This window comes from Streptomyces sp. NPDC021749 (genome assembly GCF_040640655.1).
Lineage (GTDB): Bacteria > Actinomycetota > Actinomycetes > Streptomycetales > Streptomycetaceae > Streptomyces.
Genome location: NZ_JBFACE010000019.1, coordinates 57067 through 147959, shown reverse-complemented (window position 1 = coordinate 147959; position 90893 = coordinate 57067). Strand labels below are relative to the sequence as shown.

The window sequence follows — 90893 nt, the reverse complement described above, 5'->3', positions numbered from 1 at the left end:
GACGCCGTCTCCGATGTGAACCGGTCCCCGGTGAGCTGCATGCCGTCACCGGAGTCACCGGCGAACCGGATGATCACCCGGTCCAGGCGCCGGACCTCCTTCGGCTCCGTGACCTCCGACCGTGCACGGCGATGGCCGGCAGTGGCGGCCGGTTCAACGCCTTCGAGACCCATGGCCCGCCTTCACCCCGCCTCTACCGCTGCCGCCGCAGCACCGGGCACCGGGCCGGCGACCGCGCGAGCCGCACGGCATGTTCCCGACCGCATCAGCCCGTGAACGACGCGCTCGGCCGCTCTTGCGTCCTCGGCCAGGAAGACGCAGGTCGGCCCGGACCCCGACACGAACGCCGCGAGCGCCCCGGCACCCACGCCGGCGGTCAAGGTGTTGCCCAGTTCGGGGCGCAGCGAGATCGCGGCAGCAGCCAATTCGTTACCGTTCCCCCGCCCGCCGAGGGCCGCCGCGAGCGCCCGTACGTCCCCCTGCCGGAGCGCCCGCAGGATGACCTCATCGATCACGGGGCGTCGCCCGGGGTCGGTCGGGTGTCTCAGCCGGTCGTACTCCTGATAGACCGCGGGGGTGGACAGGCCTCCCTGCCCGAAGGCAAGCACCCGGTGGAAGTCACCAGTCACGGCGACCTGCGCAAGCCTCTCTCCCCTTCCCGTCCCCACGGCGACTCCCCCGTTCAGGATGAACGGCACATCACTCCCCAATTCCGCACAGAGATCGCGTAGTTCGTCGTGAGGGAGCCGGGTCCCCCACAGCTTGTCGCACGCCAGCAACGCTGCTGCGGCGTCCGCGCTGCCGCCGGCCAGCCCGGCCGCCACGGGGATGTTCTTCCGTATCCGCAGACGGACCCCGGGCGCCCGACCGGTGCGGGACGCCAGCCGGGAGGCCGCGCGCGCCACCAGATTCGTCGAGTCCACCGGGACCCCGGCGGATTCCCCGCCCTCCACTGCCACCGTCATCGCGTCCGCGGGGGCTGCCGAGACCTCGTCGTACAGGCCGACGGCCAGGTAAACAGTGGCCAGCTCGTGGAATCCGTCCTCGCGACGTGCACCGACCGCGAGTTGCAGATTGATCTTCGCGGGTGCCCGCACGGTCACCGCCGTCACAGCGCGACGATCGCGGTGATCAGCGCAAGTGTGTACCACTGCTCGAACCTCCGGTATGTCACATGGTCCGCCTCCGGTGTCCGTCGGGTGACGACCCGTACGGCCACGAGCCAACTGATGGCTGCGAGGACCACGTCCAGTGCCCATGCCCACGGGGATTCGGGGGTCAGCAGCAACACGTGCACGACCACGGGCAGCAACGCGAATCCAGCCGCCAGGTACCACCGGGTGAATCGCTCCCCCAAGGCGATCGGGAACGTCCTGCGGCCGTTGACCAGATCCCCCTTCACGTCCCGAAGGTCCTGCAGCGGTATCAGCAGCCATATGGACACAGCCAGCGTCAGCACCCAGCGCCAGGCCAGTTGTGTCAGCGGCGTGACCAATGACCACGCCGCGGCCAGCTGCACGGTCACACCGATGCCCATGGAAAGGTTTTTCACGAACCAGTGCCGTTCCCAGCGCGCCACGTTGGTGAGCAGGTACGTCGCTTCCCAGACAAGAGCCCAGAGCAGGACCCCGAGCCACCAGGCGACGAGGGGGAAGAGCAGCAGCACCACGACGGCCCGTCGCTGTGCCCCGCGGTAGCTCGAACGACCGGTGACCAGCGGCCGAAACGGCTTGTTGACTCGGTCCTCCTCCACCCCGTACAGCTGGTTGGTCAGCGTGAAGCCGTAGATGTACAACCAGAAGTACAGGAACCCGCACAGGAAGTCGGCAGCAAGCCGGCTGCCGTCGTGTCCGCTGTGTCTCGCGGCTGCGACGACGAACGCGGTGGCAGGCAGGACGGTTGTCCACACGTCGTTGCTGATGAAGCGGCAGCTGATCTGTATCTCATTGACGAGGGCGCGGCAGGCGGTGGCGGCCAGGGGGCGCCGCCCTGAGACCGGAGGTGCGGGGCCGACGGGAGAGCTCACGAGGACCTCACCGTCGCCGCTCGTGCGATCTCCCGGAGTGCCGTCGTGACCGCGGGCGGAAAGCCCGCATCCGCCAGTGCGTTCACGCCCTGGGCATAACGGCTCTTGATCATCTCCTCGACCCGCCGGCGGGCGCCGGTGGCCTCGAATACCCTTCGGACCGCGGCAGCTCCGTCCGCATCGAGGTCGGGCCTCCCGAGCAGACTCTTCAAGACGAAGAGCTGACGCTCGTCGGCCCGTTGGACGGCCAGCGCCACCAGAGGCGTCCTTTTGCCCTCTCGCAGATCGTCGAGATCCGACTTGCCGGTGTCCTTCGGATCACCGAAGACACCGAGGATGTCGTCTCTGAGCTGAAAGGCCTCGCCGACCGGCAGGGCGTATGCGGTGCAGGTGTCCAGCACGGAAGCCGGTCCGCCGGCCAGCACGGCGCCCACGTGCAGGGGGCGTTCGACGGTGTACTTGGCCGTCTTGTACCGCACGACGTCCATGGCTTGCTGGAGATCCCCGGTCACCTGGCCGGTGGCCAGCAGATCGAGGTACTGGCCGAGCATCACCTCGCTGCGCATGGCATCGAGGACCGGACGCAGTGCCTGGTGCTGCTCAGCCGACATGGCTGCGCTGGTCAGCAGTTCGTCCGACCACACCAGGGCCAGATCGCCCAGCAGGATCGCGCCGCTCACGCCGAACCACTCGGCGGCTGCGCTGTCGGCCTCACCTGCTCGAACGGCTTGGAGGGCCCGGTGGGCGCTGGGCTGTCCGCGGCGGGTCTCGGAACCGTCCATCACATCGTCATGGATGAGCGCGAAGGCATGGAAGAGTTCCAGCGAAGCGGCAGCTCGCAGCGCGACGTCGAGGGTCGGTCCGCCACCGGCCGCGTACCAGCCACAGACACACAGCAGCGGACGCAGCCGCTTTCCGCCCGAACTGACGAAGCGGCGCAGCACATCCACGAGGTGCGGCAGCTCGGCAGAGCCGGCGGCCTCCGTCTTGGCCGACAGGAACTGGCTCAGTGTCCTGTCCACCTCCCGCCGGACAGCGGCGAGGTCCAGGAAGTCCGCGACAGCGGGGGCCGTGGTCATGACGTCTTCTCCTCACTGGTGATCTGCCGGGTTTCGGCCGACCGCAGCTCTTCTGCCAGCTTCATCGCCTCGTCCACCAAGGTCTCCACGATGCGGGATTCCGGAACCGTCTTGATCACTTCTCCCCGCACAAAGATCTGTCCCTTCCCGTTGCCCGACGCGACACCGATGTCCGCCTCACGCGCCTCTCCCGGGCCGTTGACGACACAGCCCATGACCGCGACCCTCAGCGGGTAGGGGAAGCCCTCCAAGGCCGCGCTCACCTGATCGGCGAGGCGGTACACGTCCACCTGTGCCCGTCCGCAGGAAGGACAGGAGACGATCTCCAGCCGGCGTTCCCGCAGACCGAGGGACTCCAGAATCGCCGTGGCGACCTTTACCTCTTCGACCGGCGGCGCAGAGAGCGACACCCGCAGGGTGTCCCCGATGCCCTCCGCCAGGAGCGCACCGAACGCCACCGCCGACTTCACGGTCCCCTGAGCGGCCGGACCTGCCTCGGTCACGCCCAAGTGCAGTGGGTAGTCGCACCTCTCCGACAACAGCCGATACGCGTTGATGACGACGACGGGGTCGTGGTGCTTGACCGAGATCTTGATGTCGCGGAACCCGTGCTCCTCAAAAAGGGAGCACTCCCACAGCGCGGACTCCACAAGTGCTTCGGGGGTCGCCTTGCCGTACTTCCGCAGCAGACGGTCGTCCAAGGACCCCGCATTGACTCCGATCCTGATCGGCACGGCCGCATCCGAGGCAGCTCGCGCGATCTCCTTCACCTTGTCGTCGAACTGCCGGATGTTACCCGGGTTCACCCGCACCGCCGCGCATCCGGCGTCGATCGCGGCGAACACGTATTTCGGCTGGAAGTGGATGTCGGCGATCACGGGAATGGGGGACTTGGTCGCGATGCCGGCCAGTGCCTCGGCATCGTCCTGGCTGGGCACCGCCACGCGCACGATCTGACAGCCGCTCGCGGCCAGCTCGGCGATCTGCTGCAAGGTCGCATTGACGTCAGCGGTGACGGTGGTCGTCATGGACTGGATCGACACCGGTGCATCGCCACCCACGGGCACGGCCCGCTCACCGCGGCCGACCAGGATCTGCCGAGTGGCGCGCCGTGCGCGGAGACGTGGCGTGAGGGCCGGTATCGGAAGCGCGACGGTGCTGGTCATCGTTCTGTCCCCTCATCAGGAGCGCCGAAGCCGCCTAGGCGCTTCAGCACTGCGGTGGCGATGGCGGAGCCGTCCAGGCCGTGACGGCGCAGGATGGCGTTTCGGGAATCATGCGGGACGAACTCCGCGGGCAGCGCGACGGTGCAGTTGCGCGGTGCACCGGGGATGTCGGACAGAGCATGGGCGACCCTGCTGCCGAGTCCTGCCACTTCGATGTTGTCCTCGACGGTGACGACCAGCCGGTGCCGCAGCGCCATCCGGACGACGGACGGGTCCAGCGGCATCACCCAGCGGGGATCCACAACGGTCACGGAGACGCCTTCCTTCTCAAGTGCACGAGCGGCCTCCAGCGCGGGAAGGGCAAGCGTGCCTGCCGCGACGATGAGCGCGTCGTGGCCCTTGCCGCGGTGCAGAACGTCGGTCGTGCCGACGCACTCCACCGCCGGGATGTCCGGCCCCGCCGAGGCCTTCGGGAAGCGAATGGCCGTCGGCCCGTCCGACACCGCCACCGCTTCGCGCAGCAGTTCACGCAGCCGGACGGGGTCGCGCGGTGCGGCCAACCGGAGTCCGGGGACAAGGGAGAGCAGCGACGAGTCCCATAATCCGTGGTGGCTGGCCCCGTCCGGTCCCGTCACACCGGCGCGATCGAGGACGAAGGTGACCGGGAGCCGGTGCAGGGCCACATCCATCAACACCTGGTCGAAGGCGCGGTTGAGGAATGTCGCGTACACGGCCACCACGGGGTGCATACCAGCGGTCGCAAGTCCGGCAGCGCTGGTCACCGCGTGTTGCTCCGCCAGCCCTACGTCGAAGACCCGGCCGGGATGGGCCTGCGCGAAGGGCAGCAGTCCAGTGGGGCGCAGCATTGCGGCAGTGAGGCATACGACGTCGCCGCGTTCCGCTCCGATGGTCTTCATCTCGTCGCCGAAGACCGTGGTCCAGGTGGGTGCTGAGCGGTTGGGGGACCTGCCCGTCTCGCGGTCGACCACGCCGACGGCGTGCAGGCAGTCCGCCGTGTCCGTCTCGGCCGGAGGATAGCCCTTGCCCTTGATGGTGCGGCAATGCACGACCACCGGCCGGCACACCGCGGCAGCCTTCCGGAGGGCGGTTTCAAGCGCCTCGATGTCGTGCCCGTCAACGGGTCCGACGTAGTCGAGGCCGACGGAAGTGAAGAGTGCGGCGACCGCATGCGTGTCCATGCCCCCGCCGTGATCGGCTGGGGCGGGGAGCGGGCGGCCGAAGAGACCGACGGTGGGGTCGTAGGACCGCCCGTTGTCGTTGAGCACGATGATGACCGGGCGCTCCGGAGCGGCACCGATGTTGTTCAACGCCTCCCAGGACATCCCTCCCGTGAGCGAGCCGTCCCCGACCACGGCGACGACCCGGCGCTCCGGTGTACCCGCCAGCGCATACGCCTTGGCAAATCCGTCCGCGTACGACAGTGCCGTGGAGGCATGGGAGTTCTCGATGACGTCATGGGGGGATTCACTGCGCGAGGGGTAGCCGGAGAGCCCGCCGCCCTGACGCAATCCGGCGAAAGCAGACCGGCGACCGGTGAGCAGCTTGTGGATGTACGCCTGATGGCCGGTGTCGAAGAGCAGTACGTCCCGGGGCGATTCGAAGTCCCGGTGCAGGGCGAGGGTCAGTTCCACCACACCGAGATTCGGGCCGAGGTGCCCACCTGTGCTGGTGACGGTATCGACCAGGAAGGTGCGGATCTCCTCGGCCAACTGATCCAGCCGGTCGGCAGGCAGGACGCGCAGGTCGTACGGGGAGCCGATGGTGTCCAGTAACGCGGTGGAACGCCATTCCGTGATGTCCACACTCATCAGCCGTTCACCGCCCTGGGCAGGGAGAAATGCACATTCTCTTGGGTGACTTCTCTCTCCTTCACCGTCACGGGTCCGAGGCCGGCCAACACGTCGACGACTTCCTCCACCAGTTCGGGCGGCGCCGAAGCTCCCGCGGTAAGTCCCACAATGGCTGTGTGTCGCAGGTGGGCGAGCTCGATGCCCGAGGCGTCATCGATCAGGTGGGCAGGAGTGCCTTGGCGACGGCTCAGCTCGACCAGGCGTTGGGAGTTGGACGAGTTGTCCGATCCCACGACGAGCACCAGGTCGGAGTCGGCCGCAACCGCGCGCAGCGCTTCCTGCCGGTTGGTCGTGGCATAACAGATGTCTTCGGAGCGGGGGCCGCGCAGCGCCGGAAAGCGTTGTCGCAGCGCGTTCACGATCCCTTCCGTCTCATCGACCGCAAGTGTCGTCTGGGTCAGATAGGAGACCCGCTCCGGATCGGGAACGTCCAGGGCCGCCACGTCGGCGACGCTTTCCACGAGGACCATGTCGCCGGGCGCCTCCCCCAGGGTTCCCTCCGTCTCCTCGTGACCCGCGTGGCCTATGAAGACCACGGTGTGCCCGTGCTGCGCGAACCTGCGGGCCTCCGCGTGCACCTTGGTGACCAGGGGGCAGGTCGCGTCGATGGCATGGAGGTTCCGTGCCGCGGCATGTGCGCGGACCTCCGGAGAGACACCGTGGGCGGAGAACACCACGAGTGCGCCGGCAGGCACCTCGTCGAGGTCGTCGACGAACACGGCGCCCCTGCTCTCCAGGCTTCGCACGACGTGGATGTTGTGCACGATCTGCTTGCGCACATAGACGGGGCTTCCGTGGCGGGCCAGAACGCGCTCCACGATCTCGATGGCGCGGTCAACGCCCGCGCAGAACGAGCGGGGTGACGCGAGGAGCACCGTACGCGGCCGGAACGCCTTCTCCAGCTGGGCGATCACGTCCCGTACCTCGGTCGCCGCATGGTCGTCGTCCGGGGCGGTGGCCACGCCGAGTACCTGCTGCTCAGCGCCCGGCGGTGCCCACCGGCCCACGTGGAGCACGGTATCGCCGGGCTCCGCGGTCGCCGTGGCGTGCAGGAGACCCCCGCGCACGGCGAATCCCCGGCGGCGCAGCTCTCCTCTCACAAGAAGAGCGCTCCGGGATCGGGACAACGGCCGCCGATCCTCCATCTCGATACCGTCAGCCACCACCACTTCGCCCGGTTCGACGGGCAAGTCGGCGGCTCGCACAGCCATGGTTTCGGTCTGCATGTAGGAGTTCACCGAGAAACCTTCCCGTTTCACCCGAAGAGCCGTGACACAAGATAAGCAGATCGCGGCTACCGGAATAACAACTTCATTTGCCCCCTTCATTCGGTGGCGGATTTGACCGAGGGTGAGAAGCACGGCAGCGTGGTACCCCGGAAGTTGCTTCGGGGTACCACGCTGCCGTGGAAAGTCCGAGGGTCGCCGCTTCGAGCCGGCCGCTCAGAACCGTTGCGTCAGATTCGCCGCCTCATGGCCTGGGAATAGCCACTGCCGTGTACGGCGTCGTCGGCGTGGGCGACGTTGTGGTGCGGGCGTTCGGCAGGTAGAGGCGGTCTCCGCTCGCCGCAATACGGGTCGGAATGTCGAAACGCTGGTCCGTAGTGCGATGCACGACACTGGCGGACGTCCCGTCGGCATTCACTTTCAGTGACGCGACCTCGTTCTTGTGGTTCTCCGCCACATACAGTGTGCTGTCGCTCAGGAGCATGCCGTCGGGGCTGGTCAACGTCTCAGCTCCGGTGTCCACCTTGTGCGTCACTCCGGTGGACTTGTCCACCTCGAAGAGGCCTCCGGTGTTGATCTGAGCGACCAGCAGGCCTTTTCCGTCGGGCGTGGGAGCGATTCCGCTGACGTTGTAGCCGTCGAGGTAATGCAGGTCGCCGGTGAGCGGCAGCGTGACGAGTTCGTTCTGCTTCGGAAGCGAACCGTCCGAATGCAGCGGGAGCTTGTAGAGGGCCGGGTTGAAGGAGTCCGTGAACCAGACCGCATCACGGGTCACAAGAACGTCGTTGATGAACCCCGTGGCGGCCGGCAGTTTGTAGGCGGCCAGCACCTTTCCGCTCACGCTGTCCACGATCCGGCCCTCTCCGGTCGACCCGCCGGCCACATACAGCCGGTGCGCGTCGCCGAGCTTCATTCCGGTGGCCATCCCCCCGGTCCCGGAGCTGAGCAGATCCCCCTTGCCGCTCGTCAGGTTGACCCGATAGATCGCACCGTTGTTCAGCGAGCCGAAGTACGCGTACGGCTCTGCACCGATGGCGATTCCATCAGGACGGAAGCCGTTCGGCAGCTGAAGCGTCGCAGGACCTTCCGCCGTCGGAGCAGCGGTAGCCGGGCTCACCCCGGCGACCCCGAGGGTTGCTGCCGCCACCGCAAGAACGCGTAGAACCAGCCTGCGTAACATATCTTCCCCGTTTCGTTTTCTCTCGGACGGCCTCAACGGCCGTTCATATGCATGACACTTTCCGGATAGCGTGTACCAGCCACCGCCTCCGGTGGGAGCGCGTCGTCCAACCGCCGGAGATGCTCGGCGTCGAGCGACACGTCCACCGACCCGAGATTCTCGTCCAGTGTGGCCCTGCGCTTGGTACCGGGAATGGGAATGATGTCGTCGCCCTTGTGAAGCAGCCATGCCAGGGAAATCTGGGCCGGCGTGGCGGCCAGCTCCCGGGCCACTTCGCGCACCACTGACGCCGCAGCGTAGTTGGCCGTGAAATTGTCCCCCTGGAATCGAGGGTCGTAGCGACGGTAGTCGGTCTCCGGGTACTTCTCCGCAGGCAGCGCCGTGCCCGTCAAGAATCCACGCCCCAGAGGCGAATAGGCCACGAGCCCGATTCCTCGCCCTCGGATCGCCGGCAGAATCTCCTGCTCGATATGGCGCTCCCACAGCGAATACTCGGTCTGCAGCACCGCCACGGGACAGACCTCGTGCGCGCGGGCGATGGTTCCCGCTCCGGCCTCCGACAGGCCGAAGTGGATGACTTTTCCTGCTTGGACCAGCTCAGCGACCGTGCCGGCCACGTCCTCGATCGGCACTTCGAGATCCACCCGGTGCTGGTAGAGGATGTCGATCCTGTCCGTGCCCAGTCGCGCCAGGCATTCGTCAACCACCTTGCGGATGTGCTCCGGCCGGCTGTTCAGATTCCCACGCCGCGACCCCTCGTACTCCCATCCGAACTTAGTGGCAATGATCGCCTCGTCGCGGCGGCCACGCAGTGCACGCCCCAGCAGCTCTTCGTTGACGAAGGGGCCATAGGACTCGGCCGTGTCGAAGAAGTTGCAGCCTCTTTCAAGCGCCCGATGGATCGTTGCGATGGACTCTTCGTCGTTCGGCGTCCCATAGGTCTGGCTCATTCCCATGCATCCCAGACCCAGGGCGGAAACCTCCAGACCGGAAATCCCCGGCCGACGCTTCGGGATCACTAACGAACTCAAGTCCAGAACCCTTCTCTCAGGCCCCCGCGGCGTTACTCTCGATCCACTGGATACGTCTCCCCTCTACGCATCCTAGATGCCTGGGAAACGAATCCGAGTTCAAGCTTCGGAGGTTCTTCGCCGATTGTCAAACGAAATCCACATAGCGACCGCGTGGGAAATGGAAAACATTCACCAGATTCCACTTCTCGGCGGCAGCAGCTCTCAACCGTCCCCGCTTCGGGACCGCCCCGAGATGGAATGCGCAGCACGGCTGATCCTGGCCCGGATGCGTCACAGCAGCCCCGCCCGTTCAGCCAGTCGCGACAGGTCGTGGCGAACCGTCACGTTGTCGTGGCCGATCGCCTGCTTGAGAAGACGCCGCGCATAGACGTTGAACCGCATCTCCTCCGGGGAGGCCCGGTCCGCCTGCATCAGCGCGAGCACCGCTCCCGGTTGGTTGCTTTCCCGCAGGTGGGCCCGCGCCAAGGTGAGGTAGAACCGCGCCTGGCGCTCCCGGTCCAAAAGCTCCACGTTCTCGACGTGTTCGGCCAGTCGAAGCGCCTTCCCGGGTCGTCCGAGTACGACCTCCACCCGGACCTGGTGGACGGCCACGTCCACCGGACGGACGGGCACCACCGTCCCGCGCACCGTGAGTTCCGGTGCCGGCCCTGCCCGCTCCAGGTCGTCGACCAGCGCGGCGGCCCTGTCGAGCAACCGATCGGCGTCGTGGTGGTCCTGGGCGAACGCGCCCGCCTCCGCCGCCGTCAGGTACAGCCATGCACGGGCCGCGACCCACTCGTACCCGTGGGGGTCCTCGCGCGTCTCCAGGCCGTCTGCCGCGGCCGTGCACATCTCGCGTGCTTCGGCCGGTGCCTGAAGGCGCAGCAGGACATCACCGAAGCCGCACAGACACGCCGCCTCCAACAGGGGCGCCCCCGCGAGCCTGGCATCCGCCAGCGCACGGTCCATCGCCAGTAGTGCCAACGGCAGCTCTCCCGAACCGTGAAGGAAGGCGGAGGCCAGCCTGTGGCTCTCAGCTCTGAGTTCGAGGTCCGCGGGGTCGGCGCGACCGGTGTCCGGCCCACAGACTCGCTTCAGCAGTCCCGGCAGACAGGCGCGCACGGCGGACCAGCGCCGCGCGGAGTTCCGCCAGGCCGTCCAGGCCATGGCCACGTCGTCGCGGAGCCGGCCGTCGTCCTCCCACGGATGCCCCGCTCCGGAGGAATGGGCCCGGTGGCCGAGGAGCACTGCCCGTATGTCCGGTGCCGCCCCGGCCGTGAACTGGTCGACCCGCGGCGCTGGTACAGCGACCCCCATGAAGGCGGCGACGTCTTTCACCTGCAGAACCTCGGCGAGCCGCAGGAGTGTCGACAGACGGTCCACCTGCCGCCCCTTGCGCTCCACCTGCCGCAGCCATTCGGAGCTGTGGCCGACCAGCGAAGCCAAGGTCTGGCGGGAGAGCCCTCGGCGGCGCCTGAGCAGTTCGATCCGTTCCCCGATCGTCTGGTCCGTGCCGATCGCCTGATCCACGCCGGTCGTCATGCCGTCGATCGCCCCCCAGGCCGGGGACGGCCCACCGGATCCGCGGCAATGATCTCGTCGGTGTATCCCGAGAGGTGGGTGAACCCCCCGTTCACGAAGACGACATCACCGGTCGAGTAACTCGCGGCGTCCGAGGCCAGGTAGATCGCCGCGCCGACGACCTCGTCCGCCCGACCGCCGCGCCCCAGGGGCGTCGCCTTCCGAAGCGCCTCCGTGCGTGCTACCCCGTCCGGCGACATCGTCCCGGGACACAACCCGTTCACCCTTATGCGCGGGGCACAGTCCTTCGCGAAACACCGGGTGAGCATCCACAGAGCGGCCTTCGACACGCTGTACGGAGCCGCCAGCGGGACGGGGGCGAAGCCCGCGCCCGAGAGAAGGTTGACGATGGTGCCGGTGCCGCCCTTCACGAGCGTGTTGACGAACGCCGCGGACAACCGTGCCGGAGCCAGGACATTGACGTCGAGCGCCTCCTGCCACTGCGCCGACGACACATCGGCACTGTGCGTGCCGGTGGCGCCGAACGCCAGCGCGTTGTTGACCAGGATGTCTACCGAGGCAAAGCGCGCCAGTGCCGCTCGGACCACCTGGTCGACTGCGTCAGGAGCGCCGACGTCGCAGTGCACGGTGGCCACGGTGCGTCCCGTGGCACTGCGTGCACGTTCGGCGACGCCTTCCAGGGCTTCCCCGTCCCGGTCGACGAGGAGGAGATCGGCCCCGGCCTGAGCGTAGCCATGCGCGATGGCGGCACCGATGTTCCGGCCGGCCCCGGTGATCAGAGCGGTACGTCCGGTCAGCCGGAAGCGTTGAAGGGGGTCAGGCTGGTTCACTGGAGTCCTTTCTTGCGGTACGGCCTTCCCGGGGTGCGGGCCCCGCCGGCCCGGCGGCCGGCGGGGCGGGTGGAGGGAGGAGGAGTGCGAGCGAGGCCACGGCGGCGAGCAGCAGGGCATCGGTCCGAAAGATCCGGTCCACGCCCCCCGGCCGCTGCCCGGCAACTGCGGCCAGCGCCGCAACGCCCATGGCGCCACCCAGATGGCGGGAGGTGTTGACGAGCCCGGAGGCCAGGCCGGCTCGACTCGCCGGCAGGCCGCCGGTCGCCGCCATGGTCAGGGGGGTGCTCGCCAGCCCCAGGGCCACGGTGACGAGAAGACCGGGCAGCAGGATGTGCGTGAGAAACGTGCTGTGCGGTCCCGCGAAGGACAGCCAGGCAAAGCCGGCGGACTGAAGCAGCGCACCAACCACCAGCAGCCGCCTGGCACCGCATGCCGGCAGAAGTCGGGCGGCGAGCTGCGCTCCCGCCACTATGGCGAGGTACTGCGGAAGAAAGGCCAGGCCGGTCGCCAACGGGCTGAAGCCCCGCTGGTTCTGTAGGTGAAGAGAGAGGAAGTACCACATGGAGAAGGTGGCTGCCGCGGTCAGGAACATGCTCGCGTTCGCGAGGGAGACGGAGCGGTCGCGCAGCACGGCGAACGGCAGCAGCGGATCGCGCGCGCCCTTGGCTTCCCAGAGGGCGAACAGGGCGAGCAGTGCGGCTCCCGCGCCGAGTACCGCGGCGCGGCCGGGCTCGACACCGTAGACGCAGGCGATCAAGGCAGCTGTCACCGTCAGGGCACCGACGGCGTCCGGCTTCCTCCATGTGGTGTCCCGGTCCCGGCTCGCCACCGCGAACCGAGCCAGCACCAGGACGATCAACGCGATCGGTACGTTGATCAGCATCGTCCAGCGCCAGTTCAGGTACTGCGTGACGAGCCCGCCGACGAACACACCTGCCGCACCCGCCGCCGCGGCCACCCCTCCCCAAGCCGCCAGGGCTCTCGCCCTCATCCGCTTGTCATGGAACTCCCTGGTCAGCAGGGTGAGCGAGACGGGGGACAGCACCGCTGCCCCGATCCCCTGGACGGCACGTGCGGCGATCAGCACCCCCGGCTCCCAGGCCAGGCCGGCGACAAGGCTCGCGGTGGCGAAGAGGATCATTCCGCACAGCAAGGTGCGCCTGCTGCCGAAGAAGTCGGCAAGCCTGCCGCCCAGCAGCAGCGACCCGCCGAAGGCCAGCATGTAAGCGGTGACGACCCATTGCAGGCCTTCGGAGGTGAAGCCGAGGTCACTGCGGACCGAGGGCAGCGCTACATGGACGACCGATACGTCCAGCACCACGACGAACTGTGTCGTGCATGCCACCGTCATCAGCGGCCAGGGCAGCTCCTTGCTGTGCCGGGCCTCCCTCGGCCTAGGCATGGAGCACGACCGGCACTCGGTCGTATCCGTTCAGCATGGGACTGCGTGTGCGTTCCACCGGTCCGGCGGCCGATACGCCGCGATAGCGGCGCCCGAGTTCTTCGAGCAGGATCCGCAGTTCCAGTCGGGCGAGCTGGGAACCGACGCAGAAGTGCGTGGCGTGGCCGAAGGACAGGTGCAGTCGACTGCTGTCACGGCCGATGTCGAAGCGGTAGGGGTCCGGAAAGACTCCGCCGTCGCGGTTGCCCGCACTGTAGAGCATCAAGACGTAGTCCCCTGGTTGCAGGTGATGTCCCGCCAGCTCCGTCGGACGGACAACGGTGCGTCCGCCGTATCGGGCGGGCGTGCTCCAGCGCAGTACTTCCTCGGCCGCCGTATCCACGATCCCCCGCTCCGTGGCCAGCCGGCGAAACTCCCCGGGATTGTCGGCGAACGCCTCGATGCCGCCGGCAATGGCGTTGCGGGTGGTGTCGTTCCCCGCGACGAGCGCAGTCCATATGTGCATGAGAAGTTCAGGGTGGGAGAGTCTCTCGCCATCGACCTCGGCGAACGACAACGAGGTGATCAAGTCGTCCTGAGGAGAACGGCGCCGCTCGGCGACAAGGACGTCCAGGTAGTCGAAGAACTCGGAGAGCACTTCCTGCCGTGGCCGCGCTCCCTCGGCGTCTGAGGTGGCCGCGAGCTCCTCCGACCAGCCGCGCAACAGCGGAAGATCGATGAGCGGTACCCCGAGCAACTCGGCGATCACCCGCAGCGGGATCACGGCCGCGAACGCGCTCACGGCGTCCAACTCCTCGTCCACCGGGACCTCGTCGAGGATCTGGACGACCAGATGGCGAACGGCGGGTTCCAATCGGCTCACCCTGCGCGCGGTGAGGCTGCGGCTGACGAGCTTGCGGTGTTTGTCGTGCTCCGGGGGATCGATGTTGTGCAGCAGGGGCGTGTCCTGTCTGCTGTCGGCGGGAGGGCCGGTCGTGCCCTGGTTCGGGCGGTCGATCATGTGCCCGTGGGCGCTGCTGAACTGCGAGGGGGATGCCGACACCTGGCGAACGTCGGCCCAGCGGGAGACCAGGTACATCGGCCGTCCCTTGGCCGACACCCAAGGGTGGACGGGGCTGTGCTCCTGCAGCCACCGAAACGCCCGTTCAGGATCCCGGTAGAAAGCCGGGTCGTCGGGTGCGATGAGTGGGTGCGTTCCGACCTCCGCCGAGGGCTTCATCGCCGTGCCTCGTGTGCCGGCGTGGGCTCGAACAGCACAGGGAGCGAACGAATGCTGCGAACGAGGCCCGGCGGCTGCTCGATGTGGGCACCCGGCCGTAGTCGCAGACCGGGCATGCGTGCATGGATCTCGGTGGCCGCCACCTTGAGCATGAGGCGCGCGAAGTGGGCTCCCATGCAACGGTGCGGTCCGGCACCGAATGCGAGGTGGGGGTTGGGCTTGCGAGCCGGATCGAAGCTTTCCGGGGCGGGGAATACCCGATGGTCCCTGTTGGCCCCCGCCCACAGCAGGAACACCCGCTCGCCTGCCGGAATCCGGTGGCCGGCGACCTGCGTCTCCCGGGTCGTCACCCGGGACAGGCCGAACGAAACCGAACCATGGCGCAGCATTTCCTCCACTATTTCCTCGACAGTGTGCTGGTTGTCGTCCAACAGCTCACGCAGGGCCGGGTCGTTGATGAAGTGCAGCGCCAGGTCGCCGATGCTGTTGGACGTGGTGTCCATTCCGGCGACGACCAGCAGAATCATCGCCCGCACCATTTCCTCCCGGGTGAGCCGACGCCCACGCATGTCGCCATGCAGTAGTGCGTCGACGACGTCACCGCGGTTCGGCTGTGTCTCCCTCCAGGCCAGGTGCTGCAGGGACCAGGCGCTGAGGTCGGCGAACGCCTGGTTCTGTTCCTCGCGCGTGGTGCCGTGCGACACGATGCGGTGGGCGAGCTCCCGGGTGTACGGCACCTCGTCCGGAGCGACACCCAGCAGGAGCTGGAACAGTGCGGCGGGAACGAACTTCCACGCGAAGTCGACGGCCAGGTCGCAGTGGCCCGTCGTCACGAACTCGTCCATCAGCCCAGAGGCGATATGGCGCATCGCGGGCTCGTGCGGAGCCACCGCCGCCGGAGACATCAGCGGGTTGAGGAGGCGCCGCCAATCCCGGTGTTCCGGTGGGTCGACCTCGATGGGGGCCAGCAGCGGAGCATCGGGGTTGTGCGGCAGGGACACTCCCTGAGCCGACGAGAACGTCTCCCAGTCCCGGTTGGCGGCGAGCACCTCTTCATGGCGGGTGATGATCCAGAAGCCGCCGTGGGCGCTGCTGTGCAGCACCGGGCCACGGTTGCGCAGGTCGTCCATCACCTCCCAGAACTCACGGGCCGCCCCGGCGAGCCGGTCGCTCCAAGGGTCGAAGTCGACTTCGATGGTCCGAGTTTCTGTCGTCACTTCTCCTCCGGACAACGCTTGGTCACCGCCCGCCGACGACGGTGAACTTCTCCCAGGTGAGCGCGGCGTAGGCGGGTGAGGGGCAGCGCTCGGCGACTTCGTAGTCCGGCCAGCGTGCGAGGAAGGCGCTGACTGCATGGCGGACCTCCAGACGCGCGAGCTGCGCGCCCAAGCACAGGTGCGGGCCCTGCCCGAAGGTCAAGTGCGGGTTGGGGCTCCTGCCGATGTCGTACCGGTCGGGGTGGTCGAACCGGGCCTGATCCCGATTGGCGGCAATGACCAGTACCCATACGACGTCTCCGTCCGTCAGCCGCTGACCGCCCAGCTCGACCTCGCCGAGCACCTTTCGGAAGTTCACGCGGGCGGTCGGCTCGTAGCGCAGGGTTTCGTCGATGCCCGGGGCGGTGAGCGCCGGATCCTCAAGGAGCCGTGCCCGCTGGTCGGGGTGGCTCGCGAGCAACGACAGCATGGTGGTCGTGGTGGACGTGGTGGTGTCGGACCCGGCGACGAGCAGCGTGACGCAGGTTGCGGCGAGTTCGTCGTCCGACAGCGCTCCATCGGCGTTCTGCTGCACCAAACGGCCGATGAGGTCGTCGGTGGCACCGCTCTTGCGCCTCGCCGCGATCTCCGTCTGAAGGTAGGCGAGCATTTCCCGACCGCTCGTCACCGCTGCGTCGATGTGCTGCTGCGGCACGAGTCGCGGGTCGGCCATGATGCAGCGCATCATCGACTCGGCCCACCGGTAGAAGAGTTTGCGATCGCTGGTGGGGATGCCGAGCAATTCGGCGATCACGGTCGTGGGCAGGGCACTCGTGAAATCGCCGAGGACGTCCACCGGGTCGCCCGACGCCATGCCCGCCACAAACTCCGGCGCGTCCAGCAAGCCCCGTACGATCTCCGCGATGCGGGGCTCCAGTTGCTGCACCGAACGGTAGGTGAACACCTTCTGCACCATCGAGCGCAGTCGGGTGTGATCCGGCGGATCGGTGTGGACCATGGTGTCCGTCCCCTCGAACCACGGCCCGAAGTCGGTCGATGCGAAGACGGTGTTCGAGAACCGTTGGGGGTCCATGAGGACTTCCCGGCAGTGCTCGTACGAGGAGACGAGCCAGACGCCCCCCATGGGCTCACTGCGGACGACGGGACCGGCCGCCCGCACTTGGTCGAGCAACGGCCAGGGATTCCGTACCGATTCCGGCGTCACGATATTGAGGTCCATGTCCCGTCCTTCGGTCGGTCGTGAAGCTGCCGGTCGAGGAGCGGAGCAAGGCCCCGCTGGTTCGCGCGCAGGGCGAACAGGAAGGTCTCCTGGGTGATCTCGTGACCCTCGGGCGGCTTTCCCCGGACGGCCTCCCAGTTGCGGGCGACATCCTCCGCAGTGGGCTCGATCGCCCCGGCCCACCCCTCGCTGTGTGCGGTCCAGTAACGGTGGAACCACCCGCCGACCGCGCCGTAGGTCTCCGCAGTCACCGGGCAACTCGGATGCGCCAGCACCACGGCCATCGGGGCGACCCGCTCGGCGGTGAGCAGTTTCATCTCCTCGCCCGCCACCACTTCCGGGGCCGGCCGTCCCGGGAGCAGGGCACCTGTCGCGTTGAACGCCTCGGACTGCCTGGTGTCCAGGGCGCCGGGCGCCAGCAGGTTGGCCTTGATCCCGTACTTCTGCCCCTCCCACGCGATGGCCTTGGTGAGACCCACCAACCCGGCTTTGGCGGCTGAGTAGTTGGCCCCGCCGTACGAGCCGCACAGGCCGGCCGCCGAGGTGACCGCGACGATATTGCCCTCGCCCTGCTCCGCCATGGCGCGAAAGGCCGGCTGCATGACGCAGAAGGCCCCCCGCAGATTGACGGCGACCACTTCGTCGAAGTCGTCCGGCCGCATCCGGGTGAAGAGGCTGTCGTGCAGGATGGCCGCGTTGGCGATGAGCGCGTCGACCCGTCCCCAGGTGTCGAGTGCCGTGCCGACGATCGCTTCACCGCCCTCAGGGGTGGCCACCGTGTGCGTCGAGGCGACCGCCTCACCACCCGCGTCCCGGATCTCCCGCACCACGCCTGCGGCCAGTTCCGCCCTGGGAGTGTCGCCTCCGGTCGGTGGACCGCCGAGGTCGTTGACGACCACTCGGGCGCCACGGCGGGCGAACTCCAGGGCCATGGCCCGGCCGATGCCGCCCCCGGCGCCGGTGACCACCACCACGCGGTCGTCGAACCGCAGGTCTCGCACCATACACACACCTTCCCTTGTCAAGAGGGCGTCGATCACCATCCGGAAAGGACCCTCGATCCCTGGCGAAACTAGGCGCCCCATCCGCTCCCTACCACCCCTAACCAACCCCTAGGGGGTTCCGGAAGAACCGAGAATGTCCAGGTCAGAGCCTCTGCACCGCATGCGGTTCAGACGGCTGCACCTGACGGCAGACGGAAATCCGCTCTCAAACGCTGAAGCGAAGACCTACAGTTCTTGACGTGCAGCCCCGCACGTGATGCCACCATGCCTTGGGGAGGGCACGTGACACTGGTAGAACGTGACAGTCAGTGGGAGACGCTGGAAGAGTCATTCTCCGCGGCACTCCGCAACGAGGGACGCGTGGCCGTACTGCACGGCCTACCGGGGTGTGGGAGGAGCGAACTTCTCTCGGCCTTCGCCGCGCACGCGGAACGATCGGGCTCTGTGGTCCTCCGCGCAGCCTGTTCGCCGAAGGAGAGGGATGTCCCCGGTGGAATGCTGCGTCAGCTGTTCGCGACTCCGCACGAGGCCACGGCCGGGCTCCGGGAAGGCATCAGTGCTCTGCTGGGCAGCGGCACGGTGGATCCACCGGACGGCGCGCACGACGACAGATCTCTTCCTTCCTGGGTCGCAGCCGAAATGTGCGCACACATCAGCGCCACCTCGCTGTGTGCTCCCCTGGTCATCGCCATCGACGACGTGCACCATGCCGACGAGACGTCGCTCCGGTTCCTGCTCCAGCTGATGCAGGCCATGCGAACCTCTCGCATCCTGGTGCTGCTGACCATGCGCACCTCCGTACCGGCCGAACAACGGTTACCGGAGATCGAGTTACTGGCGATGCCCCAGGTATCTCGCATTCCGCTGCACATGCTGTCGCTAGCGGGGGTCCACAAGGTGCTCGCGGAACGCCGCACACCGAGCGAGGCCGATCGCCAGAAGGAGGGTTGCCACCGCACCAGCGGCGGCAACCCTCTGCTCGTCCAGGCATGGGCGGCGGAGCCGTCCGCCGACGGTCCCGCGGCCGAGGGGACGGCCCCGGAGCCGGTCACCGCGATGGCTTCCTTCGCCCGGGCCGTACTGTCCCTCCTGCACCGCAGCGGCCCGACGATCCTGGCCGCGGCCCGCGCCGCCGCGGTCCTCGGCTCCGCGGCCGGTGAACTCAACGTCAGCAAGGTTCTCGGACTCGCCAGGGAGGAGGGAGCGGCGGCGCTGGAAGCCCTGACCGCGATGGGCGTGATCCAGGGCAGCCGTTTCACGCATCCGCTGGTGGCGACTACCGTCCTGCAGGACCCTGCCTTCTCCGAGCGCGCCGCGATGTCTCTGACCGCCGCACGGGTGCTGTACGAGTGCGGCGCACCGGACCTCACCGTCGCCCGGCATGTCGCCGCAGCCGGCCAGGCCGAGCCGTGGGCGCGCCTGCCCTTGATCCACGCCTCCGAGGAGATGCTCCGGACCGGTCGCCCGGGCACCGCCGTGTGCTACCTGGAACTGGCCTGTGACGTCAGTCCCAGCGACCAGGACAAGGCGCGGACCATGGCGTTCCTCGCTCATGCCGCCGGACGGGACAACCCGTCTGAACTCGTCCGGTACATCCCACCCTTGCTCGGCTACGTGCGCGAAGGCACCTTGACCGGTCGTTGCGCGCTGACTCTTGTGCGCCACTTGCTGCGGGACGGACGTGAGCAGGACGCCCTTGACGTCATCCGGAGCGTCGGCAGCTCCGCGCCGGAGCTGGATCCCGATACCGAAACGGCGCTCGAACAGACCCGGCAGTTCCTTCGCGTCTACTACCCGTCGACCCCCTGGCCGCTTCCCGGCTCCCGGCCGCCCTTTGCGTCAAGGCGCTCGCACCTCCGTGGTACGGCGCGCTCGTTCACCGGAACCAGCCCTCAGCATGGCGCCGTCCTCCTGGAGCTGGTCCTCAACGAGGGGCCACAGGGGCTCGTGGCTCAGTGGGGCCGGCAGATGCTGGAGGCGGTCCAGCCCGATGAGCGATCCTTGGAGACCGCGGCAGCGGTACTTCAGGCACTCACGTACTCCGAACACCACGACCTCGCCGAACAATGGGGCGCGCGGCTCCAGGCCGTCGCTTCGACTCACCGGATTCCCCGATGGAGCTCCATTCTGACCGCGGTACGTGCGGAGACGGCAGTACGGCGGGGCGATCCTCTGAGCGCACTCGCCATGGCTGAGGCGGCCCTTGACACCCTTTCCCCTGGGCTATGGGGGATGAGTGTGGGGCTCCCCGTTTCCGCGCTTCTCCAGGCATACACGGAGACCGGGCGACACCACGAGGCACAGGCGCTCCTACTGCGCCAGCGATTATCCGGCGTGGCCCGGACCCGATTTGAGCTGATGCACCAGCACGCCCGTGGTCATCACTACCTGGGGACCGGCCGGCATTATGCGGCCCTGGACGCGTTCCTGGCCTCCGGCGAGACCGTCATGGCCTGGGGATTCGACGTCCCGACGTTTCTTCCCTGGCGCAGTGATGCGGCATTCGCGCTGCTGGAGACGGGAGAAGTGCACGAAGCCTGCAGACTGATACACGAGCAGCTTGATCGCCCGGGCAGCACGTCGCCGACCGTCAGGGGCGTCTCACTGCGTGCTCTGGCGGCAGCCAGCCAAGGCGGCGACCGTCTAGCTCTTCTCAGGGAGTCTGCGGCGTGCCTGGGAAACAGCGGAAACCAACTCGAACTGGCCCGTACCCTCGTGGCACTCGCCCACAGCTACCGGCTGTCAGGTGACCACTCCAAGGCGGACATGGTCACCCATCAAGCCCGTTTCAAGGCACGCGAATGCGGGGCGGCACCTCTGCTCAGCGAACTCGAAACCATGTCGACGACCGAGCCCGTCTCACGCCTTTCGCTGCTGCACGACACGTCCGGCGACCATCTGCTCAGCGACGCCGAGCGGCGCGTCGCCGAATTGGCTGCGTTGGGCAGCACCAACCGCGAAATCGCCCGAAGGCTGCATGTGACGGTGAGCACCGTGGAACAACATCTCACGCGCGTCTACCGCAAGTTGAGCATCAAGCGCCGATCGGAGCTGCCCCGCCGGCTCACCGGCAGCAGATCCGCCCGGCCCGGAAGCCGGCTTCCGGAGGCCGCGGGATGACCGCTCTGTGCACGTACTCTTTCGCTGTTCAACCACCGTCACGTCGGGACAGGGCAACGAGCCACTCCCCCACCCCGAAGCTCGCCGGGCGGGCCCCGGCCTGACGCGTGGTCACCCCGGCGTCACCGGCAGTACGTCAGGCGAGAGCGCCGCCGCTCGTGCCGTTGCGCTCGTCACCCGCTTGCGGTGGTGGCGGCGGCACAGAACCTCGTAGCCGACGGCCTCCGCGGCCCCGCGCACGTCTCCCACCACGACCTGTTCGCCCTCGACGACCATCTCGCCGCCCACCGTGCGAGCGTTGTGCGTGGCCCGTGCCCCGCACCAGCACATCGCCTCGACCTGGAGCGTCTCGATCCGGTCCGCCAGCTCGATCAGCCGCTGCGAACCGGGGAACAACTTGGTCCGGAAGTCCGTGGTGATACCGAACGCGAAGACGTCGAGGTCCAGGTCGTCCACGATCCGGGCCAGTTGGTCGATCTGCTCCGGTGACAGGAACTGCGCCTCGTCCACGAGGACGTAGTCCACCTTCCCGCCCCGGGACATGCGCTCCACCACAAACCCGTACAGATCCAGCCCGGGGGTGGCCTCCACGGCGTCGGTCACCAGTCCCAGGCGCGATGACAGCTTGCCGGCTCCCGCGCGGTCCTCCCGTGTGAAGATCACGCCCTGCAGCCCGCGAGCCGACCGGTTGTGCGCGATTTGCAGCGCCAGAGTCGACTTCCCGCAGTCCATGGTTCCGGAGAAAAATACCAATTCGGACATGGGTCGAGGGAGGGCCTTTCGGGTCGGAGTCGGCGCCCGCCCAGGGAAGGACACGGCCCGGGCGGGGCCAACAGGCGGAGGGCATCGGGAAGGTGAAGGGGAGGAGGCTGCGGGCGGGCTGCGGTCAGGTGCGGACTTCCAGGAGCGGCACCAACTGTTCCATGGGGGTCATCGACCCGTGCATCCCGACCATCTCCGACTCCCGGGGCTCCCGTTCGGTCGCGATGATCACCATGTCGGCGTGGGCGGCCGCGACCACGTCGCCGATCCGGTCGCGCACCCGGTCGTCGACCTGCGGCCCGAACCACCCGGCGGCGATGGCCTCCTCGCGACTGGCGACCCACATCTGGTCGCCGACCACCTCGCGCCACACGGCGAGCACATCGGCGGCCGCGCCCGGATGGGCGTAGACGTGCCGCGCCCGGCCCTCGCCGCCCAGCAGGCGGACGCCGGCGCTGAGTTCCCAGTCCTCGTCGAAGTCGATCCGGGACTCCGGGCCGAAGGGGATGTCGATCATGCCGTGGTCGGCGGTGATGTAGAGCGCGCTGCGCGGCGGCAGTTGCTCGGCCAGCCGCTGGGCGAGCCGGTCGACGTACATCAACTGGCCGCGCCAGGCGTCGGAGTTGACGCCGTAGCGGTGGCCCTTGCCGTCGACCTCGGAGTAGTACGTGTAGACCAGCGAGCGGTCGGCGGCGGCCAACTGCTCGGCGGCCAGGTCCATCCGCTCCTCACCGGAGAGCCGGCCGTGGAAGCTGCCGCCGCTGAGCGCGATCTTGGTGAGCGGGGTGTGCTGGAAGTCCGGCGCGGAGACCTGGCAGGTGTGGATGCCCGCGGCGTCCGCGAGCTGGAAGACCGTCGGGTACGGCTGCCAGGCGTACGGGTCGGTCCACGGGTACCAGCGCAGCTGGTTCATCAGCGCACCGGTGGCCGGGTCCAGGCAGGTGTAGCCGGGCAGGCCGTGGGCGCCCGGCGGCAGACCCGTGCCCACCGAGGCGAGCGAGGTCGCCGTGGTCGAGGGGAAGCCGGCGGTGAGCGGACGGCCGGTGCCGTTGAACGACGTCCCCAGGAGGGAGGTGAGGAACGGGGCCTCCTCCGGGTGCGCGCGGAGCAGGTCCCAGCCGAGGCCGTCGATCAGGAAGACGCAGGCCCGGTCGGTGGGCGCGAGGTCCATGCCGGTGGCCAGCTCGGTCATGCCGAGGCCGGCCGCGATGGTGGGCAGCAGATCGGCGAGCGAGCCGGTGCCGTACTGCGGGACCGGCGCGCCCAGCGGGTCGAGCGGTTCGGGTTCCGGCCAGGCGGGGGCGACGTCGACCATCAGCGGGAGGTGGTGGTGGCCGCGGTGGCCTCGGAGAGCGCCTGGGCGAAGGCGAGCGTCTCGCGCACCGAGTCGGGGCCGTCGCCGGCCTCGCTGACCCGCAGCGAGAGGTCGTCGGCGGTGGAGGAGCCGGTGTAGCCGTGGTCCGCCTCGCAGTTGGGGTCGCCGCAGGCGGCGGGCTCCAGGTCCAGCCGGGCCACCGCGCCCCAGCCGATGGTCAGCACGACCTCGCGGGGCAGCTGGCCCGGGGTGTACGACTCGGGGTTGGCGACCACGCGGCTGAGCACCACGGAGGAGATCCGGCCGAGCTTGACGGACTCGGTGGAGGTGGTGGCGTACGGCGACGGGGAGGTGGCGTCGGCGGCCTGCTCGTCGGTGTGGCTGACGATGAAGCGGGTGCCGGTCAGGACCAGGACGGTGACGTGGCGGCGGACCTCGTTGGCGTCGAAGGTCGTCTCCTGGTGGACGAGGTACGACACCACCGGCTCCCCGCCGACCGCGGCCTGCACCGCCTCGGCCACGAGCGTCGGGTAATAGCCACTGCGCTCGATCGCCGCGCGCAGCCCCTGGGTCGTCGTACCGGTCTTAGCCATGGGGTCCATCCTACGGGGCTCGGCGGGCTCCACGGCCCCCGTGGGGCGGGGTCCGTGCGGTCCGGGGCGGCTCAGTACGCGGGCAGGCGGCGGGGGCCCAGGTCGGTGGTGGCGGGCGGCCGGGCCAGGCGGACGGCGGCGTCCAGGACGGACAGGCCGCGCGGGGCGACGACGACCGGTTCGAGCTCCACCCCCACCACCTCGGGGTGGTCGTCGACGAGCCGGGAGACGCGGAGCAGCAGCTCGGCGAGGGCGGCGGTGTCCACCGGCTGGGAGCCGCGCCAGCCGAAGAGCAGCGGGGCGGCGCGGATCGAGCGGATCTGCTCGGCGACCTCACGGTCGGTGGCGGGGATGAGGCGGTGGGCGACGTCGCCGAGCAGCTGGGAGGGGGCGCCGGCCAGGCCGAAGGAGAGCACGGCGCCGGCGGCGGGGTCGATGGCGGCACGGATGACCGTGTCGACCCCGCGCGGCACCATGGACTGGACGACCGGCCGCAGCTCCCCGGGCGAGCCGAGGAAATCGGTCAATTCGGCGTAGGTGCGGCGGAGTTCGGCCTCGCCGGCGATGTCCAGCCGGACGCCGCCGAGGTCGGCGCGGTGCCGCAGGTGGGGTGCGGTGGTCTTGAGGGCCACCGGGTAGCCGAGGCGGGCGGCGGCGCGCACGGCGGCGTCGGGGTCGGGGGCGGGCAGGACGGGGTGGGTGTGGATGCCGTAGCGGGCGAGCAGGGCCGCGGCGTCGTCGTCCGGTACCCGTACCGAGCGGCCGCTGGGGACGTCGGCGGCGAGGCGGTCGAGGAGCCGGTCGATGTCGGCACCGGCCGCGGCCTCCTGGATGTCGTCGTACTCGGGCACCCGGCCCGGATCGGCCGCCTCCCGGCGCCAGGCGGCGTACCGGACGGCCTCGGCGAGCGCGCGTACGGCCCGCTCGGCGGCGGGGTAGGCGGGGATGCGCAGCGGGGCGGGTCGGCGGCTGGGCGGGGCGGTCTCGGTGGCGCGGACCGCGGGCGTCCGGGCCGCGGCGTGGGCTCCCGGGGGCGGGCCCGGAGGGAACGGCGGACGGGACGGCGGGTACGTGGGCCGGGGCGGCGGGGCGGGGGCGGCCGTCGCCGGCGGGGTGGGGGGTGTCGTCGCCGGGGGGTCGGGTTCGGCGGGGGCCTGCGGGGCGGGCCGGTCCGTCGCCGGGGCGGCGGGGCCCGGGGTGGCCGGCGGGGCGGCGAGGGTCTCGGCGAGGGCGTCCATGGCGAGGTGCACGACCGTGACCGGCTTCTCCCGGTGGGCCGCGGCGGCCGTGCGCAGCGCCGTGGCGAGCGCCGCGCCTTCGCTGCCGCCCGGGGAGAAGCCGTCCTCCTCCCCCACCCAGGGAATGGCGGTGACGATGACCGCGTCACAGCCGTCACCGGAGAGGGTCTCGTCGAGCGCGGCGCGGAAGTCGTCAGGTGTGGCGGCGGAGGGCAGCACCCGGGGGCGCAGTGGGCGCAGCCGCTCGGTCAGACAGGCGTCGTAGGCGAGCAGGGCCAGGGACTCGGAGTTGCCGAGGATGGCGATGCGCGGTCCGGCCGGCAGCGGCTGGGAAGCCAGCAGCAGCCCGGCGTCGATCAGCTCGGTGACGGTGTCGACGCGGATGACGCCGGCCTGGCGCATCAGGGCGGCGACCGTGCTGTCGGGGACGCGGACGGTGGGCACGGTGTGGCCGGGCGGGGTGGTGCCGTTGTGCCGGGCGCCCCGGGCGACCACGACCGGTTTGACGGCGGCGGTGCGGCGGGCCAGCCGGGCGAACTTGCGGGGGTTGCCGATGGACTCCAGGTAGAGGATCACGACGTCGGTGTCCGGGTCCTCGTACCAGTACTGGAGGAGGTCGTTGCCGGAGACGTCGGCGCGGTTGCCGGCCGAGACGAAGGCGGAGATGCCGGCGATCCCGCCGTCCCCGGGGCCGCGCGCGTGCAGTCCGCTGAGCAGGGCGATGCCGATGGCTCCGGACTGGGTGAACAGGCCGATGTGGCCGGCGCCGGGCATCTGCGGGGCGAGCGAGGCGTTCAGCCGGATGTCGGCGGCGGTGTTGATCAGACCGAAGGCGTTCGGTCCGATGAGCCGCATGCCGTAGGAGCGGGCCTGGTGGAGCAGGGCGCGCTGCCGCTCCCTGCCCTCGGGGCCCGCCTCGGCGTAACCGGAGGAGAGGATCAGCACGCCCTGGACGCCGTGTTCGCCGCAGTCGCGGATCACGTCCGGGACGCGCTCGGCGGGGACGGCGATGACGGCGAGGTCGACCGGGTCGGGGATCTCCCGGAGCCCGCGGACCGCCGGTACGCCTTCCGGGTCGAGCCGCCGCAGGTCGTCGGGGAAGGCGTGGTTGACGGCGTGCAGCCGGCCGGTGAAACCGGAGTCGAGGATGTGCCGCAGGGCCGTGCGGCCGATGCCGCCGGAGGCGCGGCCGGTGCCGATGACGGCGACCGAGCCGGGGGCGAGCAACCGCTGGACGGAACGGGCCTCGGCGCGCTGCTCGCGGCTGCGCATCACGGCCATGGACTGCTCGGTCGGTTCGAGGTCGAACTCCAGCCGCACCACGCCGTCTTCGAAGGTGCGCTTCTGGGTGTACCCGGCGTCCGTGAACACCTTGATCATCTTGTTGTTGGCGGGCAGCACCTCGGCGGCGAACCGCCGGATGCCGCGCTCGCGGGCGACGGCGGCGATGTGCTCCAGGAGGGCGGAGGCCACGCCGCGCCCCTGATGGGCGTCCTGCACCAGGAAGGCGACCTCGGCCTGGTCGTCCTCGGGGCTCTTGGCGGGGAGTCCCTGGTCGTTGATCCGGTCGTAGCGGACGGTGGCGATGAACTCGCCGCCGACCGTGGCCGCGAGCCCGACCCGGTCGACGTAGTCGTGGTGGGTGAAGCGGTGCACATCGCGGTCGGACAGGCGCGGGTAGGGCGCGAAGAAGCGGTAGTACTTGGACTCGTCCGAGACCTGTTCGTAGAAGGAGACCAGCCGCTCGGCGTCGTCGGGGGTGATGGGGCGGATCCGCGCCGTGCCGCCGTCGCGCAGCACCACGTCGGCTTCCCAGTGGGTCGGGTATGCGTGGTCCGGCGGCTTCTGCATGCGGACAGGGTACGACCGGCCACCGACAACCGGCCCGGCACGCGTAATCTCGGGGTCAGGGGGCAGCCGGGAGCAGCCCCGGCAGCGTGAGAGAATGGTCTAGACAACAGTCACGACTTTGAAGGGCAACACCATGGCTGAGCGCCGCGTCAATGTCGGTTGGGCCGAGGGCCTGCACGCCCGTCCCGCGTCGATCTTCGTCCGGGCGGCCACCGCCGCCGGCGTCCCGATGACGATCGCCAAGGCCGATGGCAACCCGGTCAACGCGGCCTCCATGCTCGCGGTCCTGGGCCTGGGCGCCCAGGGCGGCGAGGAGATCGTGCTGGCCTCGGACGCCGAGGGCGCCGAGGAGGCGCTCGACCGCCTGGCCAAGCTCGTCTCCGAGGGTCTCGAAGAGCTCCCCGAGACCGTCTGAGCCCACCGGGACGCCCCTCATACGACGACCCCGCCGCGATGACCTGAAAAGGTGCCGCGGCGGGGCCGTTCTGCTGCGCTTTGCGTTCCGGGAAGTGCCATAGCCCTTCCCCGCACAAGTGCGCGCCCTCCGCCGCGCCGTTCTCATTGCGGGAACACTTGGCGGCGGACGCGAAAATACGTGGGGCGGAATGCGTGTGTACCGGAGAATATCCACCCGCCGTAATCCGAAATCAGCCAGGAAGGCAAGCGCGGCGCCGGAAAACGCCGCCCGGGAATTCCGCACCCCTTTGTATACGGCCCGCGTGTTAAGAACGGGCGCGCGCCGTGTTGACGGGCTGTTTCGGATCGCTCACCTCGGGTGCGGCGAGGCGCCGCAGCCGGTACACCGGGCGCGAGCGCTCGATGTGAGCCGCCATCAGGGCGCGGGCCCGTTCCGCGTCTCCACGGGCCACCGCGTCCAGCACCGCACCGTGCTCGTCCCACACCTCGCCGGCCCGCGGCGGCGGCTCCACCGCATACATCCACTCGATCTTGCGGCGCAGTTGGGTCAGCAGCGCGGTCAGGCTGGGACTGCCGGCCGCCTGGGCCAGCGTCTCGTGGAACCAGCCGTCGAGTTGGCGCAGGTCGGCGGGGTTGCCGTGGCGGGCCCGCTCGCGGCCGAGCCGTACCAGGCCGCGCAGCACCTTCAGATGGGCGGGGGTGCGCCGGGCGGCCGCGCGGGCCGCGCCCAACGGCTCCAGCAGGGCGCGGACGTCGAGCAGGTCGACGGCCTCCTGCTCGGTGGGCTCGGCGACGCACGCACCGGCGTGGTGGCGGGTGGTGACGAAGCCCTCCGACTGCAGGGTGCGCAGGGCTTCGCGGACCGGCACTCTGGAGACGCCGTACCGCGCCGCCAGGATCTCCTCGATCAGCCGGCTCCCCGGCGCCAGTGCGCCGGAGACGATGTCCTCGCGAATCGCCGTGCACACCGCATGCGCGGAAATATGGCCTCGCATCGATCGTGCCTCCGCCGTAATCCCCGGAAAACGCCGCCGGTCGGCGGCTTTTCCGAGACTCTATTCGACCGGCACGGCTTTTCCGACGGACTCTGCATATTCGGCGATATTTTTTGGCCAGTGGGCGCGGAGCGCACGGAGGCATGCGCCGGGGGCGCGGGGACGGGTCGGCCGGCGGGCCGGTCGGACGCCGGCCGGGCGCCGGCTCAGACGTTGACGCCGTGCGAGCGCAGGTAGGCGAGGGGGTCGATGTCGGAGCCGTAGTCGGGGCTGGTGCGGGCCTCGAAGTGCAGATGCGGGCCGGTGACGTTGCCGGTGGCCCCGGAGAGGCCGATCTGCTGACCGGGGGTGACGGTCTGGCCGACCGAGACGCCGATGGACGACAGGTGGCCGTACTGGGTGTAGGTGCCGTCGTGCATCTTGATCACGATGTTGTTGCCGTACGAACCGCCCCAGCCGGCCTCGACCACGGTGCCCGCGCCGACCGCGTGGACGGAGGTCCCGGTGGCGGCGTGGAAGTCGATGCCGGTGTGGCTGCCGGACGACCACAGGCTGCTGGACGCCTTGTAGCCGGTGGAGACGTAGGAACCGGCGATGGGGGCGACGAAGGCGTTCAGGCGCTTGCGCTCGGCGTCCCGGGCGGCCCGCTCCTTGGCCTCGCGCTCGGCCTTGGCCTTCTTCCTGGCGGCCTCGGCGTGCCGCTCGGCCTCCGCCACCCGCTTCTTGGCCTCGGCCTCGGCCTTCGCCTTCATGGCGGCGGCCTCGGCGGCGGCCTGCTGGGTGTCGGCCTGGACCTCCAGGCGGTGGGCGAGTTCGTCGCCGAGCACGACGGCCTGGGTGAGACCGGTGTCCTGGGCGCGCGCCTCGTCGGTGGCGGCCAGCGCCGGCGAGGCCATGGTGGCGACGACGCCGGAGGTCGCCAGGGTGGCTATGCCGGCGAGGTTGCGGGTCGTCCGGGCGGTGCGGCTGGCCCGGCGGTGCTTCCCGGTGGCACGGGTGAACGCCATGTGCTGGCTCGTCCTTTCCTTCCCTCTCGCCTACCGGGTTAGCTGACGGGTTCGGAGCAGGAAGGTCTCCTACGGACCCCTCCGGAGAGGCGCCCGATTCACCCCAGGGACGTGTGGGTCCCCGGCTCCCCTGGCTCGCGCCGTACGGGGACTCGGCGATGACTGTCCGGTGCCACTGTTGTGGCGGAGTTGTGACGAACAGCCGGACCGACGCTAATCGGGGCAACTTTGCGGCGCCAAACGGAACCGCGATTTTGTGCGGGATGCCACAAGTTCCGGAACCAACAAGCCCCTGCAAAACGGACATACGGCGGATTCCGCGGATTCCCGCGGACGGTGCCGGACATACGACGGCTCCCGTGGTGAGCGAACACCACGGGAGCCGGTCAGCCGTGACGCCTCGTCATGCGCCGTCCGCCACCTAGCCGCTGACGACGGTCACCTCTCCGATGCCCAGCGCCTTGACGGGCTCGGTGATCTGCGCGGCGTCGCCCACCAGGATGGTCACCAGGCGGTCCACCGGGAAGGCGTTGACGGCGGCGGCGGTCGCCTCGACCGTGCCGGTCTCCGCGAGCCGGAGGTACAACTGCGCCTGGTAGTCGTCCGGGAGCTGCTGCTCCACCTGGTCGGCGAGGGTGCCCGCGACGGCCGCGGCGGTCTCGTACTTGAGCGGCGCCACCCCGACGAGGTTCTGCACCGCGACGTCCCGTTCCTCGTCCGTCAGCCCCTCTGCCGCGAGGGTCCGCAGCACCTTCCACAGGTCGTCCAGCGCGGGCCCGGTGGAGGCGGTGTCCACCGAGCCGCTGATGGCGAGCAGCGCGGCGCCGGTGGCGCCCTCGGGGGACGTGGGGGCCGTGGAGCGCAGCACCTGGCCGAAGGCCCGCACGCCGTAGGTGTAGCCCTTCTCCTCCCGCAGGACGCGGTCCAGGCGGGAGGTGAGGGTGCCGCCCAGGCAGTACGTGCCGAGCACCTGCGCCGGCCACACGCGGTCGTGCCGGTCGGCGCCGATCCGGCCGATGAGCAGCTGCGTCTGGACGGCCCCGGGGCGGTCCACGATCACCACGCGGCCGGTGTCGTCGGCGACGATCGGTGTCGCCCTGACCGGCTCGGCGGTCGAACCGCTCCAGGCGCCGAGGGTGTCCGCGAGCGCCGCGGCCAGGTCGACGCCGGTGAAGTCGCCGACGATCACGGCGGTGGCCGTGGCGGGCCGGACGTGGGCGTCGTAGAAGGCGCGCACGGCCGCGGCGTCGATCCGCGCGATGGTCTCCTCGGTGCCCTGACGGGGGCGGGAGATCCGCGCGGTGGCCGGGAACAGCTCCTTGGAGAGCGCCATCGCCGCCCGCCGGGCCGGGTTGGCGAGCTCGTGCGGGATCTCGTCGAGGCGGTTGCGGACCAGCCGCTCGATCTCGCTCTCCGGGAAGGCGGGGGCGCGCAGCGCGTCGGCGAGCAGGCCGAGCGCGCGGGTCAGCCGGGAGGCCGGGACCTCCAGGGAGACGCGTACGCCGGGGTGGTCGGCGTGTGCGTCCAGCGTGGCACCGCAGCGCTCCAGCTCGGCGGCGAAGCCCTCCGCGTCGTATTTGTCGGTGCCCTCGGACAGGGCGCGCGCCATGATCGTGGCGACGCCGTCCAGGCCCTCGGGCTCGGCGTCCAGAGGGGCGACGAGGTTGATCTCGACCGCGACGACCTGCTGACCGGGGCGGTGGCTGGTCAGGAGGGTGAGGCCGTTGGGCAGTTGGCTGCGCTCGGGGGCCGGGAAGGCCCACGGCTTGGGGGCGCCGCTCTGGGGCTGCGGGTGGAACTGCATGGTGCTCCCTGGGGAATCCTGGCGGGTGGCGTCGCTCACTGCTCCGTCTCCCCTTCCTCGGCGGCGTTGCCGGCCGGCTCGGTGGGCTCGTAGACGAGCACCGCGCGGTTGTCGGGGCGCAGCCGGGCCTTGGCGACCGCCTGCACCTCCTCGGGGGTGACGTCCAGGACCCGCTGCACGGCGGTCAGCGCGAGCTGCGGGTCGCCGAACAGGACGGCGAACCGGCAGAGTTCGTCGGCGCGACCGCTGACCGTCGCCAGGCGGTCCAGCCATTCGCGCTCCAGCTGGGCCTGCGCCCGCTCCATCTCCTCCGGGGTGGGCCCCTCGGCGGCGAACCGCGCCAGTTCCTCGTCGACCGCGCGCTCGATGGCGGGCACCTCCACCCCGGCGGACGTCTTCACGTCCAGCCAGCCCAGGGAGGGCGCGCCGGCCAGCCGCAGCAGACCGAAGCCGGCGGCCACCGCGCTGCGGTCGCGACGCACCAGCCGGTTGTACAGGCGGGAGGACTCGCCGCCGCCCAGGACGGTCAGCGCGAGGTCGGCGGCGTCCGCCTCACGGGTGCCGTCGTGCGGCAGGCGGTAGGCCGCCATCAGGGCACGCGAGGGCACATCCTCCTCGACGACCTCACGCAGCTCGGTGCCGACCACGTCGGGCAGCGTGCCGTCCCGGGGCGGCTGCTTGCCGTCGTGGGAGGGGATCGAGCCGAAGTACTTCTCGATCCAGGCCAGCGTCCGGGCCGGGTCGATGTCGCCGACGACCGACAGGACGGCGTTGTTGGGCGCGTAGTACGTACGGAAGAAGGCCCGCGCGTCCTCCAGGGAGGCGGCGTCCAGGTCGGCCATCGACCCGATGGGCGTGTGGTGGTACGGGTGGCCCTCCGGGTACGCCATGGCCGTCAGCTTCTCGAAGGCCGTGCCGTAGGGGACGTTGTCGTAGCGCTGGCGGCGCTCGTTCTTGACGACGTCGCGCTGGTTCTCCAGGGACTCCTCGTCGAGCGCGGTCAGCAGCGAGCCCATGCGGTCGGCCTCCAGCCAGAGCGCGAGCTCCAGCTCATGGGCGGGCATGGTCTCGAAGTAGTTGGTGCGCTCGAAGCTCGTGGTGCCGTTGAGCGAACCGCCGGCGCCCTGCACCAGCTCGAAGTGGCCGTTCCCCTTCACCTGCGCGGAGCCCTGGAACATCAGGTGCTCGAAGAGGTGAGCCAGGCCCGTACGGCCCTTGACCTCGTGGCGGGAGCCGACGTCGTACCACAGGCAGACCGCTGCGACCGGGGTCAGGTGGTCTTCGGAGAGCACCACGCGCAGGCCGTTGGCCAGCCGGTGCTCGGTCGCTGTCAGGCCGCCGGAGCCGGCTTGTTCTGTGGCCGTGTGACCCATGGGCATGTACGTCCCTTCGATCGCTTGCGAGGAAGTTCTGTCACTGTATGCAACCGCATCGGCATCTGGCGAAGTTCCCGCAGGACCGCCCCCGAACGAGGGCGTGCCCAGTGCCGCCGTGGGGCCGCGACCGGGCGCCGGGACGACCGTCATGGGGGCCGCCGTGCGAGCGCCACCGGGCCCTTGTGGGCGCCACCACCGGGCCGCCGTGGGAGCCGCCACCGGGCCGCCGCAGGGGCGGAAGGGGGAGTCGCGGTCGGCGTTGTCAGTGGGGCGGTCCACAATGGACCGCGTCAGACTCAGAGATACTCGCCGGTTGATCCCCCAGCTGATCGACCCGGCTGATTGACCGACGACGCCCCGGCGCCGTCCCCGACCTCGGCAGTAGACGCAGCAGAAGGAGCCGCAGCCGCGATGGCCCGCCGCAGCACGAAGACCCCGCCGCCGGACGACTTCGAGGAGAGGATCCTCGACATCGACGTCGTCGACGAGATGCAGGGTTCCTTCCTCGAGTACGCGTATTCGGTCATCTACTCGCGCGCCCTGCCGGACGCCCGCGACGGCCTCAAGCCGGTGCACCGCCGCATCCTCTACCAGATGAACGAGATGGGCCTGCGCCCCGAGCGCGGCTATGTGAAGTGCGCCCGGGTCGTCGGTGAGGTGATGGGTAAGCTCCACCCGCACGGCGACGCGTCCATCTACGACGCGCTGGTGCGCATGGCGCAGCCGTTCTCGATGCGGCTGCCGCTGGTCGACGGCCACGGCAACTTCGGCTCGCTGGGCAACGACGACCCGCCGGCCGCGATGCGGTACACGGAATGCCGGATGGCGTCCGCGACGTCCCTGATGACCGAGTCGATCGACGAGGACACCGTCGACTTCGCGCCGAACTACGACGGCCAGGAGCAGGAGCCGGCCGTCCTCCCCGCCGCGTATCCGAACCTCCTCGTCAACGGCACCTCCGGCATCGCCGTCGGTATGGCGACGAACATGCCGCCGCACAACCTGGGCGAGGTCATCGCCGCGGCCCGCCATCTGATCAAGCACCCGAACGCCGACCTCGACACCCTGATGCGCTTCGTGCCGGGCCCGGACCTGCCGACCGGCGGCCGGATCGTGGGCCTGAGCGGCATCCGGGACGCGTACGAGAAGGGCCGCGGCACGTTCAAGATCCGCGCCACGGTCACGGTGGAGAACGTCACCGCGCGCCGCAAGGGCCTGGTCGTCACCGAACTCCCCTTCACGGTCGGCCCGGAAAAGGTCATCTCCAAGATCAAGGACCTGGTCGGCTCGAAGAAGCTCCAGGGCATCGCGGACGTCAAGGACCTCACCGACCGTGAACACGGCCTGCGCCTGGTGATCGAGGTCAAGAACGGCTTCAACCCCGAAGCCGTCCTGGAGCAGCTCTACAAGCTGACGCCGATGGAGGAGTCCTTCGGCATCAACAACGTCGCCCTGGTGGACGGCCAGCCGCTGACGCTGGGCCTGAAGGAGCTGCTGGAGGTCTACGTCGACCACCGCTTCGACGTGGTGCGCCGCCGCAGCGAGTTCCGCCGGAGCAAGCGCCGCGACCGGCTGCACCTGGTCGAGGGCCTGCTGACGGCCCTGGTGGACATCGACGAGGTGATCCGCCTGATCCGCTCCAGCGAGAACAGCGCGCAGGCCAAGGAGCGGCTGATCGAGCGCTTCTCGCTGAGCGACGTCCAGACCCAGTACATCCTCGACACCCCGCTGCGCCGGCTGACCAAGTTCGACCGGATCGAGCTGGAGTCGGAACGCGACCGGCTGCAGGAGGAGATCGAGAAGCTGACCCGGATCCTGGAGTCGGACGCCGAGCTGCGCAAGCTGGTCTCCGGCGAGCTGGCCGCGGTCGCCAAGAAGTACGGCACGGACCGGCGCACGGTCCTGCTGGAGTCGGCGGGCTCCACGGTCGGCGCGGTGCCGCTGGAGGTCGCCGACGACCCGTGCCGGGTGCTGCTGTCCTCGACGGGCCTGCTGGCGCGTACGGTCACCGGCGAGGTGCCGTTCGACGTCGACGCCAAGCGGGTCAAGCACGATGTGATCGTCTCGGCGGTCCCGGCGACGACCCGCGGCGAGGTGGGCGTGGTGACGTCCCTGGGCCGGCTGCTGCGGCTCTCGGTGATCGATCTGCCGCAGCTCCCGGAGACCGCGGCGGCGCCGAGCCTCGCGGGCGGCGCACCGCTCTCGGAGTTCCTGACGCTCCAGGACGGTGAGGAGCTGGTCTGCCTCACCACCCTGGACGAGTCCTCGCCGGGCCTGGCGCTCGGTACGGAACAAGGCGTGGTCAAGCGGGTGGTGCCCGACTACCCCGCCAACAAGGAGGAGTTGGAGGTCATCACCCTCAAGGAGGGCGACCGCATCGTGGGCGCGGCCGAACTGCGCACCGGTGAGGAAGACCTGGTCTTCATCACCAACGAGGCGCAGCTGCTGCGCTATCCGGCGTCGCAGGTACGGCCGCAGGGCCGGCCCGCGGGCGGTATGGCCGGCATCAAGCTGGGCGAGGGCGGGAAGGTGATCTCGTTCTCGGCGGTCGACCCGGCGGCCGACGCCATGGTCTTCACCGTCGCCGGTTCGCACGGCACCCTGGACGACTCGGTCGCCACGGCCAAGATCACCCCGTTCGACCAGTACCCGCGCAAGGGCCGGGCGACCGGCGGCGTGCGCTGCCAGCGCTTCCTGAAGGGCGAGGACTGCCTGATCCAGGCGTGGGCCGGACCGGCGCCGGTGCGGGCGGCGGACGCCAAGGGCGCCCCGGTGCCGCTGCCGGAGCCGGACCCGCGCCGGGACGGCTCGGGCGTGGGACTGACGAAGCGGGTGGCGGCACTGGCGGGACCGGTGTGAGCCGGCCTCACCGCCGCCGCTGACGGGGCGGGGCGGGGCGGGGCGGGACGCCGGGAAAGCGGCGGAGGCCGTCGGGTGCCGGGCAGGTACCGGGAAGGTGCCGGGCAGGTACGGGGAAGATGCCGGGCAGGTACGGGGCAGTGGACGCTCCCGGGTGACGGGACGAGCAATGCCGTCGGGCCGGTGAGAGCCGGTTCGACGGCGTTACGCGTCTCCACTACCCCGCCCCCCGTATTCGCCCCCTACCTCTCTCCCCACCCGTCTCCCCACCTGCCTCCCTACTCGTCCTCCTGCTCGTCTCCCTACTCGTCTTCCTCGCGGGACGCCACGTACCGCAGCACGCCCCACATGCTGTTCTCATCGGCCTGTGACGGCCCGGCCTCCCGGCAGTCGTCCAGCTCCTTGCGGAGCGCCGGGGCGTCGATACCGCTGCCGATGAGGACGAGCTGGGTGCTCCGCTCCTCGCCCTTCGGCCAGGGCTCGGGGTAGAAGCGCAGGAAGTCGCCGACGGCGTGCACGGTGAACTTCTGCCGGTTCTCCGGGACGTCGAAGTGGACGAACCCCTTGATGCGGTAGAGGCCGGCCGGCCGGCTGTCCAGGAAGTCCATGAGCCGCCGCGGGTGCATCGGCTCCACCGAGCTGAACTCCACGCTCTGGTAGTCGGCGTGCAGGTGCCCGGCGTGGTCGTGGGCGCAGTGTGGACCACAGTCGTCGTGGTCATGGGCGCACTGTGGACCACCGTCGTGGTGGTCGCAGTCGCGGTGGTCGCAGTCATCGTGGTCGCAGTCGTGATGGTCGCAGTGACCGTTCGCGGAGCGGTCGTTGGGGTCGTTCTGATTGAGGCGGCCTGTCTCGCCGTACGCGGGCTCGCGGTGGTTCTGAGGGTGCTCGTCGTTGGCCGCGGCCTCGCGCAGCAGGTCCTCGAAGGACAACTGGCGCACGGCCGCATCGAGGTCCTCCCCCGGCCCACGGTCGAAGAACAGCTCGGGGTCGACCCGACCGTACGCCGTACAGAGCACCGGCCGGCCGGGCGCCAGCTCCGCGAGGGCGTCCCGGAGCGCCCGGCGCGCCGCGTCGTCGATCCGGTCGGCCTTGTTGAGCACCACGATGTCGGCGATGCCGACGTGCCGGTCCAGCTCGGGATGGCGGGCCCGGGTGGACTCGAACTCGGCGGCGTCCACGACCTCGATCAGCCCGCCGTAGACGATCCGGTCGTTGTCGCTGGCCAGGATCATCCGGATGAGTTCCTGCGGCTCGGCCAGCCCGCTCGCCTCGATGACGATCACGTCGATACGGGCGGAGGGACGGGCCAGCCGCTCCAGATACGTGTCCAGTTCGCTGGTGTCGACCGCACAGCACAGACAGCCGTTGCCGAGCGACACCATCGAGTCGACCTGTCCGGCGACGGTCATCGCGTCGATCTCGATGCTGCCGAAGTCATTGACGATCGCGCCGATACGGGTCCCGTCGCCGGCCCGGAGCAAGTGGTTGAGCAGGGTCGTCTTGCCCGAACCGAGGAACCCCGCGAGCACGACGACCGGGATCTGTTGCGTGGCCAGAAGGCGCCTCCATGGTGCGGGTGGCGGGCCGCGCGGCCCGGCGGCGGACGAGCAGTCGATCGTAACGGACCACCGATTCGCGGTATGGGCCGAGCGCCGGGGGCCGGGAGGGCAGCGGGAGCTGAGGCCGGTACGGCAGCGGGAGCTGATCCCGGTGCCGGGGCCAAAGCCTCAGCTCGTGCCAAAGCCGCGGCCAGTGCCGGGCCGGCACCGGGGCCGAGGCCGGTCAGGGCCTGAGCCTGCGCGCCACGGTGGGGTGCCTGGCCCGTCTCCAGGGGCGGCGGGCCGCACCGGGGCCAACGCCGGTCCGGCACCAGGACCGGGCCCGGCACCAGTGCCCGGCGCCCGGAACGTGGCTCGGCGCCCGAAACCGTGACCCGCGCCAAGGCCTGGTGCCAGGCCCGATACCGCGACCCGCTTCCCAGGTCCGATACCGCGACCCGCTTCCCAGATCCCGCGCCACGGCCCGCTGCCAGGCTGGTGCGCCGACTTCGTGGTGGTGGCTACCCGGGCACCACCTCCGGCAGCGGCTGTGGCGGGGGCGGGCCGACGTACCGGGCTGCCGGGCGGATGATCTTCGAATCCTCCGCCTGCTCCAACACGTTGGCGCTCCAGCCGACGACCCTGGCCGCGCAGAAGGTCGGCGTGAACATCTCGCGCGGCAGTCCGCACAGCTCCATGACGACGCCCGCGTAGAACTCCACATTGATGTGCAGCTCGCGGCCCGGCTTGAGCTCGGCCAGCAGCGCCTCGGTGCGCGCCTCCACCTGGACGGCGAACTCCACCAGCGGCCCGCCGAACTCCTCGGCGATCCCGCGCAGCATCCGTGAGCGCGGGTCCTCCGTGCGGTACACGGGATGACCGAACCCCATGATCCGTTCGCCGCGCAGGACCCGTTCGCGGATCCAGGCGTCTATCCGGTCCGGTGTGCCGATGGCGTCGAGCGTGTCCAGCGCCCGGCTCGGCGCTCCGCCGTGCAAAGGACCGGAAAGCGCTCCGACGGCTCCGACGAGACAGGCCGCGAGATCGGCACCGGTGGAGGTGATGACGCGGGCGGTGAACGTCGAAGCGTTGAAGCCGTGGTCGATCGTGGAGATCAGATAGGCCTCTATCGCCCGGACCCGGCGCGGATCAGGTTCCTCGCCGGTGAGCATGTAGAGGTAGTTGGCGGCGTGACCCAAATCGGGCCGTGGCTCCACGGGCTGCTGTCCCTGGCCGAGCCGGTGCAGCGCGGTGAGCAGGGTCGGTACGGCGGCGACGGCGGCGAGCGCGTCGGCCCGCCGGCGGTCGGCGTCGATGTCGTACAGCGGCCGGAAACCGGCGCTCGCGCCGAACAGCGAGAGCGCGGTGCGCAGCCCGGCGAGCGGGCCCGCAAGCGCACCGGCCCGGGCCAGGGCGGGCAGTGCTTCGCGTACGGCCGCGGGCAGCGGGCGCAGCGCGGCGGTCTCGGCCTTGAAGGCTGCCAGTTGGGCCGCGTCGGGCAGCGTGCCGTGGAACATCAGGTACCAGACGTCCTCGAACGTGCGGGTCCGGGCCAGCTCGACGGCGGAGTACTGGCGGTAGTGGTAGAAGCCCTCGCGCCCCCGGACGTCGCCGAGTCGGGTCTCGGTGACGATGACGCCCGCGAGCCCGCGGGGTGCCTCGATGGGTGCGTTCGCCTCGGCGATCGGCATGGCGGATCTCCTCGTTCTTCCTCCCCAAATATTGATCCGACTATCTATGCTTGACTCAATACTCGTCAATATTGATTGAATCAATACAGAGGTCAATGCAGGAGGGGCCTGGACATGGACGGGTCCGGTTGCGGACGCGCTGGATACGGTGATCCCATGGCGGATCAGGACACGGCACAGGACACCCGCGAGCGACGGCTGAGCACGCGGGAGGCGGCCGACCGGCTCGGCGTGAAGCCCGAGACGGTCTATGCGTACGTCAGCCGCGGTCAGCTGACCAGCCACCGGGAACCGGGCAGCCGCGGCAGCACCTTCGACCCGAAGGAGGTCGACGCGCTGGCCCGCCGCAGCGGCCGCCGCGAACCCACTTCCGCCGGCGCCGAGTTGGCGATCCGCACCGGCATCACCCTGATCGACCGTGACCACTGCTACTTCCGCGGCGTGGACACCGCGGAGCTCGCCGCCCACTACAGCTACGAGGAGGTCGCGGAGTGGCTGTGGACCGGCGTCCTGCGCCGCGGCATCCGCTTCACCGCCCCGCAGGACGCCCGGACCGCGGCCCGCCGTGCCGTACGGGCGCTGCCGCCGCACAGCGGACCGATGGACCGGCTGCGGGTCGCGGTGATCGCCGCCGCGGCCGCCGATCCTCTGCGGTTCGACCTCTCCGAGGACGCCGTCCTCGGCACCGCCCGCAGCCTCATCCCGACCCTCGTCGACGCCCTCCCGGCGCTCGGTGAAGAACCCCCCGCCACCGGACCGCTCGGGCCACGGCTCTGGTGCCGGCTGACCGCGGAGCCGGCCGACCCCGCATTGCTGCGCGTCCTGGACGCCGCGCTGGTCCTGCTCATCGACCACGACCTCGCCGCTTCCACGCTCGCGGTCCGGGTCGCGGCCTCCGCCCGCGCCCATCCGTACGCGATCGTCTCGGCGGGACTCGGGGCGCTGGACGGCCCGCTGCACGGCGCCGCGAGCGGGATGGCGCACCGGACGCTGCTGGAGGTCCTGGACCGGGGCAGCGCGGCCGCCGTTGTGGCCGATCACCTGCGGGCCGGGCGACGGGTACCGGGCCTCGGCCACCGCCTCTACCCGGGCGAGGACCCGCGCGCCGGCGTCCTCTTCCGGCTGCTGGCGGACGTACCGCAGGCCGCACCCGCCCTGCAGGCCGCACGCGAGGTCGTCGCCACTGCCGCCCGCCACACGGAGCTGCACGCCAACGTCGACCTGGCACTCGCCGTGCTGACCGTCGCGGCGGGCATGCCGCCCGAGGCGGGTGAAACGGTCTTCGCCCTCGCCCGCACCGCCGGCTGGATCGCGCACGCTCTGGAGGAATTCGACGAACGCCCGCTCCGTATGCGCCCCAGCGGCCAGTACCACGGCCCACGCCCCCCGCAGCCGCTCCCCTAAGCGGGCCCAAGCCGTCGTGCACATCTGCCAAGAGCGGGCCCGAGCCACCCGAGCCGTCTCATATCTCTTCCCCGAACGCGCCGGAGCCGTCTCCCGCGCCTCCCCCGAGCGCACCCGAGCCGTCTTACGCATCCACCGTGAGCGGGCCTGAACGGTCGGGCGTTCAGACCGCGTCGGGGAGCGAGGGCCCACGCATTCCCGCGGTGCAGGTCCATGAGCGTTTTCCCGCGGTGCAGATCCATGAGCGCTCCGACGCCGCCATTGCCATAGCCATCGCCACGGCCATTGCCGTTGCCGTTGCCGTTGCCGCCGTGGCGCTACGGCACTTCTCCCGTCCTCCCGCGCAAGCAGGCGAGCGGCCCGGCGTGCAGGATGTCTGAACCATGAGGTTAGGCTCGCCTTCGTGAGTACCTGCGCAACCGCGTCCCGTAACGCGGCCGAACCGCTCGCCGGGACCTCGGCCACCGCCCGCACTTGGCTGCTCATCGAGCAGGCCGGCCCCTGGGGAGCCAAGGCGCTCACGGACAGCCACCTCGACCCGGCACTCGGCCGAGCGCTGGACGACGCGGCGGACGGGACCGGCGTACGCATCGCCCTGATCCGGCGGCCGGGCCGCCACGCCGACTGCCACGGCGTCTCCCGCCGCCGGCTCTTCCTCGCGCACACCGCACCGGGGCGCTCCTGGGTCCGCACGACCACCGTCACCGATCCCGGCGCCGCCCTCGGACTGGACTTCGCCGCCCTCGGCGCGGGCGAACACCACGACATCTGGGAACCGCATTCCGGCGACCCGCTGGCCCTCGTCTGCACCAACGGCAAACGGGACCGCTGCTGCGCCCTGCTCGGACGACCGCTGGCCGCCGAACTCGCCGCCATCGGAATCGACACCTGGGAGGTCACCCACCTGGGCGGCCATCGCTTCTCTCCCACCCTTTTTCTCCTTCCTTACGGTTACGCCTACGGCCGGGCCTCGGCGCATCTGGTCAAGTCCGCCGTGGAGGCGGCGCGCAGCGGACGGATCGCCCTCGACCACTGCCGTGGCCGTTCGGCCTGGGACCGCCCCGCCCAGGCGGCCGACCTCGCGGTCCGCGCCCGGATCCATGAGGACCGCGCGGACGCCCTCGACGTCGTACGGGTCGAGCTCCTGCAGCCCGCACCCGCCGCCACGTCCGCCGACGGCCCGGGACCGGCCTGGGCCGTCACGGTCGCGCACACCGACGGCCGGACCTGGCAGGTGACCGTCGAACAGCGCACCGACAGCGCTCCTGCGCCCGCCAGTTGCGGAGCACCCCTCCTTCCTCCCTCGCGGATGGCGGTCACCTCCCTCGCCGCCGCAGATCTGGTCTGAGACCTGCAACGGCTCGATCCACCACGGACTCGCCGACCATGGATTCCACGAGTCGTCACGGAGCGTGACGACTCTGTGAGATTAGGCGCTCACCCTCCGCGACCGAAAGGCCTGTGGATAACTCCCGCACCCCGCTCTCCCGCCGTCCACAGGCCGACACACCACCGTCTCCACCGTCTCCACCGCTCCCGTCGCGACCCGGCTGAGGCGCCGCGCGTGGCCACCCGGACACCCTCCGAATTCCTCGCCGCAGGGATTACCGGCCCGGCGGTCGGCCCGCTTACTGTTCGTCGGTATGGGCGAGAAGGAAGCGTCGGTTCCGCGCCCGAGCGCCGCAGGGCCCTCGGGCCCCGCACGGTTTCCCGCCAGCCCCTCCTCCCCTCGTGAAGCAACCGGCCCGCACGACACGTCCAGGGCACGCCACACCACCGGACCGCGTCTGAGGCGCCCCCGGCTGGGCTGGCCGCAACGCGTCTTCTCCCAGGTGCTGCTGATGCAGCTGGCCATCGCCGCGGGCGTCACCGCGCTGGCGACCGGCCTGTTCCTCGCCCCGCTCAGCGCCCAGCTGGACGACCAGGCGATGCGCCGGGCGCTCGCCATCGCGCAGACCACCGCCGCCGAACCGCGCCTCGACGACGCGCTGGAGGCGTCCCGTCCGAGCCGCAACGGCCCGGTCCAGAACGAGGCGGAACGGATCCGCGCGGCCACCGGCGCCGAGTACGTCGTGATCATGGACAAGCGCGGGGTGCGCTGGTCCCACACCGACCCTGACGAGATCGGGCACCACGTCTCCACGGACCCGAGCGCCGCGCTCTCCGGCCGGGAGGTCATGCAGATCGACGAGGGCACCCTCGGCCGCTCCGCGCGCGGCAAGGTTCCGCTGCGGGACGAGAACGGCAAGGTGGTCGGCGCGGTCTCGGTCGGTATCGCCTACGAGAGCGTGCAGGAGCGGCTGCTGTCCACCGTGCCGCAGCTGCTCGCGTACGCGGGCGGGGCACTCGCCGTCGGCGCGCTGGCGGCCTATCTCGTCGCCCGCCGTCTCCAGCGGCGCACCCATGACCTGGCCTTCTCCGATATCTCCGCACTGCTCGCCGAGCGGGAGGCGATGCTGCACGGCATCCGGGAGGGATTCCTCGCACTCGACGGGCAGGGCCGGATCCGCCTGATGAACGACGAGGCGCAGCGCCTCCTCGATCTGCGCGCCGAGGACACCGGCCGCCCCCTGGACGCCGCCCTTCCCCCGGGCCGGACGACCGATGTGCTGGCCGGCCGCGTCTCGGGCGCCGACCTGCTGGCGGTCAGCGGGCACCGGGTGCTGGTGGCGAACCGTATGCCGACCGACGACGGCGGCGCGGTCGTCACCCTGCGCGACCGCACGGAGCTGGAGCGGCTGGGCCGCGAACTGGACGGCACCCGCGGTCTCATCGACGCCCTCCGGGCCCAGGACCACGAGCACGCCAACCGGCTGCACACCCTTCTCGGCCTGCTCGAACTGGGGCTGCACGAGGAAGCCGTGGACTTCGTGACCCGCGCCGTGGGCGTCCACCGGGCCACCGCAGAGCAGGTCACCGAGCGCATCCACGACCCGCTGCTGGCCGCCCTGCTGGTGGGCAAGGCCACCGTCGCCACCGAACGGGGCGTGTCCTTGCGGATCGCGTCCGGCACCCGGCTGCCCGACCGCTTGATCGACCCGCACAGCCTGGTCACCGTCCTCGGCAACCTCGTCGACAACGCACTGGACGCCACTGCCGGCGCGCCCGACGCCCAGGTGGAGGTGGAGATGCGGGCCGAGGGGCGGACCGCCGTCGTGCGCGTCTCCGACAACGGGCCGGGCGTGCCCGAGGAGCGACGGGCCGAGATCTTCACCGAGGGCTGGACCACCAAGGAGCCGCCCGCCCACGGGCAGCGCGGCATCGGACTCGCGCTGGTCCGCCGGCTCGCCGAGCGCTACGGCGGCGACGCCGTGGTGCGCGAACGCCCAGGGGGTGGCGCCGTGTTCACCGTCACGGTCCCCGACGCGCTCTCCGCGGAGCTTCCCGAGCCGGCCGGGGCAGCCGGCGCCCCCGAGGGCGCGCGCCGGGCCGAGGACGCCACGGAGGCCGGCCGATGATCGACGTACTGGTCGTGGACGACGATGCGCAGGTCGCGCGGATCAACGCGGCGTACGTCGCCAAGGTGCAGGGATTCCGGGTCAGTTGCGTCGCACATACGGCGGCGCAGGCTCTGGCCGCCCTGGAGACGCACCCCGTCGAGCTGATCCTGCTGGACCACTACCTGCCCGACCGGACCGGCCTCCAGCTGGTCGGCGAACTGCGGCGCCGTGGCCTGTTCACCGACGTGATCATGGTGACGGCGGCCCGCGACATCGCGACCGTACAGGCCGCGATGCGGCACGGCGCGCTCCAGTACCTGGTCAAGCCGTTCACGTTCGCGGGCCTGCGCTCCAAACTGGAGGGCTATGCGGCGCTGCACCGCACCTTCGCCGGCGGCGGGCAGGCCGAGCAGTCCGAAGTGGACCGGCTCTTCGGTGCGTTGGGAGCCGCCAACGCCGGCTCCGCCGAGCTGCCCAAGGGGCACTCCACCGCCACCGCCGACCGCGTGCGCTCGGTGCTGCGGTCCGCGGACACCCCGCTCTCGGCCCAGGACGTCGCCCACCGGGCCGGACTGAGCCGGCAGACCGCCCAGCGCTATCTGAAGCTCCTGGAACGCGCCGGCCGGGTCCACCTCACCCTCAGGTACGGCGAAACCGGCCGCCCGGAACACCGCTACGAATGGGTCTGACCCCGGGCGGAAGCTAGACCGCGCCCGCCCCCGTGAGTGCCCGCACCTCCGTCTCCGCGTGCCGGGCCGGATCGGCGGTCCCGGGGGACAGCAGTGTGCCCAGCCAGCCCATCAGGAAGCCCAGAGGGATCGAGACGGCCCCTGGGTTGGAGAGCGGGAAGACGGCGAAGTCCAAGTGCGGGAAGAGGGATTCGGGGCCTCCGGAGACCACCGGCGAGACGACCACCAGGGTGAGGGCCGGAATGAGCCCGCCGTAGACGGACCAGACGGCACCCCGCGTCGTGAAGCGGCGCCAGAACAGGGCGTAGAGCAGGACCGGCACATTGGCCGAGGCGGCGACCGCGAAGGCCAGGCCCACCAGGAAGGCGGTGTTCAGGTCCTGGGCGAGCAGGGCCAGCCCGATGGCGACCGCTCCGACCGCGACCGCGGCGAGGCGTGCCACGGCCACCTCGCGGCGCTGTGCGTCCCGCGCCGTGCCGCGTGGCCGGCGCAGCGAGGCGTACAGGTCGTGGGCCACGGACGCCGACGAGGCGAGGGTGATGCCGGCGACCACGGCCAGGATGGTGGCGAAGGCGACCGCGGCCACCACGGCGAAGAGAACCGTTCCTCCGGTGGATCCCGCCCCGCCTCCCAGATCGACGGCGAGCAGCGGAACGGCGGTGTTGCCCGCCGGATTGGAGGCCCGGACCGCATCACTGCCCACTACGGCGGCGGCCCCGAAGCCGAGCACGACGGTCATCAGGTAGAAGCCGCCGATCAGCCCGATGGACCAGCCGACGGAACGGCGGGCGGCTCGTGCCGTGGGCACGGTGTAGAACCGCGACAGGATGTGCGGCAGCCCCGCCGTTCCGAGGACGAGCGCCAGCCCGAGGCTGAGGAGGTCCAGCCGCGCGGTCCAGTCACCGCCGTATTTGAGACCCGGCGCGAGGAACGCCTTTCCGTGGCCGCTGCGTTCGGCGGCGGTGTTCAGCAGCGCACCGAGATCCCCGTGGAAACGGATCACCACCAGGACGGTCAGGGCCGCGGCGCCGCCCAGGAGGAGCACCGCTTTGACCACCTGGATCCAGGTCGTGGCCCGCATTCCGCCGAAGGCGACGTAGACCACCATCAGGGTGCCCACGCCGATCACCATCCAGGTACGGGCCTGCGGCCCCGCGTTGCCGAGCAGCAGCGCCACCAGACTGCCCGCACCGACCATCTGTGCCACCAGATAGAGCACGGACACGGTGACGGACGCCGCGCCGACCGCGATCCGGACCGGGCGCTCCCGCATCCGTGCGGCGACGACGTCGGCGAGGGTGAACCGCCCGCAGTTACGGACGAGTTCGGCCACCAGGAAGAGCACGAGCAGCCAGGCGACGAGGAAGCCGACCGAGTACAGCAGACCGTCGTAGCCGAAGAGGGCGACCAGCCCGGTGATGCCGAGGAAGGACGCGGCGGACATGTAGTCACCCGCGATGGCGAAGCCGTTCTCCATGGGCGAGAAGAGCCTGCCACCGGCATAGAACTCCACCGCGGAGCCACGCCTGCGGCGCCCCGCCCACAGAGTGATCGCCAGGGTGAGCGCGATGAAAGCGCTGACCAGAGTCAGGGCGAGGGTCTCGTGGCCGACGGTCATCGGGCGTTCCCCCTGGTCAGTTCCTGGGTTTCCCAACGGATCTCCAGCGCCGCACGGTCCCGCCGCAGCCGCGCGTGCCGCATGTAGGCCCAGGCGAGCAGAAACGTTGTGGCGAACTGGCCGAGCCCCGCGGCCATCGCGACGTTGAAGGCACCGACGAGCTGACGGGCCATGAGGCCGGGCACGGCGATCGCCGCCACCACGTAGGCGAGGTACCAGACCAGAAAGGCAAGGGTGGCGGGGACGACGAAGCTCCGGTATCGGCGGCGCACCTCCTGGAACGCACCACTCCGGTGCACCGCCAGATAGATCTCGGCCGGGGAAATCCCGCCGTCCCGCGGTCCTCCTACGGTCAGCGGCTCCTCGACGCCGCCGCCCTGGTCCGCCGCGTCCGCCGTACCGGCCGGTTCTCCCCACCCAGGGGCGAGGGCGTCGTACCAGGGGTCGTCGAGCCGTACGGCCCCTGGCTCACCGGCCGAGCGGCCGTCCTGCTTGTCCACCGAACTCTCCTTGGTGCACGGGTTGGTTGTCCGTGCCGCCCAAGGGTGGACAGAAAGGAAGATCCCGGACGCTCGCTTGCCGACCCTTCACCCCATCAGGTGATGGGCAATCGGGAACTACCCGGGCGGCTGTGCGAGCCCGTTGCGGTACGCGTAGTGGATGGCCTGGGCCCGGTCGCGCAGTCCCGCCTTGGCGAAGAGGTTGTTGATGTGGGTCTTCACGGTCGCCGTGGAGACGTGCAGGGTGCGGGCGATCTCCGGGTTGGACAGCCCCTCGGCGACCAGCCGCAGCACCTCCGCCTCGCGCGCGGTCAGCCCGTCCGGGGGCTCCGCCGGTGGCTGCGGCACGGTGTGCGCGGGCTCGGTGAAGCGCTCCAGGAGGCGCCGCTGGATCTTCGGCGACAGGCCGGCCTCACCGGACAGCACGTCGTCGATGGCGCGGACGATCTCCTCACCGTCCGCGTCCTTGGTCAGGTAGCCGCGGGCGCCGGCCTGCAGGGCGGGGAAGAGTGAGTCGTCGTCGGCGTAGGTGGTGAGGACCACGACCTGGGTGCCGGGGTGCTCCGCGCGGATCCGGCGGGTGGCCTCGACCCCGTCGCAGCGGGGCATGCGCAGGTCCATCAGGACCACGTCGGGCGCGTGTCGGGCCACCAGTTGGACCGCCTCCTCGCCGTCCGCCGCCGAACCGACGACCTCGATGCCCGGCAGCAGCCCCAGCAGCATCACGATCCCCTCGCGCACCACCGTCTGGTCATCGGCGACCACCACCCGCGTCACCGTACGTGCCGTCATGCGGGCACCCGCAACCGCACCACGAAACCCTCCTCGTCAGGGCCGGACTCCAGCGTTCCGCCGAGGAGTTCGGCGCGCTCCCGCATCCCGAGCAGACCGTACCCGGAACCGCTCCTGGAGAATTCGGCGGACCGCCCGCGGCCCCCGTCGTCCCGCACTTCGAGCCCCACGTCGTCCGCCCCGTAGTCCAGCCGCACGCTCACCCGCGCCCCCGGGGCGTGCTTGCGCACGTTCGTGAGCGCCTCCTGGGCGACCCTGCGGACCGCGAGGCCGGCCTCGGGGGTCAGCACGCGGGGCTCACCCGTCACATCCAGCCGAACGCCCTCAGCGGCCGTCAGACGGCGCAGGAAGTCCTCGGCCGGGATCGTCTCCCCGCGGAGGGCGGAAAGCGCCTCACGGGTGCCGTCAAGCCCTTCCCGGGCCATTCCCCGGCACGCCACGACCCGCTCCAGGAGCTGTGCGCGATCCGCCTCCAGGTCGGGGCTGCGCTGGATCAGCTGCCGCACCGCCTCCAGATGCACCAACTGGGCGCTCAGGCTGTGGGCGAGGACGTCGTGGATCTCCCGCGCGATCCGGCCCCGTTCGGCCAGCGCCGCCGACTCCGCCTCGGCCTTGCGGGCCGCCCGCTCCTGGGCCAGCAGCCGCTGGGCGTTGCCGCGCGCCGCGGCGTCGAGGCGGATGACGTAACCGGCCAGGGCCAGGCCCACCGTGGTCGTGGCGGTCGTCAGCCAGTTGTCGGTGTTCATCACGGCGTACGCGGCGAGCGCGGCGGACGAGCACAGCACGCCGACGGCCAGCGGGAGCCGTTCCATCGCGAGGATGGCGCAGGCACACCACAGGACGATCGCCGGCGTCCGGGCGCCTGCGAAGGAGAAGCCGAAGGCCGCGGCCTCCAGTACGAACAGCAGGCCCACGGACGGCCAGAGAAGGCGCTCGCGCGTCACCCGGAAGAAGCCGCGGAACACCACGAGCGTGGCGGCGACCCCCGCGAGTGCCGCCACCAGCGCCCAGCCCCGGAAGTGCGGCCCCGCCACTGTGGACCACGTCAGCCCCGCGACGACCAGGACGCGCACCGACCGGCCGATCCACAACCGGGCGCCGCTCACGCCTTCACGGGACAGCGACTCCCGCAGGGGCCAGCTCATCAGGGAAGGGGGCAGCACGTACGGTCCTCGATCGGTGGGCGGCAGTAGCGGGCGCGCCGGGGCCTCAGCCCGCGACCGGGACACCGTACGTCCGCTGAAGGGCCTGGGCCCGCCAGGTGGTGACGCCGCTCCGGGTCAGCAGCATGGCGGCGACCGAGAGCATGATCGCCGGGCTGCCCTGGTGGACGCCCATGGCCGCGGCGAGGGCCGTCAGGCCGCCGCGCAGCACCATGGCGCCGAGCCACACTCCGGCCGCCGCCCAACCGCCCTTGGTCCACACCGCCCCGTCCGCGTCCGTCCAGATGCGCGTCGTCCAGGCCCAGCCCGCACCGCAGGCCAGCCCTATCAGGAGCCCCCCGGCCAGCAGGACGGCGGACACGGACCGGTGTGCGGGGTCCAGGAGACCGGGATCGCGCAGCGCCAGGAATGCCAGGACGGCGGGGATCAGCCACCACTTGCGGCCCTCGGACGTGATCCGCTGGGCGCTGAACTGCTTGATGAACACGAACGCGACAGCCGCGACGATCACCACGATGTTGAGCAGGCCGCTCATGACCTACAGCCTCCGGGGGACGGCGTTTTCCGACCTCACCGACGCTACGGAGCGGGGCCGCCGCACGGATCGGAGCCAGGGTGGGGAGCGGGTGGAAAACACCGCGGGCGTCTCTCCACCCTGGGGTGGAGAGACGCCCGCCGGGACTCAGGGAGCGCTCAGGTGTCGATCCGGGAGCGGTCCATGGTGGCCGCGGAGTTGGTGATGAACTCCTTGCGGGGGGCGACCTCGTTGCCCATCAGGAGGTCGAAGGTCTTCTCCGCCGCCTCCAGGTCGCTGATGTTGATCCGGCGCAGCGTGCGGTGGCGCGGGTCCATGGTCGTCTCGGCGAGCTGATCGGCGTCCATCTCACCCAGGCCCTTGTAGCGCTGGATGCTGTCCTTGTAGCGGACGTTCTTGCGCTGGAGCTCCAGCAGCGTCTGGCGCAGCTCGTTGTCCGAGTAGGTGTAGATGTACTTGTCCTGCCCCTTCTTGGGGTTGGTCAGCTCGATGCGGTGCAGCGGCGGCACGGCGGCGAAGACCCGGCCCTGCTCGACCATCGGCCGCATGTAGCGCTGGAAGAGGGTCAGCAGCAGGATGCGGATGTGGGCGCCGTCGACATCGGCGTCGGCCAGGAAGATGACCTTGCCGTAGCGGGCCGCGTCGATGTCGAAGGTGCGGCCGGAACCGGCCCCTATGACCTGGATGATGGCGCCGCACTCGGCGTTCTTGAGCATGTCCGAGACCGAGGACTTCTGGACGTTCAGGATCTTGCCGCGGATCGGCAGCAGCGCCTGGAACTCCGAATTCCGGGCCAGCTTCGCGGTGCCCAGCGCGGAGTCGCCCTCGACGATGAACAGCTCGCTGCGGTCGACGTCGTCGCTGCGGCAGTCCGCGAGCTTGGCCGGCAGCGAGGAGGACTCCAGCGCCGTCTTCCGCCGCTGCGCCTCCTTGTGCTGGCGCGCGGCGATACGGGTGCGGGCCGCGGCGACGACCTTCTCCAGGACGGCGCGCGCCTGCTGCTTGCCGTCCCGCTTCGTGGACGTCAGGAACGCCTTCAGTTCCCGGCTCACCACCTGGGCGACGATCCGGGAGGCGGCGGAGGTGCCGAGCACCTCCTTGGTCTGGCCCTCGAACTGCGGCTCGGCCAGGCGCACGGTCACGACCGCGGTCAGGCCCTCCATGGCGTCGTCCTTGACGACGTCGTCCTCGGCGACGCGGAGCAGCTTGCTCGACCGCAGGACCTCGTTGACCGTCCTGGTGACCGCGCGCTCGAAGCCGGAGACGTGGGTGCCGCCCTTGGGGGTGGCGATGATGTTGACGAACGACCGGAGCGTGGCGTCGTAGCCGGTGCCCCAGCGCAGCGCGATGTCGACGCCCAGTTCGCGGGTGACCTCGGTGGGGGTCATGTGGCCGCGGTCGTCGAGGACCGGCACGGTCTCCTTGAACGTGCCCTGCCCGGTCAGCCGCAGGACGTCGCAGACCGCCTTGTCCTGCGCCAGGTACTCGCAGAACTCGCTGATGCCGCCGTCGTAGTGGAAGGTCTCCTCGGTCTTGCCGGCGCCGTCGAGGCCGCGCTCGTCGCGGACGACCAGGGTGAGGCCCGGGACGAGGAAGGCCGTCTGGCGGGCGCGGGCGTGCAGCGTCTCCAGGGAGAGCTTGGCGTCCTTGAGGAAGATCTGCCGGTCGGCCCAGTAACGGACGCGGGTGCCGGTCTTCGTCTTGGGGATCCGCTTACCCTTGTGCAGACCGTTGGCCGGGTCGAACGGGGCGTCCGGGCCGGACTCCGTGAAGATGCCGGGGACGCCGCGGCGGAAGCTGATCGAGTGGGTCTTGCTGTTGCGGTCGACCTCGACGTCGAGCCGGGCGGAGAGGGCGTTGACGACCGAGGCGCCGACGCCGTGCAGACCGCCGGAGGCCGCGTACGAGCCGCCGCCGAACTTTCCGCCGGCGTGCAGCTTGGTCATGACGACCTCGACACCGCTCAGCCCGGTCTTGGGCTCGACGTCCACGGGGATGCCGCGGCCGTTGTCGCGCACCTCCACGGACCCGTCGTCGTGGAGGATCACCTCGATGTGGTCGCAGTAGCCGCCGAGCGCCTCGTCGACGGAGTTGTCGATGATCTCCCACAGGCAGTGCATCAGACCGCGGCTGTCCGTGGAGCCGATGTACATGCCGGGGCGCTTGCGGACCGCTTCCAGGCCCTCAAGGACGAGCAGATGCCGCGCGGTGTAATTGGAACCGTCCCGGTCTGCCCCGGTCAGCACTGCGGTGGACGGCACGGACATCTCGGCGGTCACGCGGTTCGCTCCTCGCTGAATTTCTGGCAGTCCGCATTCCGCGGACTCGGTTGTGGCGGTGTCGCCCGTCAGAGGGTACCGAGGCCTGGTAGAGCCGATGTGACGCCACCCGTAAGCATGCTCATGGTAGTAGAATTTCGCTCGTGCGTTCGATCGCTCGTTGGGGTGACGTCCGAGTGACGTGCACATCACGTTCCCTTCGAGGCATGAACCATTTAGGCTCCGGGCACGTCCTCATCAACAACCGGCAAGCCAGCCGGGGGGACAGACCCAGCACCCAACGTGAATCAGACCACCAAGCAATACGGCTCATTCGCCGCCACCCGGCAGCACCCGGCCCCCTCGAAGAATTTTTTCGAGGAAAAGGCACGAGCGGGAACGTTTTCGGCCTGGTTGGATGTTGACCCTGGTACGACAGCTCGTCGAGCTAGAGAAGAGGCGACGTGACTACTGTTCTGACACCCGCGAGCCCGCTGACGGCCGCTGACCGCTGCGACCGCTGCGGCGCCCAGGCATACCTGCGCGTCGTCCTGATGTCCGGCGGAGAACTGCTCTTCTGCGCCCACCACGGTCGCAAGTTCGAGCCAGAACTCAAGAAGATCGCCGCGGAAATACAGGACGAGACGGAGCGGCTGAACGCTTCTCCGGCGTCCGCGTCCGATGAGGAACGCTGACACTTCGCATCCACGACGAGCGAGCAGCGGCCCTGCGCCGTGCGGCGGGCGGTCACCCCGGCACCACCGGGGGGCCGCCCGCACTCGTACGCCCGTCCCGCACGACCTGCCGGCTCCCGGCGGCGGTTCACCCCGCCCCGTGCGCCGATACGGCCGGAAGCAGGGCCGAGGCCCGGGTATAGACCCCCGGACTGCCCGCCTGGCCACAGCCGGTCCCCCAGGACACCAGCCCCACGAGACGTCCGCGGACGACCAGTGGCCCCCCGCTGTCACCCTGGCAGGCGTCCCGCCCACCGTCCGGCGCACCCGCGCACAGCATGGAGCGGGACCGGTACGTACCGTCCGCGCTCCCCGGATAGGCCCGCGCGCAGACCGCGTCGCGCAGCACATTGACCCGCGCCGAGCGCAGCCGTGACGCATAGCTGCCCTCGCCCGTGGTGTCGCCCCAGCCGTAGACCGTGGCCCGGCTGCCCGGCCGGTAGGCCCGGTCGTTCCGTCCCGCTATCGGGATGGTCCGGTTCGCCACCGGCTTCGGGAGCGTGAGGACGGCCATGTCGCCCTCGTTGGTCCAGCTGTCATAGCGGGGGTTCACCCAGACCTTCGCCGGCTTGAGCTCGTGCCCCCCGCCGCCGGTGAGGTTGTCGCGCCCGATCACGATGCGCAGGTCCCGGACCTGCTGCCAGGGGACGCCCAGCACCTCTTTGCTGAGGCAGTGCGCGGCCGTCACGACCGTGGAGTGCCCCACCAGCACCCCGCCGCAGAACTGACCGGAGCGATGGGCCCCGAAGCGCTCGTGGGAGGCCAGCGCCACCGCCCAGGGGCTCTGGGACAGCTGGGCGGGCTTCCCGCCGATCACCGACTCGTCCGCGGCCGCCGGCACCGGCAGGGTGAGGACCAGTGCGAGGGCTCCGAGAGCGGCGCCTGCGGTCGGACGCATACGGACTCCTGACTGTGGGACAGCTGTCGCCCACCCAGAGTGACCCAAACGGCTGCGCCCCGCACGTGGACGGCGGCGAGCCCGGCCCCTCCCCGTTGGAGAGACCGGGCTCACGGCGCTGTACGGGCCGGTCGGTTCGACTAGTCGAGGTAGTCCCGCAGCACCTGGGAGCGCGACGGGTGACGCAGCTTCGACATCGTCTTCGACTCGATCTGACGGATCCGCTCACGCGTGACGCCGTAGACCTTGCCGATCTCGTCCAGCGTCTTCGGCTGGCCGTCGGTGAGACCGAAGCGCATGGACACGACGCCGGCCTCCCGCTCCGAGAGTGTGTCCAGAACCGAGTGCAGCTGCTCCTGCAGGAGCGTGAAACTCACTGCATCGGCGGGCACGACCGCCTCGGAGTCCTCGATCAGGTCACCGAACTCGCTGTCGCCATCCTCACCCAGCGGGGTGTGCAGCGAGATCGGCTCGCGGCCGTACTTCTGGACCTCGATGACCTTCTCGGGGGTCATGTCGAGTTCCTTGGCCAGCTCCTCCGGAGTGGGCTCGCGGCCCAGGTCCTGGAGCATCTGGCGCTGGACGCGGGCCAGCTTGTTGATGACCTCGACCATGTGGACGGGGATGCGGATCGTACGGGCCTGGTCGGCCATGGCGCGGGTGATGGCCTGGCGGATCCACCACGTCGCGTAGGTCGAGAACTTGTAGCCCTTGGTGTAGTCGAACTTCTCGACCGCGCGGATCAGACCGAGGTTGCCCTCCTGGATCAGGTCCAGGAAGAGCATGCCGCGGCCGGTGTACCGCTTCGCCAGGGAGACGACGAGCCGGAGGTTGGCCTCCAGGAGGTGGTTCTTCGCCCGACGGCCGTCCTCGGCGATGATCTCCAGCTCACGCTTGAGCTTCGGTGCGAGCTTGTCGGAGTTCGCCAGCTTGTCCTCGGCGAACAGGCCCGCCTCGATGCGCTTGGCGAGCTCGACCTCCTGCTCGGCGTTGAGGAGGGGGACCTTACCGATCTGCTTGAGGTAGTCCTTGACCGGGTCGGCGGTGGCGCCGGCCGCGGCGACCTGCTGGGCCGGGGCGTCGTCCTCGTCGTCGTCGGAAAGGACGAAGCCGGCGTTCTCCGGGGTGTCGGCGCCCTCGGGGCCCTCACCCTTGCCGGGCGTCGGGGTCTCCTCGGTCACCTCGTCGTCGAGCAGCTCGTCGACGTCCTTCTTGGCCGCGGTCTTCTTCGCGGTGGCCTTCTTGGCCGTGGTCTTCTTCGCGGCCGTCTTCTTGGCGGTCGTCTTCTTCGCCGCTGCCTTCTTCGCAGGCGCGGACTCGGACTCACCGGCCGGGTCCGCCGCGGGGGCGGGGGCGGCGGCGGTGGTCTTCTTGACCGTGGCGGTCTTGGCCGCGACGGTCTTGGTGGCGGTGCGCTTCGCCGGACTCTTCGCTGCGACGCTCTTGCGGGTGCGCTTGGGCGCCTCTGCGGCACTGACCATCAGCGTCACACCCTCCTCGTCGAGGATCTGGTTGAGGCTGCGCAGAACGTTCTTCCACTGGGTTGGCGGAATCTGGTCAGCCTCGAAGGCCCGACGCACGTCATCGCCGGCGATCTGCCCATCTGCCTTTCCCCGCTCGATGAGCGCCATCACAGACTCGGACTCGGCGATCTCCGGCGGGAGCGTACGGGATGTGCTGGCCGACACGAACAACCTCTCGGAACGATGGAAACGACTTCCGACCCCGTCCAGTGTGGATCGGAGCCGACGACCGCCGGTGGGGATGGACCGACGGCGCAGGGGCAACCGGGGAGTTGAACAGCGTCACGAACGCCGTTCGTATTCCCTCCTCGGCTATCACCTCTTAAGTCATCGCGCTTCCCGGGAGAGCGTTACGCCCAATCTGCGTGGCCCGAGTCACACCCCATAACGACCCATTCCCTGTCATATGACATGCAATCCTCCCGAGGTCTGCCGCCGGATCCGGTCGACGCCCCGGATCCGGCGAGCGTGTGCGCCTTCGCCGCGTACGGCATGCCCGCCCGAGGGGGTGCGCGGGGCACGAGGTCGCGCGGCGCCTACGTTCCGTACGCGGTCGGGTACGGCCTTCAGTGCTCGCGGGGCGCGGGGACGACGTGGTCCACGGGCGTCCCGGAGCCCTGGCCGACCGCCTCGCCATGGGCGGCGAGGAGCTGGCGCATCGCGGATTCGGCCGCCGTGGCATCGCCGGAGCCGATGGCGTCGACCACCCTCATGTGCTGGCCCACGGAGGTCTCGACCGGCCGCTCACAGCCGCCGCCGGGGCCGCCGGAGACGTGCAGTGCGGCGGAGACGATGCCGGAGAGGTGCTCCAGCATGCGGTTGCCGGCGAGCTGGAGAAGCAGGGAGTGGAACTCGGCGTCGGCGCGGCCGAAGGTCATGGTGTCGCCCTGGGCCGCGGAGTGCCCCATGATCTCGACCATGTCGGCCAGCCGCTGCTGGATGTCCTCCCGGCCGTGCCCGGCGGCGAGCCGGGCGGCCAGCGGCTCGATCGTCCAGCGCAGCTCGCACAGCTCCCGGCGCTGGTCGTCGCGCTGCGGCCCGTAGGCGCGCCATTCGATGATGTCGGGGTCGAGGAGGTTCCAGTCGCTGACCGGACGCACCCGGGTGCCCACGTTCGGGCGCGCACTCACGAGCCCCTTGGCCTCAAGGACGCGCAGGGACTCACGGACGACGGTGCGGGAGACCTCGAAGCGCTGGCCGATCTCCTCGGGGACGAGCGGTCGGTCGGCGCCGAGATCGCCGGAGACGATCATCTGGCCGAGCTGCTGGACGAGTTGGCCGTGCAGGCCGCGGCCGCGGCTGCCGGCCGCCCGTCGGCCGACCCGGCCGATCTCCGCCTCGGAGCCGTCCCAGACCTGCGGAACGCGCTCGGCACGCTCCGGGCCGGCCGCGGTGCCGGCGTTCGCGGCGTTGGCGTAGGGGTAGCGGTCAAGCTCGCCCGGGCCTGCGAGGCCGGTGTCGCCGGGGCGAGCCGCGGTCATCATGGTGTGCGCAAGGGTACTCACGCATCCTTTGTCGGCGACACCCTGAACACCCTTGAGGTCTTTGGTGAAAAGCACACGAAAGGGTGATCGCCCCCCATCCCTGAATTGACGCTTTATCGGAAGGAAATGCACTGTCCAGAGCGGGTTATGAGCAGCATCCGCAACAACAGGGCGTCAAAACAGGCGCCTTACTCGACCGGAACGGGGAGCCGAGGGGTGCGGCGTGGTCATCGCCGCAGGTCAGAGCCGGTTGTCCGCAACGGCGGCGCGTTGCCTGGGGATTGGGCCGAACCGGATCCCACGACCGATATGGCGCGGTCGATTCCGGACCGGCACTTGACGGCCGCCGCACAACCACTCCATGAAATCAGGGAATTTCACATGCGGAACAGCGGCCTCAACGGGCATCCGTCACACCGGATGACAACCCGTTCCACACCTCAACTCACCAGCCTTTCCGCGCCACGGGCGTTGCACGGCAGGGGTATTGGCGATCCGCTCGGGGACAGCGACATCGGCGGCACGCACCCCCGCGGCGGCCCCGTCAATGCGAGCGGCGCGAGCGGTGCCCGAGCAGGCCGGGGCACCATCGGCACCTGACGGCCGCAGGAGCCGCCACGCCCGAAGGGGCGAGCCGCCGGCAGGCGTGCGGCCGGGCGTCAGTCATCGGCGACGCGAGTGGACCCGCCCGGACAAGGTACCGACATATGTCCTATTTTCTCGTAATTGTTCAATCGTGTCGGTTTTCGGAAGTGCCGGGTTCACGGGTTCGGAAGTGTCCGGTTCACGGGGCTCGGGAGAGGACGGCGGCCCGTGGTCGTCCCCAGCGGGAAGGCCGAAGGCCGTGTGCTCAGACCTCGGGGCGCAGCATCGGGGGGTTGAGCAGTGTCGCGCCGCCGGCCCGGAAAAGCTGTGCGGGACGGCCGCCCTGACGCGTCGTGGTGCCGCCCGTCGGTACCAGGAACCCCGGCGTGCCGGTCACCTTCCGGTGGAAGTTGCGGGGGTCCAGGGCGACCCCCCACACGGCTTCATAGACCCGGCGCAGCTCACCCACGGTGAATTCCGGCGGGCAGAAGGCGGTGGCCAGCGAGGAGTACTCGATCTTCGAGCGGGCCCGCTCCACCCCGTCGGCGAGGATCTGGGCGTGATCGAAGGCGAGCGGGGCCGCCAGCTCGCCCTCCCGGACATGGGTGTCGTCCGGCTCCAGCAAGGTCTCGACCGGCGCCCAGCGGGCACTACGGGCGTCACCGCCTGCCGTGGGGGCCGGCAGGTCCGGCGCGAGGACCAGATGCGCCACGCTGACCACCCGCATCCGGGGGTCCCGCTTCGGGTCGCCGTAGGTGGCGAGTTGTTCCAGATGGGCGCCGTACGCGGGCGTCGGGCCGGCCGGGGTCTGGGCGTGCAGGCCGGTCTCCTCGGCGAGCTCCCGGGAGGCCGCTGCCTCTAGGTCCTCGTCGGCCCGGACGAATCCGCCGGGCAGCGCCCAGCGGCCCTGGAACGGCGGCTCACCGCGGCGTACGGCCAGCGCGCACAGGGCGTGGCGGCGCACGGTGAGCACGACCAGGTCGACGGTGACAGCGAAGGGCGGGAAGGCCGACGGGTCGTAGGGAGGCATGGCGTGATCATAGTCGTCCGCCTGACGATAAACAGGCCCGCTGTACCTCACGATCCCAGTTGGAGACCCTCCGCGGCCGCTTCCACCATGCCCATGCCGAGCCTGCTGATCCGTACGGCGAACGGCTGCTCGGCGACGCTCAGCCCGGTGAGCTGCATCGCGCCGAGCGGGGCCGTGCCGAGCGGGCGCACGGACACCGTGCCGGCCGGGACGTCGGGGCGCAGCCCGGCGAGGGCGATCAGTATGTGCACCGCGCCGGCCGCCGCCACCGCTGCGGGTCGGCAGGCCGACGGGTGCGGCACAGGGGCTCCGTCGGCGGTGCGCTGCTCCCCCGCGTACATCTCCGGGAGGCGGTGTCCGAAGCTCTCCGCGGCGTCGAGGATGCCCCGGGTCAGGGCTCCGGCGGCGCGCTCGTGGCCGGCCGCGGCCAGTCCCGCGGCGGCGATCGCCGACTCGTGGACGCGGACCGCACCGCTGCGGTGGCCGAACGGGTTGTAGCCGCTCTCCCTGGCACCCAGTCCGCGCAGGCCCCAGCCGGAATCCATGGACGGCCCGCTCAGCAGCCTGGCCAACTGGTCCGTCTGTGAAGCGTCGAGCAGGCCCGGAGCGAGGGCGCCACCGCCGAGCAGTCCGGTGTCGAGGAGGTGGGCGCCGGCGGAACCCAGGTACGGAACGGGCCGGCCGTCGGCGGTGAGCAGCGCGGCGGGGCGGCCGCCCGCCCGGTCCTCCAGCCAGAAGTCCCTGCGGAACCGGGCGCGCAGTTCCGCGGCCCACTCACGGAGCGCCGCGGCGTCGGCGGACCCGCAGGCGTCCAGGAGGTCCGCGCCCAGCAGGGCGGCCCGATGGGCGTGGGCCTGGGTCTCGCAGCGGTACGGCCCGCCGGGCGCCGGATCGGGGACGTAGCCGCTGCGGGCGCGGCCCACCGGGTCGGAGGCGATCCGCAGCCATCTCAGACACCTTTCCGCGGCGGGCAGCAGCCGTTCGGTCTCCGGCTCGGGCAGGCCCCAGCGGCGCGCCTCCGCGAGCACGACGGGGAAGAGCAGGGTCGCCTCGACACCCGTGCAGCTCGGTGGGGCGTGCGGTCCCGCGTCCCGTAGGGCTCCCGGAATTCGGCCGAAATCCGGCCCTGGTGCGGCCTGTTGGCTACGGGCGACCGCCCGTAGGGTGCCCGCGGCGAGCCGGGTGCCCAAGGGCAGCAGCATTCTGGCGGCCCACAGCGCCTCGGCCGGTGCCAGCCCACAGCGCCAGGGGAACCCGCCCGCGAGATAGACGTCCGCGGGCGCTGCCGGGTCCCGCATCGCCAGGCCGTACAGATCGTCCAGCCCGGCCGCCATGAGGGCATCGGCCCGCTGGTCGTCGCACTGCAGCCGGGCGTCCGACCAGGGGCGGGGTGGCCGGTCCGCACGCGTGCGCGGCGCGAGGGAGCCGCTCCGCGGACCGGGGATGCGGGCGCCCCCGGCCCGACGGTGCCCGGCGAGGCCCCCGCCCGGCCCGGCGGTCGTCTGCTCCAGCGCAGCGCGCAGCTCGATGGTGCGGCGGCCGCCCGCAGGGAGTTCGAGTTCCCAGCGCAGCAGCCCGGCCGAGGCCAGGGCGTCCTCGGGCGGCGGATCGACGGTCACCACCGCGTGCACGCCCGGCCCTGACCAGCGGAGACCGGAGCCGTGGACCGCCGCGCGCAGTTCCGGGCCCGGGAGGCCGACGGCAACGGCTCCGAGCTCCGCCAGGTCGGTCTGCAGGCGGATCTCCACCGGCAGCCGGACGGGCCGGGTCGCGCTGCTGAGAAGGGTGATCCGCTCGGTGCCGTCGGCCCACCGCAGCCGCTCCATGCGGATCTCCGGGTCCGGTCCCCGCTCGCCGGTTCTGCGGACCGTGCCGACGAACCGGGCCCGGTCGGCTGCGGTCAAGCGGCCCTGGACGACCAGTGGTTCGCCACCCGCGATCCGCAACTCGCAGTGGGACAGGACCCGCCGGCCGTCCCGGTAGAAGCCCTCCATGCCCTGGCCGGTCAGCTGGCCCGATGCGGGGGACACCGCGAGGGCCGGCAGTGCCACGCAGACCAGCGAGGAGTGGACGGGTTGCGGTTGAGGGGCCCGCGGCGGTGCATGACGCCGCTCTTCCGGTTGCCGACGGAACGGTTGGGTGGTGGGGACGATGCCTGGCACGCTCTGCGCTCCCTGGTGACGTCGGGGCTTCTTACGGCCTCCGCCATACAGGTGAACGGTCCGGCCGGCGCCCAGGTCACGCCGGCCGCCCAACGACCGCGCGGTCACTGCCGGCTCCGGTCGTCCTGGCCGCTCCGCCGACCGCCTCGTCCCCCGGTCGTGCGCGCCCCTGGGCCCGTGCCGCCGCGGGGTCCCCGAGGTCGGCCGGCGGGTGCGGTCCGGCCGGGCGCCGGGCGCTTGGCGGACTGCGGTCGCTTGGCGGCGGGGGTGGGGGCGCAGGCTGGGGCGCTGGTCGCCTCCTGATGCTGCTCGCGCAGGCAGCGGCGCAGCGGCTCCGGGTCGAGCCCCTCGTTGATCGCACGGTGCAGCAGCTGGGCGAAGGTGTAGTCGGGGTCGAGCGAGAGGGCGCATCCGAGGGCCACCCGGGCCGAGGGGCCGTCCTGTGTGGACCAGCTCACCCATCCGGCAAGGGTGAGCGGTGCGGTCGCGTGCTCGGCATAGCTTCCGGCGCAGCGCCGGGCGAGGGCCCGCCACAGGCGGAGGGCGGGGGCGGCGGCGGTGCCGTCCATCCACTCCGCCGCCCTGTCACGGGTGACCCGGTCCTGGAGTCCGAGGATGAGACCGGCCGCCTCGGCGTTGGTGATCAGCGCGTCGTCGCAGGCGTCCCGGGCCCGGTTGCTGCCTGTAGGGGTGTCCTGGCGGAAGCGGTGGATCATTGCGGCGGCCAGGTCGAGGGTGTCCTTCCGGACGACGGCCGCACCGTCCGGCCGGAGCATCCGGGGCAGCAGTGCCCGGGCCGCCGCGTCCAGGGCCTTCTCCTGTTCGACGGCCCGCGGCCCGGTGCGGGGCCGCAGCCTGGCCTCCATCTCCTTGAGCGAACCGCGCACCTGCATTCCGGCGTAGGCGGCCGCCGCGGCCATCACGGAGGTGCCCGGCATCACCATCTCTGTGCCGTCCGCGGGGCAGCACCGGAAGTCGGGGCAGCAGTAGGACCAGAAGCGCCCGTTGGACAGGCAGAGGGCTTCGAGTACGGGGACGTCGAGCGCTCCGCAGGCCGTGCGCAGCCGCTGGGCGAACGGCTGGAGCCGGTCCCTGACGTCCCGGCCGTTCTCGCCCTCCCCTGGCTCCTGGCAGAGGTACACGATGATCGCCGTGGGCCGTGCGGACCCGTCCTGGCCGGCCGAGATCAGGCAGTCGGCGAGTTGGTCGGCGACGTCGGGCCACTGCGTCCGGTCTGCCGGAATGCCGAGCCGGACCCGGCCGCCGAACCGTCCGCGCTCACCGTGCAACGCGACCAGCACCACACTGTCGTCCGGATAGAAGCCCATCAAGTACGGCAGCGCATCGGCGAGTTCGGCCGGGCCCCGCAGCGTGACCTGGGTCTCCGCGGCCGGCGCCGGGAGCGCGTCGTCGGGGGTCGGCAGGGAGAGGTGCGGGGCGTCGGCTGCGCGGGCGTGGCGGGAGGTCTCGGTGCGTTCTGCCGGTTCGGTGGGCCGGGGATCGGTCGGGGCGTGGGAGGACTCCGGAGAGGGCGTCGGGCTCGGGATCGAGGGGATGGGAGGGGGCGGAGTCGAGGAGGTCGAGGGGTTCGGAGCAGGTGCGCCGGAAGGGGTCGGGGACGTCTCGGAAGTCGCCGAGGGCGTCGGGGAGTTGGGGTCGGTATTGCGCTTGTGCGGTTCGCTCTGCGGATTCATGGCTCGAAGATCTCGCGATCGACCGCTGCTCCGCGACCCCTGTGGATAACTCTGGGTGACGAGTTATCCACAGGTTCGGGCAAGGGTTCGCGCACTGTCAGTGGCATCGGGTTGCATGGGGGCATGAGCAACGAAGATCTGCGTACCGCAGCCGATGCCGTCCTGACCCGGCTCGTCGGCGACCCCGGCGGTACGGCCCGGCTCCGGGAGGACCAGTGGCGGGCGATCGAGGCCCTGGTCGCCGAGCGTCGTCGCGCGCTGGTCGTGCAGCGCACGGGCTGGGGCAAGTCGGCGGTCTATTTCGTCGCGACCGCGCTGCTGCGCGAGCGCGGCAGCGGACCGACCGTGATCGTCTCTCCGCTGCTCGCCCTGATGCGCAACCAGGTGGACGCCGCTGCCCGGGCGGGGATCCGCGCGCGCACGATCAATTCGTCCAACACCGAGGAGTGGGACACCGTCCAGGCCGAGGTGGCGGCGGGTGAGGTGGACGTCCTGCTGGTGAGTCCCGAGCGGCTCAACAACCCCGACTTCCGTGATCAGGTCCTGCCCAAGCTCGCGGCGGCGACGGGGCTGCTGGTGGTCGACGAGGCGCACTGCATCTCCGACTGGGGCCACGATTTCCGCCCCGACTACCGGCGGCTGCGCACGATGCTCGCCGATCTCCCGCCGGGTGTGCCGGTGCTCGCCACCACGGCGACGGCGAATGCGCGGGTGACCGCCGATGTTGCCGAACAGCTCGGGACGGGTGAGGGGACGGCCGAGGCGCTGGTGCTGCGCGGTCCGCTGGACCGGGAGAGCCTGAGTCTGGGCGTGCTGCCGCTGCCGGACGCCGCGCACCGGCTGGCCTGGCTCGCGGACCATCTGCACGATCTCCCGGGCTCGGGGATCATCTACACGCTCACCGTCGCCGCTGCCGAAGAAGTCACCGCCTTCCTGCGTCACCGCGGGCACACGGTCGCGTCGTACACGGGCAAGACCGAGAACGCCGACCGCCAGCAGGCCGAGGACGATCTGCTCGCCAACCGTGTCAAGGCGCTGGTGGCCACCTCCGCGCTGGGTATGGGCTTCGACAAGCCCGATCTGGGGTTCGTGGTGCACCTGGGCTCGCCCTCGTCGCCGATCGCGTACTACCAGCAGGTGGGCCGCGCCGGCCGTGGGGTCGAGCACGCCGAGGTGCTGCTGCTGCCCGGCCGGGAGGACGAGGCGATCTGGAAGTACTTCGCCTCGCTGGCGTTCCCCCCCGAGGAACAGGTGCGCCAGACGCTGGACGTGCTGGCCGCCGCCGGCCGGCCGGTGTCGCTGCCGGCGCTGGAGCCGCAGGTCGAACTGCGCCGCTCACGCCTGGAGATCATGCTCAAGGTCCTTGACGTGGACGGCGCCGTGCAGCGCGTCAAGGGCGGCTGGATGTCCACGGGCCGACCGTGGGCGTACGACGCGGAGCGCTATGCGTGGGTGACACGGCAGCGCGAGACCGAGCAGCAGGCGATGCGCGAGTACGCCTCCACGGCCGGCTGCCGGATGGAGTTCCTGCGGCGGCAGTTGGACGACGAGGCGGCGACCGCCTGCGGCCGGTGCGACAACTGCGCCGGGGCGCGGTTCACCGCCGAGGTGTCGGCCGCGTCGCTGGATGCGGCGCGCGGTGAGCTGGGGCGTCCGGGCGTGGAGGTGGAGCCGCGACGGATGTGGCCCACGGGTCTGCCGGCCGTCGGCCTGGAACTCAAGGGACGCATTCCGGCGGACGAGCTGGCCGCGACCGGCCGGGCCCTGGGCCGGCTCTCCGACATCGGCTGGGGCAATCGGCTGCGCCCGATGCTCGCGGCTCAGGCACCGGATGGTCCGGTTCCGGACGATGTCGCCTCCGCGGTGGTCACGGTCCTCGCCGACTGGGCGAAGGGACCCGGTGGTTGGGCATCCGGGGAGGCGGATGCCCCGGCCCGCCCGGTGGGGGTGGTCTGTCTCCCCTCGCGTACCAGGCCCCAGCTGATCCGCTCGCTGGCCGAGCGGATCGCAGCGGTCGGCCGGATGCCGTTCCTGGGCGCGGTGACGTCGGCGGAGGACGGTGTCGACACCAGGATTCCGCGCAGCAACAGCGCTCAGCGGCTGCGCGCGCTGCACGGCTCCCTCGACGTGCCGCCGCAGCTGGCGCAGAGCCTCGCGTCCGTGGGCGGTCCGGTGCTCCTCGTGGACGACTACGCCGACACCGGCTGGACGCTGGCGGTGGCCGCCCGTCTACTGCGCCGGGCCGGAGCCGAGGGGGTGTTTCCACTGGTCCTCGCCGTACAGGCGTAGATGGATGGTCCCGGTGGTGGTCAACGGCCGCCCGGTGGAGAGCCGGTCGTGCGCGAACCCGTTGCCGGCGGTCGGGACGGGGCCGGTTCACGGGTGCGACGACAGGGAACATTTGCCACACATGGCGCGATTCCAGTCTCCTGGGGGAATTGCTCGTTGCCCGCATGCCTGTACGACCGCAAGAATTGGAGGTGCTTCCCCGTTCCGGCCGCTCCGCGGTCACGCTCGGTCATGTCCTGGTGCTCGGACATCGGGACACCGTCCGACGCGCTGACGCGTGGACGAAGGGAGGACCCGTGACCTTCGGCTTCGTCCCGCCGCCGCGCCTTTCGCCGCCCTCACCGCCCGACCCTTCCGCCCGGCTGGGGCGGATGCTGGAGCCCGCGGAGTGGGCCTCGGCCGGTATACCTCTGCTGCGCAATCCCCGTGAGGTCGTCACCGGCCTGCACGAGCGTCATCGTCCGGGGCGGTCGACGGCCATCGTGGCGGTGCTCGACCCGCAGGAGCGGGTGACGGCCAGCGCGTCCTTCACCGAGCCCGCGGCCGCACCCGACGGCTGGGAGTTCCGTAATGCCCTGCTGGCGCATCTGCGCCGGGTCATCCCGCACGACCTCCGGTTGCGTGCCCCGGTCCGGACCGCCGTGCTGCTCTACTGCCGTGACGGGGAAGCCCGTTGGACGGAGACCGACGGGGCGTGGATGTGGGGTCTGCGCGACGCCTGCACGCTGCACGGTCTCCGTTGCGGCGCGTACATCGCACTGACCCCCGAACGCTGGCAGGTGCTGGGGGAAGGCCGGGGCGGGCGCCGGCCCAGGACTTCGTCCCAGGACAAGTCGCACACGGACGCCCGCCGTGCGGGAGCGGGCCTCGCGGCGGCGCACCACAGCGCGGCGCCGCGCCCGGACGCACCACGTACGGCCACGGTCGTCGCCCAGGGCCGGCCGGCGCCGCGGAGTACCGGTGGCGGGGCACCGGAGGCCCATCGGCACACGGCGGCGCGCTGATCCGCCTCGCGCCGTACGGGAACGCAAGGCGCGAGAACGCGAGAACTCCGCGGGAAGGCACGCCGTACGCGGCGGCGGACCCGTGCGGAAACGCAGGCGAGCCCGACGGCCTTCGAAGGCCGACGGGCTACTGCGAGCCGGAGCGGTCAGGCGCTGGCGCCGAGAACGGTGTTGATCCGCTGCGGGTCGCCGCAGACGATCAGCAGCGTTCCGGCGCGGGCCAGCGCCGAAGGCAGCGCCTGCGCGGCGACCTCGTCCGTGCCGCCGTTGACGGCGACGACCACGACGGGGCGGCCGGTGGCGCGCTCGGCGCCGGCATCCGCGTAGAACACGTCGTCAGCGGCGTCGTGTTGGGCCCAGTAGGACGCCTCGCCGAAGGAGAGTTCGTGCGCGGCCCATGGGTGGTTCTCGCCCGTGGTGAGCACCAGGATTTCACCCGGGGCACGCCCCGAGTCCAACAGCAGGTCGACGGCTTCGTCGGCGGCATCGATGGCACCGGCGGCGGGCGCCGGGATCAGCTGGAGCTGCGCTCCGGCCGTGCCGGTCGTGCCGACCGGGGGCTGCGGGGAGCCGGTGCGCTGCACCGGCGGAGCGGCGACAGGCCCACGCGGCGGGGCAGCGGGTCCGGGCTTGCCCGGACGGGCACTGGCCGCGGGAGCACCGCGCGGCGGCGCGGGGCGGGGACCGGGGCCAGGGACAGGACGGGGGGTCGGCGCGGTACGGCCGGCGGCCGGAGTTGCGCGGGGACCCGGGACACTCTCGTGAATCTGAGGCTCCTCGGGGAAGAGAGGCATAAAGGGATGTCTATCAAACGTAAGTGCGGGACACGTCATCGGGTACCGAATTGATGCCCGCACCGCTCAGAAGTCGAAGCCGAGTTGGCCGCCGGCTTCCAGAGCGGCTGCTTCTGGGGTGATGCGCACCTTTTTCAGATGCCGCCACCGGGGCAGCGCGTCCATGTAGGACCACGACACTCGGTGGTGCGGCGTGGGTCCGTACTCCTCCAGGGCGATGCGATGGGTCGGCGACGGGTAGCCGGCGTTGGCCGCGAAGTCGAAGTCGGCGTATTCCAGGCCCACTTCAGCCATCATCGCGTCGCGCTGCACCTTGGCGAGCACGGAAGCGGCGGCAACCGCGATGCAGGACTGGTCCCCCTTGATGACCGTGCGGACCTGCCACGGCGTGCCCAGGTAATCGTGCTTGCCGTCGAGGATGACCGCGTCCGGACGGACCGGCAGCGCCTCCAGGGCACGTACCGCCGCGAGCCGCAGTGCCGCGGTCATACCCAGCTCGTCGATCTCCTGCGGCGAGGAGTGCCCCAGGGCGTAGGCGGTGACCCACTGGCCGAGCACTTCGCACAGTTCGGCGCGGCGCTTGTGGGTCAGCAGCTTGGAATCGGTGAGTCCGTCGGGTGGCCGGCGGAGTCCGGTGATGGCCGCGCAGACGCTGACCGGTCCGGCCCAGGCTCCGCGTCCGACCTCGTCGATCCCTGCAACGATCTTGGCGCCCGTCTTGGCGCGCAACGATCGCTCGACGGTATGGGTGGGGGGCTCGTACGGCATGGCGCCAGCCAGATTACGCCTATTCGGCCCAGCCTTCCGCATCGGATCCGCACCTGGCCGCAATCGGTGCCGGTGAGGGAGCGGGCGGGCCCGGCGAGTGACGCTACCGGCGGGTATCCGAGGCGCCAGTGGGTGGCCTTCCGAGTCCGGCGGATCGTCGCCGTTCGTCTTCGCGGGCATGTCCGGGCAGCGCGAAGTGGCGGTTCCGCGCCAGGCGTTGGCGCCACCGGTCGTGTCCGGGGTTCAGTCGGTTACGGGTCGGGCGGCCGGCTCCCGGCGGGAGCACGGAGCCGTGGGCCAGGTGCGGCCCGGGGCAGGTGTGTGGTCGGCGTGGTCAGTCTTCGAGGGTGGGGGCCCATGACGGGAGGGGCTCGGTGCCCTCCAGCCAGGCCGCGGGAGGCGCACCGGCCGGGTCGGCGGCGACGATCCCGCCGACGATGCCGCAGGTGGTGTCGACATCGCCGCCGGCCCGCACGGTGGCCCAGAAGGCCTTCTCGTAGTCGCCGAGATGGCGGGCCGCCGCCCACAGGGTGAAGGGCACGGTGTCATGGGCGCTGGTGCGCCGGCCGCAGCCCAGGACGGCGGCGACGGTGCCGGAGTCGGCGTAGTCGAGCATGTCCCGGGCCCGGCGGAGTCCGGCCTGTACGGCGCTGCGCGGGATCAGCTCCAGTACCCCGTCCAGCAGCTCCTCGGGTCCGGTCTGCCGGCCCTGGTCGGCGACCAGGGCGGCCGCCGCGGCCACGGCCATGGCGCCGACCACGGCCTCGCGGTGCTGGTGGGTGGTGTACGCGGAGATCTCCGCCTGGTGGGTGGCCTGCTCGGGGTCGTCGGCGTACCACGCGCCCAGGGGGGCGATGCGCATGGCGGCGCCGTTGCCCCACGACCCCTGGCCGTTGAAGAGCGCCGAGGACAGCTCGCGCCAGTCGCCGCCCTCGCGGATCAGCCGGAGCAGGCGGTTGACGGCCGGGCCGTAGCCGCGGTCGAAGTCGTGGTGGTCGGCGAAGGAGGCCGCCAGGGCGTCCTGGTCGATCCGGCCGTGCGCGACGAGCACGGACAGGACGGAGCAGGCCATCTCCGTGTCGTCGGTCCACTGCCACGGGGTGGGCGGCAGCTCGCGGCGCTTGAGGGCGGGGTAGTGGGCGGGGACGAAGAACTGGGATCCGAGGGCATCGCCCACGGACAGTCCGCGCAGGCTCGCCAGAGCCCGCGCACAGCGGTCTGCGTCACGGAGGTCGGGGGTCATCGGTGTGCACTTTAACCGGTGACGCCATAAGGCTCGGGTTCACACCAGCGCTCGAACGGCCGGTCGAGGGTGTAGCGGCCGTCCGGACCGAGCAGCAGGGTGCGCCATTCGGCGTTGCCCGGGTTGGACAGCGACTCGAATTCGGCGACGGTCCAGTGGAACCAGCGCATGCAGAACAGCCGCATGGTGAGACCGTGCGTGACGATCAGGACGTTCGGCGGGTGGTTCGGGTCCTCGAAGCTGCGCCACAGGCTCTCCAGGAACGCCCCGACCCGGTCGTAGACGTCCGCACCGGACTCGCCCTGCGCGAAGCGGTAGAAGAAATGGCCGTACGCATCCCGGTACGCCTTCTGCAGCCGTACGTCGTCGCGGTCCTGCCAGTTCCCCCAGTCCTGCTCGCGCAGCCGGGGCTCCTCGCGCACCCGCACCTTCCCCGCGTCCAGAGCGAGCTCGCGGACGGTCTGGTGGGTGCGGCGGTAGGGCGAGACATAGGCGGAGATCCGCTCGTCGCCGAACATCTCGCGGAGCGAGCCACCGGCCTCCTCCGCCTGCCGCTGTCCCGTCTTGGTGAGGGAGAGGGCGTGGTCGGGTTCTCGCTCGTAGATGGTGTCGTCGATGTTCCCCTCCGACTCTCCATGGCGGAGGAGCACGATGCGTCGGGGGCGAGCCATGCCGCCAGCCTAAAACGCCTGCCCTGTACATGCCGCGCCCGGGTTCGTTTCGCGGTGGGCGGCCGGCTCAGGCGGCGACCAGGGCCGGGCGGCCGTTGCGCATCTCGTAGGGGCGGCCACCGAAGCAGCGGCGGAGCAGGCGGTCGTGAGTGACCATGACCAGGGCGCCGGGCCAGGCCGCCAGGGCTGCTTCGAGTTCCTCGACCAGGCCGAGTGCCAGGTGGTTGGTGGGTTCGTCGAGCAGCAGCAGGTCGGCCGGGCGGGCCAGCAGCCGGGCCAGTGCGAGGCGGCGCCGCTGACCGGCCGAGAGCGCTCCGACGGGCACATGGAGATCGCGTTCGCGGAAGAGTCCGAACGACAGCAGCAGTGCGGTCAGCTCTTCCGGGTGCCCGGCCAGGCCCCGGCGGAAGGCGTCCAGCAGCGGCTCGGCCGGGCGGGAGACCGGTATCTCCTGGGCGAGGAATCCGATGCGTCCCCGGCGCAGCACCGTGCCGCTGTCCGGTGCGGTGAGCCCCGCCAGGACCCTGAGCAGGGTGGTCTTGCCCGCACCGTTGGGGCCGTGGATGAGCAGCCGCTCCCCGGCCGTGATGCTGAGGGAATCCACGGCGAGCCGGTCGCCGACCCGTACGCCGTGGAGCCGGACGAGGGTGCCGTCGGTCCCGCCGAGGCCCGGTGCCGCCTGGAAGCGGAGCGGTTCCGGGGGCCTGGGAACGGGGTGTTCCCTGAGCCTGCGCAGCCGCTCCTGGGCGTTGCGGACCCTGCTGGACACCGATGCCTGGACCCGGCCCTTGGCCCGGTCGTACGCCATCTTGTTGCCGTCCTTGATGGCCCGGCCCGGGGCGACGCCGTGCGCCGTGCCGGCTGCGAAGTCGGTGAGGCGGGCGATCTGTTCGCACCACTCGGCGTACTCCTGCTCCCAGCGCCGGCGGGCGGTGGCTCTGGCGGCCACGAAGGTGCCGTAGCCGTCGCCGTAGCGGACGAGTGACCGGCGGTCGGCGTCGACCTCGACGATCGTGGTGGCGATCCGCTGGAGGAAGAGCCGGTCGTGGGAGACGGCGAGGACCGTGCCCCGATGGGCGAGCAGGGCGCCCTCCAGCCAGTCGAGCGCGGCGGCGTCGAGGTGGTTGGTCGGTTCGTCGAGGAGCATCACCTCGGGAGCTGCGGCGATCAGGCAGGCGAGCCCCAGACGGGCCTGCTCGCCACCGGAGAGACTGCCCAGCAGCCGGTCGTGGGCCAGTGCTTCGAGCCCGAGGGCGTGCAGGGCCGCCTCGACGCGGGCATCGGCCTCATAGCCGCCCCGCAGCTCGAACAGCGTGAGCAGATCGCCGTACTCGTCGAGCCGGCCGGCCGTGGCGTCGCCGAGTCCGCTCTCCAGTGTGCGCAGCCGGCGCTCGATGTCCCTGAGGTCGGCCAGGGCCGCGTCGATCGCATCCTGGACGGTGCGGTCAGGCGGGAGGTCGGGGGTCTGTCCGAGATGGCCGATGCCGCCGTCGGCGGTCAGCACGACACGGCCCTCGTCCGGCTGCTCGACGCCTGCGATCAGGCGCAGCAGCGTCGATTTCCCGGCGCCGTTCTCCCCCACTATCCCGACGCGCTCGCCGGGCCGGACCGACAGCGAGACGCCGTCGAGCAGCCGGCGCTCGCCATGGGACTTGGTGATGTCGTGCAATGAGATCTGAGTGGGCATACAACCTCCCCCGACAAACGCAACCCTCGTTGCGTTACGCTGAGGATGACACAGAACCACTCACTAACGCAACTGGAGTTGCAGTTGACTGGAGAACCCGTGCACGACAAGGCCGGCAGCACCGAGCCCTCCGCCCCCGGCACCCGGCGCCCCGGCGGCCGGACCGCCCGCACCCGCGCCGCGGTCCGCGACGCCGTGCTGGCCGGCCTCACCGAGCACGGCTACCCCGGCCTGACGGTCGAATACGTCGCCGAGCACTCCGGCGTGCACAAGACCACGCTGTACCGCCGCTGGAAGGACGTCGAGGGCCTGGTCGCGGACGCCCTCGACCTGGCGGGCGAGGACAGCTGGACACCGCCGGACACCGGATCGCTGGAAGGGGATCTGCGCGCGCTCGCCCATGAGGTCGTCGCTTCCTTCACCGACCCCGCGGTGGCCGCGTCGGGCTCGGCCATGATCGCCGCCGCCTTCCAGTCGGAACGGGCCGCGGAGGCACTGCGCGCCTACTACGCCGAACGGTTCACGCGCTGTGAGGCCATCGCGGAACGGGCGGTCGGGCGCGGCGAGTTGGCTGCCCCGGTGGACGCCGGCGCGCTCGTCCGGTCCGCCTCGGCGCCGCTCTTCTTCCGCCTGTTCATCACCCGGGAGCCGATCGACCTCACACACGCCGACCAGGCCGTGGCGGCAACGCTGGCCGCCGCACGGGCGGGTGTGTTCGCCGGTGGCAACACCGTGGGCGCCGCCGCGAACGCGGCCTCCTGACTCCCGCGGACGAGGCGGAGCGGGCCGGTCACGCGCTCCCCCACAGGAGGCGGAGCGGGCCGGTCACACCGTCCAGGACGGTTCGAGCTGCACCACGTCCCCGGCGACCGCCCGGACGTCCGCGGCTATCTGGGCCCGCAGCGCGAGTCGCTCCACCCGTTCGGGCCGGTACTTCCCGCGCTCCGCCGTCGACTGCCACATCGAGAGGACCAGGAACTCCTCCCCGGGAGCCCGCCCCAGCATCCCCCGGAGCATGCCCGGCGAGCCCGCCATCGCCGGGTTCCAGACCTTCTCCTGCATCAGCATGAAGTGCTCCACGCGGTCCTGGCGCACCTGGCAGTGGGCCAGCCGCAGGACGTCGACGTCACCGAACGCCGGCCGGAATCCCACCTTCACATCGAATTCGTGCTCGAAGAGCCGGACTTGGGCGTCCTTGTAGGTGCCGGTCTGAGCGGCCGCGAGCCGGTCGTGCGAGCGGGCCATGAAGGAGTCGTAGAACGCCCGGCTCTCCCAGAAGGCGACCAAGTGCGCCACGTCCGGCCGGCCCCGGCTCCATCCGCCGCCCTGTCCACGAAACCCCGGCTCACCCAGCAGCCCCGCCCATTTCCGCTGCCCCCGCTCGAACCCTCGACGGTCCACTACGGTGAGGCGAATCCACTTGACCAGCACCGCGCCATCGTACGGCCCGCGGGCCGATCCGGATCACTGTGCGTACCACCCCGAACTTCCTTACGGACGGGGATCGATGGGCGTCAGTACGCCCAGCCGCCGCTCCACCGCCTCGGCCGCCTCCAGGCACATGTCCTCCCGGTAGGAGCGGCCGATCAGCTGCACGCCGTACGGGAGCCCCTCCACCACTCCGGTGGGCACGGCGACCGCGGGGACACCCACGAAGCTGGTGGCCGTGCACAGCCGCATGGCGTTCTGCACCCGCCGATAGCCCGATTCGTCCCGCACCTCCTCCCCCGGCGCGAACGGCGGCTCGGTGAACACGGGCCCCAGGACCAGCGGATACTCGTCCAGGAACTGCGCCCAGTCCCGTTGGAGACCCATCCGGACTCCGGTCAGCCGCAGGTAGTCGGTCAGCCCCACGGGGGCGATCTCGGCCATGCCTCGCTCGATGTAGCGGTGGCCGCCCTCGCCGAGCAGTGGCTTGACCTCCGGCCAGGTGGTGGCGAACTCGGTGCGCGTCATACGGGCGTAGGCTCCCAGGGCCTCGTCCAGCCGCGGCACATCGGCCACCTCGCACACCTCGTAACCGGCGTCCCGGAGCGCGTCGGCGGCGCTCTCCACCGCCTTGGCCACGGAAGGATGCACACCGTGCCCACCCGGGTCGGTCACCACGGCCACCTTGACGGGACGCGCCAGCGACTCGCCGTACAGGGGCACGGGCACGGCCCTCGGGTCACGGGGATCAGCTCCGGCGAGCACCTCGTAGGCGAGTCGGAGATCACCGACCGCGCGGGCCAACGGCCCGTCGACCACGAGGAACTGGGCCGCGAGGGAGGGGTCGTCGGGCCCGATGCGGTGATCGGCGGCGAACCGCCCGTAGGTGGGCTTGAGCCCGGCCACACCACAGAAGGACGCCGGGAGGCGCACCGACCCCCCGGAGTCGTTGCCGAGGCCGAGCGCCGCCATACCGCTGGCCACGGCCGCCCCGTCACCACCGCTGGTGCCTCCCGGCGTGACCTCCCCGCTCCAGGGATTCACGGTGTCCCCGAACAGCTCGCTACGGGTATGGACACCGGCCAGGATGAGCGTCGGCATATTGCTGTGCCCGATGGGGATGCCGCCCGCCGCACGCAGCTTTGCCACCGGGGGCGCATCGGCACGTGCAACGAGGTCACGGAAGCGCTCCGCGCCGTAGGTCGTCGGAACGCCCTCGATGGCGGTGCTCTCCTTCACCGTGAACGGCACCCCGGCCAGCGGCCCCAGCTCCGCCCCCTCGGCGCGCTTGCGGTCAATCGCCGCCGCCTCGGCCCGGCCGCGTTCGGCGAGCAGCTGGGTGACGGCGTTGACGGCCGGGTTGACCTCGGCGATCCGCGCCAGGTGCGCATCGACCAGCTCCACCGCCGACACCTCGCCGTCGCGCACCGCCGCCGCCTGGGCAGCAACCGTCAACTTCCACAACGCGCTGTGCATTTCTCCCCTTTCGCGGTCCGGGACGCGGCGTCGCACGTTCCGACGCGGATACCAGACCCGTTTTTTCGATGCGCTTGCATCGGTTCGGCATCGTAACCTTGCCAGCGATACGACCGCATCGAATAAACCGGAGCGCGCAGGATGCCCAAGCAGGTGGATCACGAGAGCCGACGTCGGCAGATCGCCGACGCGGTGTGCCAACTCGCCGACGAGAGCGGGCTGGAGGGCGTGACGCTGCGCGATGTCGCGGCGCGCGCCGACGTGTCCATGGGAGCCGTACAGCGCTGCTTCCGCACCAAGGAGGAGATGCTGGTCTTCGCGCTCGGCCACATCGGCGAGCGGGTGAGCGCACGGGTGGCGGCACGACTCACCGCCTCGCCCGCCCAGTCGGCACGCACGGCGCTGGGCCACGCCACGACCGAGGTCTCACTCCTCCGCGACGAGCACCGGGCCGAGGCCCGGGTCTGGCTCGCCTTCGTAGCACAGGCCGCCGTCACCCCCTCACTGGCCGAAATCGTGCGCAGCAACTACGCGCGTCTCCAGATGGTGTTCACGGGGCTGGTGTCCGAGGCTGCCGACACCGCCGATCCGGAGCGGGCCGCACGCACACTCCTCGCCCTCGCCGACGGCCTCACCACCCACGTCCTGATCGGCCACCTCTCCCCCGCCGCCGCCCTGGACGTCCTCGATGCGCATCTCCACCTCCTCTGGAGCCAGAAGACTTCCTGAGGCGGATACGAAACACCGCTCCACAAGACCCCAAGGGCGCTTTCCGGCCAATAAGCACGGCATCAAGTCACCTCTGACCAGGGGAAGTTCTCCGGCACCCTCGGGCACGGGGCGTGGCACGATGGTCACCAACGGGAAGTCCCGGGGGACCGTCCGCGCGACCGCATCGGCGGTGCCGCACCCCGGGGAACGAGGGAAGGAAAGCCCGGTGAGCACGCTCAGCAAAGGGATCGAGAAGGTCGAAGTAGCGCTCAAATGGGATCCGAGCCCCATGGGTACCCCGGACCATGACCTCGACATCGTCGCGGCGACCTACACGGCCGACGCACCGCACGGCGACCCGGCCTACCTGGTGCACTTCGACAGCCGTTCGCCCGACGGGACCATCAACCTCAACCGCGACAGCCGGACCGGCCAGGGTTTCGGCTGGGACGAGATCATGACGCTCGAACTGGACCGGCTGTCCGAGACCTACGTACGGGTGGTCGTCGGCGTGGCCATCCAGCAGGGCGAGGACCGCAACGTCTTCGGCGACATCGTCAACGCGGCGGTCCGGATCCGTGAGGGCTACACCGACCTGGCCTCGCACGACTTCGCCGAGGTCGCACAGTCCACCGCCGCGACGGTCGCCGAGTTCACCCGGGACGAGACGGGCAACTGGCACTTCCACACCGCGCTCCGGGGCTTCGACGCCGAACCGGCCGACTTCGCCCGGCTGATGGGACGCTGACCAGGGCGCCCCTACGGCCCCACAAGGGCGGGACCGCGCTGCATGACAGCCCCCCATGGCGCGCGCCGTTATCCGCCCTCCCTCTTGCGGCGGCGGTGCGCCGCGACCCGTGCCCGTGACGCGCAGGCGGTCGAGCAGTAGCGGCGCGCGCTTCCGGGGCCGGTGCCCAGATAGAGCGTGGTGCATCCCGGAGCGGCACATTCGCCCCACGGAATCCGGCCGTACTCGGTGAGGATCTGCGCCAGGGCCAGGGCACTTGAGGCGATGAACCACTCGGCCCAGGTCGCGTCGTCCCCCCGGTCGGTGTGCAGATGCCAGGCGTGCCCGTCGTGCCGCGAAAGGCGCGGTCGGGCGCCGCATTCGGCGAGCAGCGCATTGATGGCGTGGGCGGCCCGGTCGATGTCGGGGTCGGCGAGAAGACCGCCGAGCCGGTCCGCGGCCGCCCGCAACCCCTCGGCGTCCTCGGCAGTGAACGCGTGCTCGGTGAGGTCCTCCGGGCGTTCCCCATGGCGTGCGAGGAGCGCCGCCAGCGCCTCCCGGGAGAGGGCAGGATCCGCGCGTACCGCATTCACCAGATCGATCAGCCGGTCCGCGGGCCGGAACCCACGCCGCACCTCCGCCGCCCCGGCCGCCCTGTCCTTCATGGACTCCCCCATGGACTCCCCCGCTTCCCCGCGCTCATGGCGCATATCCGTCACCTGTTCACACCCCTCCAGGGTAACGGCTTGCGGAACTAAGCCGTTACATCGCATTCTTGGGTGCCGAGTTCGGCTCACCGGAAGTCTGGAGATGCGTATGCCACGGCTGCCCGCCACCCCGGGGGAACGCGCAGGATTACCGCTCTATCTGGCCACCGCCTTCTTCGCCCGCCTCGCCGATGAAGGAATGGCCGTGGCGGTCGTCCTGCTGGCGGTGCACCGGACCGGCAGCGCGGCCCAAGGGGCGTTCGTCCTCACCGCCTGGATGGCACCGCATGTGGTCGCGGCTCCCCTGGTGGGCGCCCTCGCTCCCCGGGTGCGCCGCCTGCGGCTCTGCTACCTCGGGGCGTTGGGCGGTTTCGCCGGGGCCATCGCCGTACTGTCGCAGCTCCTCGGGCGGGCCCCGCTGCCGGTGACGCTGGGCGCCGCACTGGCCGGCGGCGCATGCGGCCCGGTCGTCTCCGGTGGTCTGTCCAGTCTGATCGCCGCTCTCCTGCCGGCGGGCGGACGGCGCGACCGGGCCTACGCCCTGGACGCGGCGGTCTACAACGCCGCCTCGGTGGCCGGCCCCGCGGTCGTCAGCGCGGTGGCCGCACTGGCCGCACCGGGCACGGCCATGCTGCTCCTCGGGGGCGCGGCGGCCCTCGGGGCGGCGCTGGCCGGCGGGCTGCCCTACGGGCACGCGGAGCCCCCGGTCTCCGGTGCCGTACCGGCCACCACTCTGCGCACGGACCTCGTGGCCGGGCTCGCCGCCGTATGGCGCACCCGTGAGCTGCGTGCCATCACGGCGGCAACCTGTCTGGCGTTCGGCGGCCTCGGTGGTCTCACCACCACTACGGTGCTGCTCGCCGCCCACCGGGGGCATCCGGGGGCAGGTGGTGTCCTGATGACCGCGTTCGCCATCGGGGCGCTCATCGGCTCACTGGTGGTGGCCCGCCGGCAGCTGCCCCTAGCGGATCACCACCTCGCCACCGTCGCCCTGTGCGGGACCGGCCTGGCCCTGGCCGCCGCCGCGTTCGTCCCCTCGCCGGGGGCCGGCCCGGCCCTCTTCGCCCTGGCAGGCGTGTGCGACGGCCCCTTGCTGACCGCCACCCTCCGCATCCGCGCCGCGTACGCGCCGCCGCGGACCCGGGCGCAGGTCTTCACCCTGGGCGCGGGACTGAAGTTCACCGCGGCAGCCGTGGGCGCGACGCTCGCCGGCACGGCGGCCGCACTCCCGCCGGCCCTCCTCCTGGCGGGCATCGCCGGTGTCCAGCTGGCCGCCGCGGCCCTGCTCGCACTGCTCCGCCCGCGGGCGAGCGGCCGCAGCGGCGCCCCGCACACGCCGGAGGGGGCCGGCGCCCGACCGGTCGCCTCCGTACGTCCTTGAGCCCTCACAGCCCGCCGCAGCGGACCGTACGGGCCGCGCCGCAGATCTCTCCGCTCGGCCCGGTACGGACGCCTTCAGCCCCTCCGCACTGCAGCCCACGGGACCGCCCCCTCCTCGACCGCACCCTGGCCAACAGCTGACGTTCACGGCTCCGCAGTGCCGCGTCACCGCAGGCCGCTGACAGCAGAGGCTGACAGCAGAGAGGGAGCCGACCGGAAAGTCGGCTCCCTCTCTCACATGCGGGTCAAAGACCTCAGCAGCAGATGCTCACCCCTGCAGCGGAGGCGATTCCACCCGTCCTCAGCTGCAACCGCTGGTCGACCCGCAGCCCTCGCACAGGTAGCAGCTGCCGGCACGCTGCATCTTCGTGCCGCAGGAGAAGCACAGCGGGGCGTCGGCGTTGATGCCCAGCTGCATCTCGACCAGTTCGGCGTTGGTGTGCGCCTGCTTGGGAGCCGGGGCGGCGGCCTCCTCGACGATCTTCACCGCCGGGGTGGACTCCTTCGGCGGGTCGATCTGGCGCGGCGCCGACTGGGCCAGGCCCTCGACGTCGACCTCGTCATCGGCCGGCTCGTAGGAACCGGTCTCCAGGTGGCGCTGACGCTCCTCGACGGAGTGGATGCCCAGGGCCGAGCGGGTCTCGAACGGCAGGAAGTCCAGCGCCAGGCGGCGGAAGATGTAGTCGACGATCGACTGCGCCATCCGCACGTCCGGGTCGTCCGTCATACCGGCCGGCTCGAAGCGCATGTTGGTGAACTTCGAGACGTAGGTCTCCAACGGGACGCCGTACTGGAGGCCGACGGACACCGCGATGGAGAAGGCGTCCATCATGCCCGCGAGGGTCGAACCCTGCTTGGACATCTTCAGGAAGACCTCACCGAGACCGTCGTCCGGGTAGGAGTTGGCGGTCATGTAGCCCTCTGCACCGCCGACCGTGAAGGAGGTGGTGATCCCCGGGCGGCCCTTGGGGAGGCGCCTGCGGACCGGGCGGTACTCGACGACCTTCTCCGCGACCGGCTCGGCCGCGGCCTTCTTCTCCTCCTTCTTCTTGGCGGAGAGCGGCTGGCCGACCTTGCAGTTGTCGCGGTAGATCGCCAGCGCCTTCAGGCCGAGCTTCCAGCCCTGGAAGTAGACGTCCTCGATCTCCTCCACGGTCGCCGACTCCGGGACGTTGACCGTCTTGGAGATGGCACCGGACAGGAACGGCTGGGCGGCGGCCATCATGCGGACGTGGCCCATGGGGGAGATGGAGCGCTCGCCCATGGCGCAGTCGAAGACCTCGTAGTGCTCCGGCTTGAGGCCCGGGGCGTTCACGACATTGCCGTGGTCGGCGATGTGCGCGACGATCGCCTCGACCTGCTCGGGCTGGTAGCCGAGCCGCTTGAGCGCCTTGGGGACCGTGTTGTTCACGATCTGCATGGAGCCGCCGCCGACCAGCTTCTTGAACTTGACCAGCGCCAGGTCCGGCTCGACGCCGGTGGTGTCGCAGTCCATCATCAGGCCGATCGTGCCGGTCGGGGCCAGCACGGACGCCTGGGCGTTGCGGAAGCCGTTCTTCTCGCCGAGGCGCAGCACGTCCTGCCAGGCCTCGGTGGCCGCGGCCCAGACCGGGGTGTCCAGGTCGTCCATGCGCACCGCGGCGCCGTTGGCGTCCGAGTGCTGCTTCATGACGCGCTTGTGGGCGTCCGCGTTCCGGGCGTAGCCGTCGTACGGACCGACGACCGCGGCCAGTTCGGCGGAGCGGCGGTAGGAGGTGCCGGTCATCAGGGAGGTGATGGCACCGGCCAGCGCGCGGCCGCCGTCGGAGTCGTAGGCGTGGCCGGTGGCCATCAGCAGGGCGCCGAGGTTGGCGTAGCCGATGCCCAGCTGGCGGTAGGCGCGGGTGGTCTCACCGATCTTCTGGGTGGGGAAGTCGGCGAAGCAGATGGAGATGTCCATCGCGGTGATGACCAGCTCGACGACCTTGGCGAAGCGCTCGGCGTCGAAGGACTGGTTGCCCAGGTCGTCGTCGCGCAGGAACTTCAGAAGGTTGAGCGAGGCGAGGTTGCACGAGGAGTTGTCCAGGTGCATGTACTCGCTGCACGGGTTGGAGGCGGTGATCCGGCCCGTCTCCGGCGAGGTGTGCCAGTGGTTGATCGTGTCGTCGTACTGGATGCCGGGGTCGGCGCACGCCCAGGCGGCCTCCGCCATCTTGCGGAACAGGCTCTTGGCGTCGACCTCCTCGATGACCTCACCGGTCAGGCGGCCGCGCAGGCCGAACTTCGAGCCGGACTCGACGGCCTTCATGAACTCGTCGTTGACACGGACCGAGTTGTTGGCGTTCTGGTACTGGACGGACGTGATGTCGTCGCCGCCCAGGTCCATGTCGAAGCCCGCGTCGCGCAGCGCGCGGATCTTCTCCTCCTCCTTCACCTTGGTCTCGATGAAGGCCTCGACGTCCGGGTGGTCGACGTCGAGCACGACCATCTTGGCCGCGCGGCGGGTGGCACCACCGGACTTGATCGTTCCGGCCGAGGCGTCGGCGCCGCGCATGAAGGAGACCGGACCGGAGGCGTTGCCGCCGGAGGAGAGCAGTTCCTTGGAGGAGCGGATGCGGGAGAGGTTCAGACCGGCACCGGAGCCGCCCTTGAAGATCATCCCCTCTTCCTTGTACCAGTCCAGGATCGACTCCATGGAGTCGTCCACGGACAGGATGAAGCAGGCGCTGACCTGCTGCGGCTGCTTCGTGCCGACGTTGAACCACACCGGCGAGTTGAAGCTGAAGATCTGGTGCAGCAGGGCGTACGCCAGCTCGTGCTCGAAGATCTCGGCGTCCGCCGGGGAGGCGAAGTAACCGTTCTCCTCGCCGCTCTTGCGGTACGTCTTGACCACGCGGTCGATCAGCTGCTTGAGGCTCGACTCCCGGGTCGGGGAACCCACCGCGCCGCGGAAGTACTTGCTCGTGACGATGTTGACCGCGTTCACCGACCAGAACTCGGGGAACTCGACGCCACGCTGCTCGAAATTGACCGAGCCGTCGCGCCAATTGGTCATGACGACGTCACGGCTCGCCCATTCCACCTCGTCGTACGGATGCACTCCGGGCGTGGTGTGAATGCGCTCGATACGCAGACCCTTGCTCGCCTTGCTGCCCTTGGCGCGGGAGCCTCGTGCCGGGCCGCTCGTCGTCTCTGTCATTCCGCCTCCCTGTATACGGGCAAACGCCCATATGTGCGCACGCATTCCGTGGCACGGTGTTTGTCTTTCTGCTACCGGGGCGCCCTGCTCTCGCCCCGATACAGGTCTGGATGCGCGCCGAGCTCAGTCGGCGGCGGTGGCGGGCACGGGAACGGCCGCACCGGCCTCCCCGTCGGTCCCGCAGTCCGGGCCGGGCGGACCCTGCTCGCGCTGCTCCCGCAGCTCGGCGATGGCCGCCTCGAAGTCCTCAAGCGAATCGAAGGCCCGGTAAACGGACGCGAAGCGCAGGTACGCGACGAGGTCGAGTTCCTGCAGCGGGCCCAGTATGGCGAGCCCGACGTCATGGGTGGACAGCTCGGCGCTGCCGGTCGCGCGCACCGCTTCCTCGACCCGCTGGCCGAGTTTGGCGAGCGCGTCCTCGGTGACCGGGCGTCCCTGGCACGCCTTCCGCACCCCGGCGATGACCTTGTTGCGGCTGAAGGGCTCGGTGACCCCGCTCCGCTTGATCACCATCAGGGACGCCGTTTCGACGGTCGTGAAACGGCGGGAGCAGTCGGGGCACTGACGGCGCCGGCGGATCGCCGTCCCGTCGTCCGTGGTCCGGCTGTCGACCACCCGGCTGTCGGGGTGCCTGCAGAAGGGGCAGTGCATGGCTCGACCCTCCTCACCCTCGCTATACGGACGTACGTACGCCACAGATCCCGGCGCACGACGAAGAACCTCGACCGGCCCCCAGGGGCCCTCCGAAGCAGCCCCAAGCATAGGCGATCCCCGCGGCCCGAAGGACCAGGGACCACAACTTGTGGGCGGCCGAACGCATCTAACCACTAGATGTGGTGTCGGCCCGCTTACATCCGCCTACCGCGTGTCGCAAGGGGGGTGAGCCGGACGGCCGCCCATGAGGGTACGGGACGGCACCCGCCCAGGGGTGCGGCGGGGCGGGGATGACACAATCGGGCCGACCGCACGGCCCCTGCGTTGCGCGCGGAAATTCGTCGCTCGGCCATACACCCACCCACTTGATCGGGTCAGCCAATCGGCGAATATTTCACTCGAACGTGTGTTTGGCGCAACCTTTCGAAAGCAACTACCGTTGGCTAACTAGGGAGAACATTTCGAGAGGGGCCGACGTGACCACCACCGCAGACAGCGCGACCATCACCGCACAAAGCCACTCCCAGAGCCGGTTCGAACACCCGCAAAAGGCACCGCGGCCGCCGATGGAAGACGCCACGTTGGACCCCGAAGAGCAGAAGCCCGCCCGAGCGCTTCCCGGCCGGCCCCCGGGAATCCGGGCGGACAGTTCGGGGCTCACCGACCGCCAGCGCAGGGTGATCGAGGTGATCCGGGATTCCGTGCAGCGGCGCGGCTATCCCCCGTCCATGCGGGAGATCGGCCAGGCCGTCGGGCTGTCCAGCACCTCGTCCGTCGCCCACCAGCTCATGGCCCTCGAACGCAAGGGCTTCCTGCGCCGCGACCCGCACCGCCCGCGGGCGTACGAGGTCCGCGCCTCGGACCAGACCGCCACCAGCGCCGCGACGGAGACCGCCGGCAAGCCGGCCGCGTCCTACGTCCCGCTGGTCGGCCGGATCGCCGCCGGTGGCCCGATCCTCGCGGAGGAGTCGGTCGAGGACGTCTTCCCGCTCCCCCGCCAGCTCGTCGGCGACGGTGAGCTCTTCGTTCTGAAGGTCGTCGGCGACTCCATGATCGAAGCCGCGATCTGCGACGGCGACTGGGTCACGGTCCGCCGCCAGCCGGTCGCCGAGAACGGCGACATCGTCGCCGCCATGCTCGACGGCGAGGCCACCGTCAAGCGCTTCAAGCGCGAGGACGGCCATGTGTGGCTGCTGCCGCACAACTCCGCGTACCAGCCGATTCCCGGTGACGAGGCGACCATCCTCGGCAAGGTGGTGGCCGTTCTGCGGCGGGTCTGACCCACCCCTCACGACCGGGCTCCGGGACCTCTGCGCCGGTCCCGGAGCCCTGCTGTGCGTATCGGCCCGGAAACGCCGGTACCCACAGCAGGGCTCTGCGCCCCTGACCCGTGCGCCCGCTACTGCTCGGGCTTCTCCTCCGCCGCCTTGGCGGCGGCGTCGATGGCCGCGAGGGAGCGGCGGACCTGGTTGCGGTCGGTGGTGTACCAGAAGTCGGGCATCGAGGCGCGCAGGAACGATCCGTAACGGGCCCGCTCGACCCGTGGGTCCAATACGGCCACCACTCCGCGGTCGCCCGTGGCACGGACCAGCCGGCCGGCGCCCTGGGCCATCAGCAGCGCGGCATGGGTGGCCGCCACGGCCATGAAGCCGTTGCCGCCGGCCTCCTCGACGGCCTTCTGGCGGGCGCTCATCAGCGGATCGTCCGGGCGCGGGAACGGCACCCGGTCCATCACCACCAGCTGGCAGTTCGCCCCCGGTACGTCGACGCCCTGCCAGAGGGAGAGCGTGCCGAACAGGCAGGTCCGGGCGTCGGCGGCGAAGGCCCGGATCAGCTCGCCGAGGGTCTCCTCGCCCTGGAGGAGGATCGGCATGTCCAGCCGGCCGCGCAGCTCCTCGGCGGCGGCCTGGGCGGCCCGCATGGAGGAGAACAGGCCCAGGGTGCGCCCGCCGGCGGCCTCGATCAGCTCGGCGAGCTCGTCGAGCATGTCGCCGCGGCTGCCCTCCCGGCCCGGCTGGGCGAGGTGCTTGGCGACGTAGAGGATCCCCTGCTTCGAGTAGTCGAAGGGCGAGCCGACGTCGAGGCCCTTCCACGGGGGTGCGTCCTCGCGCTGGGTGCCCTCCGGGGAGAGCCCCAGGGAGGCCGCGACGCCGTTGAAATCGCCGCCCAGCTTGAGCGTGGCGGAGGTGAGGACCACGGAACGGTCCTCGAAGAGCTTCTCGCGCAGCAGCCCCGAAACGGACAGCGGCGCCACCCGCAGGGACGCGCCGAAACGGTCGTGGCGTTCGTACCAGACCACGTCGTATTCGGAGCCGTTGGCGATGCGCTCGGCGACGGCGTGGACGTTCTCCACCGAGGCGAGCGCCTGCTTGCGGACCGCGTCCTCGTCCTGCACCGATTTGTCGCGGGTCGAGCCGAGCGCCGAGACCACCTCCCGGGCCGCGTCGCGCAGCGCCATCAGGCAGTAGCCCAGGTCCTCGGGGATCTCCTCCAGGCGGCCCGGCAGGGCCAGCTCCATCAGGCGCTCGAAGGTCTCGGCGGCGGTCTGGAGCTGGTCGGCGGCCTTCTCGTTGACGAGCTTGGCGGCCCGGCGCACGGCGCGGTTGACCTGGCCGGGGGTGAGCTCGCCGGTGGCGACGCCGGTGACCCGGGAGACCAGCTCATGGGCCTCGTCGATGATCAGGACCTCGTGCTGCGGGAGGACCGGGGCGCCCTCGATCGCGTCGATGGCCAGCAGCGCGTGGTTGGTGACGACCACGTCGGCCAGCTTGGCGCGCTCCCGGGCGGCCTCGGCGAAGCACTCCGCGCCGTACGCGCACTTCGAGGCGCCCAGGCACTCCCGGGAGGAGACCGAGACCTGGCCCCAGGCGCGGTCCGAGACGCCGGGGGTGAGGGCGTCGCGGTCGCCGGTCTCGGTCTCGTCCGCCCAGTCCCGCAGCCGCAGCAGGTCCTTGCCGAGCTTGCTGGTGGGCGTGGCCTGCTCGAAGACGTCGAAGAGGCCGTCCTCCTCTTCCTGCGGGGCGCCCTCGTGCAGGCGGTGCAGGCAGAGGTAGTTCGAGCGGCCCTTGAGCATGGCGAACTCGGGGCGGCGGCGCAGCAGCGGATGCAGGGCGTCGACCGTCCGCGGAAGATCGCGCTCCACCAGCTGGCGCTGGAGCGCGAGGGTGGCCGTGGCGACCACCACGCGCTCGCCGTGCGCGAGCGCCGGCACCAGATAGCCGAGGGACTTTCCGGTGCCGGTGCCGGCCTGGACCAGCAGGTGGGAGTTGTCGTCCACGGCCTCGGCGACGGCCTCGGCCATCGCCACCTGGCCGGGGCGCTCGGTGCCGCCGACGGCGGTGACGGCGGCGTGGAGCAGATCGGGGAGGGAGGGCTTCGTCATAGCGCTGCAAGCCTACGCGGGACCACTGACACCGTGCCGGGTCACGGATGGTGGAGGGGGTTGGGGACGGTGCCGTGCACGGCGGCGTGCGGGCGCTCGCGGCGGTCCCGGTAGCCGTCCACATGCAGACGGTTGCGGTTCAGGCACAGCCGCTCGATCCGCGGGGTGAGCAGGTCGAACGTCTCGTAGCGATCCTTCAGGCCGGGGAAGCGCTCGTGGTGGCGGAGGATCTCCGCCCGTACGAGTGACCAGAACTCCTCCTCGGGCAGGCCGAGTTGGTCCGCGCACAACGGGGCGAGGTAGCGGAAGACGCCGACGAACAGGCCGGAGTGGATGAACTGGGTGAGGAACGCGGGCGGTTCGGTGAGCAGGACCGTGCGCACGTCCTCCGGCATGGAGTCGTGCTCCGGCAGCGGCTGGGCGCTGGTGTTGACGTCGTCGACGAAGTCCTTGACCGCGAGGCGGGTGGGGACGTCGTTTTCGTCGAAGACCACGATGGCGTTCTCGCCGTGCGGGGAGAAGACGGTGCCGTACTGGTAGAGGAAGTGCAGCAGCGGGGGGAGCAGCGCGGCGAAGAGGCGGGCCAGCCAGGCGCGCGGGGCCAGGCCGGAGCGGTGCACCAGCTCGGCGGTCAGTGCCCGGCCCTGCGGGTCGGTCTGCAGCAGCGAGGCCAGGGTGCGGCCGCGTTCACCGGGGTCGAGGCAGCCGTGCAGCGGCTCCCGCCAGATGCAGCCGAGCAGTTCCTTGAACTGGTACGGGACGCCGGGCAGCCGGTCGTAGAGGGGGTGCTCGACGGTGACCGAGGCGATCTCGCCGAGGAGGATCACCCGGGTCTCGTCGCGGAGGTAGGGGTCGGCGTCGCGCAGGCCGTGCACCCAGCGGGTGACCGCGGGTGCGGCGAGGGTGCGCTCGGTGGGCAGTCCGCGCCAGACCAGGGTGTTAAGGATGGACAGCGGCAGTTTGACCGTACGGGCCTCGGGGCGGCTGATATTGAGGAAGGTGCGGATCGACTGCTGCGGCAGCCGGAGGTCGTTGTCAGTGGGCAGCGCGATGATGGATCTGTCCGCGAGTTGCGGGGCGAAGAGCGGGGCGACGGTCTCGTCCCACTGCCAGGGGTGTACGGGGAGGAAGAGGTAGTCGGCGGGGTCCCGGCCCTCGTCGGTGATGGCGCGGGCGAAGGCGTGCCGGGTGGCGGGGGTGAGTTCCTCGCCGTAGAGGCGATCGGGGGTGGCCAGCGTGGGGATACCGCGGTAATGGGCGATGCCGTGGTGTGCGGCGATCCAGGGCAGGCGCCGGGGGGTGCGTGCTTCGGGGGCCCAGGTGGCCGCGTCGGTGGCCGAGAAGCCGAGCCGGCCCTTGTTGGCGACGAGCCAGGGGTGGCCGGTCTGGTGGCCTTCGAGGGTGGCGTAGTCCAGGTCGGCGAGGTCGGCGGCGCTGAGGGCGGTGGCGTCGAGGCGGGTGTCGGCGGCCAGGGTGGCGGTCAGCTCCCGGATGAGGTGGCCGGTGGTGTCGCCGGACAGGCCCAGGACGGTGTCGTGGGCGTGGGTGAGGAAGCGGAAGGGGTCGGTGTCGGGTGTGATCGAGTCGGGGTCCACGCGCCAGTGGCCGTAGGCGCCGCGGCGGGCCCGGAAGTGGTAGGTCAGCTCGTCGGAGACCGGCAGGCGGTAGCGGGGGACGCCGTCCGGGCCGGTGCCGTCGGGCTGGGGGGCGAGGACTTCCTCGTACGCGAATTCCGCCAGGATCTTGGCGAAGAGCCGGCGGGCGGCGTGCTGCCAGGCGTGCTGCGAAGGCTGTGGCTCAGGAGGCAAGGCGGGACTCCTCGAAGCGGGACCGCCCCGGCTCGTACGGGGGACAACCGGAGCGGCGCGATGGACGGCGGACCGGAGCGGGACCGTCGACGGACGGCCCCGGGGTCAGAGCAGGTGGCGGTGGGCGCGGTCGCGGACCATCAACGCCGCGCGTTTTTCGGGGAGTTCGATTTCGTCGGCGTAGCGGAAGCCGGCGGTCAGGAAGGCCGCGACGGACGCTGTGTTGCGCAGGTCGGGCTCGGCGAGGACGCGCGTGCAGTCCGGGCGGCGGTCGAGCACGAGGTCGGCGGTGGCGCGCAGCAGGGCGCTGCCCAGGCCGCGGCCGCGGTCGTGGGCGCGGCCGAGGAGGAGGTGGATCCCGGTGTCGTGGGGACGCGCCGGGTAGTACCGCGCGAGCGGGTCGAGGTCGGCGCGGTAGATCTCCCAGTAGCTCATCGGGACGCCGTCGAGCACGCCCAGGCAGGGCACGCTCCGGCCGTCCCCGTCGAGCTGGCCGCGCAGGTGGGCGGCGGTGGTCTCCGGCGGCCCGGCCAGCTCCCAGAAGGCCGAGACGGCCGGGTCGTTCATCCAGGCGGTGATCCGCTCCAGGTCGCGGTCGGGCCGGACGGGGACGAGCCGGAACGGCCCGGCGGGGGTGCGGGCCGCTCCCCAGCCCGCCAGGTCGTCGAGGAGCCGGCCGGCGGGGGCCGGCGGCCGCCCGGGGCCGCCGGTGCCCCGGACGCCGGTCGCTGCCGTACGCGGGTGGTGGGCGGCCTGGTCGGCGCTGGAGTCGATGCCGGAATCGGTGGATGGCACGGCGACGCTCTCCTCTCGTGGCCGGATGCCGCGTGGCCTTGTGGGTCGCGGGGCGTCGGCGCCGGGGACGGTGGGCGGGGGTCTGCGGTCGGACGGATCGGCGTCCTACGGAACGAGCGGGTTGGGCAGGGTGACGTAGACGGACTGGGTTTCGACGGGACCGACGAGTTCGTCCAGGCCGTGCAGCCGGGTCGCGAGATTGGCCTTGCAGCGCAGGGTGCGGGCGGCCAGCAGCTGCTCGGGGAGCAAAGAGCGGTGCCCTTCGGGAGCCGCGGCGGCGTCGGCGAGGAACCGCCGGAAGGCGGCGAGCAGGATCTCCTCGCGGACCAGGCGCTGGGCGCCGAAGGCCCCGATGAGGCCGAGGACGTTGTTGATGCCGAGGTAGTAGGCGAAGCGTTCGTCGATGACGTCGTCGGCGACGAAGGTGTCGCTCACGGTGCCGATGCCGGGCAGCCGCCGGTCGAGATCGGTGCGGCGGGAGGTGCGGAAGTAGTAGCCCTGGTTGTCGCGGTAGCGGCCGCCGGTCGGCCAGCCGTCGGGGTCCAGGAGCACGAGGGTGTTCTGCTGGTGGGCCTCCAGGACGACCCCGGCCGTGCCGTCGAGCCACAGCACGGGCCGGACGACCGCTTCGAGGTAGCGCAGGAACCACTCCGTGGCCACCGCGCCGTGGGGGCGCCCGGTGCGGGCGGCGAGGGTGCCGACGAGGTCTTCGAGGCGGGAGCGGACGCCCGCGTGGCCGGGCCAGGGGCGCGGCGAGGTGAGACCGGCGATGCAGACGGCGTCGTCGGTGCGGGTGAAGGGGTTGTGGCGGATGACGACGTCCAGGCCCTGGACGGGTGCGCCGTCGAGGCCGTCGACGGCGAGGTAGGCCGGGTCGCGGACGATGTCGAAGCAGGGGTGGGCGGCCTGCCACTGCGCGCCGAGTCCGGTGCGCAGCAGCCGGTGCACCTCGACCCCGCGGACCAGTTCCTTGCGGAGGTTCTCCCGGCGGGAGTTGGTGATGCGCAGCCCGAGGGAGAGCTTGAGCATGGCCTCCGCGTCGGGGCGGTGGACGGTGCGGACGGAGGAGGTGGGGTGCCAGAGCGGGCCGTGCGGGCCCAGGTCGTGCAGCAGTCCGGCGTCACGGAGGGCGGTGAGGCCGGGGTGCCCGGAGAGTTCCCGGGCCTGCCAGGGGTGCAGCGGCAACGGCACGGTCCCGTCGGGGAGTTGCCTCCCCTCGCCGGCGAGGCGGGCGATGAGCCGTTCCGCCGGGACGGGCTTGCCGCGTTCGGTCCAGGCGGAGTCGGCGGCGACGGCGGAGCGGTGCACGGCGATCCAGTGCAACGGGAAGGCGCCGCGCAGTTCGGGCGAATAGGCCCGGGTCTCGGCGTCGCTGAGCCCTTCCCGGCTCTTGGGCGTGGGGTGCAGCGGATGGCCGAAGAGCAGGGACTGTTCGGCTTCGAGGAAGAGCGCGTCGTGGTCGTCGGCGGGCCGGGCGCGGCGGTCGGCGAGGAAGGCGGCCACGTTCCGGACGGAGTCGGCGACCCTGCCGAGGAGTTCGGCGCCGTCGCCGTCCGGTGTCGGCTCGCTCTCCGGGGCCGTCCGTTCCCCGCCGTCGGCGACGCGGTGCTCGCCGCCGTCCGAGGCCCGCCGGTCGCCGCCGTGTGCGGCCTCTCGGCGCAGCAGTGCGGCGAGCATGACGGCGTCCAGGGGGGCGGCCCCGGCGGGGGCGCCTTCGAGGCTGGGGGCGCCCAGGCGGTGCCAGCCGGTGGGCGACCAGTAGCGGACGGGGATGTGCAGTGCGGTGGCGCTGGCGGGCAGCGGGAGGCGGAGCCGGCCGCCGGCCGGCCGCGGGCCGCCGTTCTCCCGCAGCCAGCAGCGCAGCAGGTGCTCGACGCCCGCGGCGTTCGCGGCGACCGCCGGGTCGGGGTGGTCGAGCGGGTCGTGCTCGCCGGGGACGCGGTCGTAGGGGGCGGGCGCGGTGAACGGGCCGGCTGCCCGGTCGGGGCCCTCGTGGGTCTGCTGGTGGCAGGCGTCCTCCGGGGCGCGCCGCTGCTGGCGGGGAACGGACTCGACGGTGCCGGCGCCGGGGTGCCGGTCGGGGAGGCGCTCGGCGGGCGGGGTGCCGTCGGGGCCGGGGCGTTCGTTCATGGGGTGGTGCCTCGCAGTGTCGTGGGGGACGAGCCCGTCGGCCCGGGGTCGGTACGGACCGCCGCCGTGATGGCGTCGGCGAGGCGGTCGAGGATCGCGTCCGCCTGTTCGTCGGTGATGGTCAGGGGTGGCAGCAGCCGGACGACGGCGGAGTGCCGGCCGCCCAGCTCGACGATCAGGCCGCGGTCCAGGCAGGCCTGCTGGACGGCGGCGGCGAGGTGCGGGGCGGCGGGGCGGGCGCCGCCGGGGTCGGGGCCGGCGCCGGGGTCGACGAGTTCGAGGCCGAGCATCAGCCCGCGGCCGCGGACGTCGCCGATGCAGTCGTGGGCACCGGCCAGGGCGCGGAGTCGGCCGAGCATCCGGGCGCCGAGTTCCCCGGCGCGTTCGGCGAGGCCGTTGGCGCGGACGTGGGCGAGGGTGGCGCGGCCCGCCGCCATGGCGAGCTGGTTGCCGCGGAAGGTGCCGGCGTGCGCGCCGGGCTGCCAGGCGTCGAGTTCCTCGCGGTAGACGATCACGGCCAGCGGCAGGCTGCCACCGATCGCCTTCGACAGGACCAGCACGTCGGGGACGATGCCGCTGTGCTCGATCGCCCAGAAGGTGCCGGTGCGGCCGACGCCGGTCTGGACCTCGTCCACGATCAGCGGGATCTGCCGGGCCGCGGTGAGCTCGCGCATCCGGCGCAGCCAGCCGTCCGGGGCGGGGATCACGCCGCCCTCGCCCTGGACGGGTTCCAGGATCATCCCGGCCGGCCGGGGTACCCCGCTCTTGGCGTCGTCGAGCAGGCTCTCGGTCCAGCGGGCGGCGAGTTCGGCACCGCGCTCGCCGCCCGTCCCGAACGGGCAGCGGTAGTCGTAGGGGTAGGGCAGCCGGGCCACGCTGGTGCGCTGCGCTCCCCCGGACGCGGCGAGCGCTTCGGCGGTCATGCCGTGGTAGGCGCCGGAGAAGGCCATCAGGCCGTCCCGGCCGGTGGCGGTGCGGACGAGTTTGAAGGCCGCCTCGACGGCGTCCGTACCGGCCGGGCCGCAGAACTGGATCCGGCCCTTTTCGGCCAACTCCCTGGGCAGTGTGGCGAACAGCTCGGTGGTGAAGGCGTCCTTGACGGGGGTGGCCAGGTCGAGGACGTGCAGCGGGGCGCCCGAGTCGAGGACGGTGCGGATCGCCTCCAGCACGACCGGGTGGTTGTGGCCGAGGGCAAGGGTGCCGGCGCCGGAGAGACAGTCGAGGTAGCGCCGGCCGTCGGCGCCCTCGATGGTCAGACCGCGGGCGCGCACCGGGACGATGGGCAGCGAGCGCGCGTACGTACGGGCTGCGGACTCACGCAGGGACTGCCGGCGCAGGATCCCCTCGTGGGCCGGCGGCGCGGCCGCCGGCACGGTTTCGGTCAACGCCACGGCAGTTGTGTCCTCCTGCTTGGTGAGCTGCTGCATACCGAGCGGGCCGGCGGGCAGCCCGGCCGTCCCCCGTACGTACCAACGACGGCGGCGACGCCGGATCACGGCCCGGATCAAGATCCTTGAAGGGCTGGAACCGGGGACCCGAGTACCGCCGTCACCATGGTCACCGGCATAGTGGGGTCTTGCGCTCGGATCTTGGGGTTCATGACAAGTTCCCGGACCAGCGCGACTCCGCTCAAAGCCACACCATTCGATTCATCAGGGGGATCCCACCCATGCGACCCATACGACGGCCCGTCCTGGCCGCCGCCGCCCTCACCGCCGTAGTGGCGCTGACCGCCACCGGCTGTGGGCCGGACAGCGACAACGCGGATGCCAAGCCCAGTCAGTCCGCGGCGGACACCACGGGCGGGGGTGCGATCAAGATCCCCAAGGACATCCAGGACAAGCTCAAGGAGCACGGCTTCGACCTGGACAAGTGGAAGAACGGCGAGTGGAAGAACTGGGACCGGGACAAGTGGCTCCGGGAGGCCGGGGAGTTCATCAACCCGATCATCAAGAACTTCTGGAACCCGGACAAGATCGAGAAGGTCAAGCCGCCCAAGGACCCCAGCAAGCCCGAGGACATCTCCGAGGACCAGGGCAAGACGGACCCTGAGCCGGCCGCCGTCCCCGCTCAGCCCGTCAAGACCCCGTACACCACCACCGCTCCCGGCGTGGGTCTGCTGCTGTTCAGCACCCCCGAGGGCGAGTCGCGGTGCTCCGCCACGGTCGTCAAGGACCCGGCGCACCCCGGTAAGTCCAACCTGGTGTGGACCGCGGCGCACTGTGTGCACGCCGGCAAGAACGGCGGCTGGTACCGCAACATGATGTTCGTGCCGAACTTCAACAAGACCGGTGGCACCGCCGGCGAGTTGAAGAACAAGCCCTTCGAGGAGCGCGTCCCGGCGGGCAAGTGGTGGGCGGACGACATGGCGACGTCCAGCGAGTGGATCAAGGACGGCGGCGCCGTTCCGGGCGTACCGATGGCCCCGTACGACTTCGCGCTGATGCATGTGAAGCCGGAGGAGAGCACCGGCGGCAAGTCGCTGGAGGAGATGGCCGGCGGCGCGTACCAGGTCGACTTCAACGCCCCGGCGATGGCCAAGATCCCCAGCCTGACCGCGCAGGGCTACCCGGCCGAGCCGCCGTTCGACGGTGCCGCGCAGCAGAGCTGCACCGACAAGCCGACCCGGCTGTCGATGGACGCCAACAAGCCGACCATGTACCGGATCGGCTGCACGATGACCGGTGGCTCCTCCGGTGGCCCCTGGTTCATCAAGGGTGCCGACGGCAAGCCGGTGCTGGTGTCCAACATGTCGATGGGTCCGCGCCCGGCCCGCTGGTCGGCCGGCCCGCACCTGGGCCCGGAGGCCAAGTCCATCTTCGACAACATGAGCAAGAAGTGGGCGAACAAGCAGTAACGCGCTGAGGTGGGGCGGTGCCCGGCACCGCCCCACCGGGCCGCCACTACGGCGAAGGCCCGCTCCGGTCTCCCGGAGCGGGCCTTCCGCATCTGCGGTCCGTACGTGCGGGCCCTTACGCCGCCGGCA

70 protein-coding genes and 1 riboswitch (1 of these 71 running past the window's edge) are annotated in these 90893 nt (G+C 71.1%); of the genes, 17 read left to right on the top strand and 53 right to left on the bottom strand.

Features of this window, described 5'->3' with window-relative positions; genetic code table 11:
• Positions 1 to 182: 182 nt before the first annotated feature.
• The 15 genes from AB0G35_RS20575 to AB0G35_RS20505 form a co-directional block, all read right to left on the bottom strand.
• Positions 183 to 1112, bottom strand: coding sequence for a 4-(cytidine 5'-diphospho)-2-C-methyl-D-erythritol kinase (locus tag AB0G35_RS20575; RefSeq protein ID WP_360951076.1), 930 nt, complete (start codon positions 1110 to 1112; stop codon positions 183 to 185).
• Entirely contained in the window at positions 1109 to 2026 is a 918-nt protein-coding gene (locus AB0G35_RS20570) for a UbiA family prenyltransferase (protein WP_360951073.1), read from the bottom strand. The genes AB0G35_RS20575 and AB0G35_RS20570 overlap by 4 nt, the downstream gene beginning before the upstream one ends.
• Positions 2023 to 3105, bottom strand: coding sequence for a polyprenyl synthetase family protein (locus AB0G35_RS20565; protein WP_360951070.1), 1083 nt, complete (start codon positions 3103 to 3105; stop codon positions 2023 to 2025). Before AB0G35_RS20565 ends, AB0G35_RS20570 begins: the two co-directional genes overlap by 4 nt.
• Positions 3102 to 4271 (bottom strand): flavodoxin-dependent (E)-4-hydroxy-3-methylbut-2-enyl-diphosphate synthase, encoded by a 1170-nt coding sequence (gene ispG / locus AB0G35_RS20560; protein ID WP_360951067.1) that lies wholly within the window; start codon positions 4269 to 4271, stop codon positions 3102 to 3104. Before ispG ends, AB0G35_RS20565 begins: the two co-directional genes overlap by 4 nt.
• The gene (locus AB0G35_RS20555; RefSeq protein ID WP_360951064.1) at positions 4268 to 6100 is read right to left on the bottom strand and encodes a 1-deoxy-D-xylulose-5-phosphate synthase; all 1833 of its coding nucleotides are present in this window, start codon (positions 6098 to 6100) and stop codon (positions 4268 to 4270) included. The genes ispG and AB0G35_RS20555 overlap by 4 nt, the downstream gene beginning before the upstream one ends.
• Positions 6100 to 7380, bottom strand: coding sequence for a 4-hydroxy-3-methylbut-2-enyl diphosphate reductase (ispH, locus tag AB0G35_RS20550; protein ID WP_360951061.1), 1281 nt, complete (start codon positions 7378 to 7380; stop codon positions 6100 to 6102). The genes AB0G35_RS20555 and ispH overlap by 1 nt, the downstream gene beginning before the upstream one ends.
• A gap of 232 nt (positions 7381 to 7612) precedes the next feature.
• A complete protein-coding gene (locus AB0G35_RS20545; protein ID WP_360951058.1) occupies positions 7613 to 8515 on the bottom strand; it encodes a superoxide dismutase in 903 nt (300 codons plus the stop codon).
• Positions 8516 to 8580: 65 nt separating this feature from the next.
• Complete coding sequence (locus AB0G35_RS20540; protein WP_360951107.1) at positions 8581 to 9564, bottom strand: aldo/keto reductase; 984 nt, start codon at positions 9562 to 9564, stop codon at positions 8581 to 8583.
• Positions 9565 to 9852: 288 nt separating this feature from the next.
• Positions 9853 to 11103, bottom strand: coding sequence for a helix-turn-helix domain-containing protein (locus AB0G35_RS20535; protein WP_360951055.1), 1251 nt, complete (start codon positions 11101 to 11103; stop codon positions 9853 to 9855).
• Entirely contained in the window at positions 11100 to 11933 is an 834-nt protein-coding gene (locus AB0G35_RS20530) for an SDR family oxidoreductase (protein WP_360951052.1), read from the bottom strand. Before AB0G35_RS20530 ends, AB0G35_RS20535 begins: the two co-directional genes overlap by 4 nt.
• The gene (locus tag AB0G35_RS20525; protein WP_360951049.1) at positions 11920 to 13338 is read right to left on the bottom strand and encodes an MFS transporter; all 1419 of its coding nucleotides are present in this window, start codon (positions 13336 to 13338) and stop codon (positions 11920 to 11922) included. The genes AB0G35_RS20530 and AB0G35_RS20525 overlap by 14 nt, the downstream gene beginning before the upstream one ends.
• On the bottom strand, positions 13331 to 14416 hold the full coding sequence (locus AB0G35_RS20520) for a cytochrome P450 (RefSeq protein ID WP_360951046.1): 1086 nt from the start codon (positions 14414 to 14416) through the stop codon (positions 13331 to 13333). The genes AB0G35_RS20525 and AB0G35_RS20520 overlap by 8 nt, the downstream gene beginning before the upstream one ends.
• Positions 14417 to 14553: 137 nt before the next feature.
• Entirely contained in the window at positions 14554 to 15687 is a 1134-nt protein-coding gene (locus AB0G35_RS20515) for a cytochrome P450 (protein WP_360951043.1), read from the bottom strand.
• Between the two features lie 109 nt (positions 15688 to 15796).
• Positions 15797 to 16993 (bottom strand): cytochrome P450, encoded by a 1197-nt coding sequence (locus tag AB0G35_RS20510; RefSeq protein ID WP_360951040.1) that lies wholly within the window; start codon positions 16991 to 16993, stop codon positions 15797 to 15799.
• The gene (locus AB0G35_RS20505) at positions 16975 to 17997 is read right to left on the bottom strand and encodes an SDR family NAD(P)-dependent oxidoreductase (RefSeq protein ID WP_360951037.1); all 1023 of its coding nucleotides are present in this window, start codon (positions 17995 to 17997) and stop codon (positions 16975 to 16977) included. Before AB0G35_RS20505 ends, AB0G35_RS20510 begins: the two co-directional genes overlap by 19 nt.
• A gap of 264 nt (positions 17998 to 18261) precedes the next feature.
• Here AB0G35_RS20505 and AB0G35_RS20500 point away from each other — a divergent pair, with 264 nt between their 5' ends.
• Positions 18262 to 21117: a LuxR family transcriptional regulator gene (locus AB0G35_RS20500; RefSeq protein ID WP_360951034.1), complete on the top strand. Its 2856-nt coding sequence runs from the start codon at positions 18262 to 18264 to the stop codon at positions 21115 to 21117.
• A gap of 111 nt (positions 21118 to 21228) precedes the next feature.
• Here the strand turns inward: AB0G35_RS20500 and AB0G35_RS20495 are convergent, their stop codons facing one another.
• The 4 genes from AB0G35_RS20495 to AB0G35_RS20480 all read right to left on the bottom strand — a co-directional run bounded on the left by AB0G35_RS20495 (position 21229) and on the right by AB0G35_RS20480 (position 26876).
• Positions 21229 to 21879, bottom strand: coding sequence for a thymidine kinase (locus AB0G35_RS20495; protein WP_360951031.1), 651 nt, complete (start codon positions 21877 to 21879; stop codon positions 21229 to 21231).
• 124 nt (positions 21880 to 22003) lie between these two features.
• Positions 22004 to 23194, bottom strand: coding sequence for a nucleotide pyrophosphatase/phosphodiesterase family protein (locus AB0G35_RS20490; protein WP_360951028.1), 1191 nt, complete (start codon positions 23192 to 23194; stop codon positions 22004 to 22006).
• Positions 23194 to 23787, bottom strand: a complete 594-nt coding sequence (locus tag AB0G35_RS20485) for a DUF5998 family protein (protein ID WP_030799055.1) — start codon at positions 23785 to 23787, stop codon at positions 23194 to 23196. Before AB0G35_RS20485 ends, AB0G35_RS20490 begins: the two co-directional genes overlap by 1 nt.
• Positions 23788 to 23858: 71 nt before the next feature.
• Complete coding sequence (locus AB0G35_RS20480) at positions 23859 to 26876, bottom strand: GNAT family N-acetyltransferase (protein WP_360951025.1); 3018 nt, start codon at positions 26874 to 26876, stop codon at positions 23859 to 23861.
• Positions 26877 to 27009: 133 nt separating this feature from the next.
• On the opposite strand from AB0G35_RS20480, the gene AB0G35_RS20475 reads away from it, so the two are divergent.
• Entirely contained in the window at positions 27010 to 27291 is a 282-nt protein-coding gene (locus AB0G35_RS20475) for an HPr family phosphocarrier protein (RefSeq protein ID WP_360951022.1), read from the top strand.
• 307 nt (positions 27292 to 27598) lie between these two features.
• Here AB0G35_RS20475 and AB0G35_RS20470 read toward each other — a convergent pair whose 3' ends face one another.
• From AB0G35_RS20470 to AB0G35_RS20455, 4 genes are all read right to left on the bottom strand, one after another.
• Positions 27599 to 28288, bottom strand: a complete 690-nt coding sequence (locus tag AB0G35_RS20470; protein ID WP_360951019.1) for a GntR family transcriptional regulator — start codon at positions 28286 to 28288, stop codon at positions 27599 to 27601.
• 206 nt (positions 28289 to 28494) lie between these two features.
• Positions 28495 to 29295, bottom strand: coding sequence for a M23 family metallopeptidase (locus AB0G35_RS20465; protein WP_360951016.1), 801 nt, complete (start codon positions 29293 to 29295; stop codon positions 28495 to 28497).
• Positions 29296 to 29307: 12 nt separating this feature from the next.
• Positions 29308 to 29463: riboswitch (cyclic di-AMP (ydaO/yuaA leader) on the bottom strand.
• Between the two features lie 253 nt (positions 29464 to 29716).
• On the bottom strand, positions 29717 to 31099 hold the full coding sequence (locus tag AB0G35_RS20460; protein WP_360951104.1) for a pitrilysin family protein: 1383 nt from the start codon (positions 31097 to 31099) through the stop codon (positions 29717 to 29719).
• A 35-nt stretch (positions 31100 to 31134) separates the two neighbouring features.
• Positions 31135 to 32472 (bottom strand): pitrilysin family protein, encoded by a 1338-nt coding sequence (locus AB0G35_RS20455; RefSeq protein WP_360951101.1) that lies wholly within the window; start codon positions 32470 to 32472, stop codon positions 31135 to 31137.
• A gap of 414 nt (positions 32473 to 32886) precedes the next feature.
• Between AB0G35_RS20455 and AB0G35_RS20450 the strand changes: the two genes are divergently transcribed.
• Positions 32887 to 35334: a DNA topoisomerase IV subunit A gene (locus AB0G35_RS20450; RefSeq protein WP_360951013.1), complete on the top strand. Its 2448-nt coding sequence runs from the start codon at positions 32887 to 32889 to the stop codon at positions 35332 to 35334.
• 302 nt (positions 35335 to 35636) lie between these two features.
• Here the strand turns inward: AB0G35_RS20450 and AB0G35_RS20445 are convergent, their stop codons facing one another.
• Together AB0G35_RS20445 and AB0G35_RS20440 are read right to left on the bottom strand one after the other, a co-directional pair.
• On the bottom strand, positions 35637 to 36893 hold the full coding sequence (locus tag AB0G35_RS20445; RefSeq protein WP_360951098.1) for a CobW family GTP-binding protein: 1257 nt from the start codon (positions 36891 to 36893) through the stop codon (positions 35637 to 35639).
• Positions 36894 to 37396: 503 nt separating this feature from the next.
• The gene (locus tag AB0G35_RS20440; RefSeq protein ID WP_360951010.1) at positions 37397 to 38566 is read right to left on the bottom strand and encodes a citrate synthase/methylcitrate synthase; all 1170 of its coding nucleotides are present in this window, start codon (positions 38564 to 38566) and stop codon (positions 37397 to 37399) included.
• A 156-nt stretch (positions 38567 to 38722) separates the two neighbouring features.
• On the opposite strand from AB0G35_RS20440, the gene AB0G35_RS20435 reads away from it, so the two are divergent.
• The 5 genes from AB0G35_RS20435 (at position 38723) to AB0G35_RS20415 (ending at position 44099) form a co-directional block, all read left to right on the top strand.
• A complete protein-coding gene (locus AB0G35_RS20435) occupies positions 38723 to 39970 on the top strand; it encodes a citrate synthase (protein ID WP_360951007.1) in 1248 nt (415 codons plus the stop codon).
• Positions 39971 to 40107: 137 nt separating this feature from the next.
• Complete coding sequence (locus tag AB0G35_RS20430) at positions 40108 to 40350, top strand: hypothetical protein (RefSeq protein ID WP_360951004.1); 243 nt, start codon at positions 40108 to 40110, stop codon at positions 40348 to 40350.
• Positions 40351 to 40373: 23 nt separating this feature from the next.
• Positions 40374 to 41318, top strand: coding sequence for a sucrase ferredoxin (locus AB0G35_RS20425; protein ID WP_360951001.1), 945 nt, complete (start codon positions 40374 to 40376; stop codon positions 41316 to 41318).
• A gap of 493 nt (positions 41319 to 41811) precedes the next feature.
• A complete protein-coding gene (locus tag AB0G35_RS20420) occupies positions 41812 to 43428 on the top strand; it encodes a sensor histidine kinase (RefSeq protein ID WP_360950998.1) in 1617 nt (538 codons plus the stop codon).
• A complete protein-coding gene (locus tag AB0G35_RS20415; RefSeq protein WP_360950995.1) occupies positions 43425 to 44099 on the top strand; it encodes a response regulator in 675 nt (224 codons plus the stop codon). Before AB0G35_RS20420 ends, AB0G35_RS20415 begins: the two co-directional genes overlap by 4 nt.
• Positions 44100 to 44112: 13 nt before the next feature.
• Here AB0G35_RS20415 and AB0G35_RS20410 read toward each other — a convergent pair whose 3' ends face one another.
• The 6 genes from AB0G35_RS20410 to AB0G35_RS20385 all read right to left on the bottom strand — a co-directional run bounded on the left by AB0G35_RS20410 (position 44113) and on the right by AB0G35_RS20385 (position 50986).
• On the bottom strand, positions 44113 to 45717 hold the full coding sequence (locus AB0G35_RS20410; RefSeq protein WP_360950992.1) for a cation acetate symporter: 1605 nt from the start codon (positions 45715 to 45717) through the stop codon (positions 44113 to 44115).
• Positions 45714 to 46217: a DUF485 domain-containing protein gene (locus AB0G35_RS20405; protein ID WP_360950989.1), complete on the bottom strand. Its 504-nt coding sequence runs from the start codon at positions 46215 to 46217 to the stop codon at positions 45714 to 45716. Before AB0G35_RS20405 ends, AB0G35_RS20410 begins: the two co-directional genes overlap by 4 nt.
• A gap of 117 nt (positions 46218 to 46334) precedes the next feature.
• Complete coding sequence (locus AB0G35_RS20400; RefSeq protein WP_360950986.1) at positions 46335 to 47009, bottom strand: response regulator transcription factor; 675 nt, start codon at positions 47007 to 47009, stop codon at positions 46335 to 46337.
• Positions 47006 to 48154: a histidine kinase gene (locus tag AB0G35_RS20395; protein WP_360950983.1), complete on the bottom strand. Its 1149-nt coding sequence runs from the start codon at positions 48152 to 48154 to the stop codon at positions 47006 to 47008. Before AB0G35_RS20395 ends, AB0G35_RS20400 begins: the two co-directional genes overlap by 4 nt.
• Before the next feature lie 64 nt (positions 48155 to 48218).
• Positions 48219 to 48707, bottom strand: coding sequence for a DUF1453 domain-containing protein (locus AB0G35_RS20390; protein WP_360950980.1), 489 nt, complete (start codon positions 48705 to 48707; stop codon positions 48219 to 48221).
• Between the two features lie 158 nt (positions 48708 to 48865).
• Positions 48866 to 50986 (bottom strand): DNA topoisomerase IV subunit B, encoded by a 2121-nt coding sequence (locus tag AB0G35_RS20385; RefSeq protein ID WP_360950977.1) that lies wholly within the window; start codon positions 50984 to 50986, stop codon positions 48866 to 48868.
• Between the two features lie 443 nt (positions 50987 to 51429).
• Between AB0G35_RS20385 and AB0G35_RS20380 the strand changes: the two genes are divergently transcribed.
• On the top strand, positions 51430 to 51660 hold the full coding sequence (locus AB0G35_RS20380; RefSeq protein ID WP_030412880.1) for a hypothetical protein: 231 nt from the start codon (positions 51430 to 51432) through the stop codon (positions 51658 to 51660).
• 127 nt (positions 51661 to 51787) lie between these two features.
• Here AB0G35_RS20380 and AB0G35_RS20375 read toward each other — a convergent pair whose 3' ends face one another.
• From AB0G35_RS20375 to AB0G35_RS20350, 6 genes are all read right to left on the bottom strand, one after another.
• Entirely contained in the window at positions 51788 to 52597 is an 810-nt protein-coding gene (locus AB0G35_RS20375) for a serine protease (protein WP_360950974.1), read from the bottom strand.
• 140 nt (positions 52598 to 52737) lie between these two features.
• Positions 52738 to 54285, bottom strand: coding sequence for an RNA polymerase sigma factor (locus tag AB0G35_RS20370; RefSeq protein WP_360950971.1), 1548 nt, complete (start codon positions 54283 to 54285; stop codon positions 52738 to 52740).
• A gap of 401 nt (positions 54286 to 54686) precedes the next feature.
• A complete protein-coding gene (locus AB0G35_RS20365; RefSeq protein ID WP_360950968.1) occupies positions 54687 to 55679 on the bottom strand; it encodes a FadR/GntR family transcriptional regulator in 993 nt (330 codons plus the stop codon).
• Positions 55680 to 56454: 775 nt separating this feature from the next.
• On the bottom strand, positions 56455 to 57219 hold the full coding sequence (locus AB0G35_RS20360; protein WP_360950965.1) for an NUDIX hydrolase: 765 nt from the start codon (positions 57217 to 57219) through the stop codon (positions 56455 to 56457).
• 47 nt (positions 57220 to 57266) lie between these two features.
• On the bottom strand, positions 57267 to 59270 hold the full coding sequence (locus AB0G35_RS20355) for a glycogen debranching N-terminal domain-containing protein (protein ID WP_360950962.1): 2004 nt from the start codon (positions 59268 to 59270) through the stop codon (positions 57267 to 57269).
• Positions 59271 to 59485: 215 nt separating this feature from the next.
• The gene (locus AB0G35_RS20350; protein WP_360950959.1) at positions 59486 to 61075 is read right to left on the bottom strand and encodes a DUF4192 family protein; all 1590 of its coding nucleotides are present in this window, start codon (positions 61073 to 61075) and stop codon (positions 59486 to 59488) included.
• 123 nt (positions 61076 to 61198) lie between these two features.
• Between AB0G35_RS20350 and AB0G35_RS20345 the strand changes: the two genes are divergently transcribed.
• Positions 61199 to 63364: a RecQ family ATP-dependent DNA helicase gene (locus tag AB0G35_RS20345; RefSeq protein ID WP_360950956.1), complete on the top strand. Its 2166-nt coding sequence runs from the start codon at positions 61199 to 61201 to the stop codon at positions 63362 to 63364.
• A gap of 296 nt (positions 63365 to 63660) precedes the next feature.
• Positions 63661 to 64368: a hypothetical protein gene (locus tag AB0G35_RS20340; protein WP_360950953.1), complete on the top strand. Its 708-nt coding sequence runs from the start codon at positions 63661 to 63663 to the stop codon at positions 64366 to 64368.
• A gap of 146 nt (positions 64369 to 64514) precedes the next feature.
• Here AB0G35_RS20340 and AB0G35_RS20335 read toward each other — a convergent pair whose 3' ends face one another.
• From AB0G35_RS20335 to AB0G35_RS20315, 5 genes are all read right to left on the bottom strand, one after another.
• Entirely contained in the window at positions 64515 to 65162 is a 648-nt protein-coding gene (locus tag AB0G35_RS20335; RefSeq protein ID WP_360950950.1) for a hypothetical protein, read from the bottom strand.
• 66 nt (positions 65163 to 65228) lie between these two features.
• Positions 65229 to 65930, bottom strand: coding sequence for a ribonuclease HII (locus AB0G35_RS20330; RefSeq protein ID WP_360950947.1), 702 nt, complete (start codon positions 65928 to 65930; stop codon positions 65229 to 65231).
• A gap of 334 nt (positions 65931 to 66264) precedes the next feature.
• Entirely contained in the window at positions 66265 to 67173 is a 909-nt protein-coding gene (locus AB0G35_RS20325; protein ID WP_360950944.1) for an ADP-ribosylglycohydrolase family protein, read from the bottom strand.
• An 11-nt stretch (positions 67174 to 67184) separates the two neighbouring features.
• The gene (locus tag AB0G35_RS20320; RefSeq protein ID WP_360950941.1) at positions 67185 to 67844 is read right to left on the bottom strand and encodes a histidine phosphatase family protein; all 660 of its coding nucleotides are present in this window, start codon (positions 67842 to 67844) and stop codon (positions 67185 to 67187) included.
• 67 nt (positions 67845 to 67911) lie between these two features.
• A complete protein-coding gene (locus AB0G35_RS20315) occupies positions 67912 to 69531 on the bottom strand; it encodes an ABC-F family ATP-binding cassette domain-containing protein (protein WP_360950937.1) in 1620 nt (539 codons plus the stop codon).
• A gap of 84 nt (positions 69532 to 69615) precedes the next feature.
• Here AB0G35_RS20315 and AB0G35_RS20310 point away from each other — a divergent pair, with 84 nt between their 5' ends.
• Positions 69616 to 70293 (top strand): TetR/AcrR family transcriptional regulator C-terminal ligand-binding domain-containing protein, encoded by a 678-nt coding sequence (locus AB0G35_RS20310; RefSeq protein ID WP_360950934.1) that lies wholly within the window; start codon positions 69616 to 69618, stop codon positions 70291 to 70293.
• A 63-nt stretch (positions 70294 to 70356) separates the two neighbouring features.
• On the opposite strand, the gene AB0G35_RS20305 is transcribed toward AB0G35_RS20310, so the two are convergent.
• Together AB0G35_RS20305 and AB0G35_RS20300 are read right to left on the bottom strand one after the other, a co-directional pair.
• Positions 70357 to 70962, bottom strand: coding sequence for a YdbC family protein (locus tag AB0G35_RS20305; protein WP_360950931.1), 606 nt, complete (start codon positions 70960 to 70962; stop codon positions 70357 to 70359).
• Between the two features lie 60 nt (positions 70963 to 71022).
• Positions 71023 to 72435 carry an amidase gene (locus tag AB0G35_RS20300; RefSeq protein ID WP_360950928.1) on the bottom strand — a complete coding sequence of 471 codons (1413 nt, stop codon included), beginning with the start codon at positions 72433 to 72435 and terminating at the stop codon, positions 71023 to 71025.
• Between the two features lie 141 nt (positions 72436 to 72576).
• Here AB0G35_RS20300 and AB0G35_RS20295 point away from each other — a divergent pair, with 141 nt between their 5' ends.
• Together AB0G35_RS20295 and AB0G35_RS20290 are read left to right on the top strand one after the other, a co-directional pair.
• Complete coding sequence (locus tag AB0G35_RS20295; RefSeq protein ID WP_360950923.1) at positions 72577 to 73164, top strand: TetR/AcrR family transcriptional regulator; 588 nt, start codon at positions 72577 to 72579, stop codon at positions 73162 to 73164.
• A 121-nt stretch (positions 73165 to 73285) separates the two neighbouring features.
• Entirely contained in the window at positions 73286 to 73894 is a 609-nt protein-coding gene (locus AB0G35_RS20290; protein ID WP_360950920.1) for a TerD family protein, read from the top strand.
• Between the two features lie 68 nt (positions 73895 to 73962).
• On the opposite strand, the gene AB0G35_RS20285 is transcribed toward AB0G35_RS20290, so the two are convergent.
• On the bottom strand, positions 73963 to 74538 hold the full coding sequence (locus AB0G35_RS20285; protein ID WP_360951095.1) for a CGNR zinc finger domain-containing protein: 576 nt from the start codon (positions 74536 to 74538) through the stop codon (positions 73963 to 73965).
• A 151-nt stretch (positions 74539 to 74689) separates the two neighbouring features.
• Here AB0G35_RS20285 and AB0G35_RS20280 point away from each other — a divergent pair, with 151 nt between their 5' ends.
• Entirely contained in the window at positions 74690 to 75961 is a 1272-nt protein-coding gene (locus AB0G35_RS20280; RefSeq protein ID WP_360950917.1) for an MFS transporter, read from the top strand.
• Positions 75962 to 76261: 300 nt separating this feature from the next.
• Here AB0G35_RS20280 and AB0G35_RS20275 read toward each other — a convergent pair whose 3' ends face one another.
• Positions 76262 to 79138: a vitamin B12-dependent ribonucleotide reductase gene (locus AB0G35_RS20275; RefSeq protein ID WP_360950914.1), complete on the bottom strand. Its 2877-nt coding sequence runs from the start codon at positions 79136 to 79138 to the stop codon at positions 76262 to 76264.
• 123 nt (positions 79139 to 79261) lie between these two features.
• Positions 79262 to 79789, bottom strand: coding sequence for a transcriptional regulator NrdR (nrdR, locus tag AB0G35_RS20270; protein WP_360950911.1), 528 nt, complete (start codon positions 79787 to 79789; stop codon positions 79262 to 79264).
• Positions 79790 to 80268: 479 nt separating this feature from the next.
• Here nrdR and lexA point away from each other — a divergent pair, with 479 nt between their 5' ends.
• Positions 80269 to 81072 (top strand): transcriptional repressor LexA, encoded by an 804-nt coding sequence (gene lexA, locus AB0G35_RS20265; RefSeq protein ID WP_360950908.1) that lies wholly within the window; start codon positions 80269 to 80271, stop codon positions 81070 to 81072.
• 119 nt (positions 81073 to 81191) lie between these two features.
• On the opposite strand, the gene AB0G35_RS20260 is transcribed toward lexA, so the two are convergent.
• The 5 genes from AB0G35_RS20260 to AB0G35_RS20240 all read right to left on the bottom strand — a co-directional run bounded on the left by AB0G35_RS20260 (position 81192) and on the right by AB0G35_RS20240 (position 89298).
• Positions 81192 to 83174, bottom strand: a complete 1983-nt coding sequence (locus tag AB0G35_RS20260) for an ATP-dependent DNA helicase (protein ID WP_360950905.1) — start codon at positions 83172 to 83174, stop codon at positions 81192 to 81194.
• Positions 83175 to 83215: 41 nt separating this feature from the next.
• Entirely contained in the window at positions 83216 to 84982 is a 1767-nt protein-coding gene (locus AB0G35_RS20255; RefSeq protein ID WP_360950902.1) for an IucA/IucC family siderophore biosynthesis protein, read from the bottom strand.
• A 105-nt stretch (positions 84983 to 85087) separates the two neighbouring features.
• Positions 85088 to 85777 (bottom strand): GNAT family N-acetyltransferase, encoded by a 690-nt coding sequence (locus tag AB0G35_RS20250; RefSeq protein ID WP_360950899.1) that lies wholly within the window; start codon positions 85775 to 85777, stop codon positions 85088 to 85090.
• Positions 85778 to 85882: 105 nt separating this feature from the next.
• The gene (locus tag AB0G35_RS20245; RefSeq protein WP_360950896.1) at positions 85883 to 87907 is read right to left on the bottom strand and encodes an IucA/IucC family protein; all 2025 of its coding nucleotides are present in this window, start codon (positions 87905 to 87907) and stop codon (positions 85883 to 85885) included.
• Positions 87904 to 89298: a diaminobutyrate--2-oxoglutarate transaminase family protein gene (locus AB0G35_RS20240; RefSeq protein WP_360951092.1), complete on the bottom strand. Its 1395-nt coding sequence runs from the start codon at positions 89296 to 89298 to the stop codon at positions 87904 to 87906. The genes AB0G35_RS20245 and AB0G35_RS20240 overlap by 4 nt, the downstream gene beginning before the upstream one ends.
• A gap of 278 nt (positions 89299 to 89576) precedes the next feature.
• On the opposite strand from AB0G35_RS20240, the gene AB0G35_RS20235 reads away from it, so the two are divergent.
• Positions 89577 to 90764 (top strand): hypothetical protein, encoded by a 1188-nt coding sequence (locus AB0G35_RS20235; RefSeq protein ID WP_360950893.1) that lies wholly within the window; start codon positions 89577 to 89579, stop codon positions 90762 to 90764.
• A gap of 115 nt (positions 90765 to 90879) precedes the next feature.
• On the opposite strand, the gene hflX is transcribed toward AB0G35_RS20235, so the two are convergent.
• Positions 90880 to 90893: the end of a GTPase HflX gene (gene hflX, locus AB0G35_RS20230; RefSeq protein WP_360950890.1), read on the bottom strand. The gene runs 1474 nt beyond the window's last position; the window shows 14 of its 1488 coding nt (coding positions 1475-1488); its start codon lies off the right edge, out of view; the stop codon is at positions 90880 to 90882.

Excerpts from the sequence above, each read along its gene's own strand:
- AB0G35_RS20565 (WP_360951070.1), bottom strand. The coding sequence starts at position 3,105 with ATGACCACGGCCCCCGCTGTCGCGGACTTCCTGGACCTCGCCGCTGTC.
- ispG (WP_360951067.1), bottom strand. The coding sequence starts at position 4,271 with ATGACCAGCACCGTCGCGCTTCCGATACCGGCCCTCACGCCACGTCTC.
- AB0G35_RS20555 (WP_360951064.1), bottom strand. The coding sequence starts at position 6,100 with ATGAGTGTGGACATCACGGAATGGCGTTCCACCGCGTTACTGGACACC.
- AB0G35_RS20535 (WP_360951055.1), bottom strand. The coding sequence starts at position 11,103 with ATGACGACCGGCGTGGATCAGGCGATCGGCACGGACCAGACGATCGGG.
- AB0G35_RS20525 (WP_360951049.1), bottom strand. The coding sequence starts at position 13,338 with ATGCCTAGGCCGAGGGAGGCCCGGCACAGCAAGGAGCTGCCCTGGCCG.
- AB0G35_RS20520 (WP_360951046.1), bottom strand. The coding sequence starts at position 14,416 with ATGTACCTGGTCTCCCGCTGGGCCGACGTTCGCCAGGTGTCGGCATCC.
- AB0G35_RS20515 (WP_360951043.1), bottom strand. The coding sequence starts at position 15,687 with ATGGACGACCTGCGCAACCGTGGCCCGGTGCTGCACAGCAGCGCCCAC.
- AB0G35_RS20510 (WP_360951040.1), bottom strand. The coding sequence starts at position 16,993 with ATGGACCTCAATATCGTGACGCCGGAATCGGTACGGAATCCCTGGCCG.
- AB0G35_RS20505 (WP_360951037.1), bottom strand. The coding sequence starts at position 17,997 with ATGGTGCGAGACCTGCGGTTCGACGACCGCGTGGTGGTGGTCACCGGC.
- AB0G35_RS20500 (WP_360951034.1), top strand. The coding sequence starts at position 18,262 with ATGCCTTGGGGAGGGCACGTGACACTGGTAGAACGTGACAGTCAGTGG.
- AB0G35_RS20495 (WP_360951031.1), bottom strand. The coding sequence starts at position 21,879 with ATGTCCGAATTGGTATTTTTCTCCGGAACCATGGACTGCGGGAAGTCG.
- AB0G35_RS20490 (WP_360951028.1), bottom strand. The coding sequence starts at position 23,194 with ATGGTCGACGTCGCCCCCGCCTGGCCGGAACCCGAACCGCTCGACCCG.
- AB0G35_RS20485 (WP_030799055.1), bottom strand. The coding sequence starts at position 23,787 with ATGGCTAAGACCGGTACGACGACCCAGGGGCTGCGCGCGGCGATCGAG.
- AB0G35_RS20480 (WP_360951025.1), bottom strand. The coding sequence starts at position 26,876 with ATGCAGAAGCCGCCGGACCACGCATACCCGACCCACTGGGAAGCCGAC.
- AB0G35_RS20475 (WP_360951022.1), top strand. The coding sequence starts at position 27,010 with ATGGCTGAGCGCCGCGTCAATGTCGGTTGGGCCGAGGGCCTGCACGCC.
- AB0G35_RS20470 (WP_360951019.1), bottom strand. The coding sequence starts at position 28,288 with ATGCGAGGCCATATTTCCGCGCATGCGGTGTGCACGGCGATTCGCGAG.
- AB0G35_RS20465 (WP_360951016.1), bottom strand. The coding sequence starts at position 29,295 with ATGGCGTTCACCCGTGCCACCGGGAAGCACCGCCGGGCCAGCCGCACC.
- AB0G35_RS20460 (WP_360951104.1), bottom strand. The coding sequence starts at position 31,099 with ATGCAGTTCCACCCGCAGCCCCAGAGCGGCGCCCCCAAGCCGTGGGCC.
- AB0G35_RS20455 (WP_360951101.1), bottom strand. The coding sequence starts at position 32,472 with ATGGGTCACACGGCCACAGAACAAGCCGGCTCCGGCGGCCTGACAGCG.
- AB0G35_RS20450 (WP_360951013.1), top strand. The coding sequence starts at position 32,887 with ATGGCCCGCCGCAGCACGAAGACCCCGCCGCCGGACGACTTCGAGGAG.
- AB0G35_RS20440 (WP_360951010.1), bottom strand. The coding sequence starts at position 38,566 with ATGCCGATCGCCGAGGCGAACGCACCCATCGAGGCACCCCGCGGGCTC.
- AB0G35_RS20435 (WP_360951007.1), top strand. The coding sequence starts at position 38,723 with ATGGCGGATCAGGACACGGCACAGGACACCCGCGAGCGACGGCTGAGC.
- AB0G35_RS20420 (WP_360950998.1), top strand. The coding sequence starts at position 41,812 with ATGCAGCTGGCCATCGCCGCGGGCGTCACCGCGCTGGCGACCGGCCTG.
- AB0G35_RS20415 (WP_360950995.1), top strand. The coding sequence starts at position 43,425 with ATGATCGACGTACTGGTCGTGGACGACGATGCGCAGGTCGCGCGGATC.
- AB0G35_RS20410 (WP_360950992.1), bottom strand. The coding sequence starts at position 45,717 with ATGACCGTCGGCCACGAGACCCTCGCCCTGACTCTGGTCAGCGCTTTC.
- AB0G35_RS20400 (WP_360950986.1), bottom strand. The coding sequence starts at position 47,009 with ATGACGGCACGTACGGTGACGCGGGTGGTGGTCGCCGATGACCAGACG.
- AB0G35_RS20395 (WP_360950983.1), bottom strand. The coding sequence starts at position 48,154 with ATGAGCTGGCCCCTGCGGGAGTCGCTGTCCCGTGAAGGCGTGAGCGGC.
- AB0G35_RS20390 (WP_360950980.1), bottom strand. The coding sequence starts at position 48,707 with ATGAGCGGCCTGCTCAACATCGTGGTGATCGTCGCGGCTGTCGCGTTC.
- AB0G35_RS20375 (WP_360950974.1), bottom strand. The coding sequence starts at position 52,597 with ATGCGTCCGACCGCAGGCGCCGCTCTCGGAGCCCTCGCACTGGTCCTC.
- AB0G35_RS20360 (WP_360950965.1), bottom strand. The coding sequence starts at position 57,219 with ATGCCTCCCTACGACCCGTCGGCCTTCCCGCCCTTCGCTGTCACCGTC.
- AB0G35_RS20350 (WP_360950959.1), bottom strand. The coding sequence starts at position 61,075 with ATGAATCCGCAGAGCGAACCGCACAAGCGCAATACCGACCCCAACTCC.
- AB0G35_RS20345 (WP_360950956.1), top strand. The coding sequence starts at position 61,199 with ATGAGCAACGAAGATCTGCGTACCGCAGCCGATGCCGTCCTGACCCGG.
- AB0G35_RS20335 (WP_360950950.1), bottom strand. The coding sequence starts at position 65,162 with ATGCCTCTCTTCCCCGAGGAGCCTCAGATTCACGAGAGTGTCCCGGGT.
- AB0G35_RS20330 (WP_360950947.1), bottom strand. The coding sequence starts at position 65,930 with ATGCCGTACGAGCCCCCCACCCATACCGTCGAGCGATCGTTGCGCGCC.
- AB0G35_RS20325 (WP_360950944.1), bottom strand. The coding sequence starts at position 67,173 with ATGACCCCCGACCTCCGTGACGCAGACCGCTGTGCGCGGGCTCTGGCG.
- AB0G35_RS20320 (WP_360950941.1), bottom strand. The coding sequence starts at position 67,844 with ATGGCTCGCCCCCGACGCATCGTGCTCCTCCGCCATGGAGAGTCGGAG.
- AB0G35_RS20315 (WP_360950937.1), bottom strand. The coding sequence starts at position 69,531 with ATGCCCACTCAGATCTCATTGCACGACATCACCAAGTCCCATGGCGAG.
- AB0G35_RS20300 (WP_360950928.1), bottom strand. The coding sequence starts at position 72,435 with ATGCACAGCGCGTTGTGGAAGTTGACGGTTGCTGCCCAGGCGGCGGCG.
- AB0G35_RS20295 (WP_360950923.1), top strand. The coding sequence starts at position 72,577 with ATGCCCAAGCAGGTGGATCACGAGAGCCGACGTCGGCAGATCGCCGAC.
- AB0G35_RS20290 (WP_360950920.1), top strand. The coding sequence starts at position 73,286 with ATGGTCACCAACGGGAAGTCCCGGGGGACCGTCCGCGCGACCGCATCG.
- AB0G35_RS20285 (WP_360951095.1), bottom strand. The coding sequence starts at position 74,538 with ATGAAGGACAGGGCGGCCGGGGCGGCGGAGGTGCGGCGTGGGTTCCGG.
- AB0G35_RS20280 (WP_360950917.1), top strand. The coding sequence starts at position 74,690 with ATGCCACGGCTGCCCGCCACCCCGGGGGAACGCGCAGGATTACCGCTC.
- AB0G35_RS20275 (WP_360950914.1), bottom strand. The coding sequence starts at position 79,138 with ATGACAGAGACGACGAGCGGCCCGGCACGAGGCTCCCGCGCCAAGGGC.
- nrdR (WP_360950911.1), bottom strand. The coding sequence starts at position 79,789 with ATGCACTGCCCCTTCTGCAGGCACCCCGACAGCCGGGTGGTCGACAGC.
- AB0G35_RS20260 (WP_360950905.1), bottom strand. The coding sequence starts at position 83,174 with ATGACGAAGCCCTCCCTCCCCGATCTGCTCCACGCCGCCGTCACCGCC.
- AB0G35_RS20245 (WP_360950896.1), bottom strand. The coding sequence starts at position 87,907 with ATGAACGAACGCCCCGGCCCCGACGGCACCCCGCCCGCCGAGCGCCTC.
- AB0G35_RS20235 (WP_360950893.1), top strand. The coding sequence starts at position 89,577 with ATGCGACCCATACGACGGCCCGTCCTGGCCGCCGCCGCCCTCACCGCC.